Origin of the sequence: Actinoplanes sp. NPDC023801, from assembly GCF_040639655.1 — a bacterium.
Taxonomy (GTDB): Bacteria; Actinomycetota; Actinomycetes; order Mycobacteriales; family Micromonosporaceae; genus Actinoplanes.
On sequence record NZ_JBFAAI010000030.1, the window covers coordinates 1 to 110357 of the forward strand.

Sequence of the window (110357 nt, forward strand, 5' to 3'; positions counted from 1 at the left end):
CGGGGCGCGGGGGGCGGGCGCCCCCCCCCCCCCGGCTCCGGCCGGGCCATATCGACGTTCGCCACAGTCTTCTACTGTGACGGCGTGATGACCGTCGCGACCGTGGCGTTCTGCATCGGCATGCTCCTCGTGGCGGGCGCCGGGATCTTCGTACTGCTGATTCTCGGTGACCTCCGAGCCCTCTGGACCCTTCGCCGTCTGCATCCCACCGCGATCGGCGGCCGCGGGCGCGTCGCGCTGGAGGGCACCGTCGAGTACGGCACGGCCGGCCGTCAGATCGCCCCGGTCACCGGTGAGGACTGCGCGTGGTACCGGGTGACGCTGCTACGGGAACCCGCCCGGTACACGCCCTCCGGCGAATCAGGCCCCGACTACGACCGGGTTCTGGAGGTCGAGTCACCGGCGTGGCCCACCCTCGCCGACCGGACCGGGCGCATCCCGGTCGACCCGCGCCTGGTCTCGCCGTCCCGGGTGCTCTTCGACCCTCTCATGACGGGTTCGCCGGCCTACGTCGTCACCGCTGTGGAACACAGCCGGGCCCGGCCGGTCCCACTGCCGCCGGTGGTCCCGCCCGATGTCGCCGACGACCTGCGCCCGAGTGAACGCCTCCACCTCACCGAGGTACGCGTCGCCCGTGGCCAGCAGATCTTCGCCGTGGGCCGGGCCGGCCGCAGGGGCCTGACACCCAGCCGGACCGGTCTCACCGTCTTCACGCCGCGGTCCCGCGCGGAGGTGATCGCCGTTCATCGCGAGGACATCCGCGTGGGCCGTACCGCCGTGGTCTGGTTGATGCTGATCGGCCTGTTCCTTGCCGTCCCCGCCGCCGTCCACCTGCTGTGACCCCCGGCTGGCCGTCGGTTGGGCGGTCAGGCGGCTTCGGCCCGCAGTGACTCGGTCACCGGGCGGCGGGCGCCGAAGTAGGCCGGGATCGCAGTGAGCGCCGCCACGATCAGCGCCGTCACCAACACCACCGCGATCAACTGGCCGGCACCGGGCGGCGCGGCCCGGTCACCGTCCCCGCCCGTGATGCCCATGATCGCCTCGAACAGCAGATAACCGCCGGGGAAGATGCCGAGGACCGCCCCCAGCAACGCCGGCAAGATCTGCGCCCCGGACAGCGCCGCCGTCACGTCCCGCGGGGTCGCACCGAGCGCCCGGGCCAGGGCCGAGGTGTGCCGGTTGTCGAGCACCGTCGCCAGCGTGATCACGATCGCGTTGACCCCCGCCAGGACGAGCAGGATGACCGTCCACAGCAGCAGCACCCGGCGCAGAGCCCCGATCTGCGCGACGGTGTACCCGGCGGCGAGAGGCCGGCTGAGGAAACCGTCGAGGATCAGGGCGACATAGATGCCACCCACGGTCACCGCGATGCCGGCCACCGCGAGCAGGGCACGTCGCGGCCGGCGGGCGGCCACCCGCAGGGACAGCAGCAGTGGCACGGGCAGGCGCGCCGACAGGGCGATCAGCCATCCCGACCGGCGGGGCGGCCGGGCGGCGTCGGCGAGCGCGGCGACGGTGCTCGATCGGGCGGCCCGCCACGCCGGAACCGCGGTCGCGAGGACCGCGACCGTCAGCGCGACACCGGTCACCGTACCGATGACGGAAAGGCTCAACGCCGGTGTGCCGGCGCTGCCGAGCAGGCCCGCGCCCGGGCCGGCGAGCAGCGGGGCCGTGAACGCCCCGATCGTCAGGCCGGCCACGGCCGCCACCAGGGCGACGAGCAGATACTCGGCGAGCAGCACACAGGCGATCACCCCGGGTGTGCCGCCGACCGCCTTGAGCAGCCCGACGCGCCGGGTCTGCTCGGCCATCCGCCCGCCCACCAGCACGGACAGACTCGCGACGGCGAGCAGCCCGAGCAGCCATGCACCGATCATGAGCAGAATCTGCGAATCGCCGGCGACCTCGGTGGCATCCGCGCGGATCTCCGTCCACAGGGCGACCCGCGGCTGATCCGGGCTCCCGATGAACGCGGGCGCCAGTCCCGGGTCCGTGAGACGCAGATTCAGCACGTACGAGACGACGCCGAGCTTCTCCGTGTCGGCGCGCGTCAGCCACACGAGGCCCGGGTTGTGCAGCATGCCGGGCGGCAGATCCGCGCCGGCCGGGGCCGTACCGTGCAGGCAGGCGATCTCACCGAGGCAGGTGGTCGCCGGGAACGGTGCCGACGCGGCCGTGACCGCGACCCCGGCCACCTCGAACTCGCGGCCACCGAGCGTCACCCGGTCACCGGCGCTCAGGCCGTACGCGGTGGCGAACGCGGCCTCGACCACCACGCCACCGTCCCGGACCCAGCCGCCGGTCACCCTCTGCGGCCGGTCGACCGGCGAGCCGGCCGTGTCCCGCCCGATGACCTGCACGTCCACCGTCTGCCCGGCGGTGGCCAGTTTCGTGGCGGCGACCGGGAACGGCCCGCTGCGCGCCGTCACGCCGGCCGCGTTCCCGTACGCGGCGAGCTGGCCGGCGGTCCGCGCACTCATCACCACGTCCGGTCCGGCGGTCAGGGCCCGGGTGTTCTGGTACGGCTCGGCGGCCGAGTCCCGCAGGACCAGTCCGAGCGTCAGCGTCGTCGTCGCCGCGAGGACCGCGAGCAGCAGCAGTGCCGCTTCGACCGGCCGGCGCCGGAGGTCCCGCAGAGCGAGCCGGGCGACGAGCAGGATCCGTCCCACAGCGATCAGTCCTCCAGCCCGGCGAGCGCACCCAGCCGGCCGGTGGAGCCACCGGTCAGCCGGGTCTCGTCGACGATCACGCCGTCCCGCATGGTCAGCAGCCGGTCCGCGGTCGCCGCGATGCGCGCGTCGTGAGTCACGATGATCAGTGTCTGGCCGGCCGCGTGCAGGTCGTCGAAGAGCCGCAGGACGTCCAGGGTGGCGGCGCTGTCCAGGTTGCCGGTCGGCTCGTCGGCAAGCACCACGGCCGGCTCGTTGACCAGCGCACGGGCCACCGCGACCCGCTGCCGTTGTCCGCCGGAGAGCTCCGACGGGAGCGCACCGGCCCGGTCACCGAGCCCGACCCGGTCCAGCAGTTCCCCGGCGCGGCGCCGGGACTCGCGCGGGGACCGGCCGGCCAGCAGGGCGGACAGCTCCACGTTCTCCACCGCGGTCAGCTCCTCCATCAGGTGGAACGCCTGGAAGACGAACCCGATGGCGGACCGCCGCAACTGGGCCAGCGCCTTCTCCCCCAGCCCGTCGATCCGGGCACCGTCGAGCCACACCTCACCGCCGGACGGCCGGTCCAGCCCGCCGAGCAGATGCAGCAGCGTCGACTTGCCGCAGCCGCTCGGCCCCATCACCGCCACGGTCTCGCCGCGTGCCACGTCCACATCCACGCCGTCGACGGCGCGCAGCAGGCCCGCCCCCCGGCCGTACTCCTTGCGCAGCCCCGACGCACGAACCAGCGACGTCCCCGTCATGGTGCTCACGATCCACTCCTTCGTAGCGTCCAATGTCTGTCGCAGACCTCCAGCCAGTGCAGATCCGCCTGGAGGCGGAGCACGACGCCCTCCAGCAGCAGGGCGGCCCGCGAACCGGCCGGTTCGGCGAGCACGGCCCGCTGCGCGTCCCGCAGCCGGCGCAGCAGTTCACGGCGTTGCGTGTCGACAACGGTCAGCGGATCGGCGAGCCCCGCCGCCGCGGCCGCCACCAGCTTGAGGTGGAATTCCGCTAGATCCGGCCGCGGCCAGCTGACCTCGGAGATCCACTCGGCGACGCGTTGCTGCCCGTCGGCGGTCAGCGAGTAGACCTTGCGGTCGCCCCGGTCGCCCCGGTCGCCCCGGTCGCCCCGGTCGCCCCGGTCGCCCCGGTCGGCCCGGTCGCCCCGGTCGGCCCGGTCACCGCGCCGCTCCTGGACGTCGCCGTCCGGCCGGTCGTCGGCCTCCACGGCCAGCAGTCCCGCTCTTTCCAAGCGAGTCAGCGTCACGTAGATCTGGCCGGCGTTCATCCCGTCACCCAGCGGGCCCAGCGCGTCTCGCAGGCGAGCACGCAGCTCATACCCGTGGGACGGCTCCTTGGCCAGCATCGCGAGGACCACTTCCTGACGCATGACATCCCCTAACCGTTATCCATATAGATAACGGTTATCCCCAGCCGGGTCAAGTCCGGAGAACGACGCCTGCGGGTCGTAGACGCCACCCGAAGCGCCGGCCCGGTCCGGCGGCGCGAGGTATTACGCGTCGTCGGCCGGCCCGGTCCATGGACCGGACGACACGGCGGCGTCCGCGGGGAGGTGAGCCGGAAGGCGGTCGATTCAGGAGCAGCACGGTCGGGATGCTCCGGCGGTGAGCGGCAAGATCCCCGTCCCTCCGGACACCTGCTGGCTGGGCGTAGCGCGGGTACCAGAGTCAGCGCAGCGCGGGTGCGGGAGTCAGCGCAGCTCGAATATCGGAGCTAGCGCGGCGCAGAACCCGAGTCAGCGCGGCGCGGGAAACAGAGTCAGCGCGGCGCGGGAACGGCAGTCAGCGCAGCGCGGGGTAGAGCAGGCCGGTGGCGCAGGCGCCGACCAGGGCTCCGGCGAGCACCTGCGCCGCGGTGTGGTCCCGCAGGTGGACGCGGGACCAGCCGACCGCCGCCGCCAGCGGCCAGGTGAACAGCAACGCCCAGCCGAAGACGACGGTGAAGGTGACCGCCGTGCCGGCTGCCACGAGCGAGTGGACGGAGATCTTCCAGTGGGCCAGCAGGGTGATGGGGGTGGCCACCACCAGCGCCGCGGCCATGCACGCGATCAGGGCGAGCAGGTCCCGCGGCGCACCGGCGGCGGCGAGGGCGAGCGTGCCGGAGGCGGTGGAACCGAGACATACCAGCATCGGCAGGGTTCGCTGCTCCCGGACTCCGACGTGCCGATCGGTCCACGAACCGCGGCGGACGCCGTGCAGGATGTAGGCGATCGGCAGGAAGCTGGCCGCGGCCGCCGCGATGACGCCCATCACGAGCGCCGACATCGGTGACTCCGCGGACGCCCAGGCCACCGCGAAGAGAACCACGGCAACCAGTACCGCGGGCGACAGGATCTCGGTGAACAGTCGCGCGGCCCGGTCGGCCGGCCCGACCCGCCCGGCGGCCGTGACTCGCTCGGTGCTCGACGTCGCCATGGCGTCGATCATCGCAAATCGCCGTGCCCGGCCACCGGAGCAGTCCACTGCCGCTCCTCCGCTACGCGCCCAGCGAAACCGGGCCCGCACCCCGCCGGGCGTACGCCAGGGGGAATTTGACCTTGGGAAGCGTGCCGTAAGAGGCTCTCCCCTGATGAAGCGCCTACTTCCGGCTGCGACGATCTTTCTCGTTGCCCTCTGCCTGCGGCCCGCGATCACCGCCGTGGGTCCGCTTCTCCCGCAGATCAGTGCGGCGGAAGGGCTCGGCGAGACCGCTCAGGGGCTGCTCGGGGCGCTGCCGTTGCTGGCGTTCGCGCTCGTCTCGCCGCAGGTGCATCGGCTGTCCGGCCGGCTCGGGATGGAACGGGCGGTGCTGGTGGCGCTGCTGGTCCTCGCCGCCGGGACGCTGGTCCGGTCGTATTCGCCGGATGCGGGCCTGTGGACCGGAACCCTGCTGATCGGGTGTGCGATCGCGGTGGGCAACGTGCTGGTGCCGGCGATCGTCAAGCGCGATTACGCGGCCGACGTGTCGCGGGCCACCGGTTTCTACACCGCCTTCATCACCGTGTCCGCGGCGCTGGCCTCGGCGGTCGCGGTTCCCGTGGCGGACGCCGTGGACTGGCGGCTCTCGCTGGCGCTGTGGGGTGGACTGGCGCTGGTCGTCGCGGCGGCCTGGACCCCCCGGGCGGGAGGGCCGGTGACGGCCGAGCCGGGCGGGCCGCGGAGTGACGTGGCGGTGTGGCGGCAGCCTCGGGCGTGGCTGGTCACGGCGTTCATGGGGTTGCAGTCGACGTGCTTCTACGTGCTGGTGACGTGGCTGCCGACGATCGAGATCGCCGATGGGGTACCGGAGCGGACCGCCGGCGTGCACCTGTTCCTGTTCCAGGGGATGGGCATTCTCGGCGGCCTGGCGATTCCGGTGCTGCTGCGGGAGCCGGAGCGCCGGTCGCTGGGGGCGGTCGTGGCAAGTCTTCCGGTCATCGTCGCGGTGGGCGGACTGCTGGTGGCGCCCGGGGCGGCGGTGCTGTGGGCGGGAGTCGCCGGGCTGGGACAGGGCGCCGCGCTGGTCACGGCGCTGACGTTGATCAGCCTGGGCGGGCGTACGCCGGCCGAGACCACCCGGCTGTCGGGGATGGCACAGTCGCTCGGTTATCTGCTGGCCGCCGCCGGGCCGGTCGCCGCCGGGGTGCTGGCCGAGCGGACCGGGGCGTGGCGGGCCGCCCTCGTCATGGTCGTCGCGCTGGGGGTGCTGCAGGCCGTGGCCGGGCTGGCGGCCGGTCGCGTACCGCGGGAGGCCCGGGTCTGAGGCCCTAGGATCGCGATCATGATGCGCGCGTTGGTGCTCACCGGCCCCGGCAAGGCCGAGGTCAGGCAGGTCCCGGTGCCGGTCGCCGGCCCCGGCCAGGTGGTGGTCCAGGTGGAGCGGGCCGGGGTGTGCGGCACCGATGTGGAGCTGTTCACCGGCGAGATGAGCTACCTGCACAGCGGCGTCTCGTCCTATCCGCTGCGGCCCGGTCACGAATGGTCGGGGACGGTCCGTGCGGTGGGCCCCGGCGTGGACGACTCCTGGGCGGGCCGGCGGGTCACCGGCGACACGATGATCGGTTGCGGTCACTGCCCTCGCTGCCGGGCCGGTCGCCACCATGTCTGCCCGCATCGGCACGAGCTGGGCATCCGGGACGGTCTCGCGGGCGCGCTGGCCGAGTGGCTGGCGTTCCCGGCCGCCTACCTGCACGGGCTGCCGGACACCGTGGACGCCACCGCCGGCGCGCTGGTCGAGCCGGCGGGGAACGCGCAGCGCTGCGTCGACGCGGCCGGCCTGGCGCCCGGTGAACGGCTGCTCGTCCTGGGTACCGGCACGATCGGCCTGCTCACAGCGATGCTTGCGCGGGGCCGGGGCCTCGAGGTGCATCTGCTCGGCCAGGAGCTCGACTTCGCCCGGTCGCTGGGTTTCGAACGGTCCTGGACCCGCGACTCCCTGCCGGAGCTGGCCTGGGACGCCGTGGTGGACGCCACCAACGCGCCGTCGATGCCGGCACTCGCGGTGAGCCTGGTGGAGCCCGGTCGTCGCGTGGTCTATATCGGTCTCTCGGGTACTCCCAGCCTGATCGACACGCGTGACGTGGTGCTGAAGGACGTGACCGCCGTCGGGATTCTCGGCGCCTCCGCGGGCCTGGCCCCGGCGATCGCCGCGTTCGCGTCCGGGGCCGTCGATCCGCGTCCGCTCGTCGCCGCGACCGTTCCTCTCGAGGCGGCCGCCGCGGTGCTGGCCGGCGATCGTTCCATGACCGCGGGGCCGGGACCCAAAATCCTCGTCGATCCCGCGGCCTGAGTCCCGCCGATCACGGCCGGCCGGGCGCGCGGACACGCGGGCCCGTCGAACCAGCCGTACCGTGAACGTGCTGCCCTCGCCGGGAGCGTCGTTCGTCGGCCGCGGCCTTGTCAGCGCTCTTCGACCGGCGTGCCTGCGACCTCACCTCCGCCGCGCGGTCCTTGACGGCGGCGCGCTCGGCCTCCGAGAGGGCGTCCTTGCTGGATCTCGAGGCTGGGCTCACTGCCGTCCACCCCTTCGTCGTCGTCGACAGCGTCCCGATCAAGCTAACGGAGATCCCGCGGCCTCCCCTTCTTCATTCCTGACCGATGACGGGTCACCTCCGGTGCGCGAGGGGTGGTGCACCGGTACGACAGGATGTTCCCGTGCAGCTCGATGTCTTGATCGCTCAGGTGCCCGCCGTGTGGGACATGGACGCCAATCTGGCGGCGCTCCGGCAGGTCCTCACCGGCAGCCGGCCCGGTGAGGTGGTCCTGCTCCCGGAGGGTGCGCTGTCCGGCTACGGCGACGATCTGGTGCTGCCGGATCCGGACCGATTGCGGGAGGTCGTCGCGGCGGCGGCACGGCTCGCCGATGAGCATCGGGTCCACCTTCTCTGCGGCTCGCTGCTGCCCGGCGACGACGGCTGGTACAACGCCGCCCTGTACCTCTCCCCCGGCAACCCACCCCGGGTCTACCGCAAGATCAACCTGGCGATGAACGAACGGGACCGTCTGCGACCGGGTGACCACCTGCCGACCTTCGACATCAACGGCGTGACTGCCGCCGTACAGCTGTGTCGTGAGATTCGTTTCCCCGAGCAGTGGCAGCACCTGGCCGCCTCCGGCGCGAGGTTCTTCGCCTATCTCACCAACGCCGCCAATCCACGGGAGCCGGCGGGCGTCTGGCGCAGCCACCTGATCAGCCGCGCCGCCGAGAACCAGCGTTTCGTCCTGGCCGCCAACATCCCGCACCCCGACCAGCACTGCCCCAGCCTGATCGTGTCACCGCGCGGTGAGGTGCTGGCCGAGTTGCCGATGGGCCGGCCCGGAACGCTGCGGCACACGATCGACCTGACCGAGACCAGCGACTGGTACCTCGAGCAGCGCCGCCAGGACGTCGTGGCCGTGCGATACCGCGACGGCGGCGGCGCGGCCATGCCCGTGACGGCCGGTTCAGAGCCGGATCAGGTCGGCTACCTCCTCGGGCAGACCGGGTGAGGTCAAGACGTGGCCCATTCCCGGCACGATCTGCAGCACCGCGCCCGGGATCGCGGCGGCCAGGGCCTGCCCGTGACGGAGCGGGAACACCGGGTCCTGGTCACCGTGGACGATCGTGGCCGGCGCGGTGATGGACGACAGTGGGGCGTGCAGGTCGGGGGTGTCCACATACGCGGCCCGGTCGTGGTTGGCCGCGGCCGCCGGGTCGGTGGCCCGTGACAGCGCCAGCTCCAGCATCGCCCGGGCGGCCTGCTCGTCGTACGGCCGGACGGGCCCGTTGAAGACCTTGAACAGGGCCACATCGGACTCCCCGCCCGGTGGTAGCCCGGCGGCCAGATGCGCCAGGAACGCCGGTGCCGGCGGCGGCAGATCATCGGGGTCGGGTGGCAGCCCGGCCTGCGCCCGTGTCGTTGCCGGCCTCGGATCACGACCCATCGGCGTGCTCGACATCACCGTCAAGGACCGCACCCGGTCCGGCGCGTGCACGCCCAGCCACTGTGCGATGACACCGCCCAGCGAGGCCCCGGCCACATGGGCGGCCGCAAGTCCGTAACCGTCCAGTACGGCCAGACAGTCGCGCGCCATGTCTCCGATCGTGTACGGATGGGCGTCGAAGTCGACGACGCTGGACCGCCCGGTGTCCCGATGGTCGAATCGGATCACCTGGACCCCGCGCTCGACCAGCCGGCCGACCAGCGCATCGGGGCAGCTGATCCCCTGAGCGGCCGACCCCATGATCATCAGAACGGCCGGAAGCCCGGGATCCCCGGCCCGCTCGGTCCAGATCCGCAGCGGCCCGGAGGGGACGAATCGCTCGTGTGCGTCGACCATGGCGGCACGGTAGCCGCTGCCCGACGTCCGGCGCCGGTATTTACCGCGCGGTGCGGCCCTGTCACGGATCACCCGCCTGTGTCGTCGTACAGCCATGACGATCAGAGCGAAACAATGGGCCATCGGGCTGCTGGCGATCTCGGCAGCGGTCGTCGGCGTCTGGGCGGCGGCGTTCCCGCTGTCCTTCTACACGGATTTCCCGGCGCCGGGCCGTCGTTGGGTGTCGTCCCTCGGGCCGTACAACGAGCACCTGGTCCGTGATGTGGGTGGCCTCTATCTGGCGCTGCTCGTGCTCAGCGTGTGGGCGTGGCGACGGCCCACCCCGTCGTCGCTGCGCGTGGCGGGCGGTGCGTGGCTGATCTTCGGAGCCGAGCATTTCCTCTGGCACGTGCTGCATCTGGACGGGCTGTCCGCCATCGACAAGGCCGGCAACGTGGTGGCACTCGGGGGCGTGCTCGTGCTCGCGGTCCTGCTGGTACTGCCCGGCAGAGCGGTTCCCGCCTCCGAGACTGTTGCGTCACAGGCCGTTTAACCCCCGGGGGGTATGCGAACAGGGAGTGACGGCTCGGGTCTTCAGTGTTCCCTTTCACAGATCATTCTCACCACGGAGTAACCGGTGATGAGCACAGCGTTCCCATAAACCTCGCAGTGGTCTTCCAAACCGGACATGCCCCGGTATGCCAATTACGCTGCGTCACCGGCGGGGCGGGCCGGCACCGTCACGGGCCGCGCTATCAAGGATGAGCGGCGGGCACCTGCTCGCCGGTCGTGCCGAACGGACCACGCCGAGCCCTGCCCCGGTCCGGCGGCACGAACCGCATGACCAGTCATGAGGCAATCGGGGGCAGGGACGGGGGAACCACACATCGGCCCTCGACCGGTACGCCGTCCGCGGCGGCCCGGCCGGAGGGCCTCGGGGTGAAGCCGCTACCGCGGCCGGGCAAACCTTCGCGCCCGAATCCGACAGCTAACCTCGCAGGCGTGCCGGAGGGAATACTTCACCGTGCGCGTAAGCACCTCGAGCCGGCCCGCCCGTACCCTGGGAGCCGGCACTGTCGCCCTGTCCGTTGGTCTCGGCCTTCTCACCGGCGGACTCGGCACACCACGAGCGGCCACCGCCGCCCCCCAGACGTCGAACGTCGCCGCCACCTGGGCATTGCCCCAGACCGGCGCCGCGATGAGCCGGGCCACCGTCACCGTCCGGATCGCCACCGCCAAAGCACAGGCGGCGGGCACCCGGGTCGTGACCGAGGCAGCCCGGCACAAGGGCAAGAAGTACAAGTTCGGCGCGGCCGGCCCCAAGCGGTTCGACTGCTCCGGCTTCACGCTCTACGTCTACAAGAAGGCAGCCGGCAAGAAGCTGCCGCACAAGGCCAATCTGCAGCAGCGATACGGCAAGGCCGTGGCCAAGTCGAACAAGCGCCCGGGTGACCTGATCATCATCCGCAAGGGCTCGCGCGGCACGCACGCCGGCATCTACGCCGGCGGCGGCAAGATGTGGTCGGCACCGCGGACCGGCAAGACGGTCAGCAAGCAGAAGATCTGGAGCAAGAGCTACGTCGTCCGGCGCCTGGTCTGACCCGGACAGCGGATGCCGCCCGTACCCGGCCACGTCGGCGGGTACGGGCGGCATCGTTGCGGAGGGGGCCCGGTGCTGTCCGGCGAGGGCGGATCACGCCGCCACGGTGGCGGGCCGCCCGATGAGGGCGCTCAGGGCGGCGGCCGTCATGGGACGGGCGAGGTGGTACCCCTGCGCGAGGTCGCAGCCGATCTCACGCAGGGCGTTCATCGTCTCCTCGTCCTCGATGCCCTCGGCCACGACCCGGAGACCGAGGGTGTGCCCCAGCTCGGCGGTGGAGGCCACCAGGGCGAGGCTGCCGGGGTCGGTCGCGATGTCCTTGACGAAGGACCGGTCGATCTTGAGCTCGTCGAGCGGCAGCAGCCGCAGGTACGTCATCGACGAGTATCCGGTCCCGTAGTCGTCGATGGAGGTCTTCACGCCGAGTGCGCGGATGCGTTCCAGGGTCTCGATCGCCGTGCCGGGGTCGTTCATGATGCTGTGCTCGGTGACCTCGATACACAGCTGGTCGCCGGGGACACCGGTCTCGTGCAGGAGCGCGGCGACCCGGTCCGGGAACGCGGTGTCCAGCAGGGTCCGGGTGGAGATATTGACGGCGACCGGGATCCGGTGGCCGGCGTCGAGCCACTCGCGTGCCTGCGTCAGGGCCTGGGTCAGCACCTGGTGGGTGAACCGGTGGATCAGGGTGGTGGCTTCCAGCACGGGGATGAACTCGCCGGGCGAGATGGCCCCCTTGGCCGGGTGGGACCAGCGGGCGAGCGCTTCCACTCCGGCCAGCTCACCCGTACCGATATCGATCTTGGGTTGGTAGTGGAGGGTGATCTCGTCGCCGGTGTCCAGGGCCCGGCGCAGGTCACCGAGCAGGGTCAGCCGGGCACTGCTGTCGTCGTCGGTGTGGCCGGCGGCGAACCGGCGGAATCCGAGGTGCTCCCGCTTGGCACGGTTCATGGCGGTGTCGGCGTGCCGTAACACCGTCGGCACGTCCTCCCCGGGCCCGGCCGTGGCAGCGCCGATGCTGACCTCGAGGTCGATGGTGAGATCGTCGATGATGAACGGGTCGCCGAAGGCACCGGTCAGCCGGGCCGCGACGTCCTCGCCGGCGCCCGGATCGGTGTCGTACAGCAGTACGGCGAACTCGTCGCCGCCGAGCCGGGCGACGAAGTCGTGCTCCCGGACCGAGGCCCGCAGACGCCGGCTGACGTGGGTGAGCAGCAGGTCGCCGGTGCGGTGGCCGAGCTGCTCGTTGACGTCACGGAAGCCGTCGAGGTTGGCCACCAGCACGGTGACCCGCCCCCGCCCGGCCCGGTCCCTGCGGCGGCGGTGGCTGGCGGCCTCGGCGAGTGTGCGGCAGGTCCGGGTGGTGAAGGCGTTACGGTTCGGCAGCAGGGTCAGCGGGTCCGTGGCGGCGGTGGCCTCCACCTGACGCCGGTGCGCCCGCGCGGCGTATCCGAACAACAGCAGCACCGCCAGACTGACGACGAACGCCAGACCGTTGCGCCACAGCAGCTGATGCGACTCGCGCTGCCCGGCCGCCTGCCGGGCGGCGTGCTCGGCCTGGTGCTGCCGCTGCTTGGCCAGCACCATCGACATGATGGTCGTGGCGGCGGGTTCGATCGAGTCCTCCAGGGTCGACTCGGCGGTCTCCACGTCGCCGAGATCCAGGGCCCTCAGGTAGGAGGCGATGTCCGGCCGCAGACTGCGGTGCGCCTGCACGAGCGCGGACGTGAGCCGCGGGTCGTCGGTGTCGACCTCGGCCATGTGTTCCATGGCCCGGTGCGCCTGCTCATGAACGTCGGGAACCTGAGCGCGCTCCTCACCGCCGGGTTCGCGCAGCGACGCCTGGATCAGCGCCATCTCCCAGCTGACCAGCTGGGCGGCGTTCTGGTAGGCATCGGTGTCGGCGCTGTCGTCGGCGAGCTGATCCACGATGCCGGCCTGGCGCCAGCTTCCGGACACCGCGAAACCCGACAGGCCGGCCAGCAGGACAGCGAGCAACCCGACCAGCCACCACGAGGCCATCCGCGCCGAGCCCACCATCACCTCCCGATAGAGTCACCTCGTCAGTAACATCGGCAGCCGATGGTGGGACATGACGTTCGATCCGGGCGCGAACCGGCTTCAGACGGGCGGCCGCAGGTAACCGTGCTCGGCGAGAGCGTGGGCGTGCCGTTCGTAATCACCGGGATCGGCCGGGGTGAGCGTATCCAGTCCGTCGACGTAGCGATTGAACATGCTGAACGCCGCGGCGATGAGCACGGTGTCGTGGACGGCGCGGTCGTCGGCTCCCGCCGTCCGGGCCCGGTCGATGTCGCCGGCGGTGACCGAGCGGCCGTCGACGCGGACCTTGTCGGCGATGGCCAGCAGAGCGCTCATCAGGGGGCCGGATTCGTCGCCCGAGCTGAGCTTCCGGGCCACGGCACCGTGGGTCTCGGCACAGAAGGTGCATTCGTTACGGCGCGACACGTACGCGGCGATGGTCTCGCGTTGCGCCGGGGTGAGCGGTGAGGGACCCCGCAACAGGGTCTCGGCGAGCATGTTGAGCGGTCCGGCGGTCTGCGGGTAGCCGGCCAGCAGACCGGCGATTCCGGGCAGCGGCGGAAGATCGATGTGCGGCACACTTCACGTCATCACGCCCGGCGGCAGAAATCCACCTCCGTTCGGTCAACAGGTGACCGGATCTCGTAGACTCTGCCGCCTCAGTCACGGACGACAGGGAGACATCGGTGAGTACCGACAGCCCGGACCTCGCGGCCCGCCTCGACATGACCAAGCCGCACCCCGCGCGACGGTACGACTACTGGCTCGGCGGCAAGGACAACTTCCAGGCCGACCGGGACGCGGCCGAGGCGATCGCCGCGGTCTTCCCGCACATCCGCACCGCCGCACGGGAGAACCGGGCCTTCATGCAGCGGGCCGTGCGCTTCCTCGCCGCCGAGGAGGGTGTGCGGCAGTTCCTGGACATCGGCACCGGGCTGCCGACCGCGGACAACGTGCACGAGGTGGCGCAGCGGATCGCCCCCGAGTCGCGGATCGTTTACGTCGACAACGATCCGCTGGTGCTCGTGCACGCGCGGGCCCTGCTGAACAGCTCCCCGGAGGGCGCCACCGCCTACATCGACGCCGACGCGAGGAAGCCGGAGACGATCCTCGACGACCCGGCACTGCGCAGCACCCTCGACTTCTCGGAACCGATCGCCCTGCTGATGGTCGCGGTGCTGCACTTCGTCGAGAACCACGAGGATCCGTACGAGATCGTGCGCCGGCTGGTCTCCGCACTCCCCACCGGTAGTTTCCTGGTGCTGTCGCACGCCACGTTCGACCCGCTGGACCCGGAGACGATCGCGGCCATGAACGCGGTCAACAGGGAGATCAAGCCGGTCTTCTCGCCCCGCACTCTCGCGGAGGTCTCCCGGTTCTTCGACGGCCTGGACGTGCTCGAGCCGGGCATCGTCTCGGTCTCCGACTGGCGGCCGCAGCCCGGGCCCCGCCCCACCCCGGCCGAGGCCACGGGTTACGGGGCGGTCGCCCGGACGTCGTAAGGCTCTCAGGCGCGGGCGCCGCGGGCCAGCACCCGCAGCAGGAAACCGGGGCTGCCCAGCGCGCTCGGATGGGCGAGCATCGTGGTGACCTGGCCGAGCCGCTGACTGACCGTGTGGTCACGCATCGAGGCCTTGAAAATCAGGCCGCTGGCCCACTGCAGAAGCCGGTACCCGCGCGGGTACGGGCCGTCGACGTGCGGCAGGGCCAGGTCGGCCATGGTGGAGATCTGCCAGGCGGCGTCGACCACGACCTTCACGTCGGCGAAGTACGAGTGGGCCGGCCGGTCCAGGCGGGGATCGCCGCGCAGGTACTTCGACAGGCACGACGCGTGCAACATCGCGGAGGTCATGCCCTGGCCGTACACCGGGTTGAAGGAAGCGACCGCATCACCGGCGGCGACCAGCCGGGCCGGGAATCGGCGCAGCCGATGGAAGTCGCGCCGGCGGCTGTCCGCCTGGTGATAGGTGACTACCTCACCGGCCGGCTCGGCACCCGTCGCGACGGCACCGAACTCGGCGGGGAAGTCCTGCACGCACCGCCGGCGGAACTCGTCGGCGGTGCGGCCGGGCCGGTCGTCGGCGTAACCGGACACCAGCACCGTCCAGCGGCCACCCTCGATCGGGGTGAACCCGCCGATCCGTGCGGTCCGGCCGGGCCCCGGATTGGCGACCGAGATGCACGTCCACACGTCGGCCTGCTCCGGCCGGTGGAACAGCGCGGTCGCGTAGTTCAGTTTGATCGCCATGCGCTGCATCGGTGGCCGGACGAAGCCGCCGGCCTCCAGCCAGTCGCTGAGCCGGCTCGATCGGCCGGTGGCGTCCACGACGAAGTCCGCCCGCTCCTCGACCGGCGCCGCGGAGCCGTCCGCGACGAACCGGACACCGGTCACGGCGCCGCCCTCCAGCAGCAGGCCTTCGGCCCGGCCCTTCGCGGTACGCACATTCGCGCGCCCGAGCACACGGCTGCGGATCAGGGCCTCCAGGAACGGCCGGCTGGAGATGAGAGCCTGTGCCGCGGGACCGGACGGCGGCTCGTCGCGGAGTTCACCGTCCATGTAGAACCGGTTCGTGCCGGGCGGCGGGTTCACGGCGCCGGCTTTGAGCGCCTCCTCGGTGAACCCGGGGAACCAGCGTTCCAGCTGGATCTGGCCGGACGGCAGCAGCGCGTGCACCTGGCTGCCCTGCGGCACGCCGGGCCGCGGACCGATCGCCGTGACGGGATCGGCGGCGATCCGGTCGTCCGGGATCACGCACGCCGCCTGGTCGTCGCGGTCGATGATCAGGACCTCGTCGGCGTGGTCGCTGAGGACGCGGGCCGCCATCAGCCCGGCGACACTGCCGCCGAGAACGATCGCGCGGCGGAAGAGGACCTTGGTGTCGGTCGGCGGCTCGGATGCCGAGACCGCGGCGAAACGACCAGCTGCAGACATGTGCGCCCCCGTGGCTGTTAGGAACCCTGACGATATCCAATGATCGAAAAGTACAGCTGTCCCGCCGCGGGCGCAGGGGTTCGACGGCGGGCGATATGGTGATGCCGTGCCGGCGAATCGGGCTTCTCTGTGGGCGTTGGCGGTCATCGTCGTCAGCATGGTGGTCGGGGCCGGAGCCGTCGCACTGACAGTCGGCGGGCCGGATCACCGGGATACCGATCAGATCGGCCCGGACGGCGACGGCGGCACGGTCGCCTGGACCATCGACACGAGGAACGGGACCCGGGACGCGTGGGTGGTCGGTGGCACGGCCGTGATCCTGGACGGCGAGTCGCTCCTCGGCCTGAACGCCGCGGACGGTGCCCGGCGCTGGCAGCTGCCCTATCCGGGTGACGACATCACGCTCACGGTGGCCGGCGGCATGGCGGTGGTGCAGCGCGGTCCGGACGGCCCGGTCGACGTCATCGAGCCGGCCACCGGACGCGTCGCCTGGTCCACGAAGGATCCGGCTCTCATGGTCGCCCGCCAGGACGCGCTGTACCTGGACTCCTGCCCGGACCGGCGGGAACCGGCCGGCAGCTGCGTCACCAGCGGACGCCGCGTCACCGACGGCACGACGCTCTGGTCGGCGACGAACCCGGGCTTCTCCCTGCGCAGCGATGTGATCGGCGGGCGACGTCCACTGGCGCCGGCCGCCACGGCGTACCTGCCGGTCACCACCTCCTCCGGCGGCGCGCTGCTGGACACCGCCTCAGGGCGCGTGCTTCCGGGGCGCGTCGAGGCGGCCGGCTGGTATCTGGTGGCGGCCGGGGACACGGTCGCCGCCACCTATCACGACCCGCCGCGGGGCGATCAGAACTGCACCGTCACGGTCGACGCGGTCCGGGCCCGTACCGGCAAGCCGGCCTGGAAAGGCACGCTGCACAGCGGCCGCCGCGCGGACGGCGAATGTCACAAGCGGCTCAGCGAGGGCTGGTCCGGCACCGTCATGCTCGGTTCCGGCACCGACGTGGCCGCGGTGACCCGGAACGGTCGTACCACCCTGACCGATCTGACCACCGGCAAGGTTCGGTGGACCACCGACGAGCCCGGCGTGCCGATCGCCGGGGACGATCGGCATCTGCTGGTACGCGACAACGCCGAGACCGGCCCGGTGTCACTGCTCGACATGACCGACGGACGCCGGCTCTGGACCGCACCGGACCCCGGCCTGCCCGGCACGTCGGCCAGCTGGGAGTCAGCCGTGGCCGGCAAGCTGGTCGCGGTGATGGGCGCCACCGGCGACCGGCCGTACGTGCTGGTCTTCGACGCGACGACCGGAAAGCAGCTGGCCCGCCGCGGCGGCTGGCTCACCGCCCTCGGCGACGACTGGGTCATGGTGTCGACCGGGGCGGGCGCGAAGGCCGGCCACCTCAAACAGCACATGCTGACCTTCTGACGGTTCCACGCCGGCGTGGAACGACGGGCGAACTATCCGACCGTCACCGGAGGAGTGATCGCCGCGTCGGGGGGTAGAGCCTCACCCGAGTCGAGCCGCTTCTGGGGAGGTCTGATGGTCCGGCAAGCAACCTTCCGTCACGCGGTGGTGGTGGTCACCGGCGCGTCGAGCGGGGTCGGGCGCGCCACCGCTCTGGCGTTCGCCGCCGAGGGCGCGTGCCTGGTCCTCGCCTCGCGTGGCGCGGAGGCGCTCGCGGAGGTGGAACGCGACTGCCGGGCCCAGGGTGCGCAGGTGCTCGTCGTGCCGACCGACATCGCGGATCCGGAGGCAGTCGAGCGCCTGGCCAAGTCGGCGGTCCAGCGGTACGGGCGGATCGACATCTGGATCGAGGCGGCGGCCGTCGGCATCGTCGGGCAGCTGGGCTCGGAGTCGGTCGACGAGATCCGCCGCCTGATCGACACCAACGTGCTGGGCACCACACTGTGCGCCCGCGCCGCGCTGACGACCTTCCGGGCGCAGGGGCGGGGGACTCTCGTACTCGTCGGATCGTTGTTGTCCCTGTTCCCGAACCCGATGGTGCCGCTCTACTCGATGAGCAAGTTCGCGGTCCGGGGGCTGGCGCTGAACCTTCAGCGGGCGGTCGCCCGGGAGCCGCGGATCCGGGTCGGCCTGGTGCTGCCGGGGCCGGTGGACACGCCGTTCTTCGTGCGGGCCGCCAATCACTCGGGCCGCACGCTTCGAGCCATCCCGCCCGCGTACGCGCCGGAACGTGTCGCCGCCAAGATCCTCGCCGTGGCCCGGCGCCCGCGCCGGCAGGCCACCGCGGGACTGGTCTCGCACCTGGGACTGGTCGCCCACCGCATCGCACCCGCCACCACCGAGAACGTGGTCGCCTGGTGGAGCGCGAAGTTCGTGACCGGTCCGGACGCCGCCGCGCCCGGGTCCGGGTCGTTGTTCGATCCGCCGGCCGACGGCGAGGTGCACGGCGGCTATCGCCGGGGCCGGACCCGCCGCCGCCTCGGCGAGTGGCTGGGCGCGCCGGCGGCCGCCCTCACCGCTCCGGGAGGGGCCGGCGGCCGGCGAAGCCCAGATCGGCCCGGTGGTACCAGGTGATGTCGGTGTCGCCCTCGAGCCAGCACAGCAGCACGTCCACGCCGTCGAGGGTGGCCGGGAAGTCCAGCAGCAGCGGGGCCATGCCCTTGAGCTCGGCGCCGGTCTCCTGAACGGTGGTCATCAGCTCGTTGAGGCGGGCCTCGACGGCCTTGCGTTCCGGCAGGCCACCCAGCTCGGTCGGTGCGCCGCCGGGGACGAGGGCGGCGGAGAGTTCCACCATGTCGGCCCGGAGCGTGATGATCTCGGCGAGGATCGGGCGGAGGCGGGCCAGTTCGGCGCGGGCCTCCGGCAGCGTGAACAGGCCCATACCGCAGAGTCTGTCATCCGCCGGGAACCGGCCCGGCAGTGGTCCGCCTGGTGCGGAGGCCGATGGTCCGCTGGTGCGCCCACCCGGCCCATGTCCGTGATCACCAGGTGATCGACTAGGTTGTGCGTCCGTGTTGGTGAGAGTGCGGGACGTCGCGATCCGGACCCTTCTGTCCCCGGCCGGGTGGATAGTCGGGATCGCGATCTTCCTCTACTCGAAGTGGGCCAAGGCCCAGTACGACGCCCTGACCGTCGGCGCGTGCGATCTGGGCATCTTCTACCAGGCGGTGCAGGGCTGGGCGAACGGTGGCTGGCCGATGGTCCCGATCAAGGGATACGTCCAGCTCGGCGACCACTTCTCCCCCGCGTTCGCGCTGCTCTCGCCGCTCGTCTGGATCCATGACGAGGCGATCACCCTGGTGTACGCCCAGATCGTGCTGATCTGCCTGTCCGGCATCCCGATCTACCACATCTTCCGGCGCCGCTACGGCATCCTCGTCGGCTCCGGGATGCTCGTCGCCTATCTCGCGAGCCATGCCGTCCTCGGTACCGTCGCGTTCCCCGTGCACGAGGTCATGTTCGGTGCGTTGTTCCTGGCCTGGGGCCTGGAACGGATGCTCGCCGGCAAGTGGACGCAGGCAACGATCCTGTTCGCGGCGCTGATCACCGTCAAGGAGGACGGCGGCCTGCTGTGTGTGCTGCTCGGGCTGTACGCGCTGTTCAACCGGCGGTGGCGGCACGGCGCGTTCCTGATCGGCTGGGGCGTCGTGTGGTTCGTGGTGACGCTCAAGTTCATCATCCCGAACCTCAACCCGGGCGGCTTCACCTACGCCAAGGACTACCAGGCGAGCCTGCACGCGGACGGACTGTTCGCGGGTATCCCGTACATGCTGAGCCACCCGATGGAGATCCTCGGGCTGATGACCGACCAGCCGGCGAAGGTGGACACCTGGCAACAGCTGCTCATCCCGGTCGGGTTCGCGGCACTGGCGTCACCGCTGGCGCTGCTCATCGTGCCGATCATGCTGAGCCGGATGCTGTCGTCACGGGAGACGCAGTGGTCGTCGGACCTGTACTACGACATGCCGCTCATGCCGATCCTGTTCGCGGCGGCCGCCGACGGCTTCCGGCGGATCGGCAGCCTCGTCGACCGGGCCCGCGGTCTTGGCCCGGACCCCGACCCCCAGTTGCCGCCCCGCCGCCCCACGGCCGGGAACACGGCCACCGCCGGCACCGGCGAACCGCCCGAACCGACGGCCACCGACAGCACCGGCGAACCGGCCGAGCCGACGGCCACCGCGGACGAGCCGGCCGCGCCGCGGGGACGGCGCCCCTGGTGGAACCCGCGGACCGCCACGGTGCTGGCCGCCGTCGCGGCGCCGCTGTTCGTCTGGTTCGCCGTCCAGGACGCCCGCGACCACAAGATCGTGCAGTGGTACCAGGGCACCGCGCCCGAGTTCAACAACGTGGGCATCGTCGGTGAGGCGCCCGAGGCCCTCTCCCGCATTCCCCGGGACGTGACGGTACGGGCCACCAACAACCTGCTCATCCCGCTGCTGCCGACCAACGAGGTCACCCTGATCGGCTCCAACGTCGACAAGGGCGACTGGGCGATCATCGACAACTGGAACCCGAGCTGCCCGATCGGCCGCAAGGAACTGCCGCAGATCAAGGCGCAACTGGACCGGATGGGCTTCCGCCAGATCTACGTCAGCCCGTCCAAGCGCCTCGTGGTCCTGCAGCGCACCGCCCCGGCCGTCCAGCCGATCCGCGGAACCGGCACCGCCAGTTGACCGTCGACGACGACGAACCGCGCGGCGGGCCGTCCTCCAACGCACTGTGAGGGGAGCCGACAGGTGGACAGGCCGTTCGCGGAGACGTTCGCGCAGCTGCTGAAGGCGCAGTTCCCGCTGCTGCACCTGGAGACATACGAGGAGCAGCGCGCCCTGCACCGCATCGGCGCGGTCGCCGGCCACCCCGATCTGGTGCGGATCCCCCGCGCGGTGTGGTCGTGGACGCTCACCGGCGGCCTGGTCCCGCCCGGCGGGGAGGCCCGGCCCGGGACCCAACGGGCGACCGACGCGCTGCGGGCCGTGCAGCGCCTCGAGGAGCCGGCCGTGTTCGTGTTCCAGGACCTGCACCCGCACTTCCAGGACGCGGAGGTGGTCAGGTTGCTGCGGGACATCGCCGAGGCCTTCCGCACCGGACGGCATCCGCGCACCCTGGTGCTGATGTCGCCGACGGCTCAGCTGCCGACGGAACTGGCCAAGGACGTCACCATGGTCGACTTCCCACTGCCGGGCCCGGACGAGCGGCGGAGCCTGCTGGACGCCATGATCCGGTCGAACACGGCGAACGGGCGGCTCCGGGTCGGCCTCGACGCCTCCGGCCTGGAACGGTTCGCGGCCGCGGCGGCGGGGCTTACCGTACGGGAGGCGGAGGACGCGTTCGCCCGCGCCATGGTGAACAGTCCCGTTCTGGACCTGGCCGGGCTGGACGTCGTTCATGAGGTGAAGCGTCAGATCGTACGAAAGTCGGGTCTGCTCGACTTCGTTTCCGCGGACGTCGTCCTCGACGACGTCGGCGGCCTGGAGAAACTGAAGTCCTGGCTGGTCAAACGTAACGGATCGTGGCTGGCTGACGCCGCCGACTACGGGTTGCCGGCGCCACGCGGCGTGCTGATCACGGGTGTGCCGGGATGCGGCAAGTCGCTGACCGCCAAGGCGATGGCCGCCGCCTGGAACGTTCCGCTGCTGCGCTTCGACATCGGCAAGGTCTTCTCCGGCCTGGTCGGATCGAGCGAGCACAACATGCGGACCACCCTGCGCGTGGCGGAGGCCATGGCCCCGTGCGTGCTGTGGATCGACGAGATCGAGAAGGGTTTCGCGGGTGCCTCCGGCGGTGACTCCGGGACCAGCACCCGGGTGTTCGGCACGTTCCTGACCTGGATGCAGGAGAAACGGCTTCCGGTGTTCGTGGCCGCGACCGCCAACGACTCGCAGGTGCTGCCGGCCGAAGTGCTCCGCAAAGGACGGTTCGACGAGACGTTCTTCGTCGACCTGCCGAGCCGCACCGAGCGGATCGCGGTGTGGCGGGTGCATCTGCGGCGTGCCATGCGTCACCCCCGGGCCGCCGGTTCGCTGCAGCTGGCGATCGGTGACGACATGCTCACCGAGCTTGCCGGGCTGACCGACGGCTACACCGGCGCCGAGATCGAGCAGGCAGTCGTCTCGGCGCTGTTCGACGCGTACTCGGAGCGGCGTGCGCTGCGCCGCGACGATCTGGTCCGCGCGGTGATGAGCATCGTCCCGTTGAGCGTCACCCAGGCGGAGCGGATCAGTGCGCTGCGTGACTGGGCCCGCGTGCGTGCCGTCTCTGCCAGCGGTGACGAGAACTGGGGTTTGACCGAACGATAGGGTGCCGGGGTGAGCGTGACGATGCTTCTGGTGCCACTGGCGATGGCGGGCGCCGCGGCGGTGAAAGCCGTGGCCGACCGGCGGGCCGACGGCGTCTGCCGCGTCGCCACCCGCATGCGCGACGTCACCCTGCTGGCCGGTGCGTTACGCGACACCGGCGCGGCCACCGAGACGGACGGCGAGCGGATCACCGCGACGTGGGCGGACTTCTCCGCGGTCTTCTCCCGCGATGCCGACGGCATCTGGTCGGCCCACTTCGACGGTACGGACGAGCAGCGCGCGATCGCGACGGTGTCGGAGGTCGACACCGCCTACGGACGGCTCGTTCAGCGGACCGTCCTGGAACGGCTGCGGGAACAGGCACCGGCGGCCGGGCTGCGCCTGACGTCCGAGACCGTCGACGACACCGACGCCGTACACCTGGTGTTCGAGGTGGAACGGGAGCGGTCGTGAGTGACCGTCCCCGCATAGTCGTCACCGTCAACCGCGACGGCACCGTGACCGCCGAGACCGTCGACATCCGCGGTGAACGCTGCCTCGACTACATCACCCTGCTGGAGGACCTGGTCGGCGGCCGGGTCGAGGACAGCGCCTACACGTCCGACTACACGCGGGAGACGCAGAGCGAGTGGCAACAGCAGGTGAATCGTGACGTGGACCCCGCCTGACCGCGGCTATTACCAGAACCCACCGGCGCCGCCGCCGCGGACAATGTCGTGGAAGATGGCGAACAGCGCCTGGCTGCTCGCCCCGATCCTGAGTTTCGGCTGCCTCGGCGTGGCCGGGTTCCTCTACGTCGGGCTGCGGGCCCGCCGCCCGGCCTGGTGGATCGCCGGAATCTGTTACAGCGCCGTCGGCAGCCTGTGCCTGTACTGGAGCTCCCTGTTCCCGCAGGACTCCGGCGTCGGCTCGCTGTTCGCGCTGCTCTGGGTGCTGGTCTGGGTCGTGTCGGTGGCGCACGGGGCCGCGATCAACAGCTCCTGGCTGCACTGGCTGGCCGCGCGCCAGGCGCCGCGGCCGGTGCCGTGGACCTACCCGCCCGCGCACGCGCCGGCCCCGATGCCGCCCCAGGTCCAGCCGATCGTGCCGACGCCGTACCAGTACTACGCCTCGCCCGCGGTGCCGCCCCCGCCGCCGCCGGACCCCGATCCGTCCATGCCGCCGCCCTCCGACCCGTGGGCCAGCCCGCCGGAACACCCGGAGACGCTGCTCGACGTCAATACGGCCGCCCCCGAGGACTTCGCCACCCTGCCGGTGATCGCCCCCGAGCAGGCGGCCCGCGCGCTCGCCGCACGCCAGGCCGGCAACGGTTTCGGCAGTGTGCACGAGTTCGCGGCGGCCGCCGGCCTGGCCCCGCACCAGCTGGCCGCCGTCCGGGACCGGCTCACCTGCGGCCCGCCCGCCGCTCCCGGGCCGGACCGCGACGAACCGTACGGCCGCATCGTCGATGTCTGAGCCGCTGGTGCGCGTCGCCCGGTTCCTGGAGCGGACCACCGCCGAAGGTCCGGGCGAACGCACCGCGATCTGGGTCCAGGGCTGCTCGATCCGCTGCCCCGGCTGCTTCAACCCGCACCTGTTCGGCAGCCGCGGCGGCACCCTGACCAGTCCGGACGACCTGGTGAGACGGGTGCTGGCGGCCGGTTCGGCCAACCAGGAATTCGTCCACCTGACCGACCGGCTGCGCGACGTCATCGCTCCGGACCGTCTCGAGGCGACCGTGACCGCCGGCGGAACCGTGGCCGTCAACGGCTGGGCGAGCCCGGAGTCGCTCGACGCCCTGCTCGCCGAGCTCCCTCACCGCCGGAGCAGACACCAGGCGTGGTGAACGGCCGTCCCGCCGGGCGGCACGCTGATCAAATCGTTTGCCTCCCATGGCGGGAGAACGGGACGATCAGCGGATGTCCGATTTTGCGGTCAAGCCGGTGCTCACCGGGCAACTCGTTGTCCTGCGGCCGTTCGTCGACGCCGATGTGCCGGTGTTCCTGGAGGCGGTGGCCGATCCGGAAGTCGCGCGGCTGACCGGCAGCCCGCCCGGCGACGGCCCCGGCGAGGAGCGGACCAGGGAGTGGTACGGCAGTCGCAACGCGCAGGACGACCGCCTGGACCTGGCGGTCGTCGACCGGGACAGCGGGGCCTGTGTGGGTGAGGTCGTCCTCAACGAGTGGGATCCGTCCAACGGCAGCTGCAATTTCCGGACCCTGCTGGTCGCGGCCGGGCGCAATCGCGGGCTCGGCACCGAGGCGATCCGGCTGATCATCGGTCACGGATTCGAGCAGCTCGGGCTGCATCGGATCTCGCTCGAGGTCTACTCGCACAACCCGCGCGCCCGGCGGGCGTACGAGAAAGTGGGTTTCGTCGCCGAAGGCGTGTTGCGTCAGGTGCTCCGCGACGGTGACGCGTGGGTCGATGCGACGGTCATGTCGATTCTCGCTCCGGAGTGGGCCGTCCATCGGGGCCGTCCCTAGACTGCCGGTGTGCGGATGGGCCGAAGGGTACGCGTCGCTGTCATCGGAGCCGTCTCGATGGTCGTCATCGGTCTGGCGGTGGTCGTCGGTGCTCGCTGGCTGACTGCCGGGCAGGCGGTCGGCATCGCCCCGCCGCCGGGTGCCTCAGAGCAACTGCCGGACGGCTCCTACGAGATCGTCGTCGACCTCCGATCCAGCGAGCTCCACTACGACCTGCGCAGTGATCGCGGTCCGGCCACCGTGGACAGTTACGCCATGCCGCCCGCCACCACCTGGGAACAGGCACGCGCAGCGGTCGCCGGGCAGCTCGACGGCTGGAGGCAGGCCGGCGACTGCCCGGACAGCGGCCGGCAGCGCACCTGGTGCACCTGGACCGAACCGGCACGGCTGTGGCCACGTCGGGTCCGGATCGTCTTCCTGCGCCAGCCGACCACGGTGGAGGATCGGGCGACCTGGCCGGACAACACGTTTCTGGTGATCGGTTCCGGACCCGGCGGCAGCGCCTGACCGCGGTCACCGGATCTTCGAGACGATCTCCACGAGGTTGCCGTCGGGATCCTGCAGCAGAGCGGCACGGTTGCCGTTGCCGGAGTCGTGCGGTGGCCGCACGACCGGCACGCCGGCGGAGACGAGCCGCTCGAACGCCGGGTCGACGTCGACGGCCCAGATGACCAGCACCATGCTCGGACGGCCGGGTTCCGGATCGGCACCGTGCAACCGCCGTGCCGCCTCCACGGTGCCGAGCCCGACGGTGAAACCGCCGAGTCGCAGCTCGACGTGCGAGGGCACATCATCGCTGGGGGTCCGGAAGATCTCCTCAAAGCCGAGCAGGTCACGGTAGAAGCGGATGCCCGCCTCGATGTCACGGGTGCAGAGATTCACCAGCGCCGCCTCGAACATGCGTTTCACCCTAGATCATGATGTGCCGGGTCACATGTTTCCCCACCCGGCCGGAGGTGGTTCGGCCGCGCACCGTACGGGTAGCCGATGTCGATGTTCGAAGATTTCCGGTTGGAACATGTGAACGTCGGTGAGGTCACGCTCCGGGTCCGGTACGGCGGGTCGGGATCGCCCGTCGTGCTGCTGCACGGTCACCCGCGCACCCACACCACCTGGCACGAGGTCGCACCGCGGCTCGCCGGTTCGCACTTCGTGGTGACACCCGACCTGCGCGGGTACGGCGGGTCGACGCTACCGCCCGACGAACCGGACCATTCCCAGTCCAGCAAACGGGCGATGGCACAGGATGTCGTACGGCTGATGGCAGCTCTCGGGCACGACCGGTTCGCCGTCGTGGGCCACGACCGCGGGTCGCTTGCCGCGTTCCGTACCGCGATGGACCACCCCGCGGCGGTGTCGCAGCTGGTCGTGATGGACGGTCTCCCGGTCGTCGAGCATCTCGAACGCACCGACGCCGTGTTCGCGCGGGCCTGGTGGCACTGGTGGTTCCTCGGCCAGACCGACAAGCCCGCGGAACGGGTGATCTGCGCCGATCCGGCCGCGTGGTACCGCACCCCCGGTCCCGCCGAGATGGGCGCCGGTAATCACGCCGACGTGTGGACGGCGCTGCGGAACCCGGCCGTGGTGCACGGCATGTGCGAGGACTACCGGGCCGGTCTCGGGATCGACCGCGAACACGACGAGGCCGACCGGGCGGCCGGACGCCGGGTCCGCTGCCCGGTGATGCTGCTCGAGTCCGCCGACGACGACCTGGACATCCACGGTGATCCGGCCGCCATCTGGGCGCCGTGGCTCACCACACCGCTGCGGCACCGGGTCATCGCGAGCGGGCATCACCAGGCCGAGGAGGCGCCGGGCCCGGTGGCGGACGCGATTCTGGACTTCCTGGCGGCCGGCTGACCCACGTACCAGCGCGTCGGGTCTCCCTCGTTTAGACGCGGCGATCGGTGGCATTCCCTTGATGGTGGAACGACGGATCAGATCTCACGGCGGGACGACGGATGCGGCAGGGGGAACAGCGGTGAACGGCACCCGCCGGTACGGGGCCGAGATCGTCCCGGACGACCTGCGGGTGCGCTGGCAGGCGCTCGACGGGACCGGCCCGCACGGCGACGCCCGGGTCGAGGACGGTCCGGCCGGCGGCAGCGTGCTGCATGCCGAGGTCACCATGCCGGAGGCCGACGAGACGACCGTCCAGGAACTGCTGGACGAGGCCATGCGCAATCTGCAGCGCGATGTCAGCGACAACTTCAACGCGGGGTGAGGACCATGAGCGACGTGTCGCAACAACAGCCGGAACCGGCGGACCACGACGAGGTCCCGGAGGATGCCGTGGACACCGCCAACGACCCGGATCCGGTGCACGGCTCCGACGTCACGGACGACGCGGGAGCGCCGGAACCCACCGACTGAACGCGTCAGCGGCTCGTCAGACCCGGCCGGCCAGGTTCTCACCGACGGAGGCGATCACACCTTCGACCGCGTCGTCGTCGATGCCTTCGAGCTCGATGATGAGCCGGTCCACGCCCAGGTCGGCGTATCTGCGGGCGGTGTCGGCATCGGGCGGGCCGGGCGGGGTGAGGGTGATCTCCAACTCGCCGAAGCCCGCCGGCCGCTGCTCACGCTTCGCGGTCTCGGCCAGCGCACGCAGTGCCTGCCTTGTCTCCTCGACGTCCAGACCCCAGCCGTACCAGCCGCTGCCCTGCCGGACGGCCCGGCGGTACGCGGCGGGCGAGTGGCCTCCGACCACGATCGGCGGGTGCGGGCGCTGAACCGGCGACGGATGCTGAACGACGCCGTCGAACGACACGAACCGGCCGGTGAACGAGGGCGCGGCCTCCCACAGCGCGCGCATCGCGGCCAGGTACTCGTCGGTCCGGGCACCCCGCTCGGCAAGCGTCACGCCCATCGCGTTCAGCTCCGGTTCGACATAGCCGGCCCCGACGGCGACGGTCAGCCGGCCACCGGACAGCACGTCCAGTGAGGTGAGCTGCTTGGCCAGCAGGACCGGCTGGCGCTGCGGCAGCACGATCAGGCCGACCCCGAGGCGGACCCGGCTGGTCACGGCCGCCAGGTACGTCAACGCTAGCATGGCCTCGAGGCGGGGCGGGTTGCCTTCCCCGGCGGGGAGCGCGATGTGGTCGCCGACCCACAGCGACTCGAAGCCCGCCTCCTCGGCCAGCCCGGCCCGCCGGACCAGGACGCCGGGGTCGACGTTGCGGTCGCGGTGCAGCCCGTACAGCCCGAATTTCATCTGCCCGGCCACCTCCGCGTCAGCATCGTCCGATCAGCACAGTACGGGGGCTAAGCCACCCACCACCACCCGTCGCCGACTTCGCGTCGCGGATAGCCGAAGTCACCGCTGGCGGTGGTGACGGTCGTCTGCGCGGTGGGCGGTTCGGCGAAATAGGCGAGGCCGGTCCCCGACTCGGCTCGCCAGTTCTGCCACAGCTGCACGAAGAGCGCGGTCGGCCCGGCGTAGGCGATTCCGGACGGGGACAGGGAACGCAGGCTCGGCGGCAGGACGAGCTTGCCGTCCAGGCGGCCCGCGCGGTACTCCCGGGCCAGTTCGGCGAGGGCGGTGCGGTGGGCCCGGTACCGGTGATCGATGTAGTCGCCGTCCGAGTTCTGCCGGGTGGCCACCACAACGGCGGTGGCCGCGAGCACCAGACTGACCAGGGCGACCCCCCAGGAACGTCGCACGCAGGCAGTCAGGATGGCCGTGATCGACACCAGCGAGGCCAGGAGCGAGGCGGCGAGCAGGATCGACACACCGCCGTAGAACCCGCCGAGGGAGGGGTTCTGGGCACGCAGGACGAGCGGGATCAGCAACAGCCAACCGGCACAGCTGATGGCGATGTGGAGCAGGCCACGACGGCTCCACACCGGCGTTCCCGGTTCGGCGCGCGCCGGCGGGGACGCCTCTTCCTCCTGGCTGTCGATCGAGTCCCACAGGAATGTCATCTGGCCCTCCGCGATCGGCTGCGGGCAGTTCCCTGAGCTCGTCGGCCCGGACGGCTGGCGATGATCCCGGCCGCTGCGGCCGGATGTGCACTTCGAGATCGTGCGCCCATGGCCGCCGGGTGCGGAAGCCCTTTCACGAAAGCTCCACACGAGCTCCCCGGCCCCTGCACCGGGTCCGGCCGCTCGGGCCGGACAGGTTGCTCGGGCCCGGTCCGGCGTGGGAGCAGAGGTTGAGGCCGCTGCGCCGTCCAGCCGGGAACGACAGACGCACCGGCCACCGGGTGGAGGACCGGTGGCCGGTGCGGGGCTCGGCGCGGGCGGGACGGGTGGCGCGGGACGAGTGGCGGGGCGCCGGTGGCGCCGGCTGAGGCGTGGCGCTTGGCGGGACGGTGGTGCCGGTGGGGCGGGGACGGTGGCGCGAGGCGGCAGGTCGGGGTCAGACCGTGACGGCCGGGCGGCGGGAGACCGAGAGGACGTCCAGGAGCAGGGCCGCGGTCGCCACCACGCCGAGCAGCGCGAGCCCGAGGCCGTACGACTGGAAGTGTCCGTAGATCGCCCCCATGACCAGCGGCGGGACGAAACCGCCGAGGCCACCGGCCGCGCCGACGACCCCGGTGACCGCGCCGACCTGATGTGCCGGGGCGACCTGCGCGACGAGGGCGAAGGTGGCCCCGCTGCCCGCGCCGAGGGCGGCCGCCATGGCGAGGAAGGCGATGGTGCCGACCGGAGCGAGACCCGGCGTGAAGGACTGCACGACGGCGCCGAGGACGACGACCCCGAGAGCGACGGCGAGGACGCGGCTCGCGGCGAAGCGGTCCGCGAGCCAGCCGCCGACCGGCCGCATCACGACGGCGAGCAGCACGAATCCGGCCATCCGGTTGGCGGCGTCGGCCTGGGTGAGGCCGTAGGCGGTCTTCAGGTAAGCCGGCAGGTACACGGAGAAGGCGACATATCCCCCGAAGGCGACCGCGTACAGCGCCGAGGCCTGCCAGGTGATCTTCAGGCGGAGCACGGCGGCGAGCCGCTGCGCGAGCGGTGCGGTCGGCACCGGACGGCCGGGCGCGTCGCGCAGCACGAGCCAGGCGACGAGGGCGTACGCGGCGAGCACTCCCGCGGTGATCAGGAACGGTGCCGGAGTACCGCCGGCGCCGACGAGCCGGACGGTGGTGAGCGCACTGATCGCGGTGCCACCCATGCCGACGCCGAAGATGCCGATCGCGAGACCGCGACGCTCCGGCGGGAACCAGGCGTTGACGAACGGGACGCCGATCGCGAACGCCGTACCGCCGATGCCGAGGAAGAATCCACCGATCAGCAGCGACGTGAGCGCGTCATGACCCAACAGCCCGAGATAGAGCACCGGCACGATGGTGATGAGCGAGATCAGCGGGAACATGACCCGGCCGCCGTAACGGTCGGTGAGGGCGCCGACGGGAATCCGGCCGACCGACCCGACGACGACCGGTACCGCGACCAGCAGCGCCTGCTGGAACGGGGTGAGGCCGAGGGCCGCCTGGAACTTCGTGGCGAGCGGGCTGAGCAGCGCCCACGCCCAGAAGTTGACGGCGAACCCGACGGTCGCCAGGGCGAGCATCAATGCTGCCCTGCCCCCTTCGCGGGTGGATGGGGTCTGCGGTGTGCTCATGGTCCACTCCATCGTCTGCGTGACGACCCGGTCGGCGGGTCGGCTCCAGAATCGTCACGGCCCGGCCCGGTGGACAGGGACCTTGGACCCGTTCCGGGAGGACCGGTTCCCTGATCCGCAACTCCTGGCGATTGAGCAGCATCGACACGCGTGTGACCATGACTGGCGAGGGCACGCGAGAGGAGTCCCGTGAGGAGGGTGTACTACCGGAGTTACGACGCCGAGGTCACCAGTGAGATGTTCATCCGCGACCCCGCCGGGTCGCCGGAGACCTACGCGATCGCCGAGATCGGGGAGGTCGCCGTCAAGGTGATCGAGCGGGACTGGTGGGAGCTCTGGCAACCCAAGCAGGTGTGGGTCCTGCAGGCCCGATACCAGGGCCGGACCGTGAACCTGTACGAGAGCGCGGAACCACGTGTCTTCAACATGGTCACCCGCGCTCTCCAGCGTGCGCTCGAGGAACGCCCCGGCAGGCACTGGGCGTGAGCCGCCGCCCCGGCCGGTCAGGCGGCCGCCCGGAGGATGGCGACCAGGAAGCCGGCGCCCGGTGTGAAGGGGCGCAGATCCCACGTGCTCAGCAGCAGGTCCGGGGTCAGGCCGGCCGTGGTCGCGTCGGCGAGGAAGTCGTCGAACTCGTAGCCACGGCCCGCACCGAAACCGACGACCGCCCGTCCGCCGTCGGCGAGATGGGCGCCGAACCGGCGCAGGATCTCCACCCGGGTCGACGGGCCGGCGAAAGTCATCACGTTGCCGGCGCACACGATCACGTCGAAGCGGTCCGGCAGGTCGATCTCGCTCAGGTCGCCGACCTGCCACGCCGGACCCGGATGCTGACTGCGGGCCTCGGCGATCAGCTCCGGGTCGAGGTCGACGCCGGTGACGTCGTGGCCGGCGGCGGCCAGGTGGCCGCCGACCCGGCCGGTACCGCAGCCGGCGTCGAGGATGCGCGAGCCACGCGGCACCATCGCGTCGATCATCCGGGCTTCGCCGCCGAGGTCGTCGCCGCGTTCGGCCATCGCCCGGAATCGTTCGATGTACCACCGGGAGTGGCCCGGGTCTTCGGCGATCTTCTGCAGCCAGAGATTGTCGGTGGTGCTCATGGCGCGGTTGCTACCTCTTCTATCCAGCCGAGTGCGGCGATGGCGGTCGGGAAACCGCACGTGGTGACGGCGGCGAGGGCGACAGCGCGGACCTCGTCGAGGGTGGCCCCGTGTTGCAGGGCCTTGCGGACGTTGGAGCGGACCGCGCCTTCCGCCTCGGCGCCGATCGCGATGGCCAGTTTCAGCAGCCGGTCGGTGCGGTCGTCGAACGGGTTCTGTTCCCGGATGGTGCGGGCCAGGGTTCCCTGCGCCTCGGCGATCTCCGGGAAGCGGCTGAGAAACTGCTGGTAGACACCGGGAAGATAGTCATCGGTCATGACTTCACCGTAGTCATCCGCTGAAGTCGACCTTCCCGGTTTCGACGGTCCCGGCGGTGCGGCCGGGGGCGCTGTGGAACTGCCAGTAGAGGTTCGTGTGGGCGATGACCTGCTCGGGGGCGGGGGCGCCGTACGCGGACAGGTCCTCGGTGGTGTGCGCGTCGGAGACGAGCGTGACGTCGTAGCCCCGGACGATGCCGCCGTGCAACGTGCTGCGGATGCAGGCGTCACTCTGGGCGCCGGTGACGACGAGCCGGCCGACACCCCGCTCGGCGAGCACCGTCTCGAGGTCGGTGGCCTCGAACGAGTCGCCGTAGTTCTTCTGCACCAGCGGCTCGTCGTCGCGGCGGGTCAGCTCCGGAACGTATCGCCACTCGTCGCTGCCGTGCGCCAGCCCGTCGTCGGAGTGCTGCACCCACACCACCGGCACCTGCTCGGAGCGGGCCTTCTCGACCAGGGTGCCGATGTTGGCGATCACGTCGTCACGGCGCGCGGCAGCGGCGACCACACCGACCTGGACGTCGATCACGAGCAGAGCCGTGCGGGGGCGGTTGGTCAGAGTCGTCATGGTCCCCACCCTAGGACGAGGGTGTGACAACTTTCCGGACGGCGGCCGGTGCCGGCGATGGCACCGGGGCGGGTCCGCGGCGGCCGCGATAGACGACGTAGGGCCGCCAGAGGTAGGCCAGCGGTGCCGACCAGACGTGCACCAGCCGGGTGAACGGCCAGAGCGCCAGGAACAGGAAGCCACCGATGGCGTGCAGCTGGAAGACCAGCGGGGCGCCGCTCATCAGGGCCGGCTCGGGGTGGAACCAGAAGATGCCACGGAACCAGACGGCGATCGTCTCCCGGTAGTCGTAGCCCTCACCGAACAGATTGATCACCACGGTGCCGCTCATGCCGAGCACGACCATGACCGTCAGCGCCACGTACAGAACCTTGTCCATGGTCGTGGTGACGCGCCGGATCCGGCCACTGACGAACCGCCGGGCGATCAGCAGCGCCAGACCGGCCACCAGCATGACCCCGGTGATGGTGCCGCCGGTGACCGACACGAGGTGGTAGGTGTGTTCCGAGATGCCGGCGAACTCGGTGAACGAGGCGGGGACGAGCAGGCCCATCGCATGGCCCGCGATCACTCCGAACGCACCGAGGTGGAACAGCGGCGAGCCGAGCCTCAGCAGCCGGTTCTCCAGGAGCTGGCTGGTGTGGGTGGTCCAGCCGAACTGGTCGTGCCGCCACCGCCAGATGTGCCCGGCGACGAACACCGCGAGACATGCGTAGGGCAGGACGATCCAGACAAGGGTGCTCACTTGCACACCTCCGCGTAGGGAGCGAGGTTGGGGCCGAGGCCCACCGCGTCGAGACCCACGGTCTCGACCGGCGGTCCGTCGAAGGCCAGGGACGTCAGCGCGGCGCGGTCCTCGTCCGTCAGTTGCGGCAGCAGATCGCAGACGACGTCGAGCACCAGCGCGTACGGGGTACGCGTCTCGTGCAGCGCCGCCCGCAGCAGCTCGATGCCCTGCCGGTGCTGGCGCAGCGGGGCCTCGCCGTCGCCGGGCCCGGCCACCGCAGCGAACTCGAGCACGATCGGCAGCAGGTCGGGAAGTTCCCCGTCGGCCAGCCGCAGCCCGTGCGCGCGGTACCGCTGTTTGAGCATGAGCAGCGCCATCCCCCGCTTACGGGTGTCGCCGTGCAGGTAGTAGGTCAGGTAGAGCCCGGAGCGCCGGCGCAGGTCGAACGTCTCGACGTAGTGCCGCTGCGCCTCGATCAGGGTGCCGGAGAGCAGCCAGTCCACGAAACGTTCGAGACCGTCGACGCCGGCGGCGGCGGCCCGCAACTCGCCGCCGGCGGCCCGCAGTTCCTCGTCGGGATAGGTGAGCAGCAGCGATGTGAGCTGAAAGATCCGGGAGCGGTCCATCATCGGCTCCGTTTCGTGACGATGGTGACCGGGACGCCGCCGCTGCCGCCCATGCCCGGTCCGCCCTCGCCGTCGAGGGAGCATCCGCCCAGTTCCTCGAGCGCCGCGGCCTGCCCGGCGTGCGCGGCCGGAATGACGTACCGCTCGTCGTACTTGGCGACGGCGAGCAGCCGGTACATGGCCTCGACCTGCTCACCGGTCATGCCGAGGTCGTCGAGCAGGTCGCTCGCGACGGTGCCGTCCAGGGTGCGGGCCCGCATGTAGGCACGCATCCCGGCCAGTTTCATCAGCACTCCCCCGGCCACCTCGGTGTCACCGGCGGTGAACAGCGAGGCCAGGTATTCGATCGGGATCCGCAGGTCCTGGATGGTGTGGAAGATGTCGTCGGCGTCGGTGTCGTCGCGGCCGGCCGCTCCGGCGGCGTCCAGGACCGGGGACAGCGGTGGGACGTACCAGACCATCGGCAGCGTGCGGTACTCCGGGTGCAGCGGCAGCGCGATCCGGTACTCGCTGATCAGCTTCCAGACCGGGGACGCCTTGGCAGCCTCGATCCACTCGCCGGGGTGGCCGGCGTCGCGGGCGGCCCGCTGCACGGCCGGGTCGTGCGGGTCGAGGAACACCGATCGCTGCGCGTCGAGCAACTCCGCCTCGGGCACCGACGCCGCGGCGAGGACGGCGTCTTCGTCGTACCAGAGAATGCCCAGGTAACGGAGGCGGCCGACGCACGTCTCGCTGCAGATGGTCGGTTGTCCCGCCTCGATGCGCGGGAAGCAGAAGGTGCACTTCTCGGCCTTGCCGGTGGCATGGTTGACATAGACCTTCTTGTACGGGCATGCCGACACGCACATCCGCCAGCCGCGGCACCGGTCCTGGTCGACCAGGACGATGCCGTCCTCCTCACGCTTGTACATGGCGCCCGACGGGCAGGCCGAGACGCATGCCGGGTTGAGGCAGTGCTCGCAGATCCGCGGAAGATGGAACATGAAGGTCTTCTCGAACTCGAACTTGACCTTTTCCCCCCAGCCGCGCAGGTTGGGGTCGTCCGCCGCGGTCCGGCCGCCGAGGGAGTCTTCCCAGTTCGCGCCCCACTCGATCGCCATGGGTTCGCCGGTGAGCCGGGAGTACGGCTTCCGGACCGGGGTGTCGGCAAGTCCACCGGGCGCGTTGACCAGGATGTCCTTGTCGAAGGTGGCGGGCTCGTAGTAGTCGTCGATGGTCGGCAGGTCGGGGTTGGCGAAGATCCGGGAGAGGCGCTTGGCCCGGCCGCCGCTCCTCAGCTTCAACCGGCCCTTCCCGTCGAGTGTCCAGCCGCCCTTCCAGCGTTCCTGATCCTCGTAATGTTTCGGGTAGCCGATGCCCGGCTTGGTCTCGACGTTGTTGAACCAGACGTACTCGGTGCCCTCGCGGTTGGTCCACGTCTGCTTGCAGGTGACCGAGCAGGTGTGGCAGCCGATGCACTTGTCCAGGTTCATCACCATGGCGACCTGCGCTCGAATACGCATCAGTACTCCACCTCCTGCGTGCGGCGGCGGATCACGGTGATCTCGTCGCGCTGGCTGCCGATCGGGCCGTAGTAGTTGAAGGCGTAGGTGAGCTGGGCGTGCCCGCCGGCCAGGTGGGTCGGCTTGACCAGCAACCGTGTCATCGAGTTGTGGTAGCCGCCGCGCCTTCCGGACTTCTCGGCTTTCGGGACGTTCACCGTGCGTTCCGGGGAGTGGTACTGGAAGACGGTGCCCTCGGGCATCCGGTGGCTGACCACGGCACGGGCCACGACGACGCCGTTACGGTTGTGTGCCTCGATCCACTCGTTGTCGCTGACCCCGATCTTGGCGGCGTCCTGGACGCTCATCCAGATCACCGGACCGCCCCGGGACAGGGCGAGCATCAGCTCGTTGTCGTGGTACATCGAGTGGATCGACCACTTGGCGTGCGGCGTCAGGAACCGGACGGTCACTCCCCCGTCGACCGCGTCGCCGGGCTTGCCGAAGTGCCGCGCCATGTTGAGCGGCGGCCGGAACGCCGGCAGCTGCTCGCCCAGCTCGGCGACCCAGTCGTGCTCGACGAAGAAGTGCTGCCGGCCGGTGATCGTGTGCCACGGCTTGAGCCGCTCCACGTTGATCGTGAACGGTGAGTACCGGCGGCCGCCCTTCTCCGAGCCGGACCACTCCGGACTGGTGAACACCGGCTGCGGTGCCTCCTGGGTCTCGGCGTACGTGACCCGGCCGGTCTCGTGGCCCTCGATCAGGTCCGTGAACCGCTGGCCGGTCCGCTTCTCCAACTCGAGGAAGCCGGCGTGCGCCACCCGCCCGTTCGTGGTTCCGGAGAACGTCAGAATGGCCTCGCACATCCGATCGGCGGTGGCCAGCGAAGCCCGGCCGTCGAGCACCCCGTTCTGGTGCTTGAGGTATTCGACCTCGGCCGTCACGTCGACGGTGATCGCCTTCGTGGTGGTGCCGAGCTTCTCCATCAGGGGGCCGACGGTCCGCATCCGCATGCCGATCCGCGTGTAGTCCCGCTCGATCTCGATCAGTTTCGGCATCGTCCGTCCGGGCACCGGCTCGCATTCGCCGAACTTCCAGTCACGGACCCGTCCGCCGGGCATGGCCAGTTCGTCCGGGGTGTCGTGCTGCAGCGGTGCGGCCAGTACGTCGGTGCGGGTGCCGAGGTGGACCTCGGCCAGCTCACTGACCTTGTCGGCCAGGGCCAGGAACGTGTCGTAGTCGGTGTGCGCGTCACCGGGCGGTGTCACGGCCGGGCTGAACGCGTGCACGAACGGATGCATGTCGGTGGTCGAGATGTCGTGCTTCTCGTACCAGGTGGCGGCCGGCAGGACCAGGTCGGAGTGCAGGCCGGTGTTGGTCATCCGGAAGTCCATCGCGGTGAGCAGGTCGAGCTTGCCGACCGGCGCGTCGTCGCGCCACGTGACGTCCCGCGGCCGTTCGCCGGGACCGCATTCGGTGGCCGTCTCCAGCGAGGAGACGCCAAGCAGATGCCGCATGAAGTACTCGTTGCCCTTGCCCGACGAGCCGAGCAGGTTGGCCCGCCACAGGGTGAGGCAGCGCGGGAAGTTCGCCGGGTCGTCGGGGTCCTCGGCCACCGTCCTCAACCGGCCGGCCTTCAGCTCCGCGACGATGTGCTCCTGGACCGGCCGGCCGGCGGCCGCGGCCTCGTCGGTCAGGTCGAGCGGGTTGCGGTTGAAGAACGGGTGGCCCGGGCTCCAGCCCATCCGCTGCGCGGCCGCGACCGTGTCCGCGAACGCCATCCCGGCGAAGCGGCCGGTACCCAGCGGCGACGCCAGCTCGTCGGCCGGCACCCGCTCGTAGCGCCACTGGTCGGTGTGCAGATACCAGAACGGGGTGGACGCCTGGTGCCGCATCGGCCGCTGCCAGTCGAAGGCGAAGCTCATGTGCTGCTGCCCGGTGATCGGGCGGGCCTTCTCCTGGCCGACGTAGTGCGCCCAGCCGCCACCGTTGACGCCCTGGCAGCCGGTCAGCGTGACCAGCGAGATGAACGCCCGGTACGTCATGTCGGAGTGGAACCACTGGTTGGCGCCGGCACCGAGGACAATCATGGACCGGCCGTTGCTGCGCTCGGCGTTGCGGGCGAACTCGCGGCCGATGCGGGCCGCCAGCTTCGCGTCGACACCGGTGATCCGTTCCTGCCAGGCCGGAGTGTTCGGCGAATCGGCGTCGTCGTACCCGCTCGGCCACTCGCCCGGGAGCTCGCCGCGACGAACCCCGTACTGCGCCATGACCAGGTCGAACACGGTAGTGACGAGGTGCTCGCCGACCCGGCGGACGGGGACTCCGCGACGGATCGTGGAACCACCCTCGGTGTCGCCGATGTCGAAGCGCGCCATCTCGATCTCGACGGCCTCCCCGCCGCCGACGCCGAGCGCCGGTACGACGTCGCCGAGGTCGAGGTTCCACTTGCCGGGCTCGCCGTAGCGGTAACCGAGCGAGCCGTTCGGAACCACCGGCTCACCGGTCGCCGAGTCGAGGAGCACGGTCCGGTGCTCGCCGTTCTCCTCGCCGAGGTCGGCGGCGGTGAGGAAGCGGCCGGCCTTACCGTCCACGATCGTCACCAGGAACGGCAGATCCGTGTACCGGCGGGCGTAGTCGGCGAAGTACGGGACCTCGCGGTCGCGGAAGAACTCGGTGAGGATCACGTGGCCCATCGCCATGGCCAGGGCGCCGTCGGTGCCGGGGTGCGGTGCCAGCCAGTCGTCGGCGAACTTGACGTTGTCGGCGTAGTCCGGGCTCACCGCCACGACCTTCGTGCCCTTGTACCGGGCCTCGGCCAGGAAGTGCGCGTCCGGGGTGCGGGTCACCGGGATGTTCGAGCCCCACATCATCAGGTAGGTGGAGTTCCACCAGTCGCCGGCCTCGGGCACGTCGGTCTGGTCGCCCCAGATCTGGGGTGAGGCGATCGGCAGGTCCGCGTACCAGTCGTAGAAGCTCAGCAGGGTGCCGCCGAGCAGTGCGTGATAGCGGGTGCCCGCCGCGAACGACGCCATCGACATGGCCGGGATCGGTGAAAAGCCGACGACACGGTCCGGGCCGTACCTCTTGACGGTGTAGACGTGCGCGGCGGCCATCAACTCGATCGCCTCGTCCCAGGTGGCCCGGACGAATCCGCCACGCCCGCGCTGCGACTTGTAGGCCTGCGCCTTCAGCGGCGTCTCCACGATTTCCGCCCACGCGGCCACCGGGTCACCCAGGCGCTGCCGCGCCTCACGGAACATCTCGGCGAGAACACCGCGCAGGTACGGGTGACGCACGCGGGAGGGCGAGTACTCGTACCAGGAGAAGCTCGCGCCGCGCGGGCAGCCCCGCGGCTCGTAGTCGGGCGAGTCGGGGCCGGCCGTCGGGTAGTCGGTGGCCTGGTGCTCCCAGGTGATCAGACCGTCCTTGACGAACACGTTCCACGAGCAGGAACCGGTGCAGTTGACGCCGTGGGTGGAACGGACCACCTTGTCGTAGCGCCAGCGGTCACGGTAGAAGGCGTCCCACTCGCTGTCGTCGACCTTGTGCAGCGTGCGCCCATGGTCCCCGACCGTCTCGCGGGTGAGGAAGCGGCGCGCGCCCAGCAGGGGGGCGGTTCCGGGGTCGAGTGACACGATGGTTTCCTTCGCCGTGGAGCGGCCGGCCGGGCGGCTGCCCGACACCCCCAAGGCTGCCCTTCGGCGTCCCGGGCCGCCTGAGCCCGCGGTCCCGCATTCCCCGGGACCAAAGTCCCGCCCGGTCCGGGACTTCACGGCCCGATGCCGGCGGATCCGGTCCGGCATTCGTGCCCGGACCGGACACGAACGGAGCCGTCGTCCCTGGTCGTCGGGACTCTGCGTCCGGCATATTTGCCGGCATGACGAGCAGACCCCAGCTGGCCGAGGTCGCCCGCCGTGCCGGGGTGTCGGTCGCCACCGCGTCCCGGGTCCTGTCCGGTCGCGGCCCGGCCTCCGCGGCCAGCCGCGACGCGGTACGCGGAGCAGCCACCGAACTCGGGTACGTTCCCCACCCGGTCGCCCGCCGGCTCGCCCGTGGAGCAGGGACACGGGTGCTGTTCGCGGTCCGCGACCGTCGCGCCGACATCCTTCGCGACCCGTTCGTCACCCGGGCCGCCACCGCGATGGCCGCCGCGGCCGACGCCGACGGCCTCGGGGTCACCGTGCGGCACCTGCCGCTGGACGCGTCGGCCGAGCTGGACCGGATCGCCGCCGACCGCAGCATCGCCGCCGTGGTGCTGGCCGGCCACGACCGTGCCCTGCTCGACGCCCTGCCGGCGGCGCTGCCCGGCCGCTTCGGCGTGATCGGTGCCGGCGGGCCCGACGTGGACAGCGCCGCCGGTGTCAGTGCCCTGCTACGCCACCTGCACCTGACCGGCCGGCGCCGGATCGCGCTGATCGGTGGCCCGCCCTGGCTGGCCGCCAGCCGCCCGCCGATGGACGCCTACACCGGGCTGATGCACGAGGCCGGCCTGCCCGTCCGGGTCATGACCGGCGACTTCACCGCGGCACGGGGGCGCGCTGCCGCGCAGACCGTGCTGCGCCGCTGGCCGGGCACCGATGCCATCGCCACGGTCAGTGACGCGACCGCGCTCGGCGTTCTGCAGGCTCTCGCTACGGCCGGTATCCGTGTCCCTGACGACATCGCCGTCACCGGCTTCGACGACGTTCCCTTTGCCGCGTCCGCGTATCCCGCCCTGACCACCGCCACCCACCCGGTCGAGGAGATCGCCGCGGCCGCCGTCCGCGCCGCGGTCGGCGGGACGCCCGCCGCGGCTCAGCTGTTCCCGAGCCACCCGGTGCTCCGGGCCACCGCCTGACCATGGACCCGGAGCCGCCGGTCACGGGCCGCGGGCCGGTCAGGTGGCGCCGGACGGGCGCGGCGGGGCCGATGTGTACAGCTCGACCAGTTCGGTGCCGATGCGGGCGAGTTCGGTGCGCACCTCCGGTGGGTCGAGCACCTCGACGGCCGCACCCCACCCGGACAACGTGCGGGCGATGTCACGCGCCTGCGGAGCACCGACCCGTACCCGGGCCCGGCCGTCGGGAAGCGTCTCCCGCACCTCGCAGTGCCGGCCGAAGTGGTCCCGGAGCACCCAGACGAACCGCTCCGCGATCAACAGCGTCGCCCACGTACGGGCCCGCATGTCCTCCACCCGCCCGACCACCTGGCCCCAGGCCTCGTCGAGGGTGAAATCGGCGGGCCGTTCGAAGGTCTTCCCAGTGACCGTGACCTCGCCCATCCGGTCCACCCGGAAGGTCCGCCTGCCCTTGACCGTCCCCGCGATCAGGTAGAACACGTCGTCCTTGTCGACCAGGCCCCACGGGTCGGCCTCCCGCTCGTCCCCCGGCGTCCCGTGACCCGGCGCCCCGTGGCCCGGCGTCGGATGACCCGGCGTCCCGTGGCCCGGCGTCGGATGACCCGGCGTCCCGTGGCCCGGCGTCCCGTGGCCCGGCGTCCCGTGGCCCGGCGTATCCGTTTCCGGCTCCCGACGCGACCGGTCGTCCGTCGTGCGGCCGGCGCTCCGGTAGGTGAAGCGGATGCGCCGCCGGCCGATCACGGCGTCCTGGAGCAGACCGACGATGCCGGACGGCGGTCGCTGCTCCTCGCCCCAGCCGGCCGGGTCGACGAGCGTCGACGCGGCGGCGGCCCCGGCCTCGGTCCGGAACGGGGCGGGCAGCGCCCGGAGCAGTTTGCGCAGCGCCGCCTTCGCCTCGTCAGACGCCGCGGACGGCCCTGCCAGCAGGAACAACGCTCGGGCCTCGGGTGCCGACAGGCCGCTCAGATCGGTACGTGCGCCGCCGACCAGTGACCAGCCGCCGTGGCGGCCGGGCTGCGGATAGACGGGGACACCGGCGGCCGACAGTGCCTCCAGATCCCGCCGGGCGGTGGCGACCGAGACCTCCAGCTCGGCGGCGATCTCCGCGGCGGTGACCCGGCCGCGGGTCTGCATGAGAAGGAGGGTGGCGACGAGCCGGTCCGCGCGCATGTCCGTCAGATTGGCAGAAAAAGTGCTCAGAAGGTGAGCACTTAAAGCGGAAGCATCGATGTGGAAGGCACAACGAAGGGAAACGACATGCTCCGCGGATTCACCACCGTCACGTTCGTCGCCGACGACATGGCCGAGGCTCGCTCCTGGTACACGACCGTGTTCGGCGCCGAGCCGTACTTCGTCCGGGAGGCCGGCGACCAGACGGCCTACCTGGAATGGCGCGCCGGTGACTACCAGCACGAGTTCGGCATGCTCAACAGCCGGTTCGCACCGCACCCGCCGGCCGGACGGCCGTCCGGTGCGGTGATCTACTGGGCGGTCGACGACGTCGAGGCCGCCTACCGGCGTCTGCTGGATCTCGGGGCGGCCTCGCACGACGAGCCGACCGAACGCGGACCTGGTTACGTCACGGCATCGGTCATCGACCCGTTCGGCAACATCCTCGGCGTCATGTACAACCAGCACTATCTCGACGTTCTTTCGAAGATCTGACCGCTACCCCCCGCCTCAGCCCCGCAGCCGCCTCGCGGCCGCGACCAGCCGCGAACGTCGCCTCGTGCCGGCGGGACGCCTGGTTGCGGCCGGCTGCGGCGTGTCGCGTACGAGATTGTGCGGTTGCGGTGGAAGCGGTTCCACCGCCTACCGTGCGGGCGTGCCCGAGATCCGCCCCTACCGGCCCGCCGACCGCGCCGCGCTCTATGACATCTGTGTCCGTACCGCCGACGCCGGTGGCGACGCCCGCGGCGTGTACTCCTCCGACGATCTGATGGGTGACCTGTTCGCCGGGCCCTACGCACAGCTCGAACCGCACCTGGCGTTCGTGCTCGACGACGGCGGCGAGGTGGCCGGCTACGTCGTCGGGACCGCCGACACGCCGGAATTCGTGCGGCGCTACCGGGCCGAATGGATTCCGCTGGTCGGCGACCGCTACCCGGTGCCGCCGCCACCGCCACGCACCCCCGAGCAGGACATGATCGCTCTGCACTTCCGTCCGGAGCGCATGCTGGTGCCCGGCCTGGACGGTCATCCGGCGCACCTGCACATCGACCTCCTGCCGCACTGTCAGGGGCACGGGTTCGGCCGCCGCCTCATCGACCGGTTCCTGGACACCGTGGATGCCCCCGGCGTCCACGTCGGCATGCTGACCGCGAACGTCAAGGCCCGCGGCTTCTACGACCGTCTGGGCTTCACCGTGCTCCCGGTGCCCGATCCCGGCCCGCTCACCTACCTGGGGATCCGGGTTGCGCGGGGCGGACGCGCGCGGGCGGAGTGATCCGGGGTGACTCGCCGACCGCCTGCAGGAACGCGGTGATGACGGCATCGGGACCGGGCAGTGCGGGTTCCGTGCCGGCGATCCGGGCGACGGTGGTGGTGTCCCGGATCGCGCTCAGGGCGAGCAGCAGCGCGTCCCGGAAACCGGGCCGCGCCGCGTAGGTCGGCAGCGCCCGCTCGGCGACCGCGACCACCCGATCGGTCACGGCGACGAGTGTGGTCGCGGTCTTCTGTGCGGTGTCGGGGTGGGTGCGCGCGAGAACCAGCAGTTCCGCGACGACGGCGAGGGCCGGCGAACGGTAACTCTCCCAGATGCGGCGCAGCAGCAACTCGGCACGCCGCCGTTCGGTGGCGCCCTCCACGGGCCGGGACGCCTCGTCGAGGAGCCGGGTGGCCAGACGGTTGATCGCGGCGTCGATCAGGGCCGCCTTGGTCGGGAAGTAATGCTGTTGCAGACCTTGGCTCACGCCGGCGCGCTGGGCGACGCCGCGAGTGGTGATGGCGGCGAAACCGTCGGTCGCGAGGCTTTCCAGGGTCGCGTCCAGGAGCGCTTCGAGCGCCTGTTCGCGACGGGTCGCCCGTATTCCGTCCGCCATCCTCGCATCCTACCTTCCCAAGTCAGTTGACTTGGTTTAGCGTGGCAGCCACGATGCTGAGGCCACCGCGGCGGTCTCCGCGACGCCCTACGCTGACCAGCGACGACGGCTGCCGGACGGCCGGCGGCCCACGCCGCGGAGCCTCGAAACGACCGCACCCGCCGGAGGAACCCATGTCCGGAGCCGGACTCGCCCGCCTGAGCAGCATCTACCGTCAGGGCGTGCTGGGACGCCGGCCCGTGGTCCCGGCTGACTTCGCCGAGCTGGAGCGGCGGGCCCGCCGCGCCAGCAGCACCCGGGCCTGGGCATACGTCGCGGGCGGTGCCGGCGAGGGCCGCACCATGCGCCGCAACCGGGAAGCCTTCGGCCGCTGGGCGATCGTGCCGCGGATGGCGTCGGGCGCCGTGGACCGCGATCTGTCCGTCGAGCTGCTCGGCGCCCGGCACACGACGCCACTGCTGCTCGCGCCGGTGGGGGCGGGCGCACTGATGGGCGCCGACAGCGACGTGAAGATCGCCCGCGCGGCCGCGGCGACCGGCACCGCCTACATCTTCTCCAACCAGGGCTGCAACCCGATGGAGGACTGTGCGGCCGCGATGGGCGATGCGGCACGGTGGTTCCAGCTCTACTGGAGCAAGGACGAACAGCTCGTCGACAGCCTGATCGCACGGGCCGAGGCGATCGGGGCGGGCGCGCTGGTCGTCACGCTCGACACGACCGTGCTCGGCTGGCGGCCCCAGGACCTCAACCTGGGCTCACTGCCGTTCAGCCGCGGGCAGGGCATCGCCCAGTACACGTCCGACCCCAGGTTCCGCGACATCGCCACCGCACGTGCCGGGCAGCCCTCCCCGAAACCGGAGGTGACCCTCGGGGCGATCCGCACTCTGATCGCGATGACCCGCAACCATCCGGGCCGGTTCTGGGACAACCTGCGCTCGCCGCTGCCGAAGGCGTCGGTCGAGACGTTCCTCGACATCTACTCCAATCCGGGTCTGAGCTGGGACCACCTCGCCACACTGCGGGACCGGACCCGGCTGCCCGTGGTCCTCAAGGGCATCCTGCATCCCGACGACGCCCGGCGTGCCTTCGACCTGGGCGCCGACGCGGTGGTCGTGTCGAACCACGGCGGCCGGCAGATCGACAACGCCATCGCGTCGCTCGACGCGCTGGTCACCGTGCGGGAGGCGGTGGGCCCGGACGCGACCGTGCTGCTGGACAGCGGCATCCGCACCGGTGCCGACGTCTTCACCGCGCTCGCGTTGGGCGCGGACGCGGTGCTGCTCGGCCGCCCCTACATGTACGGGCTCGCACTGGCCGGCCAGAGCGGCGTCGAGGACGTGATCCGCAACGTGATCGCCGAACTGGACCTGACCATGGCCCTCGCCGGCACGCGGGACATCGCCGGCATCACCCGGGATCTGCTGACGCCGGCCTGAGACCGCCGGTCAGGCGGCGGCCTCAGGCCGGTCTCCGGCGCCACTGACGCCGGCCGGGTGGCGACCGGCGTTTCGGATGCTGCCGGCGCTCAACGTGACGAACAGGGCGAGCGCGACCGGAATCCACAGTGCCGCGGGCAGCCCGACCGCGGTCGCGGCGGCGCCGATCGCGATCGGGCCCAGCAGGAACCCGACGTAGCCGATGCTCACCACGGTCGACAACGCCTGGCCCGCGCGCCGCGGATCCACTCCGGCGGCCGCGGAGAAGAACTGCGGGGCGACGCAGGACACGCCGAGACCCAGCAGCCCGAACCCGGCGACCCCGGCGATCGGGTGCTCGATCAGCAGGCCGGCGCCGAGTCCTGCGGCGGCGATCAGCCCGCTGGCCCGGATCAGGGTCACCGGCCCGAACCGGCCGGCGATCCGGTCGCCCACGAGCCGCCCGGCCGTCATCATGATCGCGAAGGCCGCGTAGCCGTACGCCGCGAAGCCCTCCGATGTGCCCAGATCCTCACGCAGGTAGACGGCACTCCAGTCGGCGGCCGCACCCTCACCGACGAGCGTGCCGAGCACCACGATCCCGAAGAAGATCAGCAGTGGCCGGTGACGGCCCGCACCGGCCACGTCGGAGTCCGTCACGGCATCGGCCGGCACCTCGGACGTCAGCACCCACCGCGATGCCCACCCGGCCAGCACGACGGCGAGCAGGCCGGCACTGATCAGCGTCACGGCCACGCTCATGCCGGCGTGCGCGAACAGACTGCCGACGATCGCCCCGAGAAAACCGCCGATGCTGTAGATCGCGTGGAACGACGCCATGATGGGCCGGCCGTGGGCCCGCTCGACCTCGGCGGCGTTGGCGTTCATCGCGATGTTCAGGGTGCCGTGCACCGCGCCGAACACGAACAGTGCCGCACACAGCGCGGTCAGGCCGCCGGCGAGCGCCGGTGGGACGAGCAGGACGCCTTCCAGCAGCGCGGCCGGCACCAGCACCCGGGAGCTGCCGAACCGGTCGGTGAGCCGGCCGAGCACGGCCATCCCGGTGATGCAGCCGGCGGCGAACGCGAGCAGGGCCAGACTGAGCCGGCCGTCACTGAGCCCGAGGTTCTCCTTGACCGCGGGAATCCGCGCGGTCCACACCCCGAGCGCGGTGCCGAACAACAGGAAGACCAGGGAGGTGGCTATCCGGCCACGGCGCAGGGGATCCATGCGCAGGACAGTAGACGGACCCCCTGACAGAATCGCCGTATGCCGACAGCGCGCACGGCCGCGGTCCTGCTCCTGCTGACGGCCGCTTCCGGCTGCACCGGCGGAGCGGGCGCCGTCGATCCGCCGCTACCGTCGACGGCGGCCGGCGTGTCCCCCCGCAGTGGACCGGTCGCCGGGTGCACCGACACCGTCGATCGGGTGACCGGGCCCGGTGACGGCTATCGGGTGGTCGCCGGGGTGGTCGCCGTTCCCGGCAGTGACCGGATGCTGGAGCCCCTGGAGCAGAGCCCCGGGGACGGTCCGGCCCGGCTGTTCGCCGAGTGGGAACTGCTGGTGCACACGGACACGACCGTCGACCTGAGCCTGCTGTCCGGATGGGACGGCCGGGCCGGGATCAACTGGGGTGCCGCCGATGTGGAGCCGGCCACCTCGGTACGGGTCGTGTCGTGCGGGGCGGAGCCCGGCGCTGGCCGCTGGGTGGTGTTCACCGGGGGCACCTGGGTGATCGAGCCCGACTGCGTCCCGATCCGGATCACCACGGCGACCGGGGAGACCGTCGTGGAGTTGTCGATCGGCGCACCGTGCAGCCGTCCCGGTGGATGATCCCAGGGCCGGTGTGGCCTTCCTCGCTCTGGCTGGGCAGCCGGCCAATCTTGTACGATCGTACTTGTACATCCGTACAAGAAGATCGAAGGCCCCCCTGTGCACTACCTGTTTCTCTTCGGTGCCATCGCCGCCGAACTACTCGCGACCAGCCTGATGAAGAGCACCCACGGGTTCACGCGCCTCTGGCCGACGCTCTCAGTCCTGGCCGCCTACGGCGTGTCGTTCGTGCTGCTCGCCCACGCGGTCAAGAGCATTCAGGTGGGCGTCGCCTACGCCATCTGGTCCGGTGTCGGGACGGCCGCGATCGTCGCCATCGGCGCGGTCTTCCTCGATGAACCGCTCACGACCATTAAGGTGTCGGGCATCGCCCTCATCATCGCCGGAGTCGTGATGCTCAATCTCAACACCAGCGGGGCCCATTGACCGGGCGCCGTCCGCAGCGCACCCGCGATCCGGAGGCCCGGCGCGCGGCCCTGGCCACCGCGGCCATGGAGGTCATCGCCGAGAACGGTGTCGGCCGGACCACGCACCGCGCCGTCGCGGCGCGGGCCGGTCTGCCGCTCGGCGCGACCACCTACTACTTCCCGACCCTCGACGACCTGATCGCAGCCGGTCTGCGTCACGCCCTCGACGCCCTGCAGACCGATTCACAGGCCTGGGACGAACGCCTGCGGAACGCTCCCGACATGGCGGAGGCGCTGACCCAGCTGGTGCAGGAGTACCTGGCCGACCGCAGTCAGGTCCGCATCGAGTACGAGCTGTTCGTGGCGGCGGCCCGCGACACCGCCCTGCGCCCCCTGGCCGAGGCGTGGCTGAACGACACCCCGGACACTCTCGTCGCCACCGTCGGCCCGGAGGTCGCCCGTGACATCTGCGCCCTGCTGGACGGTTTCATACTCCAGGCCCTGGTCAGCGGCACCGCGCTCGACGCCGGACGCCTGACTGCCGCGATCCGGAAACTGAGTTCCTGACACCTCGGCCCGGTACGCCTTCACCGGGTCGCGCGGCAGCGAGGGACTTCAAGACGTTTCCGGACGCCCAGCCTGCAGCGTCTTGCCGGGGCGAGAGATGGCGGGTCAGTGCGGGAAGGCCGGCTCGAGCGCAGCCGACATCAGGGCGGCGCATTCGGCCGGGGGTAGCGGCCTGGCCATGAAGTATCCCTGGCCGTACCGATATCCCATGTCGCGCAGGCGTTCCAGCTGGGCGAGGCTCTCGATGCCTTCCGCCACGGCCTTGAGCTCCAGGTATTCGACGAGCTGAGCCACCGCGGCGGCTACCGCGAGGCGGCCCCGGTCGGTGCCGTCGGCGATACCGTCGACGAACGACTTATCCAGCTTCAGGACGTCCACCGGGAAGGCCCGCAGCAGGCTGAGGGAGGACTGTCCGGTGCCGAAGTCGTCGAGGGCCAGGCGGACGCCCAACTCGTGGAGGGCACTCAGCGTCTCCTCGACCTGCCGGCCGTCGACGACCGAGGACTCGGTGACCTCGAGGATCAGGTTGCGCGGCTTGAGCCCGGTGTCGTTGAGTACGGCGGCGACCTCGTCGACGAAGCCCGTCTCGCGTAGCTGGCGGACTGCCACGTTCACGTTGACCGCCTCGACGGCGTCGGGGCCGAGCGCCGCCTGCCATTCGGCGAGCTGGGTGCAGGCCTCGCGCAGCACCCAGGCGCCCAGCGGAACGATCAGCCCGGATCGTTCCGCCACCGGGATGAAGTCCCCCGGTGAGACGAAGCCCCGTTCCGGATGTTGCCAGCGGACCAGCGCCTCACAGCCGTGCATCCGTGCGGTGACCAGGTCGTATACCGGCTGGTACAGCAACCGGAGCTGGCCGCCGAGGATGGCGTCGTGCAGTTCACCGGCCAGCCGGGCGCTGGCGGCCATGTCGTGGCGCATCCGGGGTTCGAAGCGGACCCACGACGCCTTCCCGGCCTCCTTCGCGGCATAGAGGGCGATGTCGGCGTTGCGCAGCACCTCGTCGGCGGTCTCCCCGGGCTCGGCGATGGCGATGCCGACGCTGGCGTGCAGCAGCAGCTGCTGTTCGCCGGTGTGCACCGGCCGGCCGATGATGGCCTGGAATCGGGCGGCGGCGTGCTCGGCCGCGGCCGGTTCCCCGGAGGGCAGCATGATCGCGAACTCGTCACCTCCCAGACGAGCAACGAGCTCACCGGCGGAGTCCGCGGCAAGCGAGCCGGCGGCCGGGCCGCCGGCGCCCTCCTGGAGGCGCTGGGCCACCTGGTGCAGAAGCTGATCGGCGGCCGCCGGCCCGAGGGTGTCGTTGACCATTTTGAAGTCGTCGATGTCGATGAAGAGCGCCGTCGCGGGCAGCCCCGTCTCGAGTCGTTCACTGAGGGCGAGGTTGAACCCGCTGCGGTTGGCGAGCCCGGTGAGATTGTCGGTGAGCGCGAGCCGTTCGAGTTCGACCTGCTGGCGGCGGATGCCACGCAGCGCCTCGGTGTTCTCCCGCAAGCTGAGCAGCTGCCTGGCGACGATGATGGCCGCGATGAGTACGGCGCCGACGATCACGGCACGCCCGCGCATGTCGAGGTCGCGGGCCGACACCATGATCACCATGACGGCGGTGGCGGCGACCGCCAGGAACTGCAGCGGGTCGGCGAAGGACCAGCGCAGGTGTCGCGGTTCGACGCCCAGCACACGGCTCTGCCGATAGGCGGCGGCGGTCATGCCCAGACCGACGAGCGGATAGCCGAGGTAACCCATCAGCAGGACGCTGGTGTCACTGCCGGCCAGGAACGCCCAGACGGTGGCCAGGCCGATCACCGGCTCCAGAGCGAGGATGCCGAGGGCGACCGGGTCCACACGGCCGGCCGGGCTGACCGCCGCCCGGCCGAAGATTACCAGCCCGAGCAGGCAGAAGATGCCGACGACACCGGCGCCTGCACGGGTGGCCAGGTCGGTGCCGCGGGGCATGGCGTGCAGGACGACATAGCTGAAGAACACCGAGCCGGCGACGATGACGGCGGCGCCGTCGAGGAGCAGCCGCGCCCAGTCGAGCCGGGTCCGGGTGGTGAGCGGAACGTGCCGGAAGGCGGCCATCGCCAGGACGAGGCTGAGCACGTTCGACGCGGCCTCGTAGGGCGGCATGGCACCGCCGCCGTCACCGCGGATCATCGCGATGGTGGCGGAGATGCTGCTGATCAGCAGTGCGGCAGCGGAACCGGCCCAGAGGCGCCAGAACTCGCGGACCGGGCCGGGTTCGACGAGGCGGCTGACCCGGTGGCAGGCGATGGTCGCACCGATCATGATGATGATGCCGGCGACGTTCCCGGAATAGCGATCGTCTGGTGCGCGCACTCCGAGCCAGACGAACAGGAAGGCGAGGGCGGCCAGGACCATCAGCAGCGGTACGGCCAGGGCGCGATCCCGTGGCAGCGGACCCGGGGATCCACTCATCGTCGTGCGCTCACCTGCCCGTGTCACCGGTGTCCTCCGGCACCCAGATCGGCCGGAACCGGGCTCAATTGAGCGATACCGGCGTCACTCTTCCGCGCTGGGCTCACCCGGTGTGGCCGCTGTGACGGGAAGTCACCGCTCAACTGCTCGCCAGGAATGCCCGGATCTCGATGGCGCACAGTTCCGGCTGGTCCTCCGGAACGAGGGTGAAACAGTCCGGCACGTGCACGAGCCGGCCCTGCGGGAGCGCCTCGGCGAGCCGGGCGCCGAACCCCGGCCGCATCATCCGGCACTCCGGCGCCCACATCACCAGCGCCGGGCGGCTGAAAGAGCTCAGGGCGCGGGCCGCCTCGACGTATTCGCCGCGCCGGGTACCTCGCAGATACTTGACCACGTCACGCCGAATCGCCGCGGAGCCGAGTGCCGGCGCCAGCCAGGCGTCCATGACCTGGTCCGGGACGGGACGTTTCGACATGAGCCCGAAGTTGACCGGGGTGCGCCGCAGACCTCGTACCCGCAGAGTCTGCAGAGCCAGGGTGACGCCTGCCGGGACCTTCGCCGCCGCCGCGGCCATCCGTCCGGGAAGTCCGGGAGGATAGTTCTCGAACGCCTCCTGCGGCAGCAGGACGAGGCGGGCGACGCGTTCGGCATGGCCGTGAGCGGCGACCAGTTGCGCGCCGCCCCAGTCGCATCCGATCAGGGTGACGTCGTGCAGGTCCACGACCCGCAGAAACTCGCCGACCAGGGCGGCCAGGGCGGGCGAGCTGAGGTCGGCGTCCGGGTCCATCGCGATCCGGTGGGCACCGAGGGGCATCTCCGGTACGACACAACGATGGTCCCGCCGGAGGTCGGCGACGACATGGCGCCAGAGGGATCCGCCGACGAACAGCCCGGACAGGAAGACGAGAGTGGGGCCTTCGCCGCCGGTGTCCTCATATTCGAGGGCGCCGGTGGACAGTCTGACCTGTCGCATGGCGCGACGCTAACGACCCCGGTTCCCGCTGTTCAACACATCTGCACATGTTCCGATGCTCAGATCCGCGCAAGCGCCGCCGCGGCGTCGTCGGCGAGAGCCCTGGCGTCACGTTCGGCGTCCGCCTCGGTGGCTGCCTTGACGACAAGACGGCTCAGGATGTCGCCGCGGGCCAGCAGCAGCGTGCAGCGGCCGTTCTCGTTCTCGTCCTGCTCGCAGTAGAGCAGTTGCCGTTCGACACCGGGCAGCTCGGGCAGACCGACCCGGCCGACACTGGTGTAGTCGTTCCCGAAGTCGGTGTACCGGTCGCAGCTGAACTGCCCGTTGACCTGCGTGATCGCGTCGGCTGCGGTGACCGCGCCGTAGGCGCCGACGAACTGCCGGACGGCCCGTTCGTCGGAGAACCCGCCGGAGTCCCGGTCCCACCAGTCGCGTGTCTGTCCGAAGGCCGCGACGAACGCGCCGGAGCCGGGGCCGTTGTCGCAGACGTGGGCGGCGACGTCCTCGTCCGGGTGCGGCGCGGCGCCGGCCGGTTCCAGCCAGGTGATGACGTCGCGGTCGAGCATGGCCGCCTTGACGCGCTCGGCGGCACCGGGCCGGAACGAGCCGGCCGGTTGCAGCCGGGGTGCGGCCGTGACGTCGTCCGCGCGGTCGGCGCCGCAGTCGGACCGGCGGCGAATCTCGTCCGGGGTGCCGAGGTCACCGCCGTCGATGCCGGGTGCCATGTAGCGGATCTGCCGGCTGTCGGCCCCGGCTGGGTACGACGGCACGGCGGCGCGGCGGAAGCGAGCCGAGTTGTGATAGGTGGTGCCGTACCGGTTGGTGTGGACCAGAGTCATCGTGATGTCGGCGGGCAGGCCCCGCTGTTTCGCGTTCGCGCCGGCACGTACCGCGATCTCACGGAACGGGTCGTCCCGGCCGAGGACGAGGAACTCACCCGGACCGTCCGGCTCCTTCGGCCCGCCGGCCTGCCACCAGGCGGTCTCGTCGCCGGAATCGTTCACCGCGCTGACCGTCACCTGGAGCAGGCGGTCGCCCTGGCACATCGGCGCGAAGAGCTGATAGTCGTCGCCGATCCGTGCCAGCCCGGACAGGTAGTTGCGCTGTACCGGGTCGTCGCTGGGGCATCCGGCCAGCATGGATCCGGCCAGCACCAGGACGAGCACGTTCGCGATTCTGGTCCACATGGTTCGCACGACACCCCCGTATCTGGTGATCGATCGTGCTGCATGCGGCGTGCCCGGACCAGATCCGCGCGGCGGACCGTGACCAAGGTGTTGCAGACGGGGGTCCTCGGCCGCGGCCACCTCGGCCGCTCCGGCCACCGAGGCCAGCACCGCCCCGGCCGCCGCGGCCCTCTCCGACAAGGAGCTGTGCCAGGAGGCCGGCAAGGCCAGCGACGCCATGCAGAAGGCCCTGCTCACGCTGCTCAAGGCGATCGGACCGAGGGCGTCCCGGCACACGCACCGGGACGCCCCGTGCCTCTCAGGACCCGGCGAACAACGGGGTGCTCAGGTAACGCTCACCGGTGTCCGGCAGGACGACCACAATGGTCATGCCGACATTCTCGGCACGCCACGCCAGCTCCCGTGCGGCGTGCAACGCGGCGCCTCCCGACACACCGGCGAGAATCCCCTCGGTACGGGCCACCTGCCGGGCAGCCTCCCGCGCCTGGTCCACGTTCACCCGGAACACCTCGTCGTAGATGGTCGGGTCGAGCACCTCCGGCACGAACCCGGCGCCGATGCCCTGGATACCGTGCGGCCCCGACACACCACCGGACAGCACCGGCGACTCGTCCGGCTCGACCGCGTAGACCCGCAGGTCCGGCTGCTTCTCCTTGAGCACCTGGCCGACGCCGGTCAGGGTGCCGCCGGTGCCGACGCCGCCGACGAACAGGTCGATCTGACCGTTGGTGTCGTTCCAGATCTCCAGCGCGGTGGTACGGCGGTGCATGTCCGGGTTCGCCGGGTTGTCGAACTGCATCGGCAGCCAGGCCCGCTGCTCCTCAGCGATCTCCAGCGCCTTCGCGACGGCTCCCTTCATCCCCTCGGCGGCGGGGGTCAGGACCAGTTTCGCCCCGTACGCCAGGAGCAGCGCCCGCCGCTCGGCGCTCATGCTGTCCGGCATCGTCAGCGTCAGGCGGTAGCCGCGCGAGGCCGCGACCAGGGCCAGCCCGATACCGGTGTTACCGCTGGTGGCCTCCACGATCGCCGACCCGGGCCGCAGCTCCTCGGTGGCCTCGGCCGCCTCGATCATGGCGAGGGCGATCCGGTCCTTCACACTGCCGCCCGGGTTGGCGGACTCCAGCTTCGCGATCAGCTTGGCCGGCAGGCCGGGCTCGAACCGGGTCAGCCGAACCATCGGGGTACGGCCGATCAGCTCGGTGACGTCGTTGTAGATCATGTCCTCGCTCCAGGGTTGGCGCCGGCGGTTGCTGTGACGTTCGGAGTATCAGAGACGGGAACGGGTTCGGCTGCCGGGGCGCGCAGGCGTCCCCCGGCCGGCACGTCGGCCAGGACCAGGGCGAGCGCTCCGATCTCCGCGTCGTCGCCGATGCGCACCGGACCGAGCACGGTCGCGCCCACCCCCAGCATGACGCGATCTCCCACCTCCGGGTGACGGCGGCTGCCCTTGGCGTCCCGCTGCCAGCCGCGTCCGCCCAGGGTGACCTGGTGGTACATGGTGACGTCGTCACCGATCGTGGCGGTCTCGCCGATGACGACACCGGCACCGTGGTCGATGAAGAGCCGTTTGCCGATCACCGCCCCGGGATGGATCTCGATGCCGGTGAACAGCCGCATCAGCTGGGACAGGAGGCGGGGAAGAAACGGGATGCGGGCCCGGCGCAGCGCGTGGGCGACCCGATGGCCCCACAACGCCCACAGCCCGGGATAGAGCAGCACCTCGGCCACGTTGATCCCGTACAGGGCGGGGTCACGCCGGCAGTAGGTGCGGATGTCTTCCAGCACGGAACTTCCTCAGATGGTGAGCGGGCGATGCCAACCGTGGCACACCGGCCTCGCCGGGTGACGGCTGCGGGGCGTCAGTCGCGCGGGCTGGGACAGCGCTCGTCGAAGACCCGGCGCACATGCGGGCCCGCCATCGGCACGGCGAACCGGTAACCGGCCATCCGCCGCTGGGCCTCCCGCTCACTCATGACGGCAAGGCTAGCCGATCGACGGCGGGCCGTTCAGCGGCCGAAGGTCCCGGTCACCCGGCCCGAACCGGCGGGACCTGTAGCCCTGCCCCGTCGCCGTCCGGGGTCATAGCATCGCCGGCATGACGCTCAACGCCGGCCGGGACCGGTCCGGCCCGGTGACCGCAACCCGCCGCCGCACGGCCCGGCAGTTCGTCCCGCCCCAGCACGGCGCCTGGGCGATGCTGCTGCTCCCCTACCTGGCCGGGTTGCTCGTCGCCGGGTTCGCCTGGCCGGTCGTGCCGCTGCTGGGCGCGTGGCTGGCCGGCTACCTGCTGTCCTACTACGTCCTGCAGGCGATCAAGACCGGGCGGCTCGCGCGGTTCCGGCCACAGATCCAGCTGTACGCGCCGATCACCGCCGTACTGGCGGTGCCGGTCGTGGTGGCCCGGCCCGAGGTGCTGTGGTTCGCGCCCGCCTACGCCGCCCTGCTCGCGGTCAACGCCTGGTTCGCCCGGCGCCGGCGCGAGCGGGCCCTGCTCAACGATCTCGCGTCGGTGGTACAGAGCTGCCTCATGGTGCCGGTCGTCGCGGTCGTCGGCGAGACCCCGCCGGCCTGGGCCCCGTTCCTGATCGTGCTGCTGTATCTGACCGGCACGGTGCTGTTCGTCAAGACGATGATCCGGGAACGCGGCAGTGTCCCGTACCGCCGCGCCTCGATCGTCTATCACCTGGCCGCACTCGCCGCGGCAACCGCGACCGGCATCCTCGCCGCGGCGGTCTTCGCGGGTCTGCTGGCGCGCGCGTGGCTGCTGCCGGGCCGCCCACTCGCACCGAAGCAGGTCGGTTTCGTCGAGATCGGCGCGAGCATCCTGATCCTGGCCACGGCCGCGACGGCCTGACGGCCACCCGGCGCGGCACCGGAACTGTGACGCCGATCACTTCTTCGCCTCAGGCATCCATGTCGATGTAACGATGTGCTCACCGCGAGTAACGCATCACGCGGTGGCGATATCTCGAAGCGCTGCGGGGGCGCGATACGATGCCGTGTCCCCTGGGCGTCCCTGACTGAGTCGGATACGTACGTACACGGGGGACAAGATGCATGAGGGACGTTTGCGAAACAGACCCGCGGGTGCCGCAGCCGATGCGGCGACCGCCGAAGCCATTGAGTTCGGCAACCCATTTCGTCGTCGCATCATGCGCCTCCCGCGGCGCGCTCTCGGCCTGATTGCGGCGACCGCTCTTGTAGTCTTCGCTCCGATCCCGTCCGCAAGTGCGGACGCTTCCGATCGAACCGCCTCGAACGGAAGCGACGAATACTGGTCCACCGTCATGGACCGAAAGACGCTAGCCGCCATGCGGCATCAGGAGAAGTTCCAGCCAGTCGTTCAAGAGTTGACGGAACTGGCGGCCAAGAATCCAGCCGCGGGCTTCACCAGCCTGGCATTCGAGGGCGACGGCCTGTCCGTGTACTGGAAGGGCAACCCTCCCACCCCCGTGCAGCAGGCTGTCACGGCGGCCCGGAACAAGTTGGACGTCAAGCTCCGCAGCGCGGCGTACTCGATGGCCGACATGGAGAACTTCGCTGATCGGATCGCCGGCGCTGCGGCGGAGAGCGACCTTCAAGCGATATCGCTCAACTACGACGGCAGCGGCATCAAGATCACGAAGAAACCGCCGAGCCGGGTGTCCAGCAGGGAAGCCAAGTCGGGCCGATCGGTGCGCCGCGCCGAGGACATCCTGAGCCAGGTGAGGGCACAGGGCGCCGCAGCCGGCAACGCGGTGGCGAAGCGCATTCCCGCCACGGTCGTCACCGCCGATCATGTGATCGAACCGCTGGCCTGCAACGGACCCTGTAGCCGACTCGACGACTCCCCGGCGTGGAACGGTGGTATACGACTCGTCAACCGGGACTCTCCGAAAGGCTGGTACGAATGTACCAGCGGCTTCGGCACCCGGCAGGGCAACAACTACTACCTGGTCACCGCCGCCCATTGTGGCCACTCCTCGGGAGACCGCTACTACGACGCGGCGGGTGAATTCATCGGGACGTCCTGCGGCGAGCAATCGACTCTCGACATTCAGGTGATCTGTGCTCCGGGCTTCTACCGGATGTTCGACGGCCCGCCCGGCACCACCAACTACAAGAATGTTCTCGGCTGGGGATACCACGTCGTGAACGAACTTCTCTGCCATTCGGGAGCCACCAGCGGTGTGATCTGCGGACTCAAGACGATCGGCGGCGATTATCAGGTTTGGGGCGAGGACTCCGACGGCGACCAGTTCTACGTCAAGGGTCTCATCAAGACAACACAGATCGACGGCCAGACCGGCGCACGAAAAGGTGACAGCGGCGGCCCGGTCTTCTCATTGATGGGTACCGGGGTACGCGCCAAGGGAACCATCAGCGCCGGAGGCGCCGGCAGCGACACGATGCTGTTCCAGGACTGGGCGGACTACCTGCGACAGTGGTCGGACATGTACCCGCGGACGCCGTAAACAGATCGCGGCCTGACGACTCGCCCAGCGTAGGAGCCTCACGCTGGGCGAGTGCGGCCTGAGTGCTCGCCGTTCGCATGTACCGATCGGCGAAGGCCGACATCTGCGCTGGATCCCCTCTGGTCGCCGTCAGGGCGCAACCGACTGAATCGCGAGGCATCCTCAGCCGACGGGTCAGGCCAGCAGAGCTCGTACGCCGTTGACGTAGGTCTGCCGGTCGATGCCACCGAGCAGGATCCTCTGCAGGATGTAGCCCTGGATCAGGCCGAACAGGGCCGCTCCGATACCGGCGGGGTCGGCCTCCGGCGGGAGCTGCCCGGTGTTCTGTGCACGTTCGGCGGTACGCACCGCCCGGTCCCGCACCCGGCCGTAGATTTCCGCGACCAAGGCGCCGACCTCGGGATCGTGCACCGCTTCACCCCACACTTGAACGGCGATGCGCACCGTGCCGTCCTCGACCGAAGCGAGGTCGACGAGTTCGAGGACCCGGTCCATGATCTCGGGGATGGGTGGCATCGGGTCGAGTTCGAGGAATCCGTCCAGCACTGCGGTGACCGCCGAGATTTTCTCCCCCGCGATCGCGGTGATCAGCTCGTTCTTGCTCTTGAAGTAGCGGTAGAACGCGCCGACCGACAGCCCGGCCTCCTTGATGACGTCCTGCATGGACGTCTGGTGGAACCCGTTGCGCACGAAACACCGCGCCGCGGCGTCGAGGATCTGCTGGCGGCGGGCGGCGAGGTGGGCTTCGGAGACGCGGGGCACCCCGAAACCATAACCATGTCGTGCCGTTCCACGATCGGTGGCGCAGACCCGGTAGACCTGCGGGGAAAGCCGTATCGGAAGGGCCGCCCTGCTCGTGGCGGCGGGTGCACACTGGTGGCCTTCACGCCCCGCTGAGCGTCGCCCGGACGGGCGCCGTGGCAGCCGCGCGCAGTTCGAGGACGCGCTCCGGCGGGACCGGGCGGGAGTAGAGGTAGCCCTGACCGTACTGGTATCCGAGCCGGCACAACAGGTCACGCTGCTCCTCGGTCTCGATGCCCTCGGCGACGGATCCGAATTCCAGGGCCGCCGCCATCTGGCTGACCGCCGTCGCGACGGCCGCCTGCCGGCTCACCGTGGTGATCGACTCGACGAACGAGCGGTCCAGTTTCAGGGTGCTGACCGGGCAGGTGAGCAACAGGCCGAGCGACGACGCGGCGGTGCCGAAGTCGTCGAGGGCCAGTTTCACGCCGAGCGCCCGCAACGCGATCATGGTGGCGTGCGACTGTTCGTCGTCGAGGACCGCGGTCTCGGTGACCTCGATGGTGAGGCAGCCGGCCGGCAGGCCGCTCGCGGCGAGCGCCGCCGTGACGTCGGCGACCAGGTTCGGGTCGCGCAGCTGCGGCCCGGCCACGTTGACGCCGACCGACAGCGGGGCCGCGCCCGGTGAGTCACGCATCCAGGTGGCACCCTGCCGGCACGCCTCGCGCAGTGCCCAGCGGCCGATCGCGACGATCTGGCCGGTACGTTCGGCGACCGGGATGAAGTCGATCGGCGACACGGTGCCACGAACGGGATGGTTCCACCGGATCAGCGACTCGACGCCGGTGAGGGCGCCGTCGGCGAGCCGCACGATCGGCTGGTACAGCAGGGTGAACTGCTCGCCCTCGACGGCCTGGTCGAGTTCCCGGATGAGTACCGCCTCGGCGCTGATCCGGGCGCCCATCTCGTCGGTGTAGGCGATCCACGTGCCCTTGCCGCGGTGTTTGGCCTCGTACATGGCGATGTCGGCGTTGCTGAGCAGCACGGACGGGTCCTCACCGGCCCGGGCCCCGGTCACGCCGATACTGGCCCGGGTGACCAGTGTGTGCTGCAGCAGCACGATCGGCTCGGCGAGGCGGTGCAGGATCTGCCCGGCGACCAGCCCGGCATCATCCGGGCCGGTGCCCGGCAGCAGCACCGCGAACTCGTCACCACCGAGCCGGCCCACCAGGTCACCGCCGCGGACCGCGTCCCGCAGCCGGGAGGCGACGATGACCAGCAGGGCGTCGCCGGCGGCATGGCCCATCGTGTCGTTGACCGTCTTGAAGTCGTCCAGGTCGATCAGCAGCAGCGCCGAGTCGCCGGTGAGCAGGCGCGCCATCTCGGCGCTGAAGTGGGTGCGGTTCGCAAGTCCGGTGAGTCCGTCGAACGACGCCTGCTCGCGCAGCTGCACCTCCTGGTCGCGCAGGTCGCCGAGGGCCACGTCGAGCCGGGTGATCAGGTTCATGTTGTCGTGGAAGGCGACGAGCTGCCGCCCGGCGACCAGACAGGTGATCACGACGACCCCGGCCGTGGCGCCGACCAGCTGCGACGACGCGGTGGACGGCAGCATCAGCAGGAACACCATGAAAGTCACCGCGATCATGCCGTACGGCAGCAGGCTGTACGGGCGGCGCTTGGCGGTGTGCCGGGGATCGCCGACGCGCAGCACGATCACCTGGATCCACGGGCCGACGGCGATCAGGAGACTCGGCAGGAGGCGGATCGCGTAGACGTACGCATGATCGAGGGATTGGAAGTCGCCGGGCAGGAGCGTGCTGACGCCCTGGACCATCGCGGCCGAGACCATCGGCCAGGCGGCCATCCGGGCCATGGGTGGGTTCCGGATCAGCGCGACCTTGGTCGCCGAGAACGTCGCGACCAGCACGAGCGCCGCGGTGACGCTCGCGTTGACCCGGTCGATGTCGTTACCGTTCAGCGGGTTGAAGGCGAAGCACCAGGCCACCACGCCGCCGCCGACCAGCACGGTCGTCGCGTCCAGCCAGAACACGAACTTCTCCCGGGCCGCCCGCAGGCCCTGCGGGAAGATCAGGCAGGCGATCACGTTGCTGCTCATGCCGATGGCGAACATCGCGGTCTGCACGATTCCTCCGGTGAGCGAGGGCTCACCGGGCGAGACCAGAACCTGCATGCATTGGTACGTGTCACCGACCGTGAACGATGCTCCGGCGAACCCGATCATCGACCAGAAACGGCGGTAGCGCTCGTGGGCGAGGCGCCGCAACCGCCATCCGCCGTAGGCGAGCGCCGCGTCCAGCGGCACCTGGCAAAGCCAGTAGACCTGCACCTGCCGTGTCGCGTGCCCGTCGAACAGGAAGAACAGCACGCAACCGAGCAGGAAGAACCCCACCAGGCCACGCAGCACCGGGTCACGGCGCAGGTGACCGGTGGCGCTGCGGGCCGGCTGCGTGTCGGTCGACAATCGTCCCCCTCTGGTCCTCCCGCTGTAATCGGACGGCGGACCCGCGATCGAAGGACAACCGGTGAGAGAGCGACGAGAGCGTGCTGAGAGCGGTCTCTCCGAGGATTCTCAGCAACGCCGAAGATCGACTTCAGGGGGTCATTCATGCGCCACTTGTTCCCACGGATACTCGCGGCCGCCGCGGTGACGGTCATGGCGCTGGGGATGAGCGTTCAGCCGGCTCACGCCGCCGTGTCCTGGTCCTACACCAGGGCCAGCGGTCAGTGGATCCAGAGCGCCGGCACCGCCAAGTACGACAACGTCCTCGACCGCTTCTATCTGTACGACAACCGGGCCGACGGGGCCGGTGTGTACGCGGAGGTCACTCTCAACCGCCAGGGTTCTCAGACGAACTACTTCTACTGGGGCGGCGGTGGCGGGACCTCCAGCAGCTGGGCAGCCAACTATCCCTCCGGATTCTCGATCGAATACCGCGTGTGCCTCCAGGACAACGGCCAGGTTCAGGCAGGGACCTGCAGCTTCTTGACCCGCTTCAACACCTGACCCCGGGGCGCGGGTGCCCGTCCGGCCACGACGGTGGACGGGCACCCGCGGCTCAGGGACGCATCTCGTACGCGCCGGCCAGGGCGAGCACCTGCTGCCAGACGGCGTCGTCGCGGGCGGCGTCGGTGACCGGGCGGCGCACGTGCGCCAGCGCCCACGCCGCCTGCTCGTCGGTGGTGGCGGCCTTACCGTGCAGCTCGGTGGCGTAGGCGGAGAAGTCCCGCACCAGGATGGCGAAGATCTCGTCGAGCAGGTAGTCGTCGACACCGCCCCGCTCCAGGATCAGCTGTCCGTAGACGATCAGCGCGAACAGGTGCCCGATCGCCAGCAGGAAGTCGAGGTCCTTCTGCTGCTCCTCACTCGGGGCGTGGGACCGCAGCAGCTCACAGAAGCCATCGGCCTGTTCACGGAAACGGGCGACGTTCGGCAGGTCGGCGCGGGCGTCGTACGCCGTACGCCAGTCGTGGAACCGAATGGCGCCGAGCCCGCGCGCCGGGCCCTGCCGGAAGAGGAACTCGTCGTCGGCGGCGTCGTGCCGGGCCGGCACCGGCTCGTAGGTGGCCGGGTTGAACAGGTAGTTCGGCATTAACTTGAGGATCAGCGCCAGGTTGACGTGCACCGTGCCCTCGAGCTTCGGCAGGCCGCGGATGTCCATGGCCGCCTTGTCGAAGTAGGTGTCCGCCTCGAAGCCCTTGGCCGCGATGACGTCCCACATCAGGTCGATGACCTTCTCGCCCTCGGTGGTGACCTTCATCTTCGTCATCGGGTTGAACAGCAGATAGCGGCGGTCGTCGGGCCCGGCGCTGCGGAAGTAGTCCACGGCCCGGTCGCTGAACAGCTTCATGGCGACGAGCCGGGCGTACGCGTCGGTCAGCTCGCGCCGTACGTGCGGGAAGGCGGTGACCGGCCGGCCGTACAGCATCCGCTGGTGGGCGTGGGTGACCGCCTCGTACATGGCGTGCTCGCAGATGCCGATCGCGGCCGTGCACAGGTTGAACTTGCCGACGTTGACCGTGTTCAGCGCGGCGTCGAAGGCGGCTTTGCCGGTGTGCAGGACGTCCTGCTCCCGCACCGGGTAGTCGCGCAGCTCGAACGTGCTCACGTACATCTGCTTGTTCACGACGTTCCTGATCAGGTGGTAGTTCTCGTGCCGGCTGTCGGCGGCGAAGAACACGTACCCGTCCGGGCCCTCCACGTCGGCGCGGCGGCCGAACACCGACACCAGCCCGGCGACGTTGCCGTTGCCGATGTAGTACTTGGTGCCGCTGGCCGTGAACCCTCCGTCCCCGGTGGGCGTGAGGATCATGTCGGTGGCGTAGATGTCGGCACCGTGGCTGCGCTCGGACAGCGCGAACGCCATCACGTGCCCCTCGTCGAGCAGTGCGGCGGCCCGCTGCCGCTGCAGCGTGTTGGCGCTCTGCCAGACCGGCCCGAGACCGAGAACGGTCACCTGCCACGTGTACCAGTAGTCGAGCCCGTAGAACCCGAGGATCTCGCTGAGCGCGGCGTTGCGGGCGGTGTCCCAGCGCTTGTCGCCGCCACCGTCGGCCGCGGGCGTCAGGAACGTGGCGAACAGTCCCTCCTTCGCTGAGAACGCGAGGAAGTCGTCGTACCAGCTCCGGTCGATATAGCTTTTGACCAGGGCTTTCTTGCCGCGTTGCTCGAAGAAGCCGACGAGGGCGCGCAGCAGCCTCCGGCTCTCCGGATCGAGGTGCGCCGGATCGTAGGTGTTCGGGTTGAGGAGCACGGAGCGTTCCTTTCTGCGGGTGCCTGCTACAGGGCCCGGAGCGTGTCGAGGACGTCGTCGAGCCAGTCGAGCAGCATCCGCTCGTAGGCGATGCCGCCCTTCAGCACCACATGCTGGAGCCGCTGTCCCACGTCCAGCCCATCGAGATCAGGGAAATCCCTTTTTTCACCATTAATGTACGTATAGAGCAGCGCTTCATGCTCAGCCCGGTAACGTTCGACCTCGCCGATCAGCCCGGTACGCCCGGCGTCGTCGGTGAACGCGGCGCCACGGATCTTCACGGCCAGCTCGTGGCGAACCGCCTCCGGCTGAACCGGCGCCCGCAGCCACTCGGCCAGCACGTCCCGGCCCGGCCCGGTGGCCGTGAAGCGACGCTTGTCCGGCCGCCCGTCCTGACCGATCTCCTCGGCGAGCACGAGGCCGTCCGATTCCATCCGCTTCAGCACGCGATAGATCTGCTGATGGGTGGCCGTCCAGAACCGGCCGATCGAACGCTCGAACCGCCGGGCCAGCTCGTATCCCGAACCGGGCTGCTCCAGCAGGGAGACCAGGATCGCATGCTCCAGCGCCATACCGGCATCCTGCTATGCAATTCGTTGCTGTGCAACTCGTTGCATAGTAAGACTCGGCACTACGACGGCATGACACTCCCGCCGGCGGTCAGTGGGTTGCGCCGCCGGGCCAGCCGCCGGCGCAGGTCGTTCAGGTAGTGGTCCTTCACCACGTCACGCAGCCGGCCCGGCAGCCGCGGATAGACGACCTTCGTCGCTCCGAAGAACCCGTCGAACAGCCGCTGATCCCGTGATGTCCAGGGAAGACCGAACTGCGCCCGGATCGGCTCCGGCAGCAACCCGGCGGTGACCAGGCGGTTCAACGGCTTGGCCGGGCGCATGACGAGCGGGATGTTCCTCGGCCGCATCAGCGCTCCCGCGATCTCCCGGCCCTCGTCGCTGACCCGCAACGTGTCGATCATGTGGTCCCAGTACCTGCCGAACGCGTCGCGGCCGGCGGGCCACGCGTCCTCCGGGCAGCCGATCGACGTGGCGAGCACGCTGTACTGCCGGAAGCACTCGTCGAGTTCGGCCTCCGACAGGGAGCCGAAGATCCGCTGGTAGATCAGGACGGCGGTGTCGTAGAGGGTGGCGTTGACCCAGACCTGCAGGCCGGGATCGTCGGCGTGGTAGCCGGGGCCGGTCACCTTGCGGTGTATTGCGGCGACGGCCCGGCTGATCGCCCGGCCCTCCTCCACGGTGCCGAACAGCACGCCGAACACATATCCCATCGTGGTACGCAGCCGATCCAAGGGACGTTCGGCGAAGTCGCTGTGGTCGTGGACGCCCTGGGCGACGCCCGGATGCGCGATCTGGAGCAGCGTGGCACGACCGCCCCCGGCGAGTAACAGACTCTCCCGGGCCACACGCCGGATGACCGCGCTGTCGTCGAAGAGGCCTTCATCCATGCCGAGACGGTAGGCGACTTATCGACGCCCGTGAGGACGCACGAGCTCATCAGCACAATGTCTACACAGTCCGCACACCACTCCGATCCCCTCGCTACCTCCCGGGCGCGGTCAGCTCGGCGAGCGGGATGTACACGGCCTCCATCCAGGACGGCGGCTCGGGGGCGTTCTCCCCGACCAGGCCGGCGATGACGCGCACGTTGCCCGGACGGGCGGCCGGCCACGGGGTGTGACCGTCGGTCAGAACGATGACGATGTGCGGTCGCTCGGCCCCGCGCAGTGCCTGGTCGATACCGGCCCGCATGTCGGTGCCTCCGCCACCGGCCAGAACCACGTCACCGACGGTGTTGACCCGGCGGACGGCATGGACGTCGGCGTCGCAGGACAGGACGGTGACCCGGTTGCGGCCGACACCCACCGCGCGCAGCACCCCGGCCACCTCACCCAGGACCGCGCGCAACTCGTCGTCGCCCATCGAACCGGACGTGTCGACGACCACGGCGACCCTCGGCATCGGGCGGCGAAGACGGGGAAGAACCACTCGGGGTACGGCCGCGCCGCGGCGCGACGGACGCGCGTAGGTGTAGTCGACCGCCCCGGACGCCCAGGACGCGGCCTCGCGGACGGCGCCGGTGAGTGCCCGCCGCCAGTCGACCGTCGGCTCCAGGATCTCGTCGGCCCAGCGGCGCCAGCCACCCGGCAGACGGCCCCGGGCCTTGGCATAAGCCCGCAGCTCCTGAGCGGTCTGACGGCGGATCGCGTCCGCCTCCACCGCGCTCACCCTGGCCGCGGCCGACGACTCCCACGGCATCTGCCGGCCGTGGGCCCCGGAACCGCACTCGGGGGCGTCCGGAGTGGGCGGGATGCCCGGCAGGTACTGCTCGAACAATTGGCCGTCCGGAAGGCCGAACAGGGCCGGGCGCATCGCGTTCGACGGCAACGACGAGATGTCGTCGTTGATCTCGCAGTCCTGGGCGATGTTGACCCGGTGATGGTCGTGCCGCATCTCCGGGGCCACCAGCGTGGCCCGGCGGTGATGGTCGCGCAGCAGGTGGGCGACCTCGTGAACCCAGACCGCGGCCAGCTCGTGCACCGGCGTGGCCACGACGAAGGCCGGATTGACGTAGCAGCGCCAGTGCCGGTCGACGCCCATCGTCGGCACGCCGTGACTGGGGACGACCGTCAGGCTGTAGAGCGCCGACGCCAGATAGGGCTGCGCCCCGGCCGCCCGCAGCCGCGCCGCCAGCAGCTTCGTCCGGTCGAGAACACGCGCCGCGTCAGCCGCCCGCTCCGGGCCGGCAGCAGCGGGGTCAGGAACCACCGGTCAGCAATCCGGATGCGGTGAGCACCTCGAGGAAGGCGTCGATCGAGGCGGGGACCGGCCACGCGGGGTCCCGCATGCGGGCCAGGTCGAAAGCGGCCCGGGCGGCGACGTCCGGCACACCGGCGTCGACGGCCTTCGCCAGCACCTCCCAGCCGGCCTCCCATCGCTCGCGCGTGACCCGTGCCTCGATGGCCGCGACCACCGCCGTCAGGAAGGCCAGCTGCCGGTCACCGCGTTCGGGCAGGGCGAACGCGGCCGGATTCGCCAGGACGCGCTCGGGATCGGGCAGATCCAGCTCGTCGAGGTACGTGGTGAGCTCCAGTCCCGCACCGTCGCCGACCGCCCCGATGATCGCGGTGGCGAGCGCCTCACGGCTCGTACCGGCGCAGAAGTGGAAGACCAGCAGGCGCAGCGCCATGTCCCAGGTCCGTGGGGACGGCCAGGCACCGCCACGGGCCTCGGCGTCGGCGGGCAGGTGGTGGGTGAGGCCCGGCCGTGCGGTCAGGAAACCGGCGATCACGCCGCGGGCGCGGGCAAGGGCGCCGGCCGCCCGGTCCGGCGACACCACCGGCACCTCGATCCGCGGCCACACACCGGCCAGGCCCCGGGCCACCACCCGGGGATCATGGGTCCAGAGCAGGTGTACGAACCGGTTCGCCAGCGGCGGACTCAGATGCCAGCCGTCGGCGGCACTGGACGGCGGGTTCGCCGCGGCGACGATGCGCACTTCGTCGGGCAGGGTCAGGCTACCGACCCGGCGTTCCAGCACGACCCGCAGCAGCGCGGCCTGCACCGCCGGCGGCGCTGACGACAACTCGTCGAAGAACAGCAGGCCACGGCCTCGGCGGGCGAGCCTGACCGCCCAGTCGGGCGGGGCCATCGGCACGCCCTGCACGGCCGGGTCATCCCCCACGATCGGCAGGCCGGCGAAGTCGGACGGCTCGTGCACGCTGGCGATGACCGTCTCGAGCGGTACGTCCAGACCGTCGGCGAGCTGGGCGAGGGTGGCCGACTTGCCGATGCCGGGCTCGCCCCAGAGCAGCACCGGCAGGTTCGCCGCGACGCACAGCGCCAGCGCGGCGGCTCGATGATCGGTGCCTGGCTCGGTCCGGGTGACCCGGATCTGGCGCAGCAGCGCGTCGGCGGCGTCGAGCCCGGAGGTCATGCTCGCTCCCTCAGATGGTCGGTCACGATCTGCCACTCCTCGTCGTCAGGGGAGTCGCCGGCACTCTCGATCTCGTCGAGGACGTCCAGCGGACTACGGCCCTGCACCTCAAGCCGAGGGTCGGCACCCGCGTCGGTCAGCGCGATGATCAGGTCCGCGGGCCACCGGTACAGCACCGCTTCGAACAGCGGGATGCTGTCCACCCGGTCCCGGCAGTTCACGTCGAGGCCCTCGCTGAGCAGGCGCGGCAGCAGGCGGCCATGGTCGAACCCGTGAAGCCGGTGCAGCAGGGTCCGCCCACGACCGTCGCGGATGTACGGATCCATACCGGCGTCGAGCAGCGCGAGCACCGTGCGGGTGCCGCCGTGCCGCATCCGGAGCCACAGATCCCGCCGGTACGCGCGCAGGCGTTTCGGCGGCGGACCGTCACCGGCGCCGTTCCACGCTCGCTCGGTGTTGAAGCAGCCGCCGCTCGCACCGCCGAGTGCGCGCAGGGTCCGTTCCCGCTGCCGCTCGGCGTCGGTGTGCGCGGGCAGACCGAGCCGCCCGTTGCGGACGCTGATCTGGTGCCAGCCCGCCCCGCAGCGGACCCGGATGAGCTCCTCGTCGCCGAACCAGGAGGGCACGATCCCCGCGTAGCCGGGATCGGCAACCGGATACGCCGGGCGCGGCGACGCCGCGCGCTGCGAGGCCCGGACCGCCAACCGCGGGGACGCCGGGAACGCCGAGTCCGGGGAGGCGGACAACGGCGGTGCGGGGGCCGGGGACGGCGCTGCGGGGACTGGGGGCTGCGGTGCGCTGGCCGGGGACCGCGGGAAAAGTGCCTCGCGTACCAGGGGGTGAAGGGCGTCCGGGCTGATCAGGCCATGCCGGACGAGATCGAGATCGACCGGTGGCCGCAGCAGGCCCGGATGGAGGCACGGTACAACCCGCAACGGGTTCGGCGGATTCGAGACGTTCCAGCCCGGAGTCATCCGCGGCTGCTCGCCGTCGGCCCAGAAACGCAGCTCCTCCTGGTAGCGATCGGCCCAGATCGCCCACGACCGGCGTCCGAACTGGGCGGTCACCCGGCGCAGCTCCACGATGGTGAGCAGAGGGTCGAGTATGCCCAGCAAGGAGGTACCGCGGGGTTGCCAGCCGTCGGTGTCGTCGTCGCCGAACAGCCATCCGGCGGCGGCCCACGCCTCCAGGCCGGCGGCCCGGTCATCGGCCGAGGCATCGACGACCGGGCCGGCCGGCGGACGCGCCAAGGCTCCCAGCTCTCCCGCGCGGCGGGCATCCCACCGATAGCGCGGGACTGGGAAGATCAGGTCGCCGTCGATCTCGCCGGCCGGCATCGCCTCCAGGATCAGCGGGTCGGCGCCGGGAAGCCGGGCGGGGACCCGTGCCACGAGCACCGGCGTGTCCGCCCCGACCGGCCCGTCCGGCGCCAGCACATAGGTCTTGTCGCTGGCCAGCTCCGTGGATCCGCCGAGCGCGCGGGGCAGGTGCCAGCGCAGCAGGTCGGGGGCGAACCCGGCAAGCAGGTCGGCCACCGGGCCGGGCTCGGAGATCCGGACGTCGACGAGGGCGGCCGCACAGGCGGCCCGCCAGTCACCCCGCTCACGGGCCGCGGTGCACTCGGCGATCATCCAGGCCGGCACCGCGTAGCGGCGGATGCGCTGCCAGTCCGCGAGCGCGAGCGGGTCGTGGCCGCTCATCGATTCACCGCCACCGCTGTCTCCCCCCGCCGGACCTTCGCCACACCACGCCAGAGGCCTCGCCCGACCACTGCCCGACCACTGCCGGGCGCTTCGCCGGGCGCTTCGCCGGGCGCTTCGCCGGGCGCTTCGCCGGGCGCTTCGCCGGGCCGGAGCATACGCGAGGCCCCCGACAGTTCCGGAGGCCTTTTCGGTCACGCCCGTTTGCGCAGGTAAGCCACGGCTGGCTCGAAGTCGGCAGGAAGATCCTCGTAGTAGTCGAGGACCTCGTAGAAATGTTCGATCACCGACGTGCGGTTTGATTCAGCACGTGCGGATCGGCGCCCGCGTCGGCCAGCGCCATGCTGAGGTCGCCGGACCGCGAAGCACCCGGCGACCTCGCCGCCGACCGCGCGCAGGGCACGTTTCGGCCGCTGCTCCGCCTCGGTGCACGAGAGCCGCTGGACCGGAGCGAAGGGGAGGCGCTCCCCGCACCACCTCGCAGGCCGCGAAGGGCCCGCCGGGCGGCGTGGCCCCTCGCTCCGTCTCGAGGTGACTATTCACTTTCTCCGTGGAACCGTTCCCTCACAGCGCTGCGGGTAGCGGTCCGTGCGGTTGCCAGTCCCGGCGCGGCAGTCAGCTGGACAGCTTGACGCTCGATGCCGGCACGGACACGTAGTAGCCCTGCTGGACGAGCTGGTCGGCGCCCTCGGCCGCGGTCACACCGACCTTGGTGGCGAAGTCGGACGCGGCCTTGGTGACGGTGCCGGTGAAGTCGACGGTGTCGCCCTGCTTGACCTTGTAGTCGGACTCGCCGCGGGTGCCGCTCAGCTGCACCCACAGACGGTCCTGTTCGCTGGTGCCGACCCAGAACCCTTCGTCGGCGGGCACCGACTGCACCTTGACCGCACGTCCGACGGCCTGCTGCGTGTCCTGGGCGCTGAGGGTGGCAGCGCTCGCGGCATCGAGCAGGTTCGTGCCGGCGGCGGTGACCGTGCCCGCCCCGCCGGCCTGGCCCGTGCCGGTCGCGGCGGCGCTCGGGGCGGCAGGCGAAGTGTTCGCGGGAGACGTCACGGTCGCGGTTGCGGTTGCGGTGGTGGTGGGGGTGGCGGCCGGGCGATCGTCATCCTTGTCGTCACCGCCGCACTGCGACAGCAACACCAAAAGGGCGATGAGGGCGAGCAACCCGAGCAGCAGCGGCAGCAGCCACTTACGCCGGGTGGGGCCGCCCCCGGCCGGTACGGCTACGGGACGGGAGTGCGGATCGCGTGGAGCAGTTGACATAGCTACCTGCATGCCCCGCGTCAGCTCGCGGAAACGACAATATTCGCAGGTCAGAGTCGGTTTAGCGGCGTCAGTCGATGTCGGGAAGCGTCCTTTCGCCGTGGATGAGCGCTCCGCTCGGTCCGTCCGCGCGCCCGGGTCGCTCAGCGGGCTCCGTCGACAGAACCCCGCAAGGCCGGCCTCTTCCCCGGTAGCGCGACGTCAGCAGGTGCCGAGCGGGTGAGGCCGATTCATTCAATGGGGTACGCCAGGCCCCCTGTGATTGCGCAAGCCGCGCCGCCCTGGCCGCCAAGGCGGATGTGAAGACCGTTCCGCCGGGGGTCGGGGCGTCACCCGGCCTTGAAGCTGAACCCGGTGACGCCGGGGTCGATGCCATCAGATCGCCATGGGCTGTATCGGTGGGTCAGGTGGATGCCGGACGGGTACCGGCCGTGACGGCTTGCCTGGTGGGGAGGCGGATGGTGAAGGTGGTGGCGGCTTCGTCGGGTTCGCTGACGGTGATGGTGCCGCCGTGTTGTTCGATGATGGTCCTGGCGATGGTGAGGCCAAGGCCGGTGCCCGGGATGCCGCCGTGGCGGGCGGTGTCGCTGCGGAAGAACATGTGAAACAGGCGGTCACGTTCGTCGGCGGGGATGCGGTGGCCGGTGTTGGACACGGCGAGAGTGGCCGTGTGTTGATCGGTGTGCAGGTTGACGCCGACGGTGGTGCCAGGGGCGGCCCAGGTGAGTGCGTTGGACAGCAGTTCGTCGACGACTTGGCGCAGCCGGCCGGGGTCGCCGTGCAGCGGTGCCGTTGGCGGGGTGTTCACCTCGACCGAGACCTCCGTCGAGCCGGCCCGGGCGGCGTCGGCGGCGGCGTCCACGACGGTGGTCAGGTCCATCGGTTGCGCGTTCAGGTCGATGTGCCCGGAGCGCATGCCGGAGACGTCGAGCAACTTCATGACGATGCCGTGCAGGGTGTCGGTGTTACGCCGCATCACCTGCAGCATGGAACGCTGGTCCTCGGTCGCGTCCGGGTCGTCGAGCATCACCTCGGTGTAGGCCTGCACGCTGGTCAGCGGGGTTCGTAGCTCATGACCGACCAGGGCGATGTACTCGTCGCGGGACTGGTTGAGTTCGACGGCGAGTTGTTCGGCGTGGCGGCGGGCGAGGAACTCGCCGAGGTGCGCGCCGATGCCGGTCATGATTGCGGTGCGGGTGTCGTCGGGGACTTCGGTGGTGTCGCTGTAGCAGATCAGCACGGCGAGGATGACCGAGCCGCTGGGGATGGGAGTGGCCAGTGCGGCGCGTAGCGGCCCCCAGTCGGTGGTCTGCTGTGCCGCGTCCGGGTGCGCGTGCAGGTTCGCCGCCCAGACCGGCTCCGCGGTCTGCCATGCGCGGCCGGGGATGCCTTGGCCGTACAGCAGCGGGCCGGGCAAGCGGCAGGGGAGGTCGTAGCCCGGCTCGGCCCAGCAGCCGGCGCGGCGCAGGACCTGGGCGACGTGGTCGACGCTCCACATCTCCACCGTCACCCAGCCGGCCATCCGGCCGATGACCTCAACGAGCCGGGCCAGAATTTCGTCCGGCGGGTTCGGCTTGGCGATGAGCCGGGAGATCTCCAGCTCGCATTCCTTGTAGCGGGCGGCACGGCGGTGCAGGGTCACCTCGTGCAGCGCGACCACCGCCGCCAGCCCGGGCTGGCCGGTGACCGGCCGGCCGTTGGCCCGGAAGTACCGGCGCGGCGCCGCGGATGCCCGGACCACGATCTCGGCGTCACGCACCCGTTCCCCGCGCAGCGCGCGGGCCAGTGGCAGGTCCTCGCCGTGCATGCGCCGCCCGTCGGGGTGGAACACCGCCAGGTGCTGCGCCCACTCGTCGACCGGCACTCCGTCGAGCAGGTCACCGAACAACTGGCGGGCACCCTCGTTGAACAGCACCGGCGAGCCCGCGGCGTCGCAGCCGACGACGGCCGTGTCGAGGCTGTCGAGGAGGGCATGCAGGGTCTCGTTCTGGTGCTGCAGTTCCCGCCGGGCGAAGACCTCGGCGGCCATCTGCTCGGTCCGGGTCCGCAACTGAGCGGTCAGCTCCTCCAGCGACGCAGAGTTCTGACGGGCCTGCATGAAAACGGTGACGTCCTCGGTGCGGTGCAGGATCCAGCGCAGCTCGCCTCCCGGGCCGAACACCGGCGCATTGGCCGGCGCCCAGAAGCGGGTGTCGAAGCCGCCATCAGGCCGGGGGATGTCGTACTTCTGGATCGCCATCACGTCGGTGACCCGCTCGCTGAGCACCCGCCGCAGCGAGGCACCCCACATGCTCACGCCGCTGGCTGAGGGGTCATCGGGATTGTCGGGAAACGCATCGAACACCGGACGACCCACCAACTCGTCACGGCTGCGCATCGTAGCCGTCAAATAGGCCTCGTTGGCCTCGACGATCACCAGGCGGGTGTCCAGCACCAGCACGGGAGTCGGTACGGCCAGGAACAGCGCCCGATGATCGACGCTGCTGTCACGGCCGAGATCGGCGCCGGGATTCTTCGGCTCCACACCTAGTCATAGTACGCAAAAGGCGTATAGCTCCAGGTGGCGTCATGCGCTGCCGCTCACGTTCGTGACCAGTTCTTGTCCGGCCTGCCCGTGTCTTTCGGCGACCAGTAGTGCGTCGATGGACGTTGCGGGGGCGGGCCGGGCGAACAGATAGCCTTGCGCGGTCCGGCAGCCGAGTGCGCTCAACGCGGCGCGCTGGCCGGTTGTCTCGACTCCCTCGGCGATGACATCCAGGTGCAGGCTGTCGGCGAGGCCGAGGATGGCGTGAATGAACGCCGGTTCGGCGGGGGTGCCGTCCGGCGCGGGGCCGAGGGTGAAGCTCCTGTCGATTTTCAGGATGTCGACGGGAAGCCGTTGCAGTGACGCCATCGACGAGTAACCGGTGCCGAAGTCGTCGACGGCGATGCGCAGCCCTTCGGTCCGCAAACGGTGAAGTTGCCGGTTCACCTGTTCCCGGTCGGATTCCTCGCCGTGGACGAGGATCGTTTCGGTGATCTCCAGAATGAGTGCCGTGCCTGGCAGGCCCGTCGCGGCGAGGATGTCGAGCACCGTGTCGGCGAAGCGTGGATCGGCAAGTTGCCGCCCGGAGACGTTCACCGACACCGCCACCCCGCGGTCACGGTGCCAGGCCGCCGCGTCGCGGCAGGCCTGCCACAGCACCCACTCCCCGATCGACACGATCAGGCCACTGGCTTCGGCAACCGGAATGAACTGCGCCGGTGGCACCGCCCGGCCGTCCGGCCCGGACCAGCGCAGCAAGGCTTCCACCTTTTCGACACGCCCGGTCTCCATGTCGACGATCGGTTGGTAGTGCACCGTGAACCGGTTCTCGGCCAGCGCCGTACGCAGCCCGGTCACCATGGAGTTCTGACTGAGCTGGGCAGCGCGCAACGAGGGTTCGAAGCGCACCGCGGCGTTCTTGCCGGCCTTCTTGGCGGCATAGAGCGCGAGGTCGGCGTCTCGCAGGACGTCACTGACCGTAGCTGACCCGTCGGTCACAGCAAGCCCGACACTGGTGGTCACATGCAGCAGGTGCCCGTCGACCGAGTACGGCTGAGCGAGCGTGGTCACGATGCTCTTCGCCAGTACCATGGCATCGTCGCCCGCACTGTCCGGCATGAGCACGACGAATTCGTCGCCCCCGAGCCGGACAAGAGTGCAGGCGGGCGGCGTCCCTTCTCGCAGGCGCCGAGACGCCTCGATGAGCAACCGATCTCCTACGGGGTGACCGTAGGTGTCATTGACGTCCTTGAACCCGTCAAGATCGCAAAGCAGCAGCGCGGTACCGGCCGTGCCTCCCTGCAGGCCCGCCTCGAGGTGCTCGGTCAGCATGGCCCGGTTGCCGAGCCCCGTCAGTGGATCGTGCAGTGCCCGGTAGGCCAACTCGTCCTGCAGTGCCTGCTGCCGCGTCAACGCCGCGTCCAGGGAGACGCTACGACAGGCAAGCTCAGCAGCTCTCCGCTGAGCGACCCGGGCGACGATGGCCAGCCGGATGATGAGCAGCACCGACAGCACCGCGACGATGAACGCCGGCACCACCGGACTGCCGATCAGTCCGGACGCCTGCCCGTGGAAGACCCACAAAGCCGGCGCGGAGACCGCCACCAGCATGAACACCGCACACCGTTGCCAGGTGAGGGTCTCGTCCGCCAGCAGTCGCCGCTGGCGTGTCAGCGGATACCGAACGGCGACACCGAACAACACGTACGCACCCGTCCACAACAGGTAGACCAGGCCGCCGGCCGAGGTCGACCCGGTCCGGCTGATCTCGGTGAGATAGACGATGTCGCCCAGCACCAGCGTCACCAGCGCCGCTGCCGTCAAGGTGTAACCGCGCCCCTGGTAGCCGCCCACGAACAACAAGCGGGCCACACAGGCGAACAACAGCAGACAGCAAATGACGTACGCGACGGCGGTCGCCACCGTGGCCGGCGACGACGTCGACGTGTCACGCAGATACGGCTCCGCCGCGAACATCCAGGCCGGCAACAGCAGACCGGCCGTCGTGATCGCCGTGTCGATCAGACCGACCTGCGACGGCGCCCCGGCACGCCTGCTCAGGATCAGCACCGCGACGGCGCCGGTCAGGTAGTGCGCGAAGTAGAAGGCGTCCCCGGCGGAGGGCAACGGCACCTCGGGGCCGTAGGACAGTGCCAGAGCAGCCCAGCTCACATCGCCCAGCACCCGCATCGTCAGGCTGACGCCGAGCATGATCCAACCCAGGCGAGGCGCCCCCGACACGTGACGCAGGCCGGCCAGGACGACCGCCAGCGCATACCCCGCCCCCAGCAGGTAGAACGCATCACGCCACCCGGCTGGCGCCGAAAAAACCACGCCCCCGGCCATCACACCGAGCACGATCAGCAGCCGCGGGAGACGGCGGGCGACGCCCGCCTCCGCGACGGGCTGATGATCGGTCTCGAGGGCACCGGTCCCCGGGCGCGGGACGAGTGGCGATTGTCGAGGCATCAGACCATCACACCCCTCGCCGGTTGCCGTCCCGGTGCCGAAACCACACCGCCCCGTAGCAGACCGGCGGCAGGTCCGCGGTCGCCACCGCACCGATGAGAGCGATCATCGGGAAGACGGTCGCCATGTCGACCCGTACAGAACGGCACCCACAGCGCCGCCGGGTAGCCGGCCACCGTGATGAGTGGGCCCCGGGCCATGGAGACGGCCGACCAGCGGCCCGCGAGGATGATCCGGGCAAGCAGGACGCCGATCACGAACTCGAACATCCGGGCCGGAAACGCGACCTCCCATCGATCCGCACCGAAGATGCGTTGCGGCGGGCGCTTCTACTGCTCGCTCAGGTTCTGCAGTGGTGACGGGTTCTGGGCGGTGGGTGGGGCGTTCCATTTCTGTTCCGGTGACCCGTCGCAGGGCATGGTGCGCACGGTGCGGGAGTTCGGTGGTGCGCCGGGGTCGGCGATGGTGTGGGGCCGCGATGAAGAAGGCACCGAGACCGGCCAGAACTATGCCGATGACCGCCGCCGCCATCGCCATCGCCATCGCCTCGATCAGCGTGAACCCACCATCGGCGTCGCCATCGTCAGTCCCCGGCGACATCGCCCGGGACCTCCCGACCGCTCCCATACGCCCTCCACGGCCGCATCCTCACCAACGCTGTGCGCATTAACATCGACGGCGCATCTGCCGATCTGATAGCCTCCACGGCGACGGCCCAGGTGACGGTCCTCACCGCCGAGCCGGCCATCCCCCACCAGACGACAGCTGCCCGGAACCTCCTCCGGGCCGCGCCAGATCATCACCAGCGAGTAGCGATCTGCGCGGCTCACGGGCTGTGACTACGGCGCGGCAGACGGCCGACATCGTTACGTCACTCCCTAAAGGTGGAACTGCGCCTGCCGATCAGGGCGGTCATGACTCGCCGGATGCTGATGCTCTATCTCGCCGTGGCCGTGCTCGCTGCAGCGGTGGCAGGTGTGACGTCCGGAACGCCACACGGCGATCTGATCTATTTCGGTGCGTATCTGAGTGTCGTGGTTCTGGTCTGCTGGTCCGCGGCGAAGCGACGCCGCGACGGGGATCGGACGCCGTGGCTCTACCTCGCTCTGGGGCAGGTCGCCTGGCTGGCCGGGGACGCTGTCTATCCGGTCAGCACACTGCTGCAACGCACCTACGACGGGTCAGCATCGGCGGCACTGTGGACCGTCGGCTACCTCGCGTACGGTATGGCACTGTTCGCGATGGCACGGCGCCGCGCGGGCCGGTGGCTCCGGCCGGCCGTGCTCGACATGCTGACCCTGACGGTGGCGTCCTCGATCGTGATCTGGGTCACGTTCGTCTCGCCGTACCTCGCGGAACTGGCTGCTGATCCGCTGGGCGCGTACCTGTACGTGATGGGACCGATGGGTGACATCGGCATCCTGGCCGGGGTCTTGCTGCTGGTGCTGTCACCGGGGCGGCGTACCGGTGCAACGCGGCTGCTGCTGCTGTCGGCCGTGCTGCGCATCATTGCCGACCTGGGTTCGAGCTTCATTCCCTCGCTGGAGCTGGCGACGGCGGTGGGCACCGGTGTGATCCTGCTGAGCAACTCCCTGCTCGTCGCGGCCGCTCTGCATCTCAACAGCAACGAGTTGACCGTCGCGGCCCGCCAGGCCCCTACCCTGCATCCCGCCCGCGTCTGGTTCCTCGGGGTGGGACTGCTGACAGCACCGGCGGTCCTGTTCGCGCGCCACGAGTACGCCGAGTCCGAGCGGCTCCTGCTGTTCGTTGCCACGGTGGCCACCGCCGGGTTCATCCTGGCCCGGTTCGCCACCGCGCTGCGATCCCTGGAACAAGCCGAACGCACGCTCGGCTATCGCAGCCGGCACGATGCGCTGACCGGACTGCTGAACCGGGCCGCGCTCGGCGAGGAACTCGACGCCTGCCCACCCGGTTCCACCGTGCTCTACCTCGACCTGGACGGCTTCAAAGCGGTCAATGACACCGCCGGGCACAGCGCCGGCGACACCATCCTGCAGACGGTCTCCCAGCGGTTGAAAGCCACCGTGCGCGAATGCGACCCGGTTGCCCGGCTCGGCGGTGACGAGTTCGCCGTGGTGCTGACCGGCCTCGGCGCCACCGACGGCATCCGGGTCGCCGATCGCATCCTGCAGGACGTAGCCATGCCGGTCGAACACGAGGGTGCCTGGTACACCGTCGGCGCCAGCATCGGAATCGCCTGCACCACCGACACCGGCGCCCAATGGCGGCCCGACGCCCTCCTACGCGAGGCCGACACCGCCATGTACCAGGCCAAACGCCTCGGGCGCGGCCGGTGGGTCCTCGCCGACGTCCCCGCCTGATTCCTACCGACCGCCGTACCGCAATCGGCCGCACCGTCGGCGCACCGGGTGCGGTGTCGAGGCCCGCCGGGAGTGATTCAGGTGCCAGGTTCAGGTTTGTCACCCCAATGCCGACCGTGGCGGGCATGCAGGCACATGTGGACATCACGGCGCCGAGGCCGGCTGGACCTGCGCTGACCGGTTTGCTGAATATGGCGGCGGGCAGCGCTGGGCAGCGCATCGATCGGGCGTTGGCGGTGCTGGTGGAGCAACTCGGTATGGAGGTCGCCTACGTCAGCGAGTTCCGTGGCGGGGAACGTGTGGTGACACACAGTGTGTCCGTTGCGGGCGGGCCGGTGTTGCCGGTGGGTACGACACATCCGGTCGAGGAGACGTTGTGTCACCTGGTCGCCTCCGGCGGCCTGCCCGTCCTGGTCGGTGACACCGCTGCTGACGCGGTGATGAGCGGGCACCCGCACACCGCCGCATTCGGTGTCGCCGCGCATGCCGGGGTGCCGTTGACGGTTGAGGGACGGGTGCACGGGGCGTTGTGCTGCGCGGCCACGACTCCTGCCCGCACGCTGAACCCGCGGGACGAGGCGACCTTGAACACCGTCGCCGGTTACCTTGCCGGTCTGCTCACCGACGACGTGCGGGCGCCGGGCGAACCGGGACTGCGGCAGCTGGCTGACGCGGTCGCCGCCGGACAGGACCTGCAGACTCTGACCCGGCCGCTGCTGCAGCTGCTCCAGGACATCACCGGCCTGGAATCGACCTTTCTCACCCTGGTCGACACCACGGCCGACGAGCTGGTCGTCGCCTACGCCCACAACAGCGGCAACCTGGTCATCGCGGAGGGCGGCACGTCGAGCTGGCAGGAGTCGCTGTGCCGCCGCGCGCTGGATGAGGGACGCGCCGACGTGACCGACGTTCCGGCAACGTGGCCCAGTGCCGCCGCCGCCCGGCAGTTGGGCATCATTTCCTACGTCAGCGTGCCGGTACGCGACGCCCACGACGAGTTGCTGGGCACGCTGTGCGGGGCCAGCAGCAACCCGGCCCTGGTGGGTGAGCAGAACCTGGCCATCATGGCGACTTTCGCGCAGCTGTTGAGCGCGCAACTGGCCCGTGAAACCGCTCACCACCTGCAAGCCGCCCGGGCTACGGTCATCGAGCAACGCATGAACAGTCTGCGGGAGGCCGCCGAACGTGACTCGCTGACCGCACTGTGCAATCGGGCCGGCATCCACCGTTGGCTGCACAAAGCCCTCGACCAGGTCGCCACCGGCCAGCAGCGGCTTGCCGTGGCGTTCATCGACCTGGACCGGTTCAAGGCCGTCAACGACACCTACGGTCACGCCACCGGCGACGAGGTCCTGCGCCGGCTGGCGGCGTCCCTCGCGCGTACCGGCCGGGCCGGTGACCTGCACGGACGTCTCGGTGGTGACGAGTTCATCGTTGCCGCGCTGCTCCCGGCGGACGCCTGCGTCGACGGCTGGACCAGCCGGGTGCGCGCCGCCGCTGTCGCCGCCGTCGAAGATGTCCACGTCAGCGGCAGCGTCGGCGTCGTCACCCGCGAGCCCGGGACGCCCGCAACCTCGGTCGAGTACGTCCTGGACCAGGCGGACCAGGCGATGTACCAGGACAAGCACGCCACAGCCCGGACGGCCTGACCGGCCGGCCTTTCCCTGGCCCAGCACTCTGTCCTCTGCAGCGAGCCGCTCGGGCCGGTCCAAAGATCGTGCTCAATGGCGGCAGGGCGCTGACCGTAGACAAGACCTCGACGGCAAGGCAGCCGAGCCGGCGGAGAGTTCGGTGTTGTCGTTACTGCGGCGCACCGCGTGAAGGGCGCCTGCCCCGGGCGCCGGGTCAGCGGTTGATCCACCGCTGCGTGGACGCGGGGTCGCGGTCCCGGTGCAGCACCCTGATCACCGGCGTCGTGGGTCCGCACCCTGCCAGACAGCTCTGCGGACCACCATCGTGGTCGCCCTACGCGCCCGTCGGACTCACGGCCGAACTCGCCCTCGCATACCAGTTGAGTCCCGGTGAGCTGGACGTCGTGGAGCTGATCTGCCAGGGGCTGAGCGCCCAGGAACTCCGCTCGGCTGCACATCTCTCTGTTCACACCGCATGCGACCGCGTCAAGAACGCTTTCGCCGGAACCGATGTGACACCGAGGCGAGTTGATGGCCAGGCTGCTCAGCCAGTATTCCCATGCACACGTCGAGAACCTCGGAGAACCGCTCCGATCGAAGGTGCCGCCGCTCCTGAACCGGATATTGCTGGGACCTTCGACCCTGCATTCGCCGAATGGGCCGCGGCAAAGGCGAGCGAGCACAGCCGCCGGGCGGCGATCTCCTCCCGGCAACCGGCTTGCCCCCTGACGCGAAAATGCTGCCCCAGCCGCAGCGAAGCGGCTGGGACAGCTCAGTATTCGTCAGGCTCAATAACCGAAGTTCTGGGTGTAGTACGGGGCACCGCCGGCGGCGTAGACGACGCCGACGCCGACGGCTTTGGACTGGCAGTTCAGGATGTTGGTGCGGTGACCGGAGCTGTTCATCCAGCCGTTGACGACCTCGGCGGCGGTGCGGTAACCCATGGCAATGTTCTCGGCGGACGGCTGGGCGTAGCCGGCGGCCTTGACGCGGGTGACGAATGTGGAGCCGCCGCTGCCGGTGTGAGAAAGCGTGCCGGTCTGGGCCATCCAGGCGCTGTGGCTACGGGCGGCTGCGGTGAGCTGGTCGTTGACCGTCAAGGCAGTGCAGCCGTTATTGGAGCGCTGAACATTGACCAGTCGATTGATCTCGTTCTGCAGGGCCTGCTCGGTGGAACTCGCCGGTACGGAACCGGCCGGAGCAGGAGTGGTCGGTGCGGGAGTAGCCGGGGCCGGAGTGGTCGGTGTGGGCCTGGTCGGCGCGGGCGTAGCGGGAGCCGGCGCAGCAGGGGCGGGCATGGTCGGGGCGGGCATGGTCGGGGCCGGCCTAGCTGGGGCGGGCATAGCTGGGGCGGGCATAGCTGGGGCGGGCATAGCTGGGGCGGGCTGGGCCGGAGCGGGCCAAGCCGGGCCGCGCCAGGACGGGCCGCGCTTGCCAGGTCCGGGCCTCCGGAAGTCGGACTTCCACGAGCCGTACTGCGGCGGGCCGGGGGTCCACGAGGCAGGCTGCGACGGGCCGGACTTCGCCTGGACGGCCCCGGCCGGGCTCGCGATCATCGTGGTAGCGCCGATGGCGGCCACGGGGGCGAGGAGAGCGGTCACGGCGAGACGGCGAAGAAGCTGGCGCAAAGCAGACCCTTTCGAAGTGGGCTACCCGCTGTCTGCGGGCTCACCATCGACTTCGGCAGGACGCCGGGCCGCGATGATCGCAGGACCGGTGCGTGTTCGTCACCCAAGGGTTGCCGGGTGCCACGACCTACTACCTCGCGGCGAGCGCATCACGAATGCACGTGGACCGTTGGCACGGCCTTGATGATGGCGACGACGGCCGCGCACACCACCCTAAGAACGGTCATGTCAAGCGCTGCGAGCACAGCGTTGTCGGGCACGAGACTGCTGGTTGGGTGCAAAGCTTCGAGACGGCGATTGCGGCGGCCACCGCCACGATGGACAAGTCAATGGGCATGTTGAATGTCGCAGCTTGTGCAGTGAGATCAGTGGTCGAGGGGCGCGGCAGCGGCCCGGTAACGACGGATGTACTCCTCGGCTTCCGCGGGCATCGGTTCGTCCTCGTTGGCCGAGTACCAGATCTCGTTTTCCAGCCAGAAGCGGTAGAGGAACGATTCGAAGGACTCGCCGCAGAACTCGATCTCGTCGCCGCCGTCATGGTCCTCGTCCGGGCCGCCGTAGTAGTCGGCGGACGTGACGACCGCATGGTCGGTCGCGGTCACGTACAGATACCAGTACAGGCAGTCCTGCTGGTCGGCGAGGAACCGGATGAGGTGGCCGTCGGCGCCCGGGGCTCTGACCGGCTCCGGGCCGACACTGATGTAACAGCCTGTGCACGAGCGGATCCGGCTCTGCAGGGACGGCATGCGCAAGAAGTCGAGGAAGACCACCGGCAGGGTCAGGCCGAGCCGGTCACAGGCGGCCTCCAGATCGGGAAGCTCGGCGACCGGTGTCGCGCCGATCCCCCACTCCTCAGTGACCGCCTGCTCGGCGAGCCAGGCCAGGTCACCGGTCAGCTCACGCGGGATGGGCGGAAGGACCTCGAAGTCATACCGGCCGTAGGTGCTCGTCTCCGGCCGTGCGGGCACTCCCGCCGACTCCAGGCCGAACGCCCACCAGGCAGGGGGAAACGGCGAATCCTGTGCTTGCATGGAGCCCTCCCGCTCATCGATCGCGGCAGGAGATTACCGCTCGGGTACGACAGAATCCGCCCGCCGGATGGGATCACCGCGAGCGTTCACGCAGGTGTTGCAGCGCCTGCCGCCGGATCCGCGGCCGGTCGGTGAGGGCGGGCGAGCTCCCGGTCATCGCGAGCGTCCGAGGAGATGTTGCAGCGCCCGCTGGTAGTCGTCGTTCAGGTTGCCCCAGGTCCGGAGGATCTTCTTGGCGTAGGCGAACACCGTCTCGCCCTCCCGGTTGCACACCGACACGTCGGCGCCGGCGTCGATCAGCGCGATGATCAGATCGGGCGGGCCCTGTTCGACGACGGTGCGGTGCAGGGCGGTCAGGCCGGCCCGGTCGCGCGCGTTGATGTCGACGCCTTCGGCGAGGAGCCGGGGCAGCAGCAGCCGGTGGTCGAACGACTTGAGCTGGTGGATCACCGTGCCGCCCGCGCTGTCACGCAGGTGCGGGTCGAGACCCGCGTCGAGGAGCTCGTTCAGCAGCCGGGTGCCGCCGTGGACGAGGCGCTGCCACAGGTCGATCCGGTAGGCGCGAAGCTGCCGGGGCAGCCGGCCGGGTGCGCCGTACCAGATGTTCTCGACCTCGAAGCAGCCGGTGACCGTACCGCCGAAGGCTCGCATCGCCCTTTCCCGCTGCCGTTCCTCGGGCGTGTGCGCGAGCGGGTCGAGGCGGCCGAGCCGGACCTCGATCTCGTGCCAGACACCGCCGCAGCGGACCCGGACCAGCTCACCACCGAGGGGGAGATCCGGCTCGGGCGGCGGCGCCGGCGTTCCCGGGAAGAGCACGGCGCGCACCAGTGGGTGCAGGTCGCCCGGGGACAGCCGCCCGCGGCGGATGAGTTCCAGGTCGGCGGTGGAGCGCAGCATGTCGAGGTGCGTGCCGGGCGGCAGCACGTCCCGATCGCGGGATCGCAGCGAGCCACCCACCCAGGAGACCCGCATCGGCTCGGCGTCCACGCGGATCTTCAGATAGGCGTACGACGACCCGTAGACGCCCCAGACCGACCCGCCCAGACGGGCGGCCAGCCACCGGATGTCATGGTCGAGCCGGGTCACGTCGAAGTAGCGCAGGAGCCAGCTGGTGTCGGCGAGCCAGTCACCGACGTCCAGCCCGGCCTCGGCCAGGGCGTCGGTGGTCCGCGGCGCTCGCCACACCCGTTCGGCCCGTGCGGGCAGGTCGTCACCGGTCCCGATGAGGTCCTCGGACAGGGGGTCGCCGGCCGGGGTGAACAGCGGCAGCCGGTCGGCGGAGCCACCGAGCGCCGCGCGCAGCCCCGAGGCGTGCCGGGCGTCCCACAGATACGCCGGAACGGGAACCGCCTGCCCGCCACGCAGTGCGGAAGCGCCGCGGACCGCTTCGAGGGTGAGCCGCTGCGTGCCGGTCATCGAGTCGGGCGTCCGCACGGTGAGCAGCACCGTCCGGGGCCCGACCCGTTCGTCGGGAATCAGCAGGTATCTGTTCCAGCCCACCAGTGTGGTCGATCCGTACCGGGTCCGTGGCAGGTGCCAGCGCAGCAGGTCGGGAGCCAGGTGCGCGGCCCGTTCCGCGGCCTCACCGGCGAGTTCCGGATCGAAGTCGACGTCGAACCGCGCCGCCGCGCACGCCGCCCGCCAGTCACCGCGTTCCCGGGCCGACCCGCACTCGGTGATCATTCGCTGGGGAACCGCGTAGCGGCGGATGCGCCGCCAGTCGGCCAGTGAGACGGTGTCGAAGCTCGTCATCGGTAGACACTCACGATGGCGCCGATGTCCGGGTGCGGTGCGCCGGTCGATCTCGGGGCGAGGCGCCGCATCCGCCGGGGCACACCGCCGGCGATGGCCAGGTGGTCGAGCCCGGCCCCGGCGGTGAGGAGCAGTTTGGCACCACGTCCGGTGATGCCGGTGAACCGCACGTCGAGCCGGCGCAGCGAGTTGCCGGGAAGGGCCGCGGCGAGTGCCGCGACGCCGGTGTCGCCCAGGTGGTTGACCGCGAGGTAGAGCTCGCGGACCCCGCCCTCGCGGACGAGCCGGGTGAGTACCGCGACGGCGTCGGGGCCCAGCCCGTTGCCGCCGAGGAAGAGGCGTTCCAGCCCGCCGGGCCGGGCGGCGAGGGCGTCGGCGAGCGGTTCCAGGCCCGCTGCGGTCAGGCCGGTGTTGACCAGATCGAGGGTACGCAGAGAGCGGTTGGCCACGAGCGCGGCCGCGAGCCGGGCCACACCGTCGTCGCCGATCGGGTTGCGTTTGAGCCAGAGCGCCCGGATGCCGTCGTCGGTGGTGAGCCGGTCGGCGAGGGCGCCCGCGCCGTCGGCGTCGATGCGGTTGCAGCCGAGGTAGACCGTGCTGATCCGGTGCCCGGCCGGCAGTGCCGCGGCCACCGCGCGGGCGCCCCCGGTGCCGAGCCCGTTGGTGCCGAGCAGCAGATGGGTGGCGTGCGGCGAACCGGCCGCGGCTTCGGCGACGCGGGCCGCCTGCACCGGTCCGAGGCCTTGTTTGCACAGGTCGACGCGACCGTCGGGACGCAGCAGGCCGCGGGCGAACTCCTCGATCGCGGTGACCGGCTCGGGTGCGGCGAGGCGGCCGAGGATGCCGTCGAAGTCGCCGGGGTCGGCCAGGCCGCGGTCGGGATCGGTGATGGCGGGGCACCGGATGAGCACGACGACGCCTCCCCCGCGCTGCCTCAAGCCTCAGGTGGCGAGACCGGCCGGATTCGGACCGGCGTCCTCTGTTACCAGCTGCGACCGTACCAAGATGGTCATCCGTTGTCGCGCTTTGGCAATGAGCTGTACAACGCACCAGAGCCATGATCACCGCTTGTCACTGATTGTGGACCCTGAGCCCGAGATTCGGGGGTAAACGGGGGCCGCTGCCACCCCAAGGCGCCCGCGTTGACTATCGACCATCACGCGACCCGTCCCGGGGATGGCGCCTGCGATCTTCTGCTCACTCAGCGGGCCACAACTCCCACCCAGGTCGTCGTACCACTGTGCAACAAATCTTCCCGAACGCTCGCCCGAGGACACTGCTGCGGGAAAGGGGTCCGCCCAGCCCACAGACCGGCTAAACCAGAATCGGCCATGGTGGAACGCCGCTGCCCGGCGCCGCCGGTGACAACACCGTCTGCTTCGTGCCGATCATGAATCTCAGGAAACAGCGCCACACAAACGGCCCTCTGCTCGACCGGATCAGCGACCTGCGCAACACGGTGATCATCGCCGACGCGATGCACTGCCAGCGCGACCACGTCAGCCACCTCACCGAACACGGCTCGCACTGGATCCCGACAAGCCGTGTCCGCCTCACGGGGTGCAAACGCGACAATTCAAACTAACCATTCAGATACTTCCCCACGCTCGGTCTGCGAGTACCGTCCCGTCGCATCGACAGTAGGAAATGTTTACGTAATAATGTTTACAGAAACGCATCTCATGTCGCCCGTCGCAGTAGATCGAACCACTCCGTACGAGAGGACGTTCTCCGTGACAATGAATGCAGGTTTCGCGGACCGAGCGCTGTCACGCAGCCGCCGGCGCCTCATGGTCCTTCTCACCGCGGCCGTTACCGCACTCGCCGGCAGTGCGGTCGTCCAGCAGCAGCCCGCACACGCCGCGTGGAACCTCGTGTGGGCCGACGAGTTCAACGGGTCCGGCGCGCCCAGCAGCGCCAACTGGAACTACAACGTCGGCAACGGCCTCAACCCCGGCCTCAATGCATTCGACGGCTGGGGCAACGGCGAGTGGGAGTGGTACCGCCCCGAGAACTGCACGCAGTCCGGCGGCAACCTCGTGATGCGTGCCAACTGGCTCACGACGCCTATCACGGTCAACGGCCGCAACTTCTACCAGACGTCATGCCGCATGACGACGGACACGAAGCGGTCCTTCCAGTACGGCCGGATCGAGGCGCGCATGGCGCTCCCGACCGCCGCCGGCTCGTGGCCGGCTTTCTGGATGCTCGGTGACTCGTGCGACGAGACGTCCACGAGCGCCTACAACCCGGCGCAGACCTACTACGACCGTTTGCCCACCAACTGGGCAAGTTGTGGTGAGGTCGACATCATGGAACATGCGAACGCGAACGCGACCGTGACGAACAACATCTTCTGGGATCTCCGGACCGGCGTGTTCCCGTGGACAGCGGGTCAGAACGCCAACTACGTCGCGAACCCTGCCGTCAACAACCCCGCGGCCTTCCACGTCTATGCGATCGAGTGGACGGCCGCGCAGATCCGCTGGTACATCGACGGTGTGCAAACGCACGTGATCGACACGACACCGGCGACCTTGGAGGAGTTCCGCAAGCCGTTCCACCTCATCTTCAACCTGGCGCTGGGCGGCACGTACCCCGGACAGAACCCCGTGCAGAGTCAGTTCCCGCTCACCGCATCGATCGACTACGTGCGCTACTACCAGGACGGCGGGGGCACGACGCCGCCTTCCACGGGCGGACCCGCGACGCAGATCAACGGGCCGGGCGGCAAATGCGTGGACGTGGCCGGAAACGACACGGGCGGCAATGGCGCGGCCGTGCAGCTGTGGACGTGCCAGGGCCCTTCTCTTTCGAAGGACCAGCAGTGGAGCTGGGACGGCCCGACCCTGCGGACGTCAGGCCGGTGCCTCGACGTCGCCAGCGCGGGTACGGCCAACGGCACGAAGGTGCAACTCTGGGACTGCAACGGCAGCGGCGCACAGAACTGGGTCCAGGAAGGTAACCGGCTGCGCAACCCGAACTCCACCAAGTGCCTGGACTCCCCGGCAGGCTCGACAGCGGACGGCGCGCGACTACAGATCTGGGACTGCAACGGATCGGCCGCACAGTACTTCGTGAAGGCCGCGTGACGGCCGGCCGAGGGGCACGCTGACGGTCGGGGCGCTCCGGGATACGACCCGCGCCGGGTTTGTCCGGCGCGGGTCGTGCGACGGTGACCGGGCGGGCCCGCCCGTGGCACCTTTCTTTCCTGGCAGCCTGGCGACGACGTAGCGGGGATCGCGTTCGCCTTGGCGCTGTACTTCCTCGAGCCAGACGCTGGAGAACACATCGACTCAGCTCGGCGTGCCGGGCCAGAAACACCATCCGCGGCACAGTCCCGGCGAAAATTTGGCGAAGGGAGTTAGGAAAGCGACCCCTCGGAGGCTCTACCTCTTCGAACGGTGCGACAGCGCCCTTCCGAGAGAAAGCGAGGCCCCGATGGATGCATCGTCCGCATCACCGGTGGAACTGGTGACCACGATTGTCGAGCTGGTGACCGCCGTAGTGACGCTGGCGGGGATAGCAGCGACGTGGCGGCTGGGCCGACGGCATGACGGCATTGTCGACGATGCGACAACGGCCGAACGCGGCGCCGAGAATGTGCACGTAGTCATCATGGATGTCCGGACGGTGGAGCGGGACGGTGCGCGGGATGACGACGGTGCATGAGCATGGGTTCGCTGACTTCGACGACTTTGTCGCTCGTACTCGGCCAGGCATGCTGGCGCGGGCCGTCATGTACTGCGGGCGTCGGGAGGAAGCTGAGGACGCCGTGCAGGAGGCTTACGTGGCTGCCTTCTTGCATTGGGGTGGGCTGCGCGAGCCGCGAGCCTGGGTGGCGCAGACGATGAGGAGGAAGTTCGCCCGGGACGCAGGGCGCTGGTGGTCGCGCTGGCGGCACACCGAGCTGGAGCTTCCGGCGCCGGCCGCCGCGGCGCCCGAGGAGGAGGCAGCCGCCGTTGCGGTGCTGCGCACGGTCGCGCTGCTGCCGCCCCGACAGCGCCAGGTTTTGATCATGGTGTGTTTGGAGGGCCTTTCCTACCGGCAGGTTTCTGATGAGATCGGCATCAGTGTCGGCGCGGTCGGCGCGAACCTCGTGAAGGCCCGTCAGAAGCTGACCGTCTTGCTGGGGCTGACGCCGGAACCCGGTGATCCGGGCGATCCCCTTGTAGCTGCCAGCCCAGCCGGCACTCTCATCGGCGATCCACTGGCCGGCCTGTTGCGGCGTACTGAGTCATGGCTTGTTGCGGGTTTCGCGGAGGAGGCGGAACGATGATCGCTTCCCTGCGGGCCTTGCTCGCCCTGATTATGCTGGCTGGCGTCTACCTGGGTGCCGCATTGATGGTCCTGGCCTGGGTGGTGTTCGCCGTGCTGGCGGTCTGGGTGTTCGGCAGCCGGTCGGCGAGCCAGCAGTTCAACACGACGCCGATCCTGGCCGCCACCGGCACGGCCGTGGCGGTCGGGCTCGTAGTCCGTGAGGTGGTCCGGATGAGCCGCCCGCCCGGCCCGCGCGCGGGTTCGGTGGCTGTCATCCGCAGTCGAGTGCCCGAACTGTGGGGGCTGGTCAGCGACCTGGCTGAGCAGATCGGTATCCGCCCGCCGGACGAGATCCGGCTCACCGGCGACGCCAACGCTGCCGTCACCGACGACGCGTGGCTGCTCGGTCTCGGGCCGGGCCGGCGGCGGTTGTACGTAGGTGTGCCGCTGCTGGTTGCCCTGCGGCCGGAACAGCTGCGAGCGGTTCTCGCGCATGAACTGGGACATGTCGCCCACGGGCACGCCCGCTTCACCGAGCCCGCCCACCGCAGCCACGCCGCACTGGTGGCGAGCCGGGAACGGATCCGCGAGGCGATGGTCGCCAATCTCCTGATCGCGTTCTACAGCGGATTCCTGATGATCGGGGCCCGGCTTGCGGTGGTCGTCACGTACCACCTGGTCCGCCCCGTGCGGCACCGCCAAGAGCTTGAGGCGGACCGGATCGCGGCCCGGGTCGCCGGCTCACGTGAGATCGCCGCTGGCCTGCGGGCGGCAGCAGCGGTCGGAATAGCGTGGTCCTGCTGGGAGACAAGGTCTTTCACCGATTTCGGATCAGCCGTGCGCGATCCGGGGTACGCGCCGACGTGGAAATCTTTGTGCGACGAGGCTTCGAGGCTGCCGGCCGACGGTTTTCACCCGGCGTTGGCCGAGCGATTGCGCAGCCTGGCGGCCCACCCGTGCGACCCACCTTCCGAGACGGCACCAGATCTGCGCGCGACGCTGCCACTGAGCGTACTGAGCCTGCTCGAGGGACCCGCCGCAACAGCAGCGACTCCCCTGCTGGCCGCCGGAGGCCGGCGGAGCGCGGCCGGGGGCGACTGGCCGACTGACGACGACCGGCCGATGGCGGAGGAACAGATGGACGCCAGCGACCACTCAAGAATGGCCGATCACGTAAGGCCCCGGGAGGTAAGGCCGAGAAGGCACGAGCCGGCACCTCGGCGCACGATCACCATCACCCCTTCGCTGGATCCAGAAGTGCGGCGCAGGCACCGAGCCGTAGCGTACATTTCACTGACTGTCCTGTTGGGGTTACTCCTGGTCGGCGGGCTGCGCTGGGCCACCGACGAGGTAGAGAAACCCTGGTATCAGCAGCCGCGGACGCCTTGGACCATCCAGCCCTACCTGCCCTACACCCCGGCGCCGTGGCCGCAATACCCGCTCGAACAGCCGATGCCCACGCTCGACAAGCCGCTGCCTACATTCGACTGGCCGCTACCCACGCTGGATGCGCCGCCTGACCTCCTCCGACCACCTCCGCGTGATATCGGATCTCCCTGAGCGCCGTACTTACCTTGAGTCTTTGGAGCCAGCTGGGGGCGGATCGGCTTGATCAATGTCGGCGAGTTGAGCGCCACTCTCGTGCGAGTCGGCCGTCTGCCAAGAGCGTGATCCGGGGGGGTTGGCGGAGGTCTCGAGGCGTTGGCGGATGAGTGCGGGCATGTCGATCAGCCATCCGGGCCCGCCGTTGATGTTCTTGGCTTGCAATAGGTCGTCGGCCTGGTAGTGGACAGCGGGGCCGGCGCTGGCGAAGAAAGCCTTCGCAAATTCCGAGTAGTAGCGGCATTGGCCGGGTCTGCCTCCTACTCAACCTGACCGCCGGGCTGTCCGGGCAGGAGTTCGGCGAACGGCCCGACCGGCGCGCCCGGCCTCACCCGGCGGGGATGATCCGCATGGTTGGGTGCTGGGCACTGAGCTCGGCGATCAGCCGCACCTTGCCGATGACGGTGGTGGCGTCTCGGTCGACGTTCTCGCCGGCCCAGGCCGCCGAACGCTTGGCGGTCTCCGGCTCGCCGCCGGTCACCACCTTGGCGATGCTGATCGCCAGGGTGCGGCAGAGCTGGGTGCCGAGCGGGTACCGGCAGTCGGCCTGCACCGAGGTGACCTTCGCCTCGGCGTCGGACCAGACCACCACCCGCAGCTTGCCTTGCTCCGGCGCGTCACATGCGGTGTAGTTGTCAGCCGGCAGGTACGGATCCTTCTTGCTCTGCGTCTCGCAAATCCACCGGGCTCGCTGCAGGAAGTCCTTGGTGATGTCACTGACCGTCACCCTGGGGAGGTAGGCGTCCGCGCCGGACGGCACCTGCGCCGGGATGGGCGGCAGCGCGGTCGGCCCGAGCGGGTCGGGCACGGCGAGCCCGGCCGCGGTGTGCCCGCCGACGGTGCCGGCGACGGCGCCCAGCACGGCGCAGAACACGATCACGAGCACCGTCAGCACGCTGCTCGACCGGGGCGACTCGGTGTTCACGCTTTCACCTTCTGCTGGATGTCCAGGCGCAGTGTCCGGCGATTCTTCTCGCCCGGCTTGCTCTCCAGGTCGTACGAATACCCGGCGATCGTCGCGTCGACGTTCTTCTTCGCGGCGACCTGGTTGACGATCCAGGCGTCCACCTCGGCGGCGGCGACGCGGTCGTGGGCGAACGGGATGCCGCCGACCCAGCGCAGCAATGCCATGGCGCCGGCACTGGGCTCGGTGTCCGCGCGCAGGCGCATGGTGGTGGACAGCCGGTTGATGCCGCCTTCCATCCGGCCCACGTCGACGGTGAACAGCGTGTCGCCGATCTCCAGGAAGCAGCCGCGGCTGACCTGCGGGTTATCGCAGGTGAAACCGTGGTTCTGAAGCGCCGCGGTCAGGTCGTCGGCCTTGAGGTTCGGGATGCAGTCGTACGTTGTCCCCGCCGAGCAGGAGCCCATGCCGGTCTCCGCGGCGCGTACCCCACCGCGGACGAAGAACATCGTGATCCCGGCGATCAGCGCCGTGACCACGATGGTGACCGCTGCCAGCAGCAACGTTCTCCGGGTCATCGGGTCACCTTCCGTTCCGGACGAAGCCGGACCACTGGCGGTAGAAGGCGGTGCTGTCCAATCCCAGGACGCTGCGGCAGATGCCACTGAAGACCGGAAGCTCGGCGACAACCAGGTCGGCCACGTCGGTGTGCTGGATCACGGCGGCGTAGAAGTCCACCGCGGCCGCGGTGCCCTTGAGCTTCTCCGCGAAGAGGAACGCCGTCGCGCCGACGGCGTAGTGCTGCCCCATCTTCTTGCCATAGAAGTCCTTGCTGCGGGGCAGCCGGCCGGTGAAGCCCTGGCGGGCGTACCGGAGAACGGCCGCCGCCCGCTTCGGGTTGCCGACCGTCTCGGTCCACCTCGCGAAGCCTTCCACCGCCCATCGGGGCACGTCGCTGGTCTCGTTGCCCAAAGTGAATCCCGCGTTGCGCGCACGTGCGGTGATGCCGTGCGCCAGCTCGTGCCGCATGACGCGCCGCGGATCGTCGTCGAATGCGTCGATCCGCTGCAGGTTCATAACCACCCGGGAACCGGTGAACTGGCCGTCGAACGGGCTTCCGTTGGTCCGCAACCCGGTCGAGAAGGGCGCGATGCCCTCGATCGTGTCCTTGAAGTTCGACGCCTCACCGAAGCCGTACCAGGTCCTGAACGACTCCTCGTCGCGAGTGAAGAACAGCAGGGTGCCCGGGTACCGGGTCCGGTCGCCCCACAGCTTGTCGATCTGTTCGGCCTCCGCGTTCGCGGCCCGGGCATAGGTCGACAGATCCGTCACCGAGGCGTCCGCGGCGAGCCAGATGTCACCCACCTTGATCACCGTCAACGGCGTCGTGTTCCACGGTTCCTCCGCGAACGGGCCCGCGACGTCGAGCGCGGCGTAGTTCTTGCTGGTCTTCGCGACGATGTCGCGGATCAGATACTTCCCGTTCTCCTCGCGCACCGTGTACTGGAACATCTCACCGGGCAGCGCTCCGGTCCCGGCGTCGTCGATGGGGAACTGTTCGATGGCGGCCACCGGGAACAGGAAGAGCCCGTCCTTGACCTTCGGCTCGATGACACTCTCAGGGATCACGTAGTCGAAGGTCTTGAACGTGAACTGCCGCAGATTGCCGAAGAGCATCTTCTGCTGCTTGACCAGGGCAGCCTGTGACTGGTCCAGGTCCAGATCAGCCAGAAACGCCGCCTCGTCCCGGTCCCGCACCGCTCTTGCGCGCCGCTCGAGGATCGCCCGCAGTGCCGCCTTCGGCGCCGCACCGGGCAGCTCGAAGCCCGGCTGCGCATCCTCCTCGTTGATCAGCGGCTTCTTCTCTTCCGAGGAACACCCGGTCAATAGCAGCGCCGCTCCCCCCGCCAGCAGGGACCGTCGTGACAGGTCTGACAACAGCTTCCTCCCTTTCGCCGGGCGGAGATTAGTACAAAATGCCGATGTCCGGCGACCCCGCAGGGCGGCGTCCGGGACAGCGGCGGGGGTCGCCCGCAGATGTCCTGGCGGTATCACCTGACGGAGCTAGGACAACGGCATGGGAGGCACAACTCAGTTCGATCATCGCCGAGCAGGCCGTCGAGCGCACAGACCGGTCCACCGCCACCGACATTCCCGTCTGCATGGGTGCACTGGCAGACCGGCACCGCCCTGCTGCTGCTCACCGGCCGCACCCGCGGCCCGCTCTTCCTCGCCGACCGGCTGCCCATCCGAGCCGTCCCAGCCACCGACCGCTGCCCCGACATCGGCCGCGACTGCGCCCGCCTGTCCTACCGCCGCGCCGCCGAACTGTCCAACCGGCACACCGTCCGGCTCACCCACCCCAACGCTGCGGCCGACGAGCTGGATAACCTCGGCGGGTGGGTGCCCTTGGTCCGCACCCAGAGCACTCGGTGGGCGTTGCGGTGGCCGAGCTGGTCGACGTGGGCGCCGACGAGCTCGCTGACGCGCACCGGGTACTCCCGCCGCAGGACGCACTGCCCGACGGCCGTGATGTCCGGATGCAGGTCGAGAGCTTGTCGGTTGCCGGGGCTCACGGAATTGATCAACTCGAACGCTTCCGGACCGTGCTTCTCAGGACCGGTGTCACTCTGCCGATTCCGAGGAACGGCCGCGACCGTAGGTTGGAGGTTCGACATGTCCGCTGTGCCGGCGCCGTGCGTTGGGCCTGCCGCGCCCGCGGATCAGGGATTTACCTTGGTCGAGGTGCTGGTCGCGCTTACGTTGATCAGCACGATGATGGCGGCGCTGGCGCCGTTTCTGGTCCGTTCGGTCAACGTGGTGGCGGAAATGGGTGGCCGGCAGACGGCGATCCAGCTGGCCGATGCCTCCATGGAGCGGGTCTCGGCTCTTACCGGTGCCACGGCGCTGACCGGGCGCAGCTATCACGCCGCCAAGGCGCAGTGGGATGCGGTGTACGCCGCGACGGCGGTGCCCTCACATGCCGATGCGCTCAAGCCGTACCTGGACACCATGAGTCTCGGCGACCCCCAGTACGCCACACATGCCACCAAGGCGGTCTGGCTCGCGTGGGACCTACAGTTGCCGAGCACATCCACCGCCGGCACCTCGGCCGGCTTGCCCACCACTGCGGTCGAGGCGACCATAAACGGCGTCCCGTTCCAGATGAACTGGTACCTGGGCATGTGCCGCACCAAGCTCGGATCAGGCGGCACGTGCGACAACCCTGAGGCCGCCGATCCCGAGCCGGGCCGGGCCGACGTGCCGCTGTTGCGGGTCGTCATCGCGGTGACCTGGCCGGGACGTGACTGCCCCGGAGGTGCGTGCGCGTATGTCACTTCGACGCTGGTCAGTGCCTCCGGCGATCTGGTGTTCAACCTCAACCGGCCAGCACCGGTGGCCGTCAGTGCGGGCCCGCAGACGAGCTATGCCGCTATGGCGATCAGTGGCCTGCAGCTGTCGGCCACGGGTGGTCAACTGCCGTTGACGTGGTCTTTCAGCGGTCTGCCGCCGGGACTGAGCGGATCGGCCAGCGGGCTGGTGACCGGCACACCCACCGATCCCGGGGTCACCAAGACGTACACCGTGACCACGACTGTGACGGACAAACTTGGGCGGACCTCCAGCGCCACGTTCAGCTGGACGATCGTGCCCGTGCCTGTGGTGACCAATCCAGGTAATCAGAGCACCCGCAGTGGGACCGCGGCGTCGCTGAGCATGGCGGTGACCGGCGGCCCGGCCCCGTTCACCTGGTCGGCCACCGGCCTACCGGCCGGCCTGTCGATCGACGCGGCCACTGGGAAGATCTCCGGCACTCCGACCGCGACGAGCCGGGTCGATGCCGCGGTCACCGTGACCGCGACCGACAACGTCGGGCGAGCCAGCTCGGTCAGCTTCACCTGGAGCGTGCTCACCCTTGCCGTCGCGGCACTACCTACCCGTGCCGACTCGATCCGCGACACCGTCTCCTTCACCGTGCCGACCCCGACCGGAGGCAAGGGGCCGTACACCTACCGGATGGACAACTACCCGGGCGAGTCCTCCGGGGAAATCGGCATCGATGCGAACATCGGCAAGATCTCCGGCAAGGTGTGGTACGGCAACCGTTACTTCACCACCGTCTATGTCAAGGACGCCACCGGTGACGAGGTCGCCACCACGTTCTTGTGGAACGTGTCGCCGAGCCAGCCCAACGACCTGACCATCATCGTGCCCGACCCGGCCAACCCGAACCAGACCAGCAAGGTAGGCCAGCCGGTCTCGCTGATGGCGTACGCACCGACCGGCAGCAACAGCGGCTACGACTGGTCGGCCACCACCGGCCTGCCACCCGGGCTGAGCATCGCCACGCAGAACTACTTCTACGGAGCGATCACCGGCACCCCGACCACCGCCGGCGTCTACCGGGTGACCCTGGTCTGCCAGGACTCCAACTACAAACAAGCAGTGGTGATGTTCGATTGGACCGTGACCCCGTGACCGCCGCCGCGTTCCCCGGCCCACGCGAGGACGACGGAGTGACCCTCGTCGAGGTCATGGTCGCCATGACGGTGATGAGCGTGGTGATGAGCGTGTTCACCGCGGCGGTGATCCAGGCCTACCGCTCGGTGAACGCCACTACGAACACGTCCGCCGCGCAGACCCAGCTGCATCTGGCCTTCCAGCTGCTCGATCGGGAGGTCCGCTACGCCTCCGGGATCACCGTGCCGAACACCACGGCGATCAACGGCGCGTGGTACGTCGAGTTCCTCGGCATCGAGGCGGGCACCGGAAAATCGGTCTGCCACCAACTACGCCTGGACGCCACCGGCGTGCTGCAACAACTCACCTGGACGCCCGGGTCGGCGCCCGCGGCAGGTACCCGCGGGCACACCCTCGCCTCCCAGCTCATGGCACCCGGCGGCACCATCGCGGTGCCGTTCCAACGCCAGGATGCCGGGTCGATGCCCGACGCGAGGCCGGCAGCTTCCGCGCCGGTGACCGGCGCCGACTTCACACCCGACTACCAGCGCCTGCGGGTGCAGCTGACCACGACCAGCGGCACTTCCTCAGCGGCACAGGACGTCACCTTCACCGCCCTGAACACCTCCCGCGCCACCACGGACCCCAACGTGTGCATCGAAGGACGACCACAATGATCGGCTCTCACCGACGGCGCTGCGCAGCACCGCTGCGCTGCCGTGACGACTGCGGATTCCTGCCCCTGGCCCTGCTGTTGATTCTGGTGAGCATGTCGATGAGTGCCCTGCTCGCGCCGGTCGTCGTCGGTCAAATCGTGAACACCCGGACAGCTTCCGAGCGCACGCTGGCGTTACGCACCGCCCAGGCCGGCATCCACATCGCGATGGGTCAACTCCGGGCCGCCGCCGACAACAGCGGAACCGGAGACCCGTTGCGCCTACCTGCCGGGCCGTTCACCGGCAGCATCGGACCCCACGGCAACCAGCGATACCAGGTAGCCATCACATATCGTGACCTCGACGGCAACACCCTGACCTCACCCCTGCAAACACAACCCGCCTCCGCCGTGCTGGTGTCCACCGGTATCACCGCCGCCTCCGGCGTCTTCGGGCCCGGCACCCTCAACAGCCGCACCATGCAGGCGATCTACACCTTCCGCGTATCCAACCAAAACATTCCCGGCGGCCAGATCCACGTCCGCAGCTCCACCGTGGATTTGTGCCTGGATGCCGGGACGGCACAGCCCTCGGCGGGCACCGTAACGACCATGCAGCGCTGCTCGGGCAGCCCGGCCCAGCAGATCTGGGCCTACAACAGCGACCTCACCATTGCGCTGGTGTCGTCCAAAACCGGCTCCAACCCCCTGGGCATGTGCCTGGACGCCGGCTTCCCGCACACCTCCGGCGCCCAAGTCAAGCTGCAGAAATGCAGCGAGGCCAGCCCGGCAGCGCCCCGCCAGCAGTGGAGCTCCAACGACTCGGCCAACCTGATGGGCACCAGTGACGGGGCGACCCTCGACGGCTACTGCTTCAACGTCAACAACCCGGACGCATCAGGCAGCCTCGTGGTCCTGTCGAACTCCAGATGCTACGGCAACTACGACAACGTCCAAACCTTCCAACCCGACCCGGGCGTCGGCGCGGGCGCAGCCGGCGCAGCCACCAAACAGCTGGTGAACTACCAGCAATTCGGCCGCTGCCTCGACGTCACCGACCAGTACACCGGCTCGGCATACCTGATCGCCTGGCCGTGCAAACAGGCACCCAACGCCGCGAACGTCACCTGGAACCAGAAATGGACCCTGCCGGCCATCAACGCCACCACCCGGGTCGGCACCGGGCGTATCTACATAACCGTCAACGGAGGCGACTACTGCCTGCGCACGCCGGGCACGACCGCCTGGGGGGCCTATCCGGTCCTGGTTGCCTGCTCCCCCAGTTCAGGCGCAGCGAACCTGATCTGGACCGTGTACGGATCCACCGGCACCTACACCACCAGCCACCAAATCGTCGACAACACCGGCCTGTGCCTCACCCCCACCAACCCGGCCCTCACCCCCACCGAGGTCTACAACGGCGCCTGGTACACCGGCCCACCGATCAGCCGCATCGTCATGCGCACCTGCGACGGGTCGGCCTGGCAGAAATGGAACGCCCCACCCGACCTCTCCCGCCCCCTGCCATTGACTCAAATCCACGAACGCTAGTACAACAGCTCGCCTGACCCGCAGTTCCTGCTTTGCAGGAACGTCCATTCTGAGAATAGATCCGCGAGCTGGTTCCAGCCCGCGATTGGGGCGGGGATGTCGCCAGGACCGTCGCGTGACCTGTTACTACCCGCTCGGCAGGGTCGCCGCCGGGCAGCTGGGCATCCAGGTACAGCGAGACCCGTCGCCGGAGCGGCGCGGACCGGCCGGCTGGTCCGCGGGTGTTTGCCGGTCACGCGTCGAGGAAACAACAGTGGCCGTTGGAACCCCCGGTACTTCACGGGCATCCGCAGCACACGGACACTTCACCGAAGGGCACGTCATGTCGTTCCTCTGGGCCATCATCGCCGGGTTGATCATCGGTCTGATCGCACGTGCGGTCCTGCCGGGCAGGCAGGACATCCCGATCTGGTTGACCATCATCCTGGGCGTGCTCGGCGCCCTCATCGGCAACGTCATCGCCACTGCCCTGGGCGTCAGGGACACCGGCGGCATCGACTGGATCCGTCACATCGTCCAGATCGCCGCCGCCGCCGGTCTGATCGCCGTCGTCACCCCCCTGTGGGCCAAGCGCGTACGCCGGTAGGCACGCCAGCACAGGTGAGGGGCAGGCGGAACGATCCGCCTGCCCCTCACCTGTGTCTATCCCATACCGGCGTGGTCCGCCCTCAGGGTGTATCCGGCGACGGTGGCCGCGAGGTCCACCCCGGTAACAGCCCCGATCGGGACTGTAAAAACAACGGCTCTGTCTGACTTTCGGTGGTGACGGTGGGTGATCGTCTAGCCGCCACGGCCTCATCCGGGCAACAAAGCCGCGTGGCAGGACACGATCTTGTCGCCGCCAAGGACACGATCCTGTCGCTCAACAACGGGCGCTGTGGGTGGCCGGGCGCCGTCGTGGCTTGCGGCGCCCGGCTGCGTACCGCTTCCGGTCCTCGCGCCGTGGCCGGCGCTGCGGGCCGGGTCGGCACGCCATGACTACCGGTGCCCCGGCGTAGGCGGTCGCCCGGGACCGCCGCCAGGCGCACGCTGAGGCCTCGCCGGCCGCCTGTGCTCACCCTGGCTGTGGGTCCGCAGGGCTGCCGTCCTGTCGCCCTGTTAAGCGACAGAATCGTGTCCTCGAAGACGACGAGATCGTGTCCGGAGCGGTAGGTGGTTACTTGGCGTGGTGGCCGCGGATTTCAGATGGTGCTGTGGTGTTGGGGCAGGCGCACGATGATGCGGGTGCCGGGTTGGCGGTCGGGGTCGTGGGTGATGGTGCCGCCGTGGGTGTGGACGAGGGCGCGTACAAGGGCCAGGCCGAGGCCGGTGCCGCCGATGGCGGTGTGGCGGGCGTTGCTGGCTCGGTGGAAGCGGGTGAACAGCTGCTCGCGGTCTTCGGCGGGGATGCCGATGCCGGAGTCGGTGATGGTGAGTTCGATGACGCCGGAGGCGTTGTCGTGGGCGTGGATGTGGATGTCGCCGCTGTCGGGGCTGTACTTGATGGCATTGGACAACAGCTGGTCGATGATCTGCCGCAGGCGGTGGGGGTCGGCGTCGAGGATCAGCGTGGATGGCATGTCGATGTGGACGCGTGGCCGGGCATCCGGTGGCATGGCGACGATCGCGGCGTCGACGACGTCGCGCAGATGTGTGGGGCGTAGTTGCAGGGTCGTATGGCCCCATTCGAGACCGGCGAGGTCCAGTAGATCGTCGATGATCGACTGCAGGATGCCGGTGTTGCGGGTGATGGCTGCTGCTACCGGGACGAGCTCCGGGTCGATGATCTCCTCGGCGAGCAGGGTGCTGTAGCTGATGATCGAGGTGAGCGGGGTGCGCATCTCGTGGCTGACGAGGGTCAGGAAGTCGTCCTTGGCGTGAGCCAGCTGCTGTTGCAGTTCGGTGTTGCGTCGGTGGGTGAGGAAGTGGCCGAGTTGCGCGGCGACGCTGTCGAGTAGCCAGGTGTGCGAGGCGTCGTACTCGGCGGTGGAGCTCAGTGACATCAGGACGCCGAGGATGGTGTCGCCGTCGGGTACTGGTACGGCGAGGCTGGCGTGCAGGCCCCGCTGGGCGGCGGCGTGGGCGAAGGCGCGGGCTTGTTCGGTGACGGCGAATTCAGAGTTGGTGAGGTCGGGTAGCCACAGGGGCTGGCCGGTGTCCCAGACGTACCCGGGTCCGGCGTCGCCGCGGGAGATCGTTTGCGGGATGAGGTCGTCGATGTTGACGCCGGGGGCGCTCCAGTAAGCGCTTAGGCGTAGTACGTCGGCGACATCGTCGGCCAGCAGCAGCTCCAGGTGCTGGTGGCCCAGTGTCTGCCCGGCGGTTTGCAGGATCGGTGGTGCGGCTTCGGTGATGGTGCCGCTGCCGTTGAGGATTTTGGCGACGTGGAGTTCGCAGTCGCGCCAGCGTTCCCGGCGTCGGCGTTCGGTCACGTCGTGGATGGCGGCCACCGCGCCCAGCAGCTGCCCGTCGGCGTCGCGGATGGGTTCGGCGTTGGTGAGCATGTGACGGTCCGGCAGCCCGGGTATCCGCAGGATCGCCTCGACGTCGCGGATGCTGTGTCCCTTCAAGGCGCGCACGGTGGAGAGTTCGTCGGTGGTGTAGGGCCTGCCATCCGGGTGACGCACCTGGTGGTGACCGCCGGCTACGGCCTCGGCGGGGGTCAGGTGATCGGGTAGGCGGAAGAAGTGGCGCAGGGCCCGGTTGAACAGCACCGGCCGCTGGTGCGCGTCGACGGCGAAGACCCCGACCTGCAGGCTGTCCAGGAGCGCGGTGATGAAGCCGGCCTGCACGCCGGCCTGCACGGTGGGACTGACCGCCACCGACGCCGTCGAGTCGTCCTGGCCGGTATCGCCGTGATGGAGGCCGGTGAGGGTGGTCATCGCCGTGGCCGGGTCGGTGCCGGACGGGAGGGGCCCGAGCATCTCGGTGATCTCCACCAGGGTGGAGAGGTCGTTCTCGGTCCAGGTGTGTGGTTTGTCGTCCAAGACGGTGAGGGCGCCGACCTGCCGGGCGTGCTCGTCGCGCAGCGGTACTCCGGCGAAGGCGCGGATGCCGTGGCTGGTGAGCATGGGATGCTCGGCGAACTCGGCGTCGGCGGCCATGTCGGGCACCGCCAGCGGGGCGTCGGCGCCGGCCACGTTCGCGTAGACCAGGTGCTTGCCAGTGCCACGTCGTGCGGTCAGGGATTCGGTGAGCCCGTACGAGCCGAGAAACTCCTCCTCGGGCTCGGCCAGGCTGACGACTGCCATCGGCGCCTGAACCAGGTGTGCTGCCATGCGGGCCACTGCGTCCAGCGGGACCGGCATGGTGGGTTGGCCTCGGCGGGTACCAGCGACCGCCTGCAGCCGTGACGGCGACTTCAGCAGTTCGGTGTCTCTATCCGCCATGTCACTCACCAGCCCTGGTCGACGTGGTCAGCTGCTCTTGATCACCTGATGAGGCTAAGGCCTCGAAACCGACATAAATACAGGAAAGGCATGCTGTTCACCCGCCCTTTCGGGTTGGATCACGGTGGCTTGACCGGGAGGTCGATGGCGAAGGTGGTGCCCGGACCTGGGTGGTCGGCGAGGGTGATGGTGCCGTGGTGGCGTTCGATGATGGCGCGGGTGATGACCAGGCCGAGCCCGGTGCCGGGGATGCGCCGCTCCAGGGCGGTGGAGGCGCGGTAGAAGCGGCGGAACAATCGGGGTCGTTCCGTGGCGGGGATGCCGATGCCGGTGTCCGCCACAGTCCAGCTGATTCTTTGCTTGGTGTCGTCGGCCGTGGCGGTGATGGTGATGGCGCCGCCGGCGGGCGTGTATTTGATCGCGTTACCGATGAGGTTGTCGGCGACCTGGCGCAGCCGGTGCGGGTCGGCGTACAGCTCGAGCCGCTCGGGCAGGTGCACGGCGAGGGTGAGTTGCTTGTCCTCGGCCAAGGCGGCGGCGGCCTGCACGGCCTGCTCGATGACGGCGCACAGATCGGTTGTGGTGGCGTCGACGGCCAGGTGCCCGGACTCCAAGCGGGCCAGGTCCAGCAGGTCCTCGGCCATGATCGACAGCCGCTCGGCGTTGCGGGTGATGATCTGCAGGTACTGCCGTTCTTCGTCGCGGTTCAGGTCGTCGAGTTCGTCAGTGAACAGCGCCGCGGTGCCGGTGATCACCGCCAGCGGGTTGCGCAGCTCATGGGTGACCATGGCCAGGAATTCGTCTTTGGTGCGGGCCAATTCGATGGCGAGTTCTTCGGCGCGGCGTCGTTCGACGTACTGGCCGACCTGGGCGGCAAGGCCGCTGAGCAGGCTCAGCAGGGTGTCTTCGGGGTCTTCGGCGCGGTCGCCGTAGACGCACAGCGCCCCGAGCATGTGCCGGCCGGTGAACAGCGGGACACCGACGGCGACGCGCAGCCCGATCCGGGCCGCGGCGCGGCTGCGTATCGATCCGCTGTCGGCGCTCAGGTCGGGGATCCACAGCGGGCGAGCGTCGGCGTAGACGCGGCCGGGGAGTTCGACGCCGGGCTCGAGCTGGTCGAGGGCGAAGTTCCGCAACCGCCGGCCCGGCTGCACGTGGCGGGCAGCGCAGGTCAACAGTTGCCGGTCGTCGTCGGCCAGCCACAGCTCAGTTACCGGCCAGTCCATTTTCACGCCGAGCGCTTCGACCACCCGGGCCGCCGCCGTCGCGCTGGAATCCGCTTCGGCCAGGCCCCGGGCGACGGCGGCCTCCACCGCGGTGAACCGGCTGGCACGCTGGGCGGTGGTGATGTCGTGGGCGAAGGCGTGAAACAGCCGCCCGCCGGGCTCGTCGGTGGCCGTCAAGGTCATCTCGATGGGGAACGGGTGACCGTCGGCGTGCGCGGCCACCCATTGCAGCCGCCGGTCCAAAGTTTGCCCCGGCTCACCGCTCGCCAGCGCGGCTAGCTCGGCGCGGCCCGCGTCGCGTACCTCGGGCGGCACGATCAGCTCCTCGATCGACCGGCCGCGCGCCTGCGCCCAGGGGTAGCCGAACGTCTTCTCAGCCGCCGGGTTCCACGCCACCACCCGCCCGGCGCCATCGAAGGCGAAGTATGCCTCCAACGCCGCGGCGAGCACCGCCTCCGACTTATGCTGCCCGGATCCCGCACTGCTTGCCGGCACGAATCCTGAAGGCATCGTCTCCCCCCGATGGTGCGGCTGATCGGCCGATGGCGGCAAGCCCGGGGAGAAGGGGACTACTCCGTCATCCTTATGGTAGTCCGGCCCGCAGTGGGCGTTCGGCTAACGGACACCTCCCGGCCTGACGTGCTCGCGGCGAGTCCACGCTCGTTACCGGTGCAGGGTGGCGGAGCTATCAGCCCGCGGCCCCCGGGTGACGATCCACCTACAGGTGCGACGGTCTATGTGCCTGCAGGCCGAGTGCGCGCAGCGCTCGTTCGGCAAGGGCAACAACCTGGGCTTTCAGCATCGCCCAGGTGCCGTCGGCGGCCCACCGGGTGAACCGCAGATGAGCGGTCTTGCACGGGCCGTACCGCTCGACCGGTCCCAGCCGGTGCTGCCGATGCAGCCCGGCGTACCGGAACGCCGGACCCACGACTACCTACGGGCGGGAGTGACCAGCCTGTTCGCAGCGCTGGACATCGCTACCGGCACGGTGATCGGCTCGGTCCACCGCCGGCATCGCTCGCACGAATTCCTGCTGTGCCTGCGCAAGATCGATGCCAGCGTGCCGGAACACCTGGACGTACACCTGGTCCTGGACAACTACGCCACCCACAAGACACCGGCAGTGAAGCCGTGGCTGCTGCGCAACCCCGCTTCCACCTGCATTTCACCCCGACCGGCGCGTCCTGGCTCAACCTCGTCGAACGATTCTTCGCCGGGATCACCAACAAGCTCATCCGCCGCGGCGTACACCGCAGCGTCGTCGCTCTCGAGAAGGACATCCGGGCCTGGCTCGCCTGCTGGAACGAGCAGCCACGCCCCTATGTCTGACCAAGACCGCCGACGAAATCCTCCACAACCTCGCCGCGTACTGCAAACGAGCCGTGACCGTCAGCTGGCTGCCGTGTGCCTGCCCGGCCGCCCTCGGTGGCCGGGCGGGGCACCGGCCGACGTTGCGGTCATCAACTTTTGTTGACGGATGACCATGTCATCAACTAAAGTTGATGACATGGTCGAGCTTCCATCACCCGAGGACCCAGAGGCGGCGCTGGCCGCGGTCGTGGCGCTGCGGCGCCTCGCCAACCAGCTGGAGCGCTCCGCGGTCGACCAAGCGCTGCGGCAGGGATGGACCTGGGCGCACATCGGCCAGGCACTCGGCATCAGCGCCCAGGCAGCCCACAAGAAACTCGCTCAGAAAGCCGCACAGGAGAAGGGCGACACGTGAAGCTTCCCCGCGCCATCCAGGACATGCGCACCATCAAGACGCTGCTGACCGCGGCGGAGGCCGAGGCGCAGCAGGCTGGCGACAGCTTGCCCGGCCCGGAGCACCTCCTGCTGGCCGCGTTCGACCTGCCCGACGGCACGGCCCGGCAGGCGTTCGCACGGGCTGGCGCCGACCCTGCCGGTTTCCGGGCAGCGGTCGACGACGCACACCGGCAGGCGATGCACGACATCGGCGTCCAGGTCCCCGCGCCGGGTCGGCCGCTGCCGGCGGCCGCCCCGGCCGGTGGGCCCTACCGGCTGACCGCCCCCGGGCAGGAGGTCTTCCAGGCCGCGGTACGGCTCGCGAAGGCGGGCCAGCGGTCACCGCTGCGCGGAGCGCATGTCGTCGCCGCGGTCGGCGACCAGGCACGCGGCACCGTCGCCCGGGCGTTGAAAGCGCTCGGCGTCGACCGTGGCGCGCTGACCGCCGCCGCCGGTGAGGTCCTCACCGGGCACTGAGACCCCGTTACACGGAACAGGCCACGAAATTCGCAGTGGCCTGTTCCGTGCTGCCCGAAATCTTCCTCCTGGAAGGACTCCCTCATGAAGTACCGCCTTCTCGCAGTCGCGGCGGCCGGTCTCCTGACCGCCGGCGGGTGCGGCACAACGTCGACACCGGAGGCGGCCCGGGTAACGTCCACCGCCGCGGACCGGCCCGGCGACAGCGGCAAGCTCATGGAGAAGCTGCTGAAGGCCGACCAGCCCGGCTGCTCCGCCGCCGTCGGGATCGAAGGCGCCGTCGCCTGGTCCGGGGCCCGCGGCGTAGCCGACACCGCCACCGGGCGCCCTCTCACCACCACGTCGGTGTTCGACGTCGCCTCAGTCTCCAAGCAGTTCACCGCGACCGCGGTCCTCCTGCTCGCCGCCGCCGGCGAACTCGAGCTGACCGATTCGGTCGCGAAGCATGTGCCGGGCCTGCCAGGCTGGGCCCGCACCGTCACCGTCGACCACCTCGTCCACCACACCAGCGGCATCACCGACTACACGCACTTGCTCAACGCCGCCGGTCACGCTCTCACCGACCCCGCGACGCAGCGGGACGCCCTCGACGCGATCGCGAAGGCACCACAACCGACCTCCGGCACGTTCGCCTACTCCAACTCCAACTATGTGCTGCTCGCCGAAGTCGTTGCGGCCGTGTCCGGCCAGCCCCTGCCACGGTTTCTGGACGCGAACGTCTTCAGGCCGCTGCGGCTGGCGATGTCACTGGCACCAGCTGCCCAGGGCCCGGAAACCGCCTTGCCGTACACCAGATCACCGGACGGCACATGGCAGCCCGCCGGATCCGCATGGACCCAGATCGGCGACGGAGCCGTCCAGACAACCCCGGGCGAGCTCGTCCGCTGGGCCGACAACTACCGCACCGGCGCGGTCGGCGGCGAAGCCCTCCTGAAGGCTCAACTCGACCGCGCCGTCCCGACCGGCCAGCCCGCGGGACCGAGGTACGGGGCGGGAATCGCCGTCAACCCGGACGGCACCCTCAGTCACGAGGGCGGCTGGGCCGGCTACGTGACCCTGTTCGGTGTCACCGCCGACCGTCGTACGGCCATCGCCGTCAGCTGCAACGCCGCCGAAACCGACATCGCCGCCGTCGCCACCGGCCTGCAACGCATCTGGACCCGCTGATCGACACCGCTGTCGTCGACCACTGACAACAACCTGTCGTTTCCACTGACATCTGAGACTTCTCAGTCCGATGTCAGCGCTCGATTCTCACGAGGATGTCAGCGCTCTTCTCATCTCTGACATCCCGTGACTTGATGTTCGGAGCGCTACTGGTCGGCGTTGTCCCTCAGCGGTTGGAGGATGAGCTCCTCGGCTTCTCCGAGCACCCATTCCAGCGCCTGCGCTACTCCGAGAACCTCGGCTTGGGCGCGCAGGGAGTGGGGAGGCCGGCGCAGTGGTTGGCTTTGACGCCGTGCCGGATGAGGTGCCGGGCCAGCCGAGCCTCGTTGACCGCTCGGTCCGCGGTGACCGGTCTGTCGGTCAGCGGCCCGACGGGCTCGCCTTCCAGGACCCACCGAAGCGCGATCCCGATCCCGGGCCGGGCCGGGCCGGCCGGAGTGTGCGGTGTGGGTAGCCCAGGCCGGTGCACCAGAGGCCAGCCGCTGGCCGGCGTCACGGGATTTGCGGCGGTTCACGGTTTTGCCGGCAGGCAGTCCACGACGAGTTGGACAGCTTCGGGCAGGTCGATGTGATCGTCCGGCGTCGCCCCGTAGTGGGCGCCGATAGCAGTGAGGACAGCGGTTGCTTGCAGCCCGGTGACGAGTTCCTTGACGTGGTGGATCGGCGGTTCCGGGGCCAGTACCGGGTCGTCCACGGCGGTGAGCACGCGGTACCGGTTGGCGGCCCGGCGTAGCCGGGGCCAGTCGAACGGCTCGGCGAAGAACTCCGCGAGGGCTTCATATCCGGCCGGCACTTGCGCCGGAGTCGCCACCAGGACCGCGCCGGCGAAGGCACCAGCGGTGTCGACGTCATGTTGCTGCAGGAGACGAAGGACGTTGACGCCGCCGATGCTGTGCCGGACAAGGACGGTGTCTCGGGGGTCGGTGTCCGCCACGCAGGCGCGCAGGACCGCCTGCCACGAGGCGAGCCGGGGCGCCGTGTTTTCGGGCAGGTGCGGGATCCGTACCTGGTGGCCGTGAGCCTCCAGAGACTGGCGGAGGTACGGGAACCAGACGCTGTCGCTGTCGGCCCCGTATCCGTGGGACACCACGATCGTGGTCATGACTAACTCAAATCGAAACGCTGCGTTTCGTTTCGATTTGAAGCTAGCACGCTGCTACCGTGACGGCCATGCCCCGAAGTTCGTCCGCCGCTGACGCCGACCGCCCACGCCGCGTCGGAGGCAGGGTGCGCAGCGCGGACGCGCACGAGGATGCCCTACGTGCGGCGGTGCAGATCTTGGAGGACAGTGGGTACGCCGCCGTCACCATCGAGGGGGTGGCGGCCCGTTCCGGCGTGGCCAAGAGCACCATCTACCGGTGGTGGTCGTCGAAGGCCGAACTGGTGATGGAGGCCTACGGCGAACTCGTCGCCGAACGCATGCCAACGCCGGACAGCGACTTCCTCACCGAGGATCTGACGATGTTCGTCACCGCGTTGTACCGGGTCACCGAGCATCCCGCCCGGGTCAGGGCGCTTCGCGGCCTCATGGCTGAAGCTCAACTGGACCCGGTCTTCGCCGAGGCGTTCCGCGGCTGGGTGCAGAGCCGCCGCGATGTGCTGTCCGCCGTGTTCAGCCGTGCGATCGATCGGGGCGAACTGCCCGCCGGGCTGGACGTCGGCCACGCCGTCGACCTCGTATTCGGTCCGTTCTGGTACCGACTGCTAGTCGAGCATCTGCCCGTGGACCCCACGGAAGCGCCCGCCCATGTCCGCCGGCTTCTGCACGGACTCAGTGACGCAACCCCGCGGTCCTGACGCCGGCTGGGACTTATCGCAGGGTGGTGCGGTGGCCAGGCCGTCCAGGACACCGGTGACCTGAAGAACCGGGCGTACCGGTGCGGTCGGATTGACTAGCACGAAGGCCCACCGCCGGAGTACCAGGGCGTCGGGGGGTGGAGGGGGATCGCGGCGGCAACCGCCTGCGAACGTAAGTGTGCTGGTCACGAGGGCGGTGGATCGCTGAGTTGATCGGCTTGGTCCATCAGATCGGCCCGGACCTGGGTCATGAGGGCGATGGCGTCGGCCATCTGGGCTGCGGCGTCCAGCTCGCTGACGTTGCCGGCGGCGGCGGCGAACTTCTCCATTTTCTCCACCGCGTAGGTGATGTTCACGGCGCCGGCCAGCAGCAGGGTGGTGAGGTGCTGGCGGGCCTGTTCGGCGTCGAATGGCTCCGGGTGGGGCGGTATCACGCGGGTCCCTTCTGAGGCGACGGAAGAGGCGGTCAGTGGCGGAACCCGTTGACCAGCTGGGTCAGGTCGTTGGCCATCATGGTCAGATCGGTGGCGGCCTGCCGGGTGGCCCTAGCGCTGTCGGCGGTCGCGGCGGCGATGCCGGCCACATCCGACACGGTGCGGGCTACGTCGCCGCTGTTGGTGGCGGCTTCGGCTACCGAGCGGCTCATCTCGGCGGTGGTGGCGGTCTGCTCCTCCACTGCGGAGGCGATCGTGGTGGTGTAGTCACCGATCTGCCCGATCACCTCGGTGATCTGCGCGATGGCCTCGGCGGCAGCGCCGCTGGAGGCCTGGATCGCCCCGATGCGAGCGATGATGTCCTCGGTGGCTTTGGCGGTCTGCTGGGCCAGCTCCTTGACCTCGCCGGCCACCACGGCGAAGCCCTTGCCGAGCTCACCGGCGCGGGCGGCTTCGATGGTGGCGTTGAGTGCGAGCAAGTTGGTCTGCTCGGCGATGCTGGTGATCAGCCGGACCACGTCGCCGATCTCCGCGCTGGCGGCACCGAGTTCGGCGACCCGGGCGGTGGTCTGCTGCGCGACGGCCATGCCCTGCTGAGCGACCTGGGCTGCCTGCCCGGCGTTGGAGGCGATCTCGGTGATCGATGCGCTCATCTGCTCCGAGCCCGCGGCGATGCTCTGCACGCCGGCGTTGACCTCCTCGCTGGCCCGTGACGCCGTGCCGGCGCGGGTGGAGGCCTCGCTGGCGCCGCTCTGCAGCTGCGCGCTGACCGCCGACATCTCCTCGGCCGCCGCGGCCAAGGTGACCGCGACCTGCGCCATGCGGTCCACGCTGGCGGCCACCACCGTCATGCCGGTGTCGAGTTCGGTGGCCATCCGGCCCAGCTCGTCACGGCCGGACACGCCCGTGCGTACGGTCAGATCCGCCGCGGCCAGCGCATGGGTAACCCGGCCTACCGCGGCCAGGGTGCCCATGATGCTGCGGACCACCAGAAACGCCATGGCCGCCGCCAACGCCAGGCCTACCAGCAGCATGCTGATCATCATGGTGCGGGCGAACCGGTACGCCTGCGCGGTCTCGTCACGTTTGTCCGCGGCCACCTTCGTCTCGATCGCGACCAGTTCGTCCAGCGCGCCGAGCGCAGCCGCCAGCGCAGGCCGGCCGGCATTGTCGCGGGCTTTCTCGAACCCGCGCAGGTCGCTGGCGGCCGCAAGTGGCACCAGCTGCTCATCCCGGACCCCCCGTACCTGCTCCAGGGCGGCACGGAAGTCTTGCACCGCCTTCTCGCGGCCGGTCATGTCGGTGGCCGTGTACTCGGCGAACACCTTGTCGACCTGCGTGTCGGCGTCGGTCATGGCCTTCTTGTCGGCGGCCATCCCGGCCTCGTCCTGGCTGACGAGCTTGTCCAGCAGCGCCAGCCAGGACCGCTGCACCTCTTCCTGGACCGTGCCCAACTGCGCCACCGGGACCAAATTGTCGCGGTACAGGTACTCCGCCGCGTCGGCCATCTGCGACGTCTTCTGCAGACCGACCACCCCGACCGCGGCCGCGGCCAGCCCGGCTATCGTGACCGCCGTGTAGATCTTCAACCGGACCGACAGATCGTTGAACCACCGCATCCCGAACCCCCGCCACTTGCGCACGCCACAGGCCCCGGCTCCTGGCGCTGCAGCCAAATGCCAGCAGACGACACCAGAGAGGGCTACTACACCCATCGGCACCCAACGGTCAGGGCGTAGCTAGTACACGGACGCCGGCTCGCCTGCGGCAACCACCCGTCACCCCACCTGCCGAGCCGTGAGCGCGACTACGCCTCGTGAAATGGGGCCGGCTCGGCCGGGATCCGTCTGGACATCAGGCAGAACTCGTTGCCTTCCGGATCTTCCAACACCACCCAGGAGCCGCTGCCGGTGATGCTCGACCGCTTGGCGCCGAGACCCAGCAACCGAGCAAGCTCCTCATCCTGTCCGCGGTCCGTAGGGCAGACGTCGAAGTGCAGGCGGTTTTTCGTCTTTTTCGGTTCGCTGACCCGGAGGAACAGGATGTCCGGACTGATCGTCGCCCCGCGGATTGCCACCCCGGTCTCATCTCGAGCGAAGGGCCGATAGCCCAGCAGCTCACACCAGAAGCTTGCGAGCAACTCCGGATCTTTGCAGTCGATGATGATGTCACCGATTCGGCTCGCCATGGCTCTTGAGCTTATCGGGATAGTCGCACCCGAGCTAAGCCCAAGATCAGATGCGCACATCTGGCGCGATCCGCGCGTGCTGACGTCCCCTTCGTCACTGTCCGTAGAGCGGTGGCGTGTCGTGGCCGTCGTTCCCCTTCCACCAGGGTCGGGGTGAGAAGTCCGGCGGGTTCGCTCGTCCACTTCCTGCCTTCGTGGCCGCTTCCATTTGTGCGGCCTGCCGGACGTCAAGGACCGGCCGGTATGGCTTGAGATCAGCGTGTCCGCGCTCGACTGGTGGGTGCCTACCGACCGGCCCGAGTCCCCCTCGGACGGAAGGAGACACCCCATGCTCGTCTTTGGTATCGACGCGCACAAGCGCAGCCACACCGCCGTCGCCTGGACGCCAACGGCCGGCAGCTCGCCACCCGCACCTACGGAACCACGAGCAAGGACCACCTCGCTCTACTGCACTGGGCCGGCCAGCACGGCGATGAGCGGGTCTGGGCGATCGAGGACTGCCGTGCCATTACCCCGCACCTGGAACGTAACTACTCGCCGCCGGCGAACGCCTCATGCGCGTACCACCCAAGCTGATGGCGCACGCCCGCGACGGCGCCCGCACCTACGGCAGGTCCGGCCCAATCAACGCCCTCGCCGTCGCCCGCGCCGCCGTGCGCGACCCCGACCTGCCCACCGCACACTGCCCCCAGCCATCGCGGCACAAGCCCTGGGCTACACCCCCGAATGCGCCGAAGACCACGCGATCATCTCGGAGCGTTCATGCGGCCGGTTTGGTGTCACGACGGCGCAGAACCAGCAACTGAGCCTGCCGCTTGGGAAGACCCTTGGCGAGGGCAATCTCGGCCTCCAGCATCAAGTTGTTGGCCGCCCGCTCGCCGAGTTCAGCCCGCAGTGCAGCCGCGTTCTCGGGGTAGGAGGCGAACAGCCGTCGCCAGAAGTCGTCGTGCTCGGTGTTGGGCAGGACCAGCTCCACGTCGAAGCCGGCGGCCGTCGCCATTGTCGGCCAGCTGCCGACGTCGGCGGGCTGCTCACGTGCGGTCAGTACGAAGCGGCCGCCGGGCGCCAGGATTCGGCTGGCCTCCCGCAATGCCGCCTGCCGGTCTGGGCTGAACGGCAACGCGTCGACACTGAGCAGTCCATCCGCGTATTCGTCGGGAAGGCCGGTTTGTTCGAAGCTGCCCTGGCGGAACTCTGCCCGGTCAGGAGTGACGAAGTCGTCGGCCCGTTGCGCCGCGATCTCGATCGCGGCGGCGCTGAAGTCGATGCCGATGAGCCGGACTGACAACGCTCGAGCCAGCCAGAGGCCCGGGCCGCCGCGACCGCAGCCGAGGTCTACGAGCCGTGCGCCGGGACGCAGACGCAGCGCCGCCACGGCGTGCCCGAGCAGCCACCAAGAGCAGCAGCTGGTGGGCTCCACACCGAGTGGATACTCATCGCCCATCGCCCGCGCCCACAGCTCGTGGAGCAAAGGGCTGTTCTGCGCCGCGTGATGCATCGCGTCGTAGTCGTCAGGCGCCGTACCGACTGTATTGCTCTCCGTCATGCGTGACATTCTCATAGGTAAATACCATGTCTCGTGCCCGGTACGTCGAGACCAGAACGACGTGCTGCCCGCAGAAGCCCGCGGTCACCGCGATCCTGGGAACGTCGCCCGGATCGCATGAACCCGGCTGCCACATGATCAAGTGCGTGCACTTTGGGCTCCAGATCAAGATGCCGCCTGGACTCGAACCGGTACGCCGTCACGCTCCCCGAACTCACGACACATTGATACGCGATGGCGTCAGTATTTCCGCAGGTAGTGGGAATTGGGATCGCGAATGACACGCTGGCTGCGTTCGGCCTGCCGTCACCGTGACGCTGTTCCGAACGTAGGAGAAGCTGCCGATCGGGCGGCTTGGGCAAGAAGGGGAACGGCGACTTCCCGGGTGGACTGCGAGGTTGTCAACTCCGCTCGAATCGTGACCAGGTGGTTCTTGCTGGCGATCAGCAACAGGATCCAGCCCACAATGTCTCCCGTGACTACCGTGGCCGGATAGATCTTCGAGCAGAATGTCGTCCGCTTCCTTGAGCACTTGAGCTGCTACGTCGACTACCAATACGCGCAGCAGACGAAGATGCCCTGGCCGGAGCCCTAGACGGGACCGATGACGAGTCCGAAACTGCGCGGTTCCAGTACCCCTGCATGGAACACCACCGGTCGTGATCTCCCTCGCCCGGGCTATCGGCGGCAGCATAGTTAGCGTCGGCATCGACGGAGCCATCGACACCGTCTTGGAAGCGCGGATCAACACCATGCCGGACCTGCTATAGAACGCCATCCACGGGTGCCGCCCACACTTCGTGCGGGACTGTAAGAACAACGGTGTAACTCCTGATCAAGGAGACGCACCTGATGACTGTCATGACGGACACCGTGGATACTTCCGCGGTGGCGAAGAA

102 protein-coding genes, 3 pseudogenes and 1 riboswitch are annotated in these 110357 nt (G+C 70.0%); of the genes and pseudogenes, 49 read left to right on the plus strand and 56 right to left on the minus strand.

Translation table 11 applies throughout. From position 1 onward, the window contains the following. Positions 1-84: 84 nt before the first annotated feature. Positions 85-840, plus strand: a complete 756-nt coding sequence (locus tag AB0G04_RS35780; RefSeq protein WP_360992256.1) for a hypothetical protein — start codon at positions 85-87, stop codon at positions 838-840. Between the two features lie 26 nt (positions 841-866). Here the strand turns inward: AB0G04_RS35780 and AB0G04_RS35785 are convergent, their stop codons facing one another. From AB0G04_RS35785 to AB0G04_RS35800, 4 genes are all read right to left on the minus strand, one after another. Further along, positions 867-2669: an FtsX-like permease family protein gene (locus AB0G04_RS35785; RefSeq protein WP_360992259.1), complete on the minus strand. Its 1803-nt coding sequence runs from the start codon at positions 2667-2669 to the stop codon at positions 867-869. A 5-nt stretch (positions 2670-2674) separates the two neighbouring features. Further along, positions 2675-3412 carry an ABC transporter ATP-binding protein gene (locus AB0G04_RS35790; protein WP_360992516.1) on the minus strand — a complete coding sequence of 246 codons (738 nt, stop codon included), beginning with the start codon at positions 3410-3412 and terminating at the stop codon, positions 2675-2677. Positions 3413-3417: 5 nt separating this feature from the next. Further along, complete coding sequence (locus AB0G04_RS35795; RefSeq protein WP_360992262.1) at positions 3418-4041, minus strand: PadR family transcriptional regulator; 624 nt, start codon at positions 4039-4041, stop codon at positions 3418-3420. 412 nt (positions 4042-4453) lie between these two features. Continuing rightward, positions 4454-5086 carry a phosphatase PAP2 family protein gene (locus AB0G04_RS35800; protein WP_360992265.1) on the minus strand — a complete coding sequence of 211 codons (633 nt, stop codon included), beginning with the start codon at positions 5084-5086 and terminating at the stop codon, positions 4454-4456. Between the two features lie 154 nt (positions 5087-5240). Here AB0G04_RS35800 and AB0G04_RS35805 point away from each other — a divergent pair, with 154 nt between their 5' ends. Both AB0G04_RS35805 and AB0G04_RS35810 read left to right on the plus strand, forming a co-directional pair. Then, positions 5241-6392, plus strand: coding sequence for an MFS transporter (locus tag AB0G04_RS35805; protein ID WP_360992268.1), 1152 nt, complete (start codon positions 5241-5243; stop codon positions 6390-6392). Positions 6393-6410: 18 nt separating this feature from the next. Continuing rightward, positions 6411-7418: an alcohol dehydrogenase catalytic domain-containing protein gene (locus AB0G04_RS35810; RefSeq protein WP_360992271.1), complete on the plus strand. Its 1008-nt coding sequence runs from the start codon at positions 6411-6413 to the stop codon at positions 7416-7418. An 88-nt stretch (positions 7419-7506) separates the two neighbouring features. On the opposite strand, the pseudogene AB0G04_RS35815 reads toward AB0G04_RS35810, so the two are convergent. After that, positions 7507-7641, minus strand: a pseudogene (locus AB0G04_RS35815) (DUF1801 domain-containing protein); the annotation flags it as partial. A gap of 142 nt (positions 7642-7783) precedes the next feature. Here AB0G04_RS35815 and AB0G04_RS35820 point away from each other — a divergent pair. Next, on the plus strand, positions 7784-8617 hold the full coding sequence (locus AB0G04_RS35820) for a carbon-nitrogen hydrolase family protein (protein ID WP_360992273.1): 834 nt from the start codon (positions 7784-7786) through the stop codon (positions 8615-8617). On the opposite strand, the gene AB0G04_RS35825 is transcribed toward AB0G04_RS35820, so the two are convergent. Next, entirely contained in the window at positions 8573-9448 is an 876-nt protein-coding gene (locus tag AB0G04_RS35825) for an alpha/beta hydrolase (protein ID WP_360992276.1), read from the minus strand. The genes AB0G04_RS35820 and AB0G04_RS35825 overlap by 45 nt on opposite strands. A gap of 94 nt (positions 9449-9542) precedes the next feature. Between AB0G04_RS35825 and AB0G04_RS35830 the strand changes: the two genes are divergently transcribed. Then, positions 9543-9980 (plus strand): hypothetical protein, encoded by a 438-nt coding sequence (locus AB0G04_RS35830; protein ID WP_360992279.1) that lies wholly within the window; start codon positions 9543-9545, stop codon positions 9978-9980. 341 nt (positions 9981-10321) lie between these two features. Continuing rightward, a riboswitch (cyclic di-AMP (ydaO/yuaA leader) is annotated at positions 10322-10445 on the plus strand. 6 nt (positions 10446-10451) lie between these two features. Further along, on the plus strand, positions 10452-11027 hold the full coding sequence (locus AB0G04_RS35835) for a C40 family peptidase (RefSeq protein ID WP_360992281.1): 576 nt from the start codon (positions 10452-10454) through the stop codon (positions 11025-11027). Positions 11028-11120: 93 nt separating this feature from the next. On the opposite strand, the gene AB0G04_RS35840 is transcribed toward AB0G04_RS35835, so the two are convergent. Together AB0G04_RS35840 and AB0G04_RS35845 are read right to left on the minus strand one after the other, a co-directional pair. Further along, positions 11121-13064, minus strand: coding sequence for a bifunctional diguanylate cyclase/phosphodiesterase (locus tag AB0G04_RS35840; RefSeq protein WP_360992283.1), 1944 nt, complete (start codon positions 13062-13064; stop codon positions 11121-11123). Between the two features lie 81 nt (positions 13065-13145). Continuing rightward, on the minus strand, positions 13146-13643 hold the full coding sequence (locus AB0G04_RS35845) for a carboxymuconolactone decarboxylase (protein ID WP_360992286.1): 498 nt from the start codon (positions 13641-13643) through the stop codon (positions 13146-13148). 107 nt (positions 13644-13750) lie between these two features. Here AB0G04_RS35845 and AB0G04_RS35850 point away from each other — a divergent pair, with 107 nt between their 5' ends. Next, entirely contained in the window at positions 13751-14566 is an 816-nt protein-coding gene (locus AB0G04_RS35850; RefSeq protein WP_360992289.1) for an SAM-dependent methyltransferase, read from the plus strand. Positions 14567-14571: 5 nt separating this feature from the next. On the opposite strand, the gene AB0G04_RS35855 is transcribed toward AB0G04_RS35850, so the two are convergent. Continuing rightward, on the minus strand, positions 14572-15996 hold the full coding sequence (locus AB0G04_RS35855) for an FAD-dependent monooxygenase (protein WP_360992292.1): 1425 nt from the start codon (positions 15994-15996) through the stop codon (positions 14572-14574). Between the two features lie 106 nt (positions 15997-16102). Here AB0G04_RS35855 and AB0G04_RS35860 point away from each other — a divergent pair, with 106 nt between their 5' ends. After that, on the plus strand, positions 16103-17434 hold the full coding sequence (locus AB0G04_RS35860) for a PQQ-binding-like beta-propeller repeat protein (RefSeq protein ID WP_360992294.1): 1332 nt from the start codon (positions 16103-16105) through the stop codon (positions 17432-17434). A gap of 114 nt (positions 17435-17548) precedes the next feature. Next, positions 17549-18547 (plus strand): SDR family NAD(P)-dependent oxidoreductase, encoded by a 999-nt coding sequence (locus AB0G04_RS35865; protein WP_360992297.1) that lies wholly within the window; start codon positions 17549-17551, stop codon positions 18545-18547. Here AB0G04_RS35865 and AB0G04_RS35870 read toward each other — a convergent pair. Continuing rightward, positions 18486-18854: a DUF2203 domain-containing protein gene (locus AB0G04_RS35870; RefSeq protein WP_360992300.1), complete on the minus strand. Its 369-nt coding sequence runs from the start codon at positions 18852-18854 to the stop codon at positions 18486-18488. The genes AB0G04_RS35865 and AB0G04_RS35870 overlap by 62 nt on opposite strands. A gap of 130 nt (positions 18855-18984) precedes the next feature. Between AB0G04_RS35870 and AB0G04_RS35875 the strand changes: the two genes are divergently transcribed. From AB0G04_RS35875 to AB0G04_RS35910, 8 genes are all read left to right on the plus strand, one after another. Then, entirely contained in the window at positions 18985-20646 is a 1662-nt protein-coding gene (locus AB0G04_RS35875; protein ID WP_360992303.1) for a DUF2079 domain-containing protein, read from the plus strand. 63 nt (positions 20647-20709) lie between these two features. Further along, entirely contained in the window at positions 20710-22269 is a 1560-nt protein-coding gene (locus AB0G04_RS35880) for an AAA family ATPase (protein WP_360992306.1), read from the plus strand. Positions 22270-22290: 21 nt separating this feature from the next. Next, the gene (locus tag AB0G04_RS35885) at positions 22291-22722 is read left to right on the plus strand and encodes a hypothetical protein (RefSeq protein WP_360992519.1); all 432 of its coding nucleotides are present in this window, start codon (positions 22291-22293) and stop codon (positions 22720-22722) included. Then, complete coding sequence (locus tag AB0G04_RS35890) at positions 22719-22937, plus strand: DUF2997 domain-containing protein (protein ID WP_360992309.1); 219 nt, start codon at positions 22719-22721, stop codon at positions 22935-22937. The genes AB0G04_RS35885 and AB0G04_RS35890 overlap by 4 nt, the downstream gene beginning before the upstream one ends. Before the next feature lie 55 nt (positions 22938-22992). Beyond that, positions 22993-23724: a helix-hairpin-helix domain-containing protein gene (locus AB0G04_RS35895; RefSeq protein WP_360992312.1), complete on the plus strand. Its 732-nt coding sequence runs from the start codon at positions 22993-22995 to the stop codon at positions 23722-23724. Further along, positions 23717-24094 carry a 4Fe-4S cluster-binding domain-containing protein gene (locus tag AB0G04_RS35900; RefSeq protein ID WP_360992315.1) on the plus strand — a complete coding sequence of 126 codons (378 nt, stop codon included), beginning with the start codon at positions 23717-23719 and terminating at the stop codon, positions 24092-24094. The genes AB0G04_RS35895 and AB0G04_RS35900 overlap by 8 nt, the downstream gene beginning before the upstream one ends. A gap of 73 nt (positions 24095-24167) precedes the next feature. Beyond that, positions 24168-24734, plus strand: a complete 567-nt coding sequence (locus AB0G04_RS35905) for a GNAT family protein (protein WP_360992317.1) — start codon at positions 24168-24170, stop codon at positions 24732-24734. Positions 24735-24743: 9 nt separating this feature from the next. Next, positions 24744-25241: a hypothetical protein gene (locus AB0G04_RS35910; protein ID WP_360992320.1), complete on the plus strand. Its 498-nt coding sequence runs from the start codon at positions 24744-24746 to the stop codon at positions 25239-25241. A 6-nt stretch (positions 25242-25247) separates the two neighbouring features. Here AB0G04_RS35910 and AB0G04_RS35915 read toward each other — a convergent pair whose 3' ends face one another. Beyond that, positions 25248-25634 carry a VOC family protein gene (locus AB0G04_RS35915; protein WP_360992523.1) on the minus strand — a complete coding sequence of 129 codons (387 nt, stop codon included), beginning with the start codon at positions 25632-25634 and terminating at the stop codon, positions 25248-25250. Positions 25635-25721: 87 nt separating this feature from the next. Here AB0G04_RS35915 and AB0G04_RS35920 point away from each other — a divergent pair, with 87 nt between their 5' ends. From AB0G04_RS35920 to AB0G04_RS35930, 3 genes are all read left to right on the plus strand, one after another. Next, positions 25722-26594, plus strand: a complete 873-nt coding sequence (locus AB0G04_RS35920) for an alpha/beta hydrolase (protein ID WP_360992323.1) — start codon at positions 25722-25724, stop codon at positions 26592-26594. A 121-nt stretch (positions 26595-26715) separates the two neighbouring features. Next, positions 26716-26958 carry a hypothetical protein gene (locus AB0G04_RS35925; protein WP_360992326.1) on the plus strand — a complete coding sequence of 81 codons (243 nt, stop codon included), beginning with the start codon at positions 26716-26718 and terminating at the stop codon, positions 26956-26958. Between the two features lie 5 nt (positions 26959-26963). Further along, the gene (locus tag AB0G04_RS35930) at positions 26964-27107 is read left to right on the plus strand and encodes a hypothetical protein (RefSeq protein WP_360992328.1); all 144 of its coding nucleotides are present in this window, start codon (positions 26964-26966) and stop codon (positions 27105-27107) included. Positions 27108-27123: 16 nt separating this feature from the next. Here the strand turns inward: AB0G04_RS35930 and AB0G04_RS35935 are convergent, their stop codons facing one another. The 3 genes from AB0G04_RS35935 to AB0G04_RS35945 form a co-directional block, all read right to left on the minus strand. Continuing rightward, positions 27124-27948 (minus strand): TIGR03619 family F420-dependent LLM class oxidoreductase, encoded by an 825-nt coding sequence (locus tag AB0G04_RS35935; protein ID WP_360992331.1) that lies wholly within the window; start codon positions 27946-27948, stop codon positions 27124-27126. Positions 27949-27998: 50 nt separating this feature from the next. After that, a complete protein-coding gene (locus AB0G04_RS35940; RefSeq protein ID WP_360992333.1) occupies positions 27999-28658 on the minus strand; it encodes a hypothetical protein in 660 nt (219 codons plus the stop codon). A gap of 436 nt (positions 28659-29094) precedes the next feature. Beyond that, positions 29095-30303 carry an MFS transporter gene (locus AB0G04_RS35945; protein WP_360992336.1) on the minus strand — a complete coding sequence of 403 codons (1209 nt, stop codon included), beginning with the start codon at positions 30301-30303 and terminating at the stop codon, positions 29095-29097. Positions 30304-30492: 189 nt separating this feature from the next. Between AB0G04_RS35945 and AB0G04_RS35950 the strand changes: the two genes are divergently transcribed. Further along, the gene (locus AB0G04_RS35950) at positions 30493-30789 is read left to right on the plus strand and encodes a DUF6232 family protein (protein ID WP_360992339.1); all 297 of its coding nucleotides are present in this window, start codon (positions 30493-30495) and stop codon (positions 30787-30789) included. A gap of 17 nt (positions 30790-30806) precedes the next feature. Here AB0G04_RS35950 and AB0G04_RS35955 read toward each other — a convergent pair whose 3' ends face one another. Genes AB0G04_RS35955 through AB0G04_RS35985 form a run of 7 tightly spaced genes read right to left on the minus strand, consistent with a single transcriptional unit; the run spans position 30807 to position 38733 of the window. Next, entirely contained in the window at positions 30807-31403 is a 597-nt protein-coding gene (locus AB0G04_RS35955) for a class I SAM-dependent methyltransferase (protein WP_360992341.1), read from the minus strand. Further along, positions 31400-31720, minus strand: a complete 321-nt coding sequence (locus AB0G04_RS35960) for a carboxymuconolactone decarboxylase family protein (RefSeq protein ID WP_360992344.1) — start codon at positions 31718-31720, stop codon at positions 31400-31402. The genes AB0G04_RS35955 and AB0G04_RS35960 overlap by 4 nt, the downstream gene beginning before the upstream one ends. A 13-nt stretch (positions 31721-31733) precedes the next feature. After that, complete coding sequence (locus tag AB0G04_RS35965) at positions 31734-32288, minus strand: isochorismatase family protein (protein WP_360992347.1); 555 nt, start codon at positions 32286-32288, stop codon at positions 31734-31736. Between the two features lie 10 nt (positions 32289-32298). Then, positions 32299-33033 carry a respiratory nitrate reductase subunit gamma gene (gene narI / locus AB0G04_RS35970; protein WP_360992350.1) on the minus strand — a complete coding sequence of 245 codons (735 nt, stop codon included), beginning with the start codon at positions 33031-33033 and terminating at the stop codon, positions 32299-32301. Then, positions 33030-33644, minus strand: a complete 615-nt coding sequence (narJ, locus tag AB0G04_RS35975; RefSeq protein WP_360992353.1) for a nitrate reductase molybdenum cofactor assembly chaperone — start codon at positions 33642-33644, stop codon at positions 33030-33032. The genes narI and narJ overlap by 4 nt, the downstream gene beginning before the upstream one ends. After that, a complete protein-coding gene (gene narH / locus AB0G04_RS35980) occupies positions 33641-35143 on the minus strand; it encodes a nitrate reductase subunit beta (protein WP_360992356.1) in 1503 nt (500 codons plus the stop codon). Before narH ends, narJ begins: the two co-directional genes overlap by 4 nt. Beyond that, positions 35143-38733: a nitrate reductase subunit alpha gene (locus AB0G04_RS35985; protein WP_360992526.1), complete on the minus strand. Its 3591-nt coding sequence runs from the start codon at positions 38731-38733 to the stop codon at positions 35143-35145. Before AB0G04_RS35985 ends, narH begins: the two co-directional genes overlap by 1 nt. A gap of 269 nt (positions 38734-39002) precedes the next feature. Here AB0G04_RS35985 and AB0G04_RS35990 point away from each other — a divergent pair, with 269 nt between their 5' ends. Beyond that, complete coding sequence (locus tag AB0G04_RS35990; RefSeq protein ID WP_360992359.1) at positions 39003-39962, plus strand: LacI family DNA-binding transcriptional regulator; 960 nt, start codon at positions 39003-39005, stop codon at positions 39960-39962. Positions 39963-40001: 39 nt separating this feature from the next. On the opposite strand, the gene AB0G04_RS35995 is transcribed toward AB0G04_RS35990, so the two are convergent. Further along, a complete protein-coding gene (locus AB0G04_RS35995; protein ID WP_360992361.1) occupies positions 40002-41132 on the minus strand; it encodes a WYL domain-containing protein in 1131 nt (376 codons plus the stop codon). A gap of 87 nt (positions 41133-41219) precedes the next feature. Here AB0G04_RS35995 and AB0G04_RS36000 point away from each other — a divergent pair, with 87 nt between their 5' ends. Both AB0G04_RS36000 and AB0G04_RS36005 read left to right on the plus strand, forming a co-directional pair. Continuing rightward, positions 41220-41627 (plus strand): VOC family protein, encoded by a 408-nt coding sequence (locus tag AB0G04_RS36000; RefSeq protein ID WP_360992364.1) that lies wholly within the window; start codon positions 41220-41222, stop codon positions 41625-41627. 160 nt (positions 41628-41787) lie between these two features. Further along, positions 41788-42408 carry a GNAT family N-acetyltransferase gene (locus AB0G04_RS36005; protein ID WP_360992367.1) on the plus strand — a complete coding sequence of 207 codons (621 nt, stop codon included), beginning with the start codon at positions 41788-41790 and terminating at the stop codon, positions 42406-42408. On the opposite strand, the gene AB0G04_RS36010 is transcribed toward AB0G04_RS36005, so the two are convergent. Continuing rightward, positions 42356-43003, minus strand: coding sequence for a TetR/AcrR family transcriptional regulator (locus tag AB0G04_RS36010; RefSeq protein WP_360992369.1), 648 nt, complete (start codon positions 43001-43003; stop codon positions 42356-42358). The genes AB0G04_RS36005 and AB0G04_RS36010 overlap by 53 nt on opposite strands. Positions 43004-43176: 173 nt before the next feature. Here AB0G04_RS36010 and AB0G04_RS36015 point away from each other — a divergent pair, with 173 nt between their 5' ends. Next, the gene (locus tag AB0G04_RS36015) at positions 43177-44439 is read left to right on the plus strand and encodes an alpha-hydroxy-acid oxidizing protein (protein WP_360992372.1); all 1263 of its coding nucleotides are present in this window, start codon (positions 43177-43179) and stop codon (positions 44437-44439) included. Between the two features lie 9 nt (positions 44440-44448). On the opposite strand, the gene AB0G04_RS36020 is transcribed toward AB0G04_RS36015, so the two are convergent. Beyond that, positions 44449-45648 (minus strand): MFS transporter, encoded by a 1200-nt coding sequence (locus AB0G04_RS36020; protein ID WP_360992375.1) that lies wholly within the window; start codon positions 45646-45648, stop codon positions 44449-44451. Positions 45649-45687: 39 nt separating this feature from the next. Between AB0G04_RS36020 and AB0G04_RS36025 the strand changes: the two genes are divergently transcribed. The 3 genes from AB0G04_RS36025 (at position 45688) to AB0G04_RS36035 (ending at position 47225) form a co-directional block, all read left to right on the plus strand. Then, complete coding sequence (locus AB0G04_RS36025; RefSeq protein ID WP_360992378.1) at positions 45688-46251, plus strand: hypothetical protein; 564 nt, start codon at positions 45688-45690, stop codon at positions 46249-46251. Positions 46252-46350: 99 nt separating this feature from the next. Continuing rightward, complete coding sequence (locus AB0G04_RS36030; protein ID WP_360992380.1) at positions 46351-46677, plus strand: multidrug efflux SMR transporter; 327 nt, start codon at positions 46351-46353, stop codon at positions 46675-46677. Continuing rightward, positions 46674-47225, plus strand: coding sequence for a TetR family transcriptional regulator (locus AB0G04_RS36035; protein ID WP_360992382.1), 552 nt, complete (start codon positions 46674-46676; stop codon positions 47223-47225). The genes AB0G04_RS36030 and AB0G04_RS36035 overlap by 4 nt, the downstream gene beginning before the upstream one ends. 105 nt (positions 47226-47330) lie before the next feature. Here AB0G04_RS36035 and AB0G04_RS36040 read toward each other — a convergent pair whose 3' ends face one another. The 5 genes from AB0G04_RS36040 to epsC all read right to left on the minus strand — a co-directional run bounded on the left by AB0G04_RS36040 (position 47331) and on the right by epsC (position 53609). Beyond that, the gene (locus tag AB0G04_RS36040; RefSeq protein ID WP_360992384.1) at positions 47331-49664 is read right to left on the minus strand and encodes a bifunctional diguanylate cyclase/phosphodiesterase; all 2334 of its coding nucleotides are present in this window, start codon (positions 49662-49664) and stop codon (positions 47331-47333) included. A 139-nt stretch (positions 49665-49803) separates the two neighbouring features. Continuing rightward, entirely contained in the window at positions 49804-50637 is an 834-nt protein-coding gene (locus AB0G04_RS36045; protein WP_360992387.1) for an alpha/beta hydrolase, read from the minus strand. A gap of 59 nt (positions 50638-50696) precedes the next feature. Beyond that, positions 50697-51824 (minus strand): hypothetical protein, encoded by a 1128-nt coding sequence (locus AB0G04_RS36050; RefSeq protein ID WP_360992390.1) that lies wholly within the window; start codon positions 51822-51824, stop codon positions 50697-50699. Positions 51825-52122: 298 nt separating this feature from the next. Beyond that, positions 52123-53043: a cysteine synthase A gene (gene cysK / locus AB0G04_RS36055; RefSeq protein ID WP_360992393.1), complete on the minus strand. Its 921-nt coding sequence runs from the start codon at positions 53041-53043 to the stop codon at positions 52123-52125. After that, positions 53040-53609, minus strand: a complete 570-nt coding sequence (epsC, locus tag AB0G04_RS36060; protein ID WP_360992396.1) for a serine O-acetyltransferase EpsC — start codon at positions 53607-53609, stop codon at positions 53040-53042. The genes cysK and epsC overlap by 4 nt, the downstream gene beginning before the upstream one ends. Before the next feature lie 310 nt (positions 53610-53919). Here epsC and AB0G04_RS36065 point away from each other — a divergent pair, with 310 nt between their 5' ends. Both AB0G04_RS36065 and AB0G04_RS36070 read left to right on the plus strand, forming a co-directional pair. Beyond that, on the plus strand, positions 53920-54678 hold the full coding sequence (locus AB0G04_RS36065) for a YwiC-like family protein (protein ID WP_360992398.1): 759 nt from the start codon (positions 53920-53922) through the stop codon (positions 54676-54678). A 199-nt stretch (positions 54679-54877) separates the two neighbouring features. Then, positions 54878-56278, plus strand: a complete 1401-nt coding sequence (locus AB0G04_RS36070; protein ID WP_360992401.1) for a hypothetical protein — start codon at positions 54878-54880, stop codon at positions 56276-56278. 174 nt (positions 56279-56452) lie between these two features. On the opposite strand, the gene AB0G04_RS36075 is transcribed toward AB0G04_RS36070, so the two are convergent. Both AB0G04_RS36075 and AB0G04_RS36080 read right to left on the minus strand, forming a co-directional pair. Beyond that, entirely contained in the window at positions 56453-57040 is a 588-nt protein-coding gene (locus AB0G04_RS36075) for a TetR/AcrR family transcriptional regulator (protein WP_360992404.1), read from the minus strand. Positions 57041-57161: 121 nt separating this feature from the next. After that, positions 57162-59501 carry an EAL domain-containing protein gene (locus AB0G04_RS36080; protein WP_360992407.1) on the minus strand — a complete coding sequence of 780 codons (2340 nt, stop codon included), beginning with the start codon at positions 59499-59501 and terminating at the stop codon, positions 57162-57164. 144 nt (positions 59502-59645) lie between these two features. Here AB0G04_RS36080 and AB0G04_RS36085 point away from each other — a divergent pair, with 144 nt between their 5' ends. Next, positions 59646-60044 carry a hypothetical protein gene (locus AB0G04_RS36085; RefSeq protein WP_360992409.1) on the plus strand — a complete coding sequence of 133 codons (399 nt, stop codon included), beginning with the start codon at positions 59646-59648 and terminating at the stop codon, positions 60042-60044. 52 nt (positions 60045-60096) lie between these two features. On the opposite strand, the gene AB0G04_RS36090 is transcribed toward AB0G04_RS36085, so the two are convergent. The 9 genes from AB0G04_RS36090 to AB0G04_RS36130 all read right to left on the minus strand — a co-directional run bounded on the left by AB0G04_RS36090 (position 60097) and on the right by AB0G04_RS36130 (position 73695). Further along, on the minus strand, positions 60097-61791 hold the full coding sequence (locus AB0G04_RS36090; RefSeq protein WP_360992412.1) for an acyl-CoA dehydrogenase family protein: 1695 nt from the start codon (positions 61789-61791) through the stop codon (positions 60097-60099). A gap of 26 nt (positions 61792-61817) precedes the next feature. Continuing rightward, positions 61818-62363 (minus strand): PadR family transcriptional regulator, encoded by a 546-nt coding sequence (locus tag AB0G04_RS36095; RefSeq protein ID WP_360992415.1) that lies wholly within the window; start codon positions 62361-62363, stop codon positions 61818-61820. A gap of 59 nt (positions 62364-62422) precedes the next feature. Next, the gene (locus tag AB0G04_RS36100) at positions 62423-63250 is read right to left on the minus strand and encodes an oxygenase MpaB family protein (protein ID WP_360992418.1); all 828 of its coding nucleotides are present in this window, start codon (positions 63248-63250) and stop codon (positions 62423-62425) included. A 94-nt stretch (positions 63251-63344) separates the two neighbouring features. Further along, entirely contained in the window at positions 63345-64571 is a 1227-nt protein-coding gene (locus AB0G04_RS36105; protein ID WP_360992421.1) for a VWA-like domain-containing protein, read from the minus strand. Continuing rightward, positions 64561-65739 carry an ATP-binding protein gene (locus AB0G04_RS36110; protein ID WP_360992424.1) on the minus strand — a complete coding sequence of 393 codons (1179 nt, stop codon included), beginning with the start codon at positions 65737-65739 and terminating at the stop codon, positions 64561-64563. The genes AB0G04_RS36105 and AB0G04_RS36110 overlap by 11 nt, the downstream gene beginning before the upstream one ends. Next, positions 65736-67439: a hypothetical protein gene (locus AB0G04_RS36115; RefSeq protein WP_360992427.1), complete on the minus strand. Its 1704-nt coding sequence runs from the start codon at positions 67437-67439 to the stop codon at positions 65736-65738. The genes AB0G04_RS36110 and AB0G04_RS36115 overlap by 4 nt, the downstream gene beginning before the upstream one ends. 615 nt (positions 67440-68054) lie before the next feature. Then, the gene (locus AB0G04_RS36120; protein ID WP_360992430.1) at positions 68055-68702 is read right to left on the minus strand and encodes a hypothetical protein; all 648 of its coding nucleotides are present in this window, start codon (positions 68700-68702) and stop codon (positions 68055-68057) included. A gap of 403 nt (positions 68703-69105) precedes the next feature. Continuing rightward, complete coding sequence (locus tag AB0G04_RS36125; RefSeq protein ID WP_360992433.1) at positions 69106-71226, minus strand: ATP-binding protein; 2121 nt, start codon at positions 71224-71226, stop codon at positions 69106-69108. A 42-nt stretch (positions 71227-71268) separates the two neighbouring features. After that, positions 71269-73695 (minus strand): EAL domain-containing protein, encoded by a 2427-nt coding sequence (locus AB0G04_RS36130; protein WP_360992435.1) that lies wholly within the window; start codon positions 73693-73695, stop codon positions 71269-71271. 198 nt (positions 73696-73893) lie between these two features. On the opposite strand from AB0G04_RS36130, the gene AB0G04_RS36135 reads away from it, so the two are divergent. The 3 genes from AB0G04_RS36135 to AB0G04_RS36145 all read left to right on the plus strand — a co-directional run bounded on the left by AB0G04_RS36135 (position 73894) and on the right by AB0G04_RS36145 (position 77686). Further along, positions 73894-74391, plus strand: coding sequence for a hypothetical protein (locus AB0G04_RS36135; RefSeq protein ID WP_360992438.1), 498 nt, complete (start codon positions 73894-73896; stop codon positions 74389-74391). A gap of 218 nt (positions 74392-74609) precedes the next feature. Next, a complete protein-coding gene (locus tag AB0G04_RS36140; RefSeq protein WP_360992441.1) occupies positions 74610-76037 on the plus strand; it encodes a diguanylate cyclase in 1428 nt (475 codons plus the stop codon). Positions 76038-76228: 191 nt separating this feature from the next. After that, on the plus strand, positions 76229-77686 hold the full coding sequence (locus AB0G04_RS36145; protein ID WP_360992529.1) for a diguanylate cyclase: 1458 nt from the start codon (positions 76229-76231) through the stop codon (positions 77684-77686). Positions 77687-78456: 770 nt separating this feature from the next. On the opposite strand, the gene AB0G04_RS36150 is transcribed toward AB0G04_RS36145, so the two are convergent. From AB0G04_RS36150 to AB0G04_RS36165, 4 genes are all read right to left on the minus strand, one after another. Beyond that, a complete protein-coding gene (locus AB0G04_RS36150; RefSeq protein WP_360992530.1) occupies positions 78457-79224 on the minus strand; it encodes a CAP domain-containing protein in 768 nt (255 codons plus the stop codon). A 437-nt stretch (positions 79225-79661) separates the two neighbouring features. Continuing rightward, the gene (locus AB0G04_RS36155) at positions 79662-80327 is read right to left on the minus strand and encodes a hypothetical protein (RefSeq protein ID WP_360992444.1); all 666 of its coding nucleotides are present in this window, start codon (positions 80325-80327) and stop codon (positions 79662-79664) included. A 153-nt stretch (positions 80328-80480) separates the two neighbouring features. Beyond that, positions 80481-82079 (minus strand): hypothetical protein, encoded by a 1599-nt coding sequence (locus AB0G04_RS36160; protein WP_360992447.1) that lies wholly within the window; start codon positions 82077-82079, stop codon positions 80481-80483. Beyond that, positions 82076-82990, minus strand: a complete 915-nt coding sequence (locus AB0G04_RS36165) for a gala protein (protein ID WP_360992450.1) — start codon at positions 82988-82990, stop codon at positions 82076-82078. Before AB0G04_RS36165 ends, AB0G04_RS36160 begins: the two co-directional genes overlap by 4 nt. Before the next feature lie 479 nt (positions 82991-83469). On the opposite strand from AB0G04_RS36165, the gene AB0G04_RS36170 reads away from it, so the two are divergent. The 5 genes from AB0G04_RS36170 to AB0G04_RS36190 all read left to right on the plus strand — a co-directional run bounded on the left by AB0G04_RS36170 (position 83470) and on the right by AB0G04_RS36190 (position 87899). Then, positions 83470-83664 (plus strand): hypothetical protein, encoded by a 195-nt coding sequence (locus AB0G04_RS36170; protein WP_360992453.1) that lies wholly within the window; start codon positions 83470-83472, stop codon positions 83662-83664. A gap of 154 nt (positions 83665-83818) precedes the next feature. Continuing rightward, positions 83819-85171 (plus strand): ricin-type beta-trefoil lectin domain protein, encoded by a 1353-nt coding sequence (locus tag AB0G04_RS36175; protein ID WP_360992533.1) that lies wholly within the window; start codon positions 83819-83821, stop codon positions 85169-85171. Positions 85172-85520: 349 nt separating this feature from the next. Next, positions 85521-85751, plus strand: coding sequence for a hypothetical protein (locus tag AB0G04_RS36180; RefSeq protein ID WP_360992456.1), 231 nt, complete (start codon positions 85521-85523; stop codon positions 85749-85751). Continuing rightward, a complete protein-coding gene (locus AB0G04_RS36185) occupies positions 85735-86358 on the plus strand; it encodes a sigma-70 family RNA polymerase sigma factor (protein WP_360992458.1) in 624 nt (207 codons plus the stop codon). The genes AB0G04_RS36180 and AB0G04_RS36185 overlap by 17 nt, the downstream gene beginning before the upstream one ends. Beyond that, on the plus strand, positions 86355-87899 hold the full coding sequence (locus AB0G04_RS36190; protein ID WP_360992461.1) for a M48 family metallopeptidase: 1545 nt from the start codon (positions 86355-86357) through the stop codon (positions 87897-87899). Before AB0G04_RS36185 ends, AB0G04_RS36190 begins: the two co-directional genes overlap by 4 nt. A 370-nt stretch (positions 87900-88269) precedes the next feature. On the opposite strand, the gene AB0G04_RS36195 is transcribed toward AB0G04_RS36190, so the two are convergent. From AB0G04_RS36195 to AB0G04_RS36210, 4 genes are all read right to left on the minus strand, one after another. Further along, positions 88270-88866, minus strand: a complete 597-nt coding sequence (locus AB0G04_RS36195) for a hypothetical protein (protein WP_360992464.1) — start codon at positions 88864-88866, stop codon at positions 88270-88272. Continuing rightward, on the minus strand, positions 88863-89423 hold the full coding sequence (locus AB0G04_RS36200) for a hypothetical protein (RefSeq protein ID WP_360992466.1): 561 nt from the start codon (positions 89421-89423) through the stop codon (positions 88863-88865). Before AB0G04_RS36200 ends, AB0G04_RS36195 begins: the two co-directional genes overlap by 4 nt. Positions 89424-89427: 4 nt before the next feature. Beyond that, positions 89428-90783: a hypothetical protein gene (locus AB0G04_RS36205; RefSeq protein ID WP_360992468.1), complete on the minus strand. Its 1356-nt coding sequence runs from the start codon at positions 90781-90783 to the stop codon at positions 89428-89430. Between the two features lie 371 nt (positions 90784-91154). Beyond that, complete coding sequence (locus AB0G04_RS36210; protein WP_360992471.1) at positions 91155-91421, minus strand: hypothetical protein; 267 nt, start codon at positions 91419-91421, stop codon at positions 91155-91157. Between the two features lie 100 nt (positions 91422-91521). Between AB0G04_RS36210 and AB0G04_RS36215 the strand changes: the two genes are divergently transcribed. From AB0G04_RS36215 to AB0G04_RS36235, 5 genes are all read left to right on the plus strand, one after another. Beyond that, positions 91522-93324 (plus strand): putative Ig domain-containing protein, encoded by a 1803-nt coding sequence (locus tag AB0G04_RS36215; protein ID WP_360992474.1) that lies wholly within the window; start codon positions 91522-91524, stop codon positions 93322-93324. Beyond that, positions 93321-93983 (plus strand): prepilin-type N-terminal cleavage/methylation domain-containing protein, encoded by a 663-nt coding sequence (locus tag AB0G04_RS36220; RefSeq protein WP_360992477.1) that lies wholly within the window; start codon positions 93321-93323, stop codon positions 93981-93983. Before AB0G04_RS36215 ends, AB0G04_RS36220 begins: the two co-directional genes overlap by 4 nt. Then, positions 93980-95512, plus strand: a complete 1533-nt coding sequence (locus tag AB0G04_RS36225) for a ricin-type beta-trefoil lectin domain protein (protein WP_360992479.1) — start codon at positions 93980-93982, stop codon at positions 95510-95512. Before AB0G04_RS36220 ends, AB0G04_RS36225 begins: the two co-directional genes overlap by 4 nt. 322 nt (positions 95513-95834) lie before the next feature. After that, entirely contained in the window at positions 95835-96098 is a 264-nt protein-coding gene (locus AB0G04_RS36230) for a GlsB/YeaQ/YmgE family stress response membrane protein (protein ID WP_360992482.1), read from the plus strand. Positions 96099-96328: 230 nt separating this feature from the next. Beyond that, positions 96329-96490, plus strand: a complete 162-nt coding sequence (locus tag AB0G04_RS36235) for a hypothetical protein (protein ID WP_360992484.1) — start codon at positions 96329-96331, stop codon at positions 96488-96490. A gap of 203 nt (positions 96491-96693) precedes the next feature. Here AB0G04_RS36235 and AB0G04_RS36240 read toward each other — a convergent pair whose 3' ends face one another. The 3 genes and pseudogenes from AB0G04_RS36240 to AB0G04_RS36250 all read right to left on the minus strand — a co-directional run. Then, complete coding sequence (locus AB0G04_RS36240; protein ID WP_360992487.1) at positions 96694-98880, minus strand: ATP-binding protein; 2187 nt, start codon at positions 98878-98880, stop codon at positions 96694-96696. Between the two features lie 119 nt (positions 98881-98999). Continuing rightward, positions 99000-100616, minus strand: a complete 1617-nt coding sequence (locus AB0G04_RS36245; RefSeq protein WP_360992490.1) for an ATP-binding protein — start codon at positions 100614-100616, stop codon at positions 99000-99002. 259 nt (positions 100617-100875) lie between these two features. Beyond that, a pseudogene (locus AB0G04_RS36250) lies at positions 100876-100977 on the minus strand (IS5/IS1182 family transposase); the annotation flags it as partial. On the opposite strand from AB0G04_RS36250, the pseudogene AB0G04_RS36255 reads away from it, so the two are divergent. The 4 genes and pseudogenes from AB0G04_RS36255 to AB0G04_RS36270 all read left to right on the plus strand — a co-directional run. After that, positions 100975-101318 (plus strand): annotated as a pseudogene (locus AB0G04_RS36255) (IS630 family transposase); the annotation flags it as partial. The pseudogenes AB0G04_RS36250 and AB0G04_RS36255 overlap by 3 nt on opposite strands. A gap of 295 nt (positions 101319-101613) precedes the next feature. Next, the gene (locus AB0G04_RS36260; RefSeq protein WP_360992492.1) at positions 101614-101829 is read left to right on the plus strand and encodes a helix-turn-helix domain-containing protein; all 216 of its coding nucleotides are present in this window, start codon (positions 101614-101616) and stop codon (positions 101827-101829) included. Next, positions 101826-102326, plus strand: coding sequence for a Clp protease N-terminal domain-containing protein (locus AB0G04_RS36265; RefSeq protein WP_360992494.1), 501 nt, complete (start codon positions 101826-101828; stop codon positions 102324-102326). Before AB0G04_RS36260 ends, AB0G04_RS36265 begins: the two co-directional genes overlap by 4 nt. A gap of 84 nt (positions 102327-102410) precedes the next feature. Then, positions 102411-103493, plus strand: a complete 1083-nt coding sequence (locus AB0G04_RS36270; RefSeq protein WP_360992497.1) for a serine hydrolase domain-containing protein — start codon at positions 102411-102413, stop codon at positions 103491-103493. A 511-nt stretch (positions 103494-104004) separates the two neighbouring features. On the opposite strand, the gene AB0G04_RS36275 is transcribed toward AB0G04_RS36270, so the two are convergent. Next, positions 104005-104595, minus strand: coding sequence for an alpha/beta hydrolase (locus AB0G04_RS36275; RefSeq protein WP_360992500.1), 591 nt, complete (start codon positions 104593-104595; stop codon positions 104005-104007). 68 nt (positions 104596-104663) lie between these two features. Here AB0G04_RS36275 and AB0G04_RS36280 point away from each other — a divergent pair, with 68 nt between their 5' ends. Further along, entirely contained in the window at positions 104664-105290 is a 627-nt protein-coding gene (locus tag AB0G04_RS36280) for a TetR/AcrR family transcriptional regulator (protein WP_360992503.1), read from the plus strand. 185 nt (positions 105291-105475) lie between these two features. Here the strand turns inward: AB0G04_RS36280 and AB0G04_RS36285 are convergent, their stop codons facing one another. The 4 genes from AB0G04_RS36285 to AB0G04_RS36300 form a co-directional block, all read right to left on the minus strand. Then, positions 105476-105724 (minus strand): hypothetical protein, encoded by a 249-nt coding sequence (locus AB0G04_RS36285; protein WP_360992505.1) that lies wholly within the window; start codon positions 105722-105724, stop codon positions 105476-105478. Positions 105725-105756: 32 nt separating this feature from the next. Continuing rightward, positions 105757-107343, minus strand: coding sequence for a methyl-accepting chemotaxis protein (locus AB0G04_RS36290; RefSeq protein WP_360992508.1), 1587 nt, complete (start codon positions 107341-107343; stop codon positions 105757-105759). Positions 107344-107531: 188 nt separating this feature from the next. Next, positions 107532-107912, minus strand: a complete 381-nt coding sequence (locus AB0G04_RS36295) for a VOC family protein (RefSeq protein WP_360992510.1) — start codon at positions 107910-107912, stop codon at positions 107532-107534. Between the two features lie 760 nt (positions 107913-108672). Further along, positions 108673-109458: a class I SAM-dependent methyltransferase gene (locus tag AB0G04_RS36300; protein WP_360992513.1), complete on the minus strand. Its 786-nt coding sequence runs from the start codon at positions 109456-109458 to the stop codon at positions 108673-108675. Between the last annotated feature and the right edge of the window lie 899 nt (positions 109459-110357).

What these genes read in the sequence shown, in the direction of transcription:
- AB0G04_RS35900 (WP_360992315.1), top strand. Translation starts at nt 23,717, where the DNA reads ATGTCTGAGCCGCTGGTGCGCGTCGCCCGGTTCCTGGAGCGGACCACC.
- AB0G04_RS36295 (WP_360992510.1), bottom strand. Translation starts at nt 107,912, where the DNA reads ATGGCGAGCCGAATCGGTGACATCATCATCGACTGCAAAGATCCGGAG.
- AB0G04_RS35830 (WP_360992279.1), top strand. Translation starts at nt 9,543, where the DNA reads ATGACGATCAGAGCGAAACAATGGGCCATCGGGCTGCTGGCGATCTCG.
- AB0G04_RS36025 (WP_360992378.1), top strand. Translation starts at nt 45,688, where the DNA reads ATGCCGACAGCGCGCACGGCCGCGGTCCTGCTCCTGCTGACGGCCGCT.
- AB0G04_RS36085 (WP_360992409.1), top strand. Translation starts at nt 59,646, where the DNA reads ATGCGCCACTTGTTCCCACGGATACTCGCGGCCGCCGCGGTGACGGTC.
- AB0G04_RS36140 (WP_360992441.1), top strand. Translation starts at nt 74,610, where the DNA reads ATGACTCGCCGGATGCTGATGCTCTATCTCGCCGTGGCCGTGCTCGCT.
- AB0G04_RS36155 (WP_360992444.1), bottom strand. Translation starts at nt 80,327, where the DNA reads ATGCAAGCACAGGATTCGCCGTTTCCCCCTGCCTGGTGGGCGTTCGGC.
- AB0G04_RS35795 (WP_360992262.1), bottom strand. Translation starts at nt 4,041, where the DNA reads ATGCGTCAGGAAGTGGTCCTCGCGATGCTGGCCAAGGAGCCGTCCCAC.
- AB0G04_RS36130 (WP_360992435.1), bottom strand. Translation starts at nt 73,695, where the DNA reads ATGCCTCGACAATCGCCACTCGTCCCGCGCCCGGGGACCGGTGCCCTC.
- AB0G04_RS36190 (WP_360992461.1), top strand. Translation starts at nt 86,355, where the DNA reads ATGATCGCTTCCCTGCGGGCCTTGCTCGCCCTGATTATGCTGGCTGGC.
- AB0G04_RS36200 (WP_360992466.1), bottom strand. Translation starts at nt 89,423, where the DNA reads ATGACCCGGAGAACGTTGCTGCTGGCAGCGGTCACCATCGTGGTCACG.
- AB0G04_RS36045 (WP_360992387.1), bottom strand. Translation starts at nt 50,637, where the DNA reads ATGCGACAGGTCAGACTGTCCACCGGCGCCCTCGAATATGAGGACACC.
- AB0G04_RS35920 (WP_360992323.1), top strand. Translation starts at nt 25,722, where the DNA reads ATGTCGATGTTCGAAGATTTCCGGTTGGAACATGTGAACGTCGGTGAG.
- AB0G04_RS36050 (WP_360992390.1), bottom strand. Translation starts at nt 51,824, where the DNA reads ATGTGGACCAGAATCGCGAACGTGCTCGTCCTGGTGCTGGCCGGATCC.
- AB0G04_RS36120 (WP_360992430.1), bottom strand. Translation starts at nt 68,702, where the DNA reads ATGTCAACTGCTCCACGCGATCCGCACTCCCGTCCCGTAGCCGTACCG.
- AB0G04_RS36015 (WP_360992372.1), top strand. Translation starts at nt 43,177, where the DNA reads ATGTCCGGAGCCGGACTCGCCCGCCTGAGCAGCATCTACCGTCAGGGC.
- AB0G04_RS35885 (WP_360992519.1), top strand. Translation starts at nt 22,291, where the DNA reads ATGCTTCTGGTGCCACTGGCGATGGCGGGCGCCGCGGCGGTGAAAGCC.
- AB0G04_RS36230 (WP_360992482.1), top strand. Translation starts at nt 95,835, where the DNA reads ATGTCGTTCCTCTGGGCCATCATCGCCGGGTTGATCATCGGTCTGATC.
- AB0G04_RS35840 (WP_360992283.1), bottom strand. Translation starts at nt 13,064, where the DNA reads ATGGTGGGCTCGGCGCGGATGGCCTCGTGGTGGCTGGTCGGGTTGCTC.
- AB0G04_RS36020 (WP_360992375.1), bottom strand. Translation starts at nt 45,648, where the DNA reads ATGGATCCCCTGCGCCGTGGCCGGATAGCCACCTCCCTGGTCTTCCTG.
- AB0G04_RS36150 (WP_360992530.1), bottom strand. Translation starts at nt 79,224, where the DNA reads ATGATCGCGAGCCCGGCCGGGGCCGTCCAGGCGAAGTCCGGCCCGTCG.
- AB0G04_RS36185 (WP_360992458.1), top strand. Translation starts at nt 85,735, where the DNA reads ATGACGACGGTGCATGAGCATGGGTTCGCTGACTTCGACGACTTTGTC.
- AB0G04_RS36245 (WP_360992490.1), bottom strand. Translation starts at nt 100,616, where the DNA reads ATGCCTTCAGGATTCGTGCCGGCAAGCAGTGCGGGATCCGGGCAGCAT.
- AB0G04_RS36145 (WP_360992529.1), top strand. Translation starts at nt 76,229, where the DNA reads ATGGCGGCGGGCAGCGCTGGGCAGCGCATCGATCGGGCGTTGGCGGTG.
- AB0G04_RS35995 (WP_360992361.1), bottom strand. Translation starts at nt 41,132, where the DNA reads ATGCGCGCGGACCGGCTCGTCGCCACCCTCCTTCTCATGCAGACCCGC.
- AB0G04_RS35895 (WP_360992312.1), top strand. Translation starts at nt 22,993, where the DNA reads ATGGCGAACAGCGCCTGGCTGCTCGCCCCGATCCTGAGTTTCGGCTGC.
- AB0G04_RS36070 (WP_360992401.1), top strand. Translation starts at nt 54,878, where the DNA reads ATGCATGAGGGACGTTTGCGAAACAGACCCGCGGGTGCCGCAGCCGAT.
- AB0G04_RS35930 (WP_360992328.1), top strand. Translation starts at nt 26,964, where the DNA reads ATGAGCGACGTGTCGCAACAACAGCCGGAACCGGCGGACCACGACGAG.
- AB0G04_RS35800 (WP_360992265.1), bottom strand. Translation starts at nt 5,086, where the DNA reads ATGGCGACGTCGAGCACCGAGCGAGTCACGGCCGCCGGGCGGGTCGGG.
- AB0G04_RS35810 (WP_360992271.1), top strand. Translation starts at nt 6,411, where the DNA reads ATGATGCGCGCGTTGGTGCTCACCGGCCCCGGCAAGGCCGAGGTCAGG.
- AB0G04_RS36160 (WP_360992447.1), bottom strand. Translation starts at nt 82,079, where the DNA reads ATGACGAGCTTCGACACCGTCTCACTGGCCGACTGGCGGCGCATCCGC.
- AB0G04_RS35855 (WP_360992292.1), bottom strand. Translation starts at nt 15,996, where the DNA reads ATGTCTGCAGCTGGTCGTTTCGCCGCGGTCTCGGCATCCGAGCCGCCG.
- AB0G04_RS36115 (WP_360992427.1), bottom strand. Translation starts at nt 67,439, where the DNA reads ATGAGCGGCCACGACCCGCTCGCGCTCGCGGACTGGCAGCGCATCCGC.
- AB0G04_RS36270 (WP_360992497.1), top strand. Translation starts at nt 102,411, where the DNA reads ATGAAGTACCGCCTTCTCGCAGTCGCGGCGGCCGGTCTCCTGACCGCC.
- AB0G04_RS36175 (WP_360992533.1), top strand. Translation starts at nt 83,819, where the DNA reads ATGAATGCAGGTTTCGCGGACCGAGCGCTGTCACGCAGCCGCCGGCGC.
- AB0G04_RS36180 (WP_360992456.1), top strand. Translation starts at nt 85,521, where the DNA reads ATGGATGCATCGTCCGCATCACCGGTGGAACTGGTGACCACGATTGTC.
- narJ (WP_360992353.1), bottom strand. Translation starts at nt 33,644, where the DNA reads ATGATGGACCGCTCCCGGATCTTTCAGCTCACATCGCTGCTGCTCACC.
- AB0G04_RS36170 (WP_360992453.1), top strand. Translation starts at nt 83,470, where the DNA reads ATGAATCTCAGGAAACAGCGCCACACAAACGGCCCTCTGCTCGACCGG.
- AB0G04_RS35870 (WP_360992300.1), bottom strand. Translation starts at nt 18,854, where the DNA reads ATGGGCCTGTTCACGCTGCCGGAGGCCCGCGCCGAACTGGCCCGCCTC.
- AB0G04_RS36290 (WP_360992508.1), bottom strand. Translation starts at nt 107,343, where the DNA reads ATGCGGTGGTTCAACGATCTGTCGGTCCGGTTGAAGATCTACACGGCG.
- AB0G04_RS36135 (WP_360992438.1), top strand. Translation starts at nt 73,894, where the DNA reads ATGGAGACGGCCGACCAGCGGCCCGCGAGGATGATCCGGGCAAGCAGG.
- AB0G04_RS36215 (WP_360992474.1), top strand. Translation starts at nt 91,522, where the DNA reads ATGTCCGCTGTGCCGGCGCCGTGCGTTGGGCCTGCCGCGCCCGCGGAT.
- AB0G04_RS36300 (WP_360992513.1), bottom strand. Translation starts at nt 109,458, where the DNA reads ATGACGGAGAGCAATACAGTCGGTACGGCGCCTGACGACTACGACGCG.
- AB0G04_RS36260 (WP_360992492.1), top strand. Translation starts at nt 101,614, where the DNA reads ATGGTCGAGCTTCCATCACCCGAGGACCCAGAGGCGGCGCTGGCCGCG.
- AB0G04_RS35935 (WP_360992331.1), bottom strand. Translation starts at nt 27,948, where the DNA reads ATGAAATTCGGGCTGTACGGGCTGCACCGCGACCGCAACGTCGACCCC.
- AB0G04_RS35905 (WP_360992317.1), top strand. Translation starts at nt 24,168, where the DNA reads ATGTCCGATTTTGCGGTCAAGCCGGTGCTCACCGGGCAACTCGTTGTC.
- AB0G04_RS36240 (WP_360992487.1), bottom strand. Translation starts at nt 98,880, where the DNA reads ATGGCGGATAGAGACACCGAACTGCTGAAGTCGCCGTCACGGCTGCAG.
- AB0G04_RS35965 (WP_360992347.1), bottom strand. Translation starts at nt 32,288, where the DNA reads ATGACGACTCTGACCAACCGCCCCCGCACGGCTCTGCTCGTGATCGAC.
- AB0G04_RS36110 (WP_360992424.1), bottom strand. Translation starts at nt 65,739, where the DNA reads ATGACCTCCGGGCTCGACGCCGCCGACGCGCTGCTGCGCCAGATCCGG.
- AB0G04_RS36040 (WP_360992384.1), bottom strand. Translation starts at nt 49,664, where the DNA reads ATGAGTGGATCCCCGGGTCCGCTGCCACGGGATCGCGCCCTGGCCGTA.
- AB0G04_RS35915 (WP_360992523.1), bottom strand. Translation starts at nt 25,634, where the DNA reads ATGTTCGAGGCGGCGCTGGTGAATCTCTGCACCCGTGACATCGAGGCG.
- AB0G04_RS35945 (WP_360992336.1), bottom strand. Translation starts at nt 30,303, where the DNA reads ATGAGCACACCGCAGACCCCATCCACCCGCGAAGGGGGCAGGGCAGCA.
- AB0G04_RS35790 (WP_360992516.1), bottom strand. Translation starts at nt 3,412, where the DNA reads ATGACGGGGACGTCGCTGGTTCGTGCGTCGGGGCTGCGCAAGGAGTAC.
- cysK (WP_360992393.1), bottom strand. Translation starts at nt 53,043, where the DNA reads ATGATCTACAACGACGTCACCGAGCTGATCGGCCGTACCCCGATGGTT.
- AB0G04_RS35990 (WP_360992359.1), top strand. Translation starts at nt 39,003, where the DNA reads ATGACGAGCAGACCCCAGCTGGCCGAGGTCGCCCGCCGTGCCGGGGTG.
- AB0G04_RS35865 (WP_360992297.1), top strand. Translation starts at nt 17,549, where the DNA reads ATGGTCCGGCAAGCAACCTTCCGTCACGCGGTGGTGGTGGTCACCGGC.
- AB0G04_RS36065 (WP_360992398.1), top strand. Translation starts at nt 53,920, where the DNA reads ATGACGCTCAACGCCGGCCGGGACCGGTCCGGCCCGGTGACCGCAACC.
- narH (WP_360992356.1), bottom strand. Translation starts at nt 35,143, where the DNA reads ATGCGTATTCGAGCGCAGGTCGCCATGGTGATGAACCTGGACAAGTGC.
- AB0G04_RS36095 (WP_360992415.1), bottom strand. Translation starts at nt 62,363, where the DNA reads ATGGCGCTGGAGCATGCGATCCTGGTCTCCCTGCTGGAGCAGCCCGGT.
- AB0G04_RS36100 (WP_360992418.1), bottom strand. Translation starts at nt 63,250, where the DNA reads ATGGATGAAGGCCTCTTCGACGACAGCGCGGTCATCCGGCGTGTGGCC.
- AB0G04_RS36275 (WP_360992500.1), bottom strand. Translation starts at nt 104,595, where the DNA reads ATGACCACGATCGTGGTGTCCCACGGATACGGGGCCGACAGCGACAGC.
- AB0G04_RS35960 (WP_360992344.1), bottom strand. Translation starts at nt 31,720, where the DNA reads ATGACCGATGACTATCTTCCCGGTGTCTACCAGCAGTTTCTCAGCCGC.
- AB0G04_RS36010 (WP_360992369.1), bottom strand. Translation starts at nt 43,003, where the DNA reads ATGGCGGACGGAATACGGGCGACCCGTCGCGAACAGGCGCTCGAAGCG.
- AB0G04_RS35940 (WP_360992333.1), bottom strand. Translation starts at nt 28,658, where the DNA reads ATGACATTCCTGTGGGACTCGATCGACAGCCAGGAGGAAGAGGCGTCC.
- AB0G04_RS36000 (WP_360992364.1), top strand. Translation starts at nt 41,220, where the DNA reads ATGCTCCGCGGATTCACCACCGTCACGTTCGTCGCCGACGACATGGCC.
- AB0G04_RS36280 (WP_360992503.1), top strand. Translation starts at nt 104,664, where the DNA reads ATGCCCCGAAGTTCGTCCGCCGCTGACGCCGACCGCCCACGCCGCGTC.
- AB0G04_RS36225 (WP_360992479.1), top strand. Translation starts at nt 93,980, where the DNA reads ATGATCGGCTCTCACCGACGGCGCTGCGCAGCACCGCTGCGCTGCCGT.
- AB0G04_RS35805 (WP_360992268.1), top strand. Translation starts at nt 5,241, where the DNA reads ATGAAGCGCCTACTTCCGGCTGCGACGATCTTTCTCGTTGCCCTCTGC.
- AB0G04_RS35955 (WP_360992341.1), bottom strand. Translation starts at nt 31,403, where the DNA reads ATGAGCACCACCGACAATCTCTGGCTGCAGAAGATCGCCGAAGACCCG.
- AB0G04_RS35825 (WP_360992276.1), bottom strand. Translation starts at nt 9,448, where the DNA reads ATGGTCGACGCACACGAGCGATTCGTCCCCTCCGGGCCGCTGCGGATC.